The organism is Janthinobacterium sp. BJB401 (genome assembly GCF_013372745.1).
Taxonomy (GTDB): Bacteria; Pseudomonadota; Gammaproteobacteria; order Burkholderiales; family Burkholderiaceae_D; genus Janthinobacterium; species Janthinobacterium rivuli.
This window is the reverse complement of sequence record NZ_JABXFH010000020.1, coordinates 1-101,712: the sequence shown is the minus strand read 5'-3', so window position 1 is coordinate 101,712 and position 101,712 is coordinate 1. Positions and strand designations below refer to the sequence as shown.

General features: G+C 62.8%; 90 protein-coding genes. 41 read left to right on the top strand and 49 right to left on the bottom strand.

Going from position 1 to position 101,712, the window contains the following annotated elements:
* From HWE17_RS15005 to HWE17_RS14990, 4 genes are all read right to left on the bottom strand, one after another.
* Positions 1 to 338, bottom strand: a 338-nt coding sequence (locus HWE17_RS15005) for a hypothetical protein (RefSeq protein ID WP_176389288.1), incomplete at its 3' end; no start/stop codon positions are given.
* 213 nt (positions 339 to 551) lie between these two features.
* Positions 552 to 1,562 (bottom strand): PoNe immunity protein domain-containing protein, encoded by a 1,011-nt coding sequence (locus HWE17_RS15000; RefSeq protein ID WP_176389287.1) that lies wholly within the window; start codon positions 1,560 to 1,562, stop codon positions 552 to 554.
* Between the two features lie 4 nt (positions 1,563 to 1,566).
* Positions 1,567 to 1,872, bottom strand: a complete 306-nt coding sequence (locus HWE17_RS14995) for a hypothetical protein (RefSeq protein WP_176389286.1) — start codon at positions 1,870 to 1,872, stop codon at positions 1,567 to 1,569.
* A 442-nt stretch (positions 1,873 to 2,314) separates the two neighbouring features.
* The gene (locus HWE17_RS14990) at positions 2,315 to 4,285 is read right to left on the bottom strand and encodes a methyl-accepting chemotaxis protein (RefSeq protein WP_176389285.1); all 1,971 of its coding nucleotides are present in this window, start codon (positions 4,283 to 4,285) and stop codon (positions 2,315 to 2,317) included.
* Between the two features lie 521 nt (positions 4,286 to 4,806).
* On the opposite strand from HWE17_RS14990, the gene HWE17_RS14985 reads away from it, so the two are divergent.
* Positions 4,807 to 7,077, top strand: coding sequence for a carboxy terminal-processing peptidase (locus tag HWE17_RS14985; protein ID WP_035819778.1), 2,271 nt, complete (start codon positions 4,807 to 4,809; stop codon positions 7,075 to 7,077).
* 160 nt (positions 7,078 to 7,237) lie between these two features.
* On the opposite strand, the gene HWE17_RS14980 is transcribed toward HWE17_RS14985, so the two are convergent.
* Positions 7,238 to 8,164: a LysR family transcriptional regulator gene (locus HWE17_RS14980; RefSeq protein ID WP_176389284.1), complete on the bottom strand. Its 927-nt coding sequence runs from the start codon at positions 8,162 to 8,164 to the stop codon at positions 7,238 to 7,240.
* Between the two features lie 119 nt (positions 8,165 to 8,283).
* Here HWE17_RS14980 and HWE17_RS14975 point away from each other — a divergent pair, with 119 nt between their 5' ends.
* Positions 8,284 to 9,498, top strand: coding sequence for an MFS transporter (locus HWE17_RS14975; protein WP_176389283.1), 1,215 nt, complete (start codon positions 8,284 to 8,286; stop codon positions 9,496 to 9,498).
* Positions 9,499 to 9,661: 163 nt separating this feature from the next.
* Here HWE17_RS14975 and HWE17_RS14970 read toward each other — a convergent pair whose 3' ends face one another.
* Entirely contained in the window at positions 9,662 to 10,345 is a 684-nt protein-coding gene (locus HWE17_RS14970) for a pentapeptide repeat-containing protein (RefSeq protein WP_255206256.1), read from the bottom strand.
* 309 nt (positions 10,346 to 10,654) lie between these two features.
* Here HWE17_RS14970 and alaC point away from each other — a divergent pair, with 309 nt between their 5' ends.
* Positions 10,655 to 11,872 (top strand): alanine transaminase, encoded by a 1,218-nt coding sequence (gene alaC, locus HWE17_RS14965; protein ID WP_176389282.1) that lies wholly within the window; start codon positions 10,655 to 10,657, stop codon positions 11,870 to 11,872.
* 508 nt (positions 11,873 to 12,380) lie between these two features.
* On the opposite strand, the gene HWE17_RS14960 is transcribed toward alaC, so the two are convergent.
* The 16 genes from HWE17_RS14960 to araD form a co-directional block, all read right to left on the bottom strand.
* Entirely contained in the window at positions 12,381 to 12,566 is a 186-nt protein-coding gene (locus HWE17_RS14960) for a hypothetical protein (RefSeq protein ID WP_176389281.1), read from the bottom strand.
* Positions 12,567 to 12,587: 21 nt separating this feature from the next.
* Entirely contained in the window at positions 12,588 to 14,078 is a 1,491-nt protein-coding gene (glpK, locus tag HWE17_RS14955) for a glycerol kinase GlpK (RefSeq protein WP_176389280.1), read from the bottom strand.
* Positions 14,075 to 15,634: a glycerol-3-phosphate dehydrogenase gene (gene glpD, locus HWE17_RS14950; RefSeq protein ID WP_176389279.1), complete on the bottom strand. Its 1,560-nt coding sequence runs from the start codon at positions 15,632 to 15,634 to the stop codon at positions 14,075 to 14,077. Before glpD ends, glpK begins: the two co-directional genes overlap by 4 nt.
* Before the next feature lie 42 nt (positions 15,635 to 15,676).
* Entirely contained in the window at positions 15,677 to 16,438 is a 762-nt protein-coding gene (locus HWE17_RS14945) for a TSUP family transporter (protein ID WP_035819764.1), read from the bottom strand.
* A gap of 7 nt (positions 16,439 to 16,445) precedes the next feature.
* Positions 16,446 to 18,467, bottom strand: coding sequence for an alpha-glucosidase (locus tag HWE17_RS14940; RefSeq protein ID WP_176389278.1), 2,022 nt, complete (start codon positions 18,465 to 18,467; stop codon positions 16,446 to 16,448).
* Positions 18,468 to 18,549: 82 nt separating this feature from the next.
* Positions 18,550 to 19,953 carry a porin gene (locus HWE17_RS14935; RefSeq protein WP_035819762.1) on the bottom strand — a complete coding sequence of 468 codons (1,404 nt, stop codon included), beginning with the start codon at positions 19,951 to 19,953 and terminating at the stop codon, positions 18,550 to 18,552.
* A 64-nt stretch (positions 19,954 to 20,017) separates the two neighbouring features.
* Positions 20,018 to 21,472, bottom strand: a complete 1,455-nt coding sequence (locus HWE17_RS14930; RefSeq protein ID WP_176389277.1) for an NAD-dependent succinate-semialdehyde dehydrogenase — start codon at positions 21,470 to 21,472, stop codon at positions 20,018 to 20,020.
* A 28-nt stretch (positions 21,473 to 21,500) separates the two neighbouring features.
* The gene (locus HWE17_RS14925; RefSeq protein ID WP_035819757.1) at positions 21,501 to 22,289 is read right to left on the bottom strand and encodes an SDR family NAD(P)-dependent oxidoreductase; all 789 of its coding nucleotides are present in this window, start codon (positions 22,287 to 22,289) and stop codon (positions 21,501 to 21,503) included.
* 28 nt (positions 22,290 to 22,317) lie between these two features.
* Positions 22,318 to 23,226, bottom strand: coding sequence for an SMP-30/gluconolactonase/LRE family protein (locus tag HWE17_RS14920; RefSeq protein ID WP_176389276.1), 909 nt, complete (start codon positions 23,224 to 23,226; stop codon positions 22,318 to 22,320).
* A complete protein-coding gene (locus HWE17_RS14915; RefSeq protein WP_176389275.1) occupies positions 23,219 to 24,115 on the bottom strand; it encodes an aldose 1-epimerase in 897 nt (298 codons plus the stop codon). Before HWE17_RS14915 ends, HWE17_RS14920 begins: the two co-directional genes overlap by 8 nt.
* 9 nt (positions 24,116 to 24,124) lie before the next feature.
* On the bottom strand, positions 24,125 to 24,955 hold the full coding sequence (locus HWE17_RS14910) for a carbohydrate ABC transporter permease (RefSeq protein ID WP_034755232.1): 831 nt from the start codon (positions 24,953 to 24,955) through the stop codon (positions 24,125 to 24,127).
* Positions 24,952 to 25,866 (bottom strand): carbohydrate ABC transporter permease, encoded by a 915-nt coding sequence (locus tag HWE17_RS14905; protein WP_176389274.1) that lies wholly within the window; start codon positions 25,864 to 25,866, stop codon positions 24,952 to 24,954. Before HWE17_RS14905 ends, HWE17_RS14910 begins: the two co-directional genes overlap by 4 nt.
* Before the next feature lie 76 nt (positions 25,867 to 25,942).
* Positions 25,943 to 27,193 (bottom strand): ABC transporter substrate-binding protein, encoded by a 1,251-nt coding sequence (locus HWE17_RS14900; protein WP_035819750.1) that lies wholly within the window; start codon positions 27,191 to 27,193, stop codon positions 25,943 to 25,945.
* A gap of 46 nt (positions 27,194 to 27,239) precedes the next feature.
* Positions 27,240 to 28,343 carry an ABC transporter ATP-binding protein gene (locus HWE17_RS14895; protein ID WP_176389273.1) on the bottom strand — a complete coding sequence of 368 codons (1,104 nt, stop codon included), beginning with the start codon at positions 28,341 to 28,343 and terminating at the stop codon, positions 27,240 to 27,242.
* 62 nt (positions 28,344 to 28,405) lie between these two features.
* Positions 28,406 to 29,218: an HpcH/HpaI aldolase/citrate lyase family protein gene (locus tag HWE17_RS14890; RefSeq protein WP_099403063.1), complete on the bottom strand. Its 813-nt coding sequence runs from the start codon at positions 29,216 to 29,218 to the stop codon at positions 28,406 to 28,408.
* A 41-nt stretch (positions 29,219 to 29,259) separates the two neighbouring features.
* A complete protein-coding gene (gene araD / locus HWE17_RS14885; RefSeq protein WP_176389272.1) occupies positions 29,260 to 30,996 on the bottom strand; it encodes an L-arabinonate dehydratase in 1,737 nt (578 codons plus the stop codon).
* Between the two features lie 327 nt (positions 30,997 to 31,323).
* Between araD and HWE17_RS14880 the strand changes: the two genes are divergently transcribed.
* Positions 31,324 to 32,358: a LacI family DNA-binding transcriptional regulator gene (locus HWE17_RS14880; protein WP_176389271.1), complete on the top strand. Its 1,035-nt coding sequence runs from the start codon at positions 31,324 to 31,326 to the stop codon at positions 32,356 to 32,358.
* A 272-nt stretch (positions 32,359 to 32,630) separates the two neighbouring features.
* Positions 32,631 to 34,919 (top strand): 5-methyltetrahydropteroyltriglutamate--homocysteine S-methyltransferase, encoded by a 2,289-nt coding sequence (metE, locus tag HWE17_RS14875; protein WP_176389270.1) that lies wholly within the window; start codon positions 32,631 to 32,633, stop codon positions 34,917 to 34,919.
* Between the two features lie 194 nt (positions 34,920 to 35,113).
* Here the strand turns inward: metE and HWE17_RS14870 are convergent, their stop codons facing one another.
* On the bottom strand, positions 35,114 to 35,302 hold the full coding sequence (locus HWE17_RS14870; protein WP_034755254.1) for a hypothetical protein: 189 nt from the start codon (positions 35,300 to 35,302) through the stop codon (positions 35,114 to 35,116).
* 135 nt (positions 35,303 to 35,437) lie between these two features.
* Between HWE17_RS14870 and HWE17_RS14865 the strand changes: the two genes are divergently transcribed.
* Positions 35,438 to 36,541, top strand: a complete 1,104-nt coding sequence (locus HWE17_RS14865) for a pyruvate dehydrogenase (RefSeq protein ID WP_176389269.1) — start codon at positions 35,438 to 35,440, stop codon at positions 36,539 to 36,541.
* On the opposite strand, the gene HWE17_RS14860 is transcribed toward HWE17_RS14865, so the two are convergent.
* Positions 36,526 to 37,017, bottom strand: coding sequence for a MarR family winged helix-turn-helix transcriptional regulator (locus HWE17_RS14860; protein ID WP_176389268.1), 492 nt, complete (start codon positions 37,015 to 37,017; stop codon positions 36,526 to 36,528). The two genes, HWE17_RS14865 and HWE17_RS14860, sit on opposite strands and share 16 nt — an antisense overlap.
* Positions 37,018 to 37,151: 134 nt before the next feature.
* Here HWE17_RS14860 and aceE point away from each other — a divergent pair, with 134 nt between their 5' ends.
* From aceE to HWE17_RS14805, 11 genes are all read left to right on the top strand, one after another.
* The gene (aceE, locus tag HWE17_RS14855; protein WP_176389267.1) at positions 37,152 to 39,827 is read left to right on the top strand and encodes a pyruvate dehydrogenase (acetyl-transferring), homodimeric type; all 2,676 of its coding nucleotides are present in this window, start codon (positions 37,152 to 37,154) and stop codon (positions 39,825 to 39,827) included.
* Between the two features lie 17 nt (positions 39,828 to 39,844).
* Positions 39,845 to 40,465: a glutathione transferase GstA gene (gene gstA / locus HWE17_RS14850; RefSeq protein WP_176389266.1), complete on the top strand. Its 621-nt coding sequence runs from the start codon at positions 39,845 to 39,847 to the stop codon at positions 40,463 to 40,465.
* Positions 40,466 to 40,695: 230 nt separating this feature from the next.
* The gene (locus HWE17_RS14845) at positions 40,696 to 42,285 is read left to right on the top strand and encodes an aspartate:alanine exchanger family transporter (RefSeq protein WP_176389265.1); all 1,590 of its coding nucleotides are present in this window, start codon (positions 40,696 to 40,698) and stop codon (positions 42,283 to 42,285) included.
* 472 nt (positions 42,286 to 42,757) lie between these two features.
* A complete protein-coding gene (locus tag HWE17_RS14840; RefSeq protein WP_176389264.1) occupies positions 42,758 to 43,147 on the top strand; it encodes a hypothetical protein in 390 nt (129 codons plus the stop codon).
* Positions 43,148 to 43,254: 107 nt separating this feature from the next.
* Positions 43,255 to 43,605, top strand: coding sequence for a VOC family protein (locus tag HWE17_RS14835; RefSeq protein WP_176389263.1), 351 nt, complete (start codon positions 43,255 to 43,257; stop codon positions 43,603 to 43,605).
* A 180-nt stretch (positions 43,606 to 43,785) separates the two neighbouring features.
* Complete coding sequence (locus tag HWE17_RS14830; RefSeq protein ID WP_176389262.1) at positions 43,786 to 44,976, top strand: acyl-CoA dehydrogenase family protein; 1,191 nt, start codon at positions 43,786 to 43,788, stop codon at positions 44,974 to 44,976.
* A 16-nt stretch (positions 44,977 to 44,992) separates the two neighbouring features.
* Entirely contained in the window at positions 44,993 to 46,138 is a 1,146-nt protein-coding gene (locus HWE17_RS14825; protein ID WP_176389261.1) for an acyl-CoA dehydrogenase family protein, read from the top strand.
* Positions 46,135 to 46,623 (top strand): MaoC family dehydratase, encoded by a 489-nt coding sequence (locus tag HWE17_RS14820; RefSeq protein ID WP_176389260.1) that lies wholly within the window; start codon positions 46,135 to 46,137, stop codon positions 46,621 to 46,623. The genes HWE17_RS14825 and HWE17_RS14820 overlap by 4 nt, the downstream gene beginning before the upstream one ends.
* Positions 46,616 to 47,071 carry a MaoC family dehydratase gene (locus HWE17_RS14815; protein ID WP_176389259.1) on the top strand — a complete coding sequence of 152 codons (456 nt, stop codon included), beginning with the start codon at positions 46,616 to 46,618 and terminating at the stop codon, positions 47,069 to 47,071. Before HWE17_RS14820 ends, HWE17_RS14815 begins: the two co-directional genes overlap by 8 nt.
* Before the next feature lie 580 nt (positions 47,072 to 47,651).
* Positions 47,652 to 48,572 carry a retron St85 family effector protein gene (locus HWE17_RS14810; RefSeq protein WP_176389258.1) on the top strand — a complete coding sequence of 307 codons (921 nt, stop codon included), beginning with the start codon at positions 47,652 to 47,654 and terminating at the stop codon, positions 48,570 to 48,572.
* Entirely contained in the window at positions 48,562 to 49,479 is a 918-nt protein-coding gene (locus HWE17_RS14805) for a retron St85 family RNA-directed DNA polymerase (RefSeq protein WP_176389257.1), read from the top strand. The genes HWE17_RS14810 and HWE17_RS14805 overlap by 11 nt, the downstream gene beginning before the upstream one ends.
* Before the next feature lie 294 nt (positions 49,480 to 49,773).
* Here the strand turns inward: HWE17_RS14805 and HWE17_RS14800 are convergent, their stop codons facing one another.
* The 17 genes from HWE17_RS14800 to HWE17_RS14720 form a co-directional block, all read right to left on the bottom strand.
* On the bottom strand, positions 49,774 to 50,697 hold the full coding sequence (locus HWE17_RS14800) for a diguanylate cyclase (RefSeq protein ID WP_176389256.1): 924 nt from the start codon (positions 50,695 to 50,697) through the stop codon (positions 49,774 to 49,776).
* Entirely contained in the window at positions 50,694 to 55,166 is a 4,473-nt protein-coding gene (locus HWE17_RS14795) for a PAS domain-containing protein (RefSeq protein ID WP_176389255.1), read from the bottom strand. The genes HWE17_RS14800 and HWE17_RS14795 overlap by 4 nt, the downstream gene beginning before the upstream one ends.
* A 232-nt stretch (positions 55,167 to 55,398) precedes the next feature.
* Positions 55,399 to 55,764, bottom strand: coding sequence for a YgiW/YdeI family stress tolerance OB fold protein (locus HWE17_RS14790; protein WP_176389254.1), 366 nt, complete (start codon positions 55,762 to 55,764; stop codon positions 55,399 to 55,401).
* Between the two features lie 27 nt (positions 55,765 to 55,791).
* The gene (locus HWE17_RS14785) at positions 55,792 to 56,364 is read right to left on the bottom strand and encodes a prepilin-type N-terminal cleavage/methylation domain-containing protein (protein ID WP_176389253.1); all 573 of its coding nucleotides are present in this window, start codon (positions 56,362 to 56,364) and stop codon (positions 55,792 to 55,794) included.
* Between the two features lie 87 nt (positions 56,365 to 56,451).
* Entirely contained in the window at positions 56,452 to 57,177 is a 726-nt protein-coding gene (locus HWE17_RS14780) for a hypothetical protein (protein ID WP_176389252.1), read from the bottom strand.
* Entirely contained in the window at positions 57,177 to 57,953 is a 777-nt protein-coding gene (locus HWE17_RS14775) for an ABC transporter permease subunit (RefSeq protein ID WP_176389251.1), read from the bottom strand. Before HWE17_RS14775 ends, HWE17_RS14780 begins: the two co-directional genes overlap by 1 nt.
* Positions 57,950 to 58,660 (bottom strand): type II secretion system protein, encoded by a 711-nt coding sequence (locus HWE17_RS14770; RefSeq protein WP_176389250.1) that lies wholly within the window; start codon positions 58,658 to 58,660, stop codon positions 57,950 to 57,952. Before HWE17_RS14770 ends, HWE17_RS14775 begins: the two co-directional genes overlap by 4 nt.
* Complete coding sequence (locus HWE17_RS14765) at positions 58,657 to 59,373, bottom strand: hypothetical protein (RefSeq protein ID WP_176389249.1); 717 nt, start codon at positions 59,371 to 59,373, stop codon at positions 58,657 to 58,659. The genes HWE17_RS14770 and HWE17_RS14765 overlap by 4 nt, the downstream gene beginning before the upstream one ends.
* Complete coding sequence (locus tag HWE17_RS14760; protein WP_176389248.1) at positions 59,370 to 59,777, bottom strand: hypothetical protein; 408 nt, start codon at positions 59,775 to 59,777, stop codon at positions 59,370 to 59,372. Before HWE17_RS14760 ends, HWE17_RS14765 begins: the two co-directional genes overlap by 4 nt.
* Positions 59,774 to 60,445, bottom strand: coding sequence for a hypothetical protein (locus HWE17_RS14755; RefSeq protein ID WP_255206255.1), 672 nt, complete (start codon positions 60,443 to 60,445; stop codon positions 59,774 to 59,776). The genes HWE17_RS14760 and HWE17_RS14755 overlap by 4 nt, the downstream gene beginning before the upstream one ends.
* Complete coding sequence (locus tag HWE17_RS14750) at positions 60,442 to 62,004, bottom strand: hypothetical protein (RefSeq protein ID WP_176389247.1); 1,563 nt, start codon at positions 62,002 to 62,004, stop codon at positions 60,442 to 60,444. The genes HWE17_RS14755 and HWE17_RS14750 overlap by 4 nt, the downstream gene beginning before the upstream one ends.
* 7 nt (positions 62,005 to 62,011) lie before the next feature.
* Positions 62,012 to 63,217: a type II secretion system F family protein gene (locus HWE17_RS14745; protein WP_176389246.1), complete on the bottom strand. Its 1,206-nt coding sequence runs from the start codon at positions 63,215 to 63,217 to the stop codon at positions 62,012 to 62,014.
* Complete coding sequence (locus HWE17_RS14740; RefSeq protein WP_176389245.1) at positions 63,217 to 64,920, bottom strand: GspE/PulE family protein; 1,704 nt, start codon at positions 64,918 to 64,920, stop codon at positions 63,217 to 63,219. Before HWE17_RS14740 ends, HWE17_RS14745 begins: the two co-directional genes overlap by 1 nt.
* A 7-nt stretch (positions 64,921 to 64,927) precedes the next feature.
* Entirely contained in the window at positions 64,928 to 66,298 is a 1,371-nt protein-coding gene (locus HWE17_RS14735) for a lipopolysaccharide assembly protein LapB (RefSeq protein ID WP_255206254.1), read from the bottom strand.
* The gene (locus tag HWE17_RS14730; RefSeq protein ID WP_176389244.1) at positions 66,295 to 68,238 is read right to left on the bottom strand and encodes a type II secretion system protein GspD; all 1,944 of its coding nucleotides are present in this window, start codon (positions 68,236 to 68,238) and stop codon (positions 66,295 to 66,297) included. The genes HWE17_RS14735 and HWE17_RS14730 overlap by 4 nt, the downstream gene beginning before the upstream one ends.
* A 107-nt stretch (positions 68,239 to 68,345) precedes the next feature.
* On the bottom strand, positions 68,346 to 69,854 hold the full coding sequence (locus HWE17_RS14725) for an ExeA family protein (protein ID WP_255206253.1): 1,509 nt from the start codon (positions 69,852 to 69,854) through the stop codon (positions 68,346 to 68,348).
* The gene (locus HWE17_RS14720) at positions 69,851 to 70,579 is read right to left on the bottom strand and encodes an ABC transporter ATP-binding protein (RefSeq protein ID WP_176389243.1); all 729 of its coding nucleotides are present in this window, start codon (positions 70,577 to 70,579) and stop codon (positions 69,851 to 69,853) included. The genes HWE17_RS14725 and HWE17_RS14720 overlap by 4 nt, the downstream gene beginning before the upstream one ends.
* 208 nt (positions 70,580 to 70,787) lie before the next feature.
* Between HWE17_RS14720 and HWE17_RS14715 the strand changes: the two genes are divergently transcribed.
* The 16 genes from HWE17_RS14715 to HWE17_RS14640 all read left to right on the top strand — a co-directional run bounded on the left by HWE17_RS14715 (position 70,788) and on the right by HWE17_RS14640 (position 84,968).
* Positions 70,788 to 72,491 (top strand): GspE/PulE family protein, encoded by a 1,704-nt coding sequence (locus HWE17_RS14715; RefSeq protein ID WP_035819688.1) that lies wholly within the window; start codon positions 70,788 to 70,790, stop codon positions 72,489 to 72,491.
* Position 72,492: 1 nt separating this feature from the next.
* Positions 72,493 to 73,728, top strand: coding sequence for a type II secretion system F family protein (locus HWE17_RS14710; protein ID WP_176389242.1), 1,236 nt, complete (start codon positions 72,493 to 72,495; stop codon positions 73,726 to 73,728).
* Complete coding sequence (locus tag HWE17_RS14705) at positions 73,728 to 74,234, top strand: type II secretion system protein (RefSeq protein ID WP_176389241.1); 507 nt, start codon at positions 73,728 to 73,730, stop codon at positions 74,232 to 74,234. Before HWE17_RS14710 ends, HWE17_RS14705 begins: the two co-directional genes overlap by 1 nt.
* 78 nt (positions 74,235 to 74,312) lie before the next feature.
* Positions 74,313 to 74,786 (top strand): type II secretion system protein, encoded by a 474-nt coding sequence (locus HWE17_RS28895; protein WP_278316230.1) that lies wholly within the window; start codon positions 74,313 to 74,315, stop codon positions 74,784 to 74,786.
* Positions 74,787 to 74,832: 46 nt separating this feature from the next.
* Positions 74,833 to 75,486: a Tfp pilus assembly protein FimT/FimU gene (locus HWE17_RS14695; protein WP_255206252.1), complete on the top strand. Its 654-nt coding sequence runs from the start codon at positions 74,833 to 74,835 to the stop codon at positions 75,484 to 75,486.
* Positions 75,476 to 76,033, top strand: coding sequence for a prepilin-type N-terminal cleavage/methylation domain-containing protein (locus tag HWE17_RS14690; protein ID WP_176389240.1), 558 nt, complete (start codon positions 75,476 to 75,478; stop codon positions 76,031 to 76,033). Before HWE17_RS14695 ends, HWE17_RS14690 begins: the two co-directional genes overlap by 11 nt.
* Positions 76,030 to 76,932: a prepilin-type N-terminal cleavage/methylation domain-containing protein gene (locus tag HWE17_RS14685; protein ID WP_176389239.1), complete on the top strand. Its 903-nt coding sequence runs from the start codon at positions 76,030 to 76,032 to the stop codon at positions 76,930 to 76,932. The genes HWE17_RS14690 and HWE17_RS14685 overlap by 4 nt, the downstream gene beginning before the upstream one ends.
* On the top strand, positions 76,929 to 77,387 hold the full coding sequence (locus HWE17_RS14680) for an agglutinin biogenesis protein MshP (RefSeq protein WP_176389238.1): 459 nt from the start codon (positions 76,929 to 76,931) through the stop codon (positions 77,385 to 77,387). The genes HWE17_RS14685 and HWE17_RS14680 overlap by 4 nt, the downstream gene beginning before the upstream one ends.
* 131 nt (positions 77,388 to 77,518) lie before the next feature.
* Positions 77,519 to 78,478: an agglutinin biogenesis protein MshI gene (locus HWE17_RS14675; protein ID WP_176389237.1), complete on the top strand. Its 960-nt coding sequence runs from the start codon at positions 77,519 to 77,521 to the stop codon at positions 78,476 to 78,478.
* Positions 78,475 to 79,146 carry an MSHA biogenesis protein MshA gene (locus HWE17_RS14670; protein ID WP_176389236.1) on the top strand — a complete coding sequence of 224 codons (672 nt, stop codon included), beginning with the start codon at positions 78,475 to 78,477 and terminating at the stop codon, positions 79,144 to 79,146. The genes HWE17_RS14675 and HWE17_RS14670 overlap by 4 nt, the downstream gene beginning before the upstream one ends.
* The gene (gene gspM / locus HWE17_RS14665) at positions 79,146 to 79,826 is read left to right on the top strand and encodes a type II secretion system protein GspM (protein WP_176389235.1); all 681 of its coding nucleotides are present in this window, start codon (positions 79,146 to 79,148) and stop codon (positions 79,824 to 79,826) included. Before HWE17_RS14670 ends, gspM begins: the two co-directional genes overlap by 1 nt.
* Complete coding sequence (locus HWE17_RS14660; protein WP_176389234.1) at positions 79,811 to 80,224, top strand: MSHA biogenesis protein MshK; 414 nt, start codon at positions 79,811 to 79,813, stop codon at positions 80,222 to 80,224. Before gspM ends, HWE17_RS14660 begins: the two co-directional genes overlap by 16 nt.
* A 38-nt stretch (positions 80,225 to 80,262) precedes the next feature.
* Positions 80,263 to 82,047, top strand: coding sequence for a pilus (MSHA type) biogenesis protein MshL (gene mshL / locus HWE17_RS14655; RefSeq protein ID WP_035827560.1), 1,785 nt, complete (start codon positions 80,263 to 80,265; stop codon positions 82,045 to 82,047).
* A complete protein-coding gene (locus tag HWE17_RS14650) occupies positions 82,048 to 82,953 on the top strand; it encodes an ExeA family protein (protein ID WP_176389233.1) in 906 nt (301 codons plus the stop codon).
* A 17-nt stretch (positions 82,954 to 82,970) separates the two neighbouring features.
* Positions 82,971 to 84,041: a tetratricopeptide repeat protein gene (locus HWE17_RS14645; RefSeq protein WP_176389232.1), complete on the top strand. Its 1,071-nt coding sequence runs from the start codon at positions 82,971 to 82,973 to the stop codon at positions 84,039 to 84,041.
* Positions 84,042 to 84,065: 24 nt separating this feature from the next.
* Positions 84,066 to 84,968 carry an alpha/beta hydrolase gene (locus HWE17_RS14640; protein ID WP_255206251.1) on the top strand — a complete coding sequence of 301 codons (903 nt, stop codon included), beginning with the start codon at positions 84,066 to 84,068 and terminating at the stop codon, positions 84,966 to 84,968.
* A gap of 7 nt (positions 84,969 to 84,975) precedes the next feature.
* Here the strand turns inward: HWE17_RS14640 and HWE17_RS14635 are convergent, their stop codons facing one another.
* Together HWE17_RS14635 and HWE17_RS14630 are read right to left on the bottom strand one after the other, a co-directional pair.
* Positions 84,976 to 86,010 carry a serine hydrolase gene (locus HWE17_RS14635; protein WP_176389230.1) on the bottom strand — a complete coding sequence of 345 codons (1,035 nt, stop codon included), beginning with the start codon at positions 86,008 to 86,010 and terminating at the stop codon, positions 84,976 to 84,978.
* Between the two features lie 29 nt (positions 86,011 to 86,039).
* Entirely contained in the window at positions 86,040 to 86,891 is an 852-nt protein-coding gene (locus HWE17_RS14630) for a helix-turn-helix transcriptional regulator (protein ID WP_176389229.1), read from the bottom strand.
* A gap of 317 nt (positions 86,892 to 87,208) precedes the next feature.
* On the opposite strand from HWE17_RS14630, the gene HWE17_RS14625 reads away from it, so the two are divergent.
* Positions 87,209 to 87,667, top strand: coding sequence for a nuclear transport factor 2 family protein (locus HWE17_RS14625; protein WP_176389228.1), 459 nt, complete (start codon positions 87,209 to 87,211; stop codon positions 87,665 to 87,667).
* 42 nt (positions 87,668 to 87,709) lie between these two features.
* On the opposite strand, the gene HWE17_RS14620 is transcribed toward HWE17_RS14625, so the two are convergent.
* The 3 genes from HWE17_RS14620 to HWE17_RS14610 form a co-directional block, all read right to left on the bottom strand.
* Positions 87,710 to 88,813, bottom strand: coding sequence for an HD-GYP domain-containing protein (locus HWE17_RS14620; RefSeq protein WP_176389227.1), 1,104 nt, complete (start codon positions 88,811 to 88,813; stop codon positions 87,710 to 87,712).
* A 46-nt stretch (positions 88,814 to 88,859) separates the two neighbouring features.
* A complete protein-coding gene (locus HWE17_RS14615; RefSeq protein WP_176389290.1) occupies positions 88,860 to 90,038 on the bottom strand; it encodes a pyridoxal phosphate-dependent aminotransferase in 1,179 nt (392 codons plus the stop codon).
* Between the two features lie 83 nt (positions 90,039 to 90,121).
* Positions 90,122 to 90,556 (bottom strand): putative toxin-antitoxin system toxin component, PIN family, encoded by a 435-nt coding sequence (locus tag HWE17_RS14610; RefSeq protein ID WP_035819658.1) that lies wholly within the window; start codon positions 90,554 to 90,556, stop codon positions 90,122 to 90,124.
* Positions 90,557 to 90,586: 30 nt separating this feature from the next.
* Between HWE17_RS14610 and yaaA the strand changes: the two genes are divergently transcribed.
* Positions 90,587 to 91,357: a peroxide stress protein YaaA gene (gene yaaA / locus HWE17_RS14605; RefSeq protein WP_176389226.1), complete on the top strand. Its 771-nt coding sequence runs from the start codon at positions 90,587 to 90,589 to the stop codon at positions 91,355 to 91,357.
* A gap of 96 nt (positions 91,358 to 91,453) precedes the next feature.
* Here yaaA and HWE17_RS14600 read toward each other — a convergent pair whose 3' ends face one another.
* The gene (locus HWE17_RS14600) at positions 91,454 to 92,257 is read right to left on the bottom strand and encodes an outer membrane protein assembly factor BamD (RefSeq protein ID WP_099403105.1); all 804 of its coding nucleotides are present in this window, start codon (positions 92,255 to 92,257) and stop codon (positions 91,454 to 91,456) included.
* Positions 92,258 to 92,346: 89 nt separating this feature from the next.
* Here HWE17_RS14600 and HWE17_RS14595 point away from each other — a divergent pair, with 89 nt between their 5' ends.
* Together HWE17_RS14595 and pgeF are read left to right on the top strand one after the other, a co-directional pair.
* The gene (locus tag HWE17_RS14595; protein WP_102297629.1) at positions 92,347 to 93,372 is read left to right on the top strand and encodes an RluA family pseudouridine synthase; all 1,026 of its coding nucleotides are present in this window, start codon (positions 92,347 to 92,349) and stop codon (positions 93,370 to 93,372) included.
* Entirely contained in the window at positions 93,372 to 94,157 is a 786-nt protein-coding gene (gene pgeF, locus HWE17_RS14590) for a peptidoglycan editing factor PgeF (RefSeq protein WP_099403106.1), read from the top strand. Before HWE17_RS14595 ends, pgeF begins: the two co-directional genes overlap by 1 nt.
* A 16-nt stretch (positions 94,158 to 94,173) precedes the next feature.
* On the opposite strand, the gene HWE17_RS14585 is transcribed toward pgeF, so the two are convergent.
* Positions 94,174 to 94,386 carry a hypothetical protein gene (locus HWE17_RS14585; RefSeq protein WP_369681737.1) on the bottom strand — a complete coding sequence of 71 codons (213 nt, stop codon included), beginning with the start codon at positions 94,384 to 94,386 and terminating at the stop codon, positions 94,174 to 94,176.
* A 248-nt stretch (positions 94,387 to 94,634) separates the two neighbouring features.
* Here HWE17_RS14585 and phaC point away from each other — a divergent pair, with 248 nt between their 5' ends.
* Together phaC and phaR are read left to right on the top strand one after the other, a co-directional pair.
* Positions 94,635 to 96,359, top strand: a complete 1,725-nt coding sequence (gene phaC / locus HWE17_RS14580; RefSeq protein WP_255206250.1) for a class I poly(R)-hydroxyalkanoic acid synthase — start codon at positions 94,635 to 94,637, stop codon at positions 96,357 to 96,359.
* 225 nt (positions 96,360 to 96,584) lie between these two features.
* On the top strand, positions 96,585 to 97,148 hold the full coding sequence (phaR, locus tag HWE17_RS14575; protein ID WP_010399000.1) for a polyhydroxyalkanoate synthesis repressor PhaR: 564 nt from the start codon (positions 96,585 to 96,587) through the stop codon (positions 97,146 to 97,148).
* Positions 97,149 to 97,239: 91 nt separating this feature from the next.
* Here the strand turns inward: phaR and HWE17_RS14570 are convergent, their stop codons facing one another.
* A complete protein-coding gene (locus HWE17_RS14570) occupies positions 97,240 to 98,835 on the bottom strand; it encodes a hypothetical protein (RefSeq protein ID WP_176389224.1) in 1,596 nt (531 codons plus the stop codon).
* A 308-nt stretch (positions 98,836 to 99,143) separates the two neighbouring features.
* Here HWE17_RS14570 and rimO point away from each other — a divergent pair, with 308 nt between their 5' ends.
* Together rimO and HWE17_RS14560 are read left to right on the top strand one after the other, a co-directional pair.
* Positions 99,144 to 100,499 (top strand): 30S ribosomal protein S12 methylthiotransferase RimO, encoded by a 1,356-nt coding sequence (gene rimO / locus HWE17_RS14565; RefSeq protein ID WP_176389289.1) that lies wholly within the window; start codon positions 99,144 to 99,146, stop codon positions 100,497 to 100,499.
* Between the two features lie 96 nt (positions 100,500 to 100,595).
* Positions 100,596 to 101,712 (top strand): cystathionine beta-lyase (locus HWE17_RS14560; RefSeq protein ID WP_176389223.1); only part of this gene is annotated, 1,117 nt, incomplete at its 3' end.

Sequence of the window (101,712 nt, the reverse complement as noted above, 5' to 3'; positions counted from 1 at the left end):
CGTCCCCTCGGGGTGGCGTCGTATGCCTTGTCATATTTGGCATATTCTTCCCAGAATTCTAATACCTTCGGATAAAATTCGCTTATCTCACTAATCGCATGTCCGGCGCTGTAGGCCGTGGCAAGATGATTTATTCCGGCCCAAGCACGGCGACGAGTCGCCATCATGAAGTTTACCGCTGGTATTTTTCTTAGTATCTCCAGAGGCTGTTGAAACGATCGATTTAACGTGTCAAACGTTCTAAGCGATCCGGTAAAATTGCTCTCATAAATTTCCATATTGAGTAATAATTCACGTTTGCTTATTTTGAACTCTTCCTGGGTAAGTGTTTTATACATTTTTATTTTTTGAGTATTTTTTTCGGCAAGTTGAAAATTAACTGAATGTCATGGCTCACGCCCTTTGATTTGTGTGTTTGCGCAGCAGTTTGTCGAGGCAAACGTGGCCGGCGCCATCAAATAGGCTCCTCGTGCACGGATTAGTAGCCACCTCCGCCACAGAATTCAAAAATATCCAGCTCTCCGTTGCCCTCCAGCTTTTCAATATCCGTTTCAAGATTTCATGTATCGCCACACCGTCCAGCCATACGCGGAACCAAGGTCGAGCATCATTTCGCCTTGCTCATAGAATTTTGTCTGTGGCGCAATGTCGAACGCCTCCCACATGCCGGCTTTGGGACACGGTTCGCCCGCGTTCGCGCGCAGTTCCCCGTCTGCCTGCGCCGGTGCGCTTGAGCCGTTTGGATTGTTCCGTTGAGTTCTGGCGAAATCCACCAGGTCCCCTGGATAGAATTGCGCGTCACGGTAGCTGCGGTCGTCGATATCGAGCAGGTAAGTGATGGCGGCTGCCTCCCAGGACCAGTATCCCATGAAGCTTGTGCCTCGGGTATGGCTGTCGTGGTAGGGTTCGCGACGGCTGGCGTGGTACCAGTCGTCCAGATATCCGGCCATCAATTCGCTGCGCTTTTCCTTGGGCGCCGCGAAAATCTTCAGCGTCTTGAAGTAAGGCAGGTGGCGGGTGCATTCGTCCGGCGGCGTGCCGCGCTCAGATAGGTAGAAAGCGAGCAAGCGTTCTAGCATACCGTCACGCCGCGGGTTGTGATAGTCGAGAAGGGCTGGCAGACGAGGCAACAAATGCCCCCAGCCAAGCAGGATGCCAAGGCAGACTAAACGGTTTGCCTGGTCGAAGCCTTCACCAAGAAGAGGAAGGTGGGCGACATAGGTTTCACGTCCCTCCGGGGTGGCGTCGTATGCCTTGTCATATTTGGCATATTCTTCCCAATATTCCAGCGCGGTAGGGTAGAAGGAACGGAGAACGGCCAAGGACACTCCTGCGGAATAATTTATTGACAGTAAATTTATAGAATTCCACGCTCTCGACTGTGTCATCATCATTAACTGTGCAGCGTCTTTATCTGCCATCCACTCCGAATTTTTCATATTTCGACCGACTCGAGGAATCCTTATTGTCAAGTCCTGTGCCAGGTCAAGATATGTCGCGTAGTCAAAAAGAGATTCTCGCTTCTTTTGCAAAAATTCATTCAATGAGAAAATATTGTTCATCGCGTTATTTTATGAGTATTTTATCTGGGAGGTTAATCAATAGCTGAATGTCATGGGTCGCCCCCTTCGATTTTTCGTGTTTACTTAATTGACGACCTGTTACCAGCGATATCCAGCGCTGATAGGGGCAATTTATTTCGCCTTCTCTGAAATCGGTAATCAGACCTTCCTCGCCACGCAGGCATTCGAGCAGCAGTTTGTCGGGGCCGAGCGGGGGCGTCAGCCGTAAGAGGCGGGTGGTTTGCGTGAAGCCGCCCGGCATGGCGTGCGGGCTGGATGCCTGGGGCTGTGAGTCAGTCGGCTGTGACATCTGGCAATACTCCCGTGTGCGGTACGCTAGGTTGAAATGCAAATTAAGTAATATTTATTTTGTGGCATTACACCTTGGATGAGGCTGTTGCGCAAGCGTGATTCAATTGAAATGCCAATTAATTCAAGATGAGTCCGTGGAGAATGAATGGCTGTCCTCGCTGGTCTTGCACAGCCAGAGCTTTGGGCTTTACTCGTACGCGGCGCTCGTTACCCGCTTGCTTGCATAGGTATGATGTGCCGCTGTCTATCCGCCACTGGACGCAGGCGACAGAAGGCTGTCGCCGTCCATTGTGAGAAGCAATGATTTACGAAAGAAGTATGTGCATTGGCGCATGCGTGACATCTTGCGGGAGGGGGGCGCCGGGTTGCCATTGAAGAGCGCCATGGCAGCACATCGCCCAGCTGCGTTGATTCACGTCATCCTGACACCCGGATTGCACTTACAGCTTGAACACGCCCACCACCTGGTTCAGCTCCTGCGCCTGCTCCTGCAGGGCGTCGGCGGCCGCGGCCGCTTCTTCCACGAGGGCCGCGTTTTGCTGGGTCACCTGGTCCATCTGGGCGATGGCCTGGTTGACTTGCTCGATGCCGCTGCGCTGCTCTTCGCTGGCCTGCGCGATCTCGGCCATGATGGTGCTCACTTGCTGCACGCTGGCCACCACGGTCTCCATGGTGGCGCTGGCCTGGCTCACCTGGGCGTGGCCCAGATCCACCGTGCTGGCGGATGCCTGGATCAGGTCCTTGATGTCTTTCGCCGCTGCCGTCGAGCGCTGCGCCAGGGTGCGCACCTCGGTGGCGACGACGGCAAAGCCGCGTCCCTGTTCGCCGGCCCTGGCCGCTTCCACGGCCGCGTTCAAGGCCAGGATGTTCGTCTGGAAGGCGATGCCGTCGATGACGCCGATGATGTCGGCGATCTTGCCCGAGGAACTGCGGATGGCGTCCATGGTGCTGGCCACCTGCGCCACGGCGGCTCCGCCCGTCGCGGCCAGGCTGGACGAGTCGTGCGCCAGCCGGCTTGCCTGCTGCGCGTGGTCGACGTTCTGGCGCACGGTGGAACTGAGTTCCTCCATCGAGGCGGCCGTCTCTTCCAGCGAACTGGCTTGCTGCTCCGTGCGGCTCGACAAGTCCAGGTTGCCGCTGGCGATTTCACCGGACGCCGTGGCGATCTGCCCGGCGCTGCCGCGCACATTGCTGACCACTTGCGACAGGTTGTCGCTGATGCGGTTCATGGCCAGCAGCAGGCGGCCGATTTCGTCCAGGCTGGTCGTGTCGAGGTGCACCGTCAGGTCGCCGGCGGCGATTTGCGCGGCGGCCGTTTCAGCGGCGGCCAGGGGGCGCGACACGAGGGTGCGCACCAGCCAGTACAGCAGCAGGGCGAAGACGAGCAGGGCGATGAAGCCGGAAACGGCCAACTGGTTGCGCATTTGCCGCGCTTCCAGGGTGATCTCGTCCGTGAACGTGCCGCCCGCGATGATCCATTGCCAATCCTTGAACTGGCGGTAATACAGCTGCTTTTCGCGCGCGCTGGCAGCCGTTTCACCGGGCGCCGTCCACGTATAGCGCATGGCGCCGTCTTTTTGCGCCAGCATGTCCTGGATGAACAGGCGTCCGTCGCTGGCCTTGAACTCGAGCGCGCTCTTGCCTTCGCTGTTCGGATGCAGCACCAGGTGGCCGTAATTGGCGCCTGGCGCCGTGTCGACGATATAGATGTAGCCCGTCTGGCCGATCTTGACCTGGCGAATCTTCTCTTTCAGCATGGCCAGATTCTTGCTGATGTCCAGGCCGATGAACAGCACGCCCACCACCTTGCCGCCCGCGTCGCGCACGGGGTCATATTGCGTGATGTATTGCTTGCCAAACAAAGTGGCCATGCCAACGAAGCGCTGGCCCGCGCGCAGCGGCGCGTAGCTGGGGTGGTTGTGATCGAGCTGGGTGCCGATGGCCCGTTCGCCATCCTGTTTTTTCAGCGAGGTGCTGATGCGCACGAATTCATCGCCGTTGGCGGCAAAAATGGTGGCGATCACGCCCGTTTGCGCCGTGTAGCGGTCGACCAGGGCCGTGTCGAGGTTGAGCACCTTGCCGCCGTTGGCCAGGGCTGGTGTGGCCTTGCCTGCCACGGCCACCATGGCGCCCGTGTCGACCGTGAACGGGCCGGGAAATTCGGCCGCGAACAGGCGCGCGAAGCTGGCCGCCTCGTTGACCATGGCGGTATGAAACACTTGCGTGGTCGTCATGACGCTATTGAGTTCGCTGGTGACGGCTGCTTCGGCGCGCTGTTCCAGTGCAGTCGAGGTGCGGATGCTGATCAAGGTCGTCAGGCTGGCGAGGATCAGGCTGACGAGGGCAAAGGTGAAAATGGTGATCTTGCCGCCGACACTCCAGTGGCGGGGGGAGAACGAAATTGTAGGCATAGTTTGAGTCTGGCAAAGGGTAATCAGCTCGGCCATTCCTGGTCATGACATGACACGCGGGGAGGGGATCTGGTGGGAATACTGTTGAAACGAAGGCGCGCCGGCTGTGGGAGCTGCGCATGCGCAAGCTGGATTTCAGGGCGCGATGATAGCATGTTGCTTGCGTTTTGTTACTAAGTGTTTCCCGCAGGAATCATTTTTTTCGCATAAAAACATCATCAGCATCAAGGATTGTAAAAATAGCCTGTTGACTTTTTTGATTTCAATCATGGTCTTTGATATTCGTCGCTGACGGGCGATGCAATTTTTGTCACGAATGTTTCACTTTGTAATGAATGAGACGCCGCCCTTAATTCGCGTTTAAGCTTCCGGGAAGAAACTGATATTCCATGGGAGACTGCCAGGCCGTATCCTGTAGAATAATATGCAGACCAGTCGTGTATTCCCCTTACTGTCTTGCTGGCTGGCGCACGAATAGCTGCGCCGCCTGGAATTGATTCAACTAATTTTCGGAGAAGCCGATGAAGAAGCAAATGATGCTGGTCACCCTGGTGCTTGCCCTGTCAGCGAACGCTGGCGCAGCCCAGACGGACAAGAGCGCCGCTCCTCCGCTACCCATGAAGCCGCTGGCCCAGCAAACGCAGGCCGCCTTGTGGGCATCGCGCGTATTGACACGCGTCCACTACAAGGCCATGCCGCTCGACGACGCCATGTCGGAGAAAATCTTCGACCGTTACTTCAAGTCGCTGGACGCGGAAAAACTGTTTTTCGTGCAGGCTGACGTCGACCGTTTCGCGCCGCTGCGCACCAGGCTCGATGACGCCATCATCAATGAAGACCTGACGGCGCCGTTTGCCATCTACAACCTGTACCAGCAGCGTTTCGACGAGCGCATGGCGTATGCGCGTGAATTGCTGAAAACCAAGTTCGACTTTACGGCCGACGAGAGCTACCAGCTCGACCGCGAAAAGGCCGCCTGGCCGAAAAACGACGAGGAAGTGCGCGATCTGTGGCGCAAGCGCGTCAAGAACGACTGGCTGCGTCTGAAACTGGCGGGCAAGGAAGACAAGGCCATCCGCGAGACGCTGGACAAGCGCTATGAAAGCTACACGACCCGTGCGCGCAAGCTCAACAGCGAAGACGTGTTCCAGATCTTCATGAACTCGTATGCCATGTCGATCGAACCGCATACCAATTACCTGGGCCCGCGCGCCTCGGATAACTTCGACATCGCCATGCGGCTGTCGCTCGAAGGCATCGGCGCCGTGCTGCAGACGCGCGACGAATACACGGTGGTGCGCGAAGTCGTGCCGGGCAGCCCGGCCGGTTTGTCGGGCAAGCTGAAGGTGGGCGACCGCATCGTCGGCGTGGGGCAGGGCGAAAGCGGCCCCATCACCGAAGTGCTGGGCATGCGCATCGACGACGTGGTGCAACTGATCCGCGGCGCCAAGGATTCCGTGGTGCGCCTCGACATCCTGCCGGCCGACGCCGGCCCGGACGCCAAGCACGTGGTCTTGCCGCTGGTACGCAAGAAAATCAGCATGGAAGAGCAGGCGGCGAAGAAATCGATCATCGAAGTGCGCGACAACGGCGTCAAGCGCCGCATCGGCGTCATTTCCCTGCCGACGTTCTACCAGGACTTCGAAGCGCGCCGCCGTGGCGACAAGGACTTTAAAAGCGCCACGCGCGACGTCACCCGCTTGCTGGGCGAGTTGAAGAAGGACAAGGTCGACAACGTCCTCATTGACTTGCGCAACAACGGCGGCGGTTCGCTGAACGAAGCCGTCGAACTGACGGGCCTGTTCATCGACAAGGGTCCTGTCGTGATGCAGCGCAATGCCGAAGGCAAGGTTGAAGTGGAAAGCGATACGAATGCCGGCCTGGCCTGGGATGGTCCGATGGGCGTGCTGATCAACCGCGGCTCGGCATCGGCTTCCGAAATTTTCGCCGCCGCCGTGCAGGATTACGGCCGTGGCGTCATCATCGGCGAAGGCAGCTTCGGCAAGGGCACGGTGCAGACCCTGTTTAACCTCGACCGTTTCGGCGGCAGCGAGAAAGCCCGTTTCGGCGAGCTGAAAATGACCATCGCCCAGTTCTTCCGCATCAATGGCGGCACCACGCAGTTGCGCGGCGTCACGCCTGACATCAAGCTGCCGGCCATGTCGGACGCGGAAAACTTCGGCGAATCGAGCTATGACAATGCTCTGCCATGGGTGGCCGTCAAGCCGGCATCGTACATGCCGACGGGCGACCTGAAGGAGATCGTGCCGCTGCTGGACAAGAAGCATGACGCGCGCGTGGCCAAGGACAAGGATTTCCAGTACTTGCTCGATGACATCGCCCTCGTCGTCAAGCAGCGCAAGGAAAACCAGATTTCGCTCAATGAAACCGTGCGCCGCAAGGAGCGCGATGCCCAGGAAGCGCGCGCCAAGGCCCGTGAAAAGCGCCTGATTGCGCAGATTTCGAATCCTGCCGACGACCTGGTGGTAATTCCTGATCCGAAAGACGTACTGAAGGGCGCGAAAGCGGCCAACAAGACGGCCAAGCAGATCGCCGCCGTGAAGGGCGCCTTGCGCACCGACGACGGCTTGCAGGGTGACGAACGGGCCCTGAGCGCCGAACTGGACGCCGAAACGGCCGCCAAGAGCGCCAAGGACGTGCTGCTGAACGAAGCGGCGCGCATCCTGGCCGACGAAGTGGCGCTGATCAAGGCAGATACCCGCCTGGCGTCCAAGGTCTTGCCATATGCCGCGGATGTCAAGGCGACACCGGTGGCGGCGACATCGAAGTAATGTACGTGGAGCAGGGGGAGAGTTATCTGTTTCGCGTATTTCTATCATTCCAACAATCAATTGGATTGATATGCCGCGATGCAGCATAATGCACTTGTCTCCTCTATTCTCCTCCAAGAAAATAGATTCAGCCCGCTCTCGTAGCGGGCTTTTTTTTGCCTCAGATTTTGTGCGTGGGCAGTTGCACGTCGGGGTGGGCAGCCAGCAGGGCCGTCAGCCAGCCGGCAAACGCCTGCAGCTTGGGCGTGGCCAAACGGCCTTGCGGCGTCAGCAGCGACATGGGCATCGGTGTCGGCGAGCAGTCGGGCAGCACGGCCACCAGGGCGCCGCTGTCGAGGTGCGCGCGTACCTGGTACATGGCCGCCTGCGCCACACCCAGCCCTTGCAGCGCGCAAGCGACGCTGGCGTCCGCGTCGTTGACGGCGATGGGGCCGGCCATCTGCACGCGCACCACTTCCTTGCCTTGTTGGAAATCCCAGTCGAAGGCGCGTCCCGTGCGGCCCGAGTAATGCATGATGCCCCGGTGCGCCGCCAGGTCGGCCAGGGTGTGCGGCGTGCCATGTTGCGCCAGGTAGGCGGGTGAGGCGCACGTGACGAAGCGCATCAGGCCGATCTGTTTGCCGATGAAGGCGGAATCCTGCAAGGTGCCCACGCGCAAGGCGCAATCGATGCCTTCCTGTGTCAGGTCGACGAGGCGGTCCGTCAGGCTCAGCTGCAATTGCACGTCCGGCCAGGCGGCGTGAAATTGCGCGATATGGGGAATGATCAGGCGCCGGCCCACGGTATTGGGCAGGTTGATGCGCAGCAAGCCGCGCGGTTTTTTCGCATCCGGACCACGGAAGGCCAGTTCCGCCGTGTCGACGGCTTTCAAAATGTCGATGCAATGGCGAAAATATTCGGCGCCTTCCGGCGTCAGGGACAAACGGCGTGTGGTGCGCTGCAGCAGCTGCGTGCCCAGGTAGGCTTCCAGCTTTTGCAGGGTGGCCGTCAGCGCGGCGCGCGGCAAATTCAGGGTTTCGGCCGCCTTGGAAAAACTGTTGGCCTCGACGATGCGCACGAAGGTTTGCATGGCCTTGATCTTGTCCATGGGATAGCTTCCGTTTAATTGTTCATCTTATGTGAAAAGTATAAGTGGATTATGCCCTAATTATCTTTGCCTCAGCTTTGCCTAGAATGGCAACATCCCTATCGAACCGAGGAAACAACATGAACAAGGCCTCACCGTCTGCTCCCCACGACATTTCGCCCGCCATGGTGCTGCTGCTGGCCATCGCTTCCGGCTTGATCGTCGCCAATCTGTACTACGCGCAAACCCTCGTCGGGCCCATCAGTGCTTCGACGGGCCTGTCGGCCAAGGCGGCCGGGCTGATCGTCACCCTGACGCAAGTCGGCTATACCCTGGGCCTGTTGTTTGTTGTGCCGCTGGGCGACTTGCTGGAAAACCGCCGTCTGATCGTCACGGCCTTGCTGGTGACTGCCACGGCCCTGGTGGTGGCGGCCCTCTCCACAGGCGCCATCGTGTTCCTGGCCGCCGCGCTGGCCATCGGTCTCGGCTCCGTGGCGGCGCAAGTGATCGTGCCGTTTGCCGCCCACCTGTCGCAGGAAGCGACGCGGGGCCAGACGGTGGGCAAGGTGGTCAGCGGCTTGTTGCTGGGCATCATGCTGGCCCGCCCCGTGGCCTCGCTGGTGGCTGCGCATGCCAGCTGGCACGTGGTGTTTGGCGGCGCCGCAGTACTGATGCTGGCGCTGGCTTTTGTCTTGCGCCGCGCCTTGCCCGTGCGCCAGCCCGTGTCGAGCATGAAATATCCGGCCCTGATGGCCTCGCTGTGGCATTTGCTGCTGGGCACGCCCGTGCTGCGCCGCCGCGCCGCCTATCACGCCGGCCTGTTTGGCGCTTTCAGCCTGTTCTGGACCGTCACGCCGCTGGTGCTGTCCAGCCCCGCGTTCGGCCTGTCGCAAACGGGCATCGCCATCTTTGCCCTGGTGGGCATGGCTGGCGCCGTCGCTTCCCCCATCGCCGGCCGCCTGGCCGATGCGGGCCACACATTGCCGGCCACGGCCGTTGCACTGGCGCTGGGCATCGTCGCCTTTGCCTTGCCGATGTTTGCGCCAACATCGAAACACGTGGCGCTGGGGCTGCTGGTGGTCGCTTCCATCGTGCTCGACATGGGTGTGGCCGCCAACCTGGTGCTGGGCCAGCGCGCCATCTTCAGCCTGGGGGCGGAAGTGCGGGGCCGCCTGAACGGCCTGTATTTCGCGCTGTTCTTCGCTGGCGGCGCGGCCGGCTCGGCCATCGGCGCCTGGATGTATGCGAGTTACGGCTGGCAAGCGACCTTGCTGACTGGCATGGCGTTTCCGGGCCTGGCCCTGCTGGTGTGGCTGGGAGAATTTTTACCGCAGGCCACGCGTCGCACGGCTTGAAACCCTGATGCCGCCTCATTATCACTGATGAGTATTTCCATCATCATGAAGATAAAGTGGCGTGATATGCCGCGATGCCGCAAGATGCACCTGTCTCCTCTATCTCCTCCAAGGAAATAGATTCAGCCCGCTTCCATAGCGGGCTTTTTTTTGCCTTTTCAGATTAAATCACCACCAGGTCGAGCGCGCGCATGAAGTTGGCCGCCTGCGCGTGCGTGATGACGGCGCCTTTCAGCAGCGCCGCTTCGCTCAATTTGAAACCGTCGATATCGGCGCCGCGCAAGTCCGCGCCCTGGAACTTCGCCAGTTTGATGGTGGCATTGCGCAGGCTGCCGCCTTCGAAGACGGACTCGCGGAAGTCGCAGCCGGCCAGGTAGGCGTCGGAAAAATCCAGCTGTTTTAATGTTGCCTTGCGGAACGAAAAGCCGCGCAAGTCGGCGCCCACCAGCAGGCTGTCTTCGAAGGTGAGACCCAGGTGCGCCACTTCCTCGAACGAAGCGCCCGTCAGCTTGCAGCCGCGGTAGGTGGCCGAGGCCAGCTTGGCGCGCCGCCATTTCGTGTTGTTCAGGTCGCAGCCTTCGAACGTGGCATCGACGGCGTCGACGGATTCGAAATCGGCGCTGCCCGCGCGGCAGCGGCGCCAGGTGCTGCGTGCCAGTTTGCTGGCGAACAAGTTGGTGTCTGCAAAGGTGCAGCGTTCAAACGTGCAGCCTTGCAGATCGAGGCGCGACAAGTCTTCGCCGTCGAACGCGCAATCGATGAAGTGGTGCACTGATTGGGCCAGCTGCTGCTCGATGCCGGCGCGGTCCAGGGTCATGCTGCTTACTGCGGTGTCGTGTGTTGCCATCCGTCTCATTCCTAAAGTAAAAAACAGGGGAGGGATGGCGCGGCGGGAAAATGCACGAACCAGAACACCTCCCCGGCTGGTGGTACAGTCAGAGGTCAGCGCCGTGGGTCCGCGTGGGCGGGAGCATGCCGGACTGTGCCGGGCACTTACCGGGTTACCAACCGGTGCGCTCATTTTCGATCAGCCTGCATTGTAACGGCTTGACTGCACACTTGCCAGTTCTTGCGAAGCCGGGTTAGTATCGTTGCAGGCACACGCATTGTGCCAACGTCGCTCGGACGGATCCGGGCGCTTACGTATAGAGATACCATGACCGACAGCCAAGCTCCGCGCAGCTTTTCGCGCATCAATCGCCTTCCCCCCTACGTTTTCAATATCACCGCCGAACTCAAGATGGCCGCGCGCCGCCGTGGCGAGGACATCATCGACATGTCGATGGGCAATCCCGATGGCGCCACGCCGGCCCACATCGTGGACAAGCTGGTCGAGACGGTCAAACGCCCCGACACGCACGGCTATTCCGCGTCAAAAGGCATCCCCCGTTTGCGCCGCGCCATTGCGCACTGGTACAAGAAGCGCTACGAGGTCGACATCGACCCGGACAGCGAAGCCATCGTCACCATCGGCTCGAAAGAGGGCCTGGCGCACTTGATGCTGGCGACACTCGACCGTGGCGACACGGTGCTGGTGCCGAATCCCAGCTACCCGATCCACATCTGGGGCGCCGTGATCGCGGGCGCCGACATCCGCTCCGTGCGCATGGGGCCGGGCGTGGATTTCTTTGCCGAACTGGAACGGGCGATCCGCGAAAGCTATCCGAAACCGAAGATGATGGTGCTGGGCTTCCCGTCCAACCCCACGGCGCAATGCGTGGAGCTGGAATTCTTCGAGCGCGTGGTGGCGCTGGCGAAACAGCACAATATTCTGGTGGTGCATGACCTGGCGTATGCCGACATCACCTTCGATGGCTGGAAGGCGCCGTCCATCATGCAGGTACCGGGCGCGCGCGACGTGGCCGTCGAGTTTTTCACCATGTCGAAAAGCTACAACATGGCGGGCTGGCGCATCGGCTTCATGGTGGGCAACGCGGAACTGGTGGCGGCCCTGGCGCGCATCAAGAGTTACCACGACTACGGCAGTTTTACCCCGGTGCAAGTGGCGGCCATCGCCGCGCTGGAAGGCGATCAAAGCTGCGTGGCGGACATCTGCGCCCAGTACCAGCGCCGCCGCGACGTGCTGGTGAAAGGCTTGCATGAAGCGGGCTGGATGGTGGAAAAACCGAAGGCGTCCATGTACATCTGGGCGCATATTCCGGAAGCGTATCGCCACCTGGGTTCGCTGGAGTTCGCCAAGTTGCTGCTGCAAAAAGCCAAGGTCAGCGTCTCGCCCGGCATCGGCTTCGGCGAATATGGCGATGAATACGTGCGCTTCGCCCTGATCGAAAACGAGGCGCGGGTGCGGCAGGCGCTGCGCGGCATCAAGAATATGTTGCGTTCCGGCGACGGGAAAATGGAGTCGGCAGCATAAAGGTTGCCACATGGAATGCTTCGTTGCCCTTATTATCACTGCTGCGTATTTCTGACATCACGAATATAAAGTGGTTTTATATGCTGCAACGCGGCATCATGCATCTGTCTCCTCTATCTTCCTCCAAGGAAATAGATTCAGCCCGCTCCCGCAGCGGGCTTTTTTTTGCAGTGCGCTCCTGGCTTCACAAGACAGCCTCCGCATGACTTTTATCAAAGTCCACCTCGCTGGTCACTGCCACCATTTGACGTTGCACGTGTTGTCGCGTACTCCCTCTGGCTGGTGGTCGCCGTGCTGATATTTCATGCGCTGATAGCGGCGGCAGGGCCCGTTTTTCCGACGAAAAAGTGCGGCTTCACCGGGTGCTTGAAAACGCTGCGCCACTACCGCGTGCTGCTTGCCTCGGCGATTCTCGCCATCGCGGCCGGGTGGTTATACTCGGACATTCACTTGACAACACAGGCATAAGGTGACTAGCCTGAAGTGCAGGGAATTAAGTACAAGGAGTTCAATCATGGCGCGATTGGTACATCAATTCTTGCAAGATGAAGAGCGCAGCCGCAACCTGGTCGCGGCGGTCGGCATGGGGGCGGGCGTGATACTGCTTACCTTGTCGATACTTAATACTTTTCTGGCCCGTTAATTTGCCCAGCTTGCCAGGCGTCGCCGCCGCCCGCAGGCGGCGTGTCGACATGCTGGCTACTGCAAGCGTTCGCTATCCCTCCCCATTTCCCGTAAACCGCCGCACTGCCACCTCCCACTGCTGCATCAGGCTGGCCGCCTGGTCGCGTCCGATGGTGGGCAGGAAGGTTCTTTCCGCGCGCCAGTGCGATGCCAGCTCTTCCACGCCACGGTACTGGCCGATGGCCAGGCCCGCCAGATAGGCGGCGCCCAGGGCCGTCGTTTCGATTACTTTCGGGCGCACCACGGGAATGCCCAGCAAGTCGGCCTGGAATTGCAGCAGCAGGTTGTTGGCGCAGGCGCCGCCGTCCACGCGCAGTTCCGTGATCGGTGCTTGCGCATCGCGCGTCATGGCGCCCAGCAGGGCGGCGCTTTGGAAGGCGATCGCTTCCAATGCCGCGCGGGCGATGTGGCCCACCGTGCTGCCGCGGCTCAGGCCCAGGATGGCCCCTTTCGCCGACGGTACCCAGTACGGCGCACCGAGTCCCGTAAACGACGGTACGAAGACCACGCCGCCCGAATCGGGCACGGAAGCGGCCAGGCCTTCCGCTTCGCCCGCGTGGCCGATGGCGCCGAGGCCGTCGCGCAGCCACTGCACCACGGCGCCGCCGATGAAGACGCTGCCTTCAAGCGCATATGCAGGCTGCGCACCCACCTGGCAGGCGGCCGTGCTGATCAGGCCATGCTGCGACTGCGCGCACTGCTCGCCCGTATTGAGCAGCAGGAAGCAGCCCGTGCCATAGGTATTCTTGGCCATGCCCGGCGTAAAACAGGTCTGGCCGAACAGCGCCGCCTGCTGGTCGCCGGCGATGCCGCCGATGATGACCGGGCTGCCCAGCACCTCGGCATCCGTTTCGCCATACACGTGGCTCGATGGGTGGACGGATGGCAGCAGGCTGGCGGGAATGCCCAGCCAGTCGAGCAGCTGCGCATCCCAGCAGCCTTCATGCAGATTCCACAGCATGGTGCGCGAAGCGTTGGTGACGTCGCTCACGTGCAGGCGGCCGCCCGTCATCTTCCACGCCAGCCACGTATCGATGGTGCCGAAGGCCAGTTCGCCGCGCATGGCCCGCGCGCGGGCGCCGGGCACGGCGTCGAGTATCCAGCGCAGCTTGGTGCCGGAAAAATACGGGTCGAGCACCAGGCCCGTTTTCGCGTGGATGGCACCGGCCAGACCCCGCGCGCGCAAGTCCTCGCACAGCGCTTCCGTGCGGCGGTCTTGCCAGACGATGGCGTTATAGATGGGTTCGCCCGTGGCGCGATCCCACACCACGGTCGTTTCGCGCTGGTTGGTGATGCCCAGCGCGCCCAGGGCATCGGCTTTCAGGCCTGTCTTGGCCAGCACTTCGCGGCACGTCTCGACCTGGCTGTGCCAGATCTCCATCGGGTCGTGTTCGATCCAGCCCGGCTGCGGGAAGAGCTGGCGGAACTCGCGCTGCGCCACGGCGACGATGGCGCCTGCTTCATCGAAGACCATGCTGCGCGAACTGGAGGTGCCCTGGTCGAGGGCCAGCAAATACGTCATGCCGCCACCTCTTGCGCCAGATGGGCTGCCAGCCACTGCTGCAGGCGCGCCACATCGGCCGGTGCGCAGCGCAAGCCCAGCTTGCTGCGCCGCCACAGGATGTCGTCGCTGCTCCTGGCCCATTCCACCTCGATCAGATAGCACGCTTCGGCTTCGTACAGGCCGGGCGCCAGCTGCTCACCCAGGTCGGCCATCGAAGTGGCGCCCGTCAGCAGGCGCGTGGCGCGGCTGCCGTAGGCACGCGCATAGCGGCGCGCCAGCGCGGGCGGCAGCCAGACGTGCTCGCGCTGGAAGTGGGCGAGAAAAGCGTCGAAATCATGGCTGTCCACCAGACGATTCGGCTGCTGCAGGTCGCCGCCGGGCAGGGGCGCCTCGGCCGTCCACGCCGCGCCGGTATTGTCCAGCAGGGGCGCCAGCAAGCCCAATGCTTCCTCGGCCAGCTTGCGGTAGGTGGTGATCTTGCCGCCCCAGATATTGAGCAGCGGCGCGCCCGTTGCCGCCTCGCCGCGCGCCACTTCCAGCAGGTAGTCGCGCGTGACGGCCGACGCGTTCTGCGCGCTGTCGTCGAGCAGCGGGCGCACGCCCGAATACGTCCACACGACGTCGGCGGGAGAAATCTCGCGCTTGAAATAGCGGTTCGCGGCCTGGCACAGGTAATCGATTTCCATCTGGCTGATTTTGACCTGGCTGACCTCTCCCTTGTATTCCTCGTCCGTGGTGCCGATCAGGGTAAAGTCATCCTGGTAGGGGATGGCGAAGATGATGCGCTGGTCCGGGTTCTGGAAGATGTAGGCGTTCGGATGCTCGAACAGGCGCGGCACGATGATGTGGCTGCCCTTGATCAGGCGCAGCCCCTGCGTCTTGCCGCCACCGGCCGCGCCGGCAAATTGCGCCGTCCACGGTCCCGCCGCGTTGACGATGGCGCGCGCGCGCAGCGTCTTGCGCTGGCCATCCCCGGCTTGCAGGGTGGCTTGCCAGGCGCCGCCATCGCGGTGCGCGTCGATGCAGGCCGTGCGCGTGAGAATGTGCGCGCCGTGCTCCTGCGCGTCGAGCGCATTGAGCACCACCAGGCGCGCATCGTCGACCCAGCCGTCGGAGTACACGAAGCCCTTGCGGTAGCCGGCCTTCAGCGGTTCACCCGCCGCGTGCTTGTCCAGCGCGATGCCTTGCGAGGCGGGCAAAAAGGCCCGCTTGGCCAGGTGGTCGTACAGGAACAGGCCCGCGCGTATCATCCAGGCGGGGCGCTGTGCCGCGTCGTGCGGCATGACGAAGCGCATCGGCCACATGATGTGGGGCGCGGCGCGCAGCAGCACTTCGCGTTCCTGCAGCGCCTTGCGCACCAGTTTGAATTCATAGTATTCGAGGTAGCGCAGGCCGCCGTGTATCAGCTTGGTGGACGCGGAGGAGGTGTGCTGCGCCAGGTCGTGCTGTTCGCACAGCACTACGCGCAAGCCGCGGCCGGCCGCGTCGCGCGCGATGCCGGCGCCATTGATGCCGCCGCCGACGACGAGCAGGTCGCAGTCGGCGGGCAGGGAGGAAAAGCGGGAAGCGGACATGGAAGGTTCGTCTTGTAAAAGTAAAAGGAAAAAGGCGCCGCCTCAGGCAAGCAGCGACAGTACGGGCGGCAGCACGAGGGCCAGGCCGGCGATCAGCAGGAGCACGAAGACGGCGCGGCGCACGTGTTCGATGGGCAGGCGCGAAGGATGGCGGCGCGCCAGCCACGTCAGGCCCATCACCAGCGGCAAGGCTTCGAGGGTCAGCCACAGGGCCGTCATGCTGAACTGGCCGTGCGCCAGCACGAGGGCCAGGCGCAGCACGGCATTCGCGGCGAACAGCACGATCAGCGAGTGGCGGATCATGTCGGCTGGCCATGGCTGGCGGTACAGGTGGTACACCATGGGCGGGCCGGCGCTGGCGAACAGGCCGCCCATCACGCCGGACACGCCGCTGAAAAACAGGAAGGCGGGCAGGCCGGATTGCTGTGCACGCGCGCTGGCGCGCAGCACCAGCATGAAGGCGCAGACGACGATGGCGCAGCCGAGCAGGAAGCGCAGCAGGCTTACCTGCTGCGCGCTGAACCAGCCCAGCAAGGCCACGCCCGCGCCCACGCCCAACTGGCTGACGGCCAGCGAGGGGCCGAACACGGGCCAGGCCAGCTGCGGGCGCGTGCGGCCAAACGTGATGGCGGCATTGACCAGCACCAGCACGCTGACGACGTTGGCCACGTCACCCAGGCTGGCCAGGTGCAGCACGGCCGTCAGGCCCAGCAGGATCAGGCCAAACGCAAAACCCGTCAGGTTCTGCGCCACGCTGGCCAGCGCCACGCAGGCCAGGAACAGCAGGTGCGACGCCACGCTCATGCCAGTCTCATTTCGCCAGCGACAGGAAGAAGTCCTGCTGCGCGCAGCCGCGCCGCACGAAGACGGGCGGCTGGCCCAAAGGCGCATCGACTTCCACGCGCTGGCCGCCTTCGAAGGCGGCGCCGCTCCACAGGTGGATCCAGGCGTCGCCCTGCGGCAGGTAGGCGCTCCAGCGCGCAGCGCCGGCCGCATGCACGGGCGCCACCAGCAGGTCGGGGCCGAACAGGTACTGGTCCTGGATGGCGTAGGTGGCGCGGTCGTGTTCATAGTGCAGGAACAGCGGGCGTTGCAGCGGCAGGCCGCGCGCCACGGCGTCTTCGGCCAGGGCGCGGATGGTGGGCGCCAGCGCCACGTGCAGCCGCGTCATGCGGGCGAAGTGGCGGAACACGTCTTCATCCTGGTAGAACTGGAAGTTCTCGTCGGGACGGTTGCCTTCGTGCGTGCGCATCATCGACGTAAACACGGCCATTTCCGTCCAGCGCTGGAACAGTTCGGCTGTGCGCAGGTTGCCGAACAAGCTCGTATAGCCGCCGATGTCGCTGTGGTGGTAGGCGTTGCCCAAGAGGCCGGACGACAGGGCGCCGCAGATCACCGTCTGCAAGCCGTCGTGGCGGCTGAAGTCGACCGACTGGTCGCCCGCCCACAGCAGCGGGCAGTGCGCCTGCACGCCCGTGTAGCCGGCGCGCATGAAGAAGGTGGCGTCGCCCGTCTTGCCGGCCCGCTCGATGGCGCGCGCATTGACTTCGGCCCACAGGGTCGGCCACGCGTTGTGCATCAGGCGCGCGTCGGCGCCATTGTGCAGGCGCAGGTCGATCGGCAGGTATTCGCCGAAATCGGCCATCCAGCCGGACAGGCCGAAATCGAGCATTTCCTGGCGCAGGATGCGTTCCTCGAACCACAGCGCGGCGGCCGGGTTGGTGAAGTCGACGACGCCGCAATCGAATTCGCCGAAGTCGACCAGGTAGGCGCCGCCATCGATGGCGGTCGCCAAAAAGCCCTGCTGCAGCGCTTCCTGGTACAGGGTGCCGTCGTTGCACAGGTAGGGATTGACGTAGCCGAGGAAGCGGATGTCCTGCGTGGCCAGGTCGGCGATCCAGTTCTTCAGGTCAGGGTAGCGCTGCGGCTGCCAGCGCCAGTCCCAGAACAAACGCTTGCCGAACGAGGTCTGGCGCAAGCCGACCCAGTCTTCGCACCACAGGGCGCTGACGGGCAAGCCGTGTTCCTGCGCCTGCGCCAGGATGGCGCGCGCGTGCTCCTCGCCGCCTTTCAGGCCCAGCATGGCGCCATTCTGCAGCCATGCCGGCAATTGCGGCTGGCGGCCGAAGCGCTGCGAGACGACGCCGACCAGGTCGGCGAAGGTCTCGGCCAGCATGAATTCCAGGCGCTCGGGCATGGCCCAGAATTGCAGCTCGTGGAAATCGGGCTGGCGGAAATCGAAGTCCGCATACGCCGTCGTTTCCGCGTGCAGGCAGTAGCGCTGCGACGAGATGAAGCTCGGCTGCGGGTAATTCGTGTGATAGTAGTCGCCTCCCGATTTGGACGTCACGTCCGCCTGCCACGTCAGATGCGTCGACTTGTCGCGGCCCACACCCGGCTCCGACGTCCACAGGGGGAAGTGGCGTCCGCGCAGGTCGAAGTACGACATCTGCTCGCCGCAGCCCCAGACGTGTTCATCCTGTTCCGCCGGCAGGCGCAGCCACAGCCGGTTCCAGCCCGGCGCCGCATAGCGCACCACCAGGTGCACGCCATGCGGGGTCGCTTGCACGGCCAGCACCAGTTGCGCAGCGTCTCCCGCATGGTGCGCGAAGCTCAGGGTAGTGGCGCCATCGGCCTCGGTGACGGCCAGCGCGCGCAGGGCGCTGCGCTCCTCGACGTAATCCTCGATCTCGAAGTTACCGCGGTACATTTCCATGCTTTCGCGGCCCTGGCCGACGAACACGCATGGCGCAGCGGCGCTGTGGCGCAGCAGCAAGCGGCCGGCGCAGCGCAGGGCGACGCTGTCATTTTCCTGGTGTAGTGTGTACTGCATGGCGATCAACTCCTGTGAAAACCGGCCGCCGCATGGCGGGGCATGCGGGCGGGCCGGCGGTGCATCAACAATTAAGCACTAATTAAAAGACGAGGAACATGCCGGCGGTCAGCTCGACGGGGCTGTAGCCGAAGTAGTTATTGTCCCCCCGGAACTGCAAGACGCCCAGCTTGGCGTGACTGTTGTTGGCGATGCGCGTGGCGTACGCGTAGAACGACAGGGTAGGCTGGAAGTTGTACAGATAGCCCAGCGAGTAGGCCGTCGATTTTGGCTTGCCCACGCCATCGCCCGTGTTCGTGCCGAACGCGCCTTTGGCGTTGACGCCGTCATAGCTGATGTGCGCCAGGCTGCCCTCGATGCGGTGCTTGCCAAGGTCATACGCGCCCGACACGCCGAAGGCGTCGGCCGCATAGCCGCCCGCGTTCGACACGCGGTAGGACGTGTAGGAGCCGCCCAAGGTAAAGTCGTTCCACTTGTAGCGCGCGCCGACGATATCGGTGACCTGGTTGCGCTTGATGAAATTCGGCGTGCCGGCCGTGCTGATGTCGTTGCTCTGCTGGTAATCCATGTGCGCATAGCCGAGGAACAGGTCGCCCTTTTTGTACAGCACGTTGGCGGCCCAGCTGCGGCCATCGTTTTCCAGGTCGGTTGCGGAAGACGCCTGCTGGCCGGCCGAATACGACACCTCGGCCGAGACGTTGTTCCAGGTGGGGCTGCGGTAGCGCAGCGCATTGCCGTAGAACAGCGCCGTGCCCGAGTTGTTGCCGGCCAAACTCGTCGTCTTGCTGGCGTTGCCCGTCACGGGGTCTTTCAGGTAGCGGCCCAGGGACTCGGGGCGCGTGAGCGAGAACAGGGCGCTGAAGTCATTGGCGCCGTAGTTGTGCGCCGAGGCCAGGTCGGCGCCCAGCGAGACCCAGAACGGCGCCATGTACATGGTGCCGCCTTCGATCGAACCCCAGGTGGTCGACGCAAAGCCGACGGTGGAGCCGCGGTTGAACAGCACGGACGAGGTGGTGTTGTTTTGCGTGCCGCCGCCCGCGTTGCCGTTGAACAGGTTCAAGCCTGTCTCGACGCCGAAGATGGCCTTGTATTCATCGCTGAAAACCCAGGCGCCCGTGAGGCCCAGGCGGCTGGCCATTTCGCCCTGGTTCAGGCGGTGGTTCGTCAGTTGGCGCCCGCTGGCATCCTTGCCGCGCGAAACCGTGTAGCCGATGTCGCCACGGCCGTACAGCTTCCAGTTGAAGCCGGTGACGGGCTTCACGGGGGCCGCCGCCGGTGCGGCCGCCATCGCTGCGGCAGGTACCGCTGCGGGTGCAGGCTGGGCCGCTTTCGCTTCCATCTGCGCCACTCTTTCCTGCAACTGGGCCAGCATGGCCTTCATGTCGCTCAATTCGTCGGCGCGCGCGTTAGCGCTAACAAATGGCGACGCGAGAAGCACGCCGGTGATGGCCGCGGCCAATGTGGTCTTGCGCAATGTCGTTTGCATGATCTTGTCTCCTGTGTTTTTTATGAGTATGCTTGCTGATCCCTGCCTTGCCTACATTAAATAATCAAATCCCTCCCATGCACAAATATTTGATATCGAGAAAGTCGTCCATGCCGTAGTGCGAGCCTTCGCGGCCCATGCCCGAATGCTTGACGCCGCCGAATGGCGCCATTTCATTGGCGATCATGCCCGTGTTGATGCCGACCATGCCCACTTCCAGTTCTTCGGCCACGCGCCAGACCCTGCCCAGGTCGCGGCTGTAGAAATAGCCGGCCAGGCCGAATTGCGTGGCGTTGGCCATGGCGACGACTTCGTCTTCGCTGTGGAAGCGGAACAGCGGCGCCAGCGGGGCGAAGGTTTCCTCGGTGGCGACCAGCATGTCGCTGTTCGCTTCCAGTACCACGCTGGGCTCGAAAAAGCTGCCGCCCAGCGCGTGGCGCTTGCCGCCGATGGCCAGCTTGCCGCCCTTGGACAGCGCGTCGGCGATGTGCTGCTCGATCTTGCGCACGGCGTTTTCATCGATCAGCGGGCCTTGCGTGACGCCCGCGTCCAGGCCGTTGCCCAGTTTCAGCTCGGCCACCTTGGTCACGAGGCGGGCGGCGAAATCGTCGTAGATGCTGTCCTGCACGTAGATGCGGTTGGCGCACACGCAGGTCTGCCCGCTGTTGCGGTATTTCGACATCAGCACGCCTTCGACGGCCGCGTCGATGTCGGCATCGTCGAAGACGATGAAGGGCGCGTTGCCGCCCAGTTCCAGCGACAGCTTCTTGATGGTGCCGGCCGCCTCGCGCGACAGCCAGGCGCCCACTTCCGTCGATCCCGTAAACGTGATCTTGCGTACCAGGTCGTTGTGGCACAGTTCCGTGCCGATCGCTTGCGCGGCGCCCGTCACCACATTGAAGACGCCGGGCGGCACGCCGGCGCGCAGCGCCAGTTCGCCCAGGGCCAGGGCCGACAGCGGCGTTTGCGATGCCGGTTTCAAGACCATGCTGCAGCCGGCCGCCAGGGCGGGGCCGGCTTTGCGCGTGATCATGCCGTTCGGGAAATTCCACGGCGTGATGGCCGCGCACACGCCGATCGGCTGCTTGATGACGACGATGCGCTTGTCGTTCGACGGCGGCGCGATGACGTCGCCATACGCGCGCTTGCCTTCCTCGGCAAACCATTCCAGGTAGGCCGCGTTCGAGACGATCTCGCCCTTCGCTTCGGCCAGCGACTTGCCTTGCTCGCTGGTGAGGATCAGCGCCAGGTCATCGGCGTGCTGCAAAATCAAGGCATGCCAGGCGCGCAGCACCGTGGCGCGCGCCTTCACCGTCTGCTTGCGCCACAGCCGGAAGGCCGCATGCGAGGCGGCGATGGCGCGCCGCGTTTCGGCCGCGCCCATGCGCGGCACGGTGGCGATCACGTCGCCCGTGGCCGGGTTGGTGACATCGATGGTGGCGCCGTCATCGGCGTCGCACCAGGCGCCGTCGATCAGGCATTGCTGTTTCAACAGGCTTGCGTCTTGCAGGTTCAACATGGGGTTCTCCTTGAATGAGGGATGCTGCTTATCCGGCGACCGAGACTTGGGCCAGCCCCGCGTCGACGATGATGTTCTGGCCCGTGATGCCGTCCGAATCGTCGGCCGCCAGGAACAGGGCCGTGCGTGCCACGTGGCCCGCATCGAGCCGGTATTTCAGGCATTGCAGTTCGATGAAACGCCGGTCTTCTTCCGGATCGCGCCACAGCGCGGCCTGGCGGTCCGTGGCGATGGCGCCCGGTGCGATGGCGTTGACGCGGATATTCTGTTCGCCCAGTTCGCGCGCCAGGGTGCGCGACAGGCCCGCGATGCCGGCCTTGGACGTGGTGTAGCCGACCAGGTTGGGGCGCCCGCGCATCCATGAAATGGAGCCGAGGTTGATGATGGAGCCGCCGCCGGCGGCCGCCATGCCGGGCGCCACCTGCTGGATGGCGAACACGTGGTGTTTCAGGTTCAGGGCCAGGCAGTTGTCCCAGTACTCGGGCGTCAGTTCGGCCAGTGAATGGCGGTCGTCGCGGCCCGCGTTATTGAGCAGCACGCGGATGGCGCCAAAGCGCGCCTCGACGTCGGCCAGACTGGCCTGGTAGGCGGCGATGTCGCGGATGTCGCTGTACACGAAATGCGGCGCATGGCGGCACAGGGGCGCCAGGCGCGCGGCCAGGGCAGCGCTGGCGTCGCGGTCGATGTCGCAAAAAGCCACTTGCGCGCCTTGCAGGGCGAAGTGTTCGACCATGGAAGCACCGATGCCGGAGCCGCCGCCGGAGACGAAGACCACGCGGTCCTGCAGGCTGGGGTAAAGAGTGATGTTGGCGTTCATGCTGTCCTCGGGAGGGTTGTGTGGGGTATCAATCCCGGTAAAGGGGTTCGGCGCGGCCGGCCACGTCCAGGCGCACGGCAAACAGGCCGCCGGCCTGCGGCTGGCGCGCCAGTTCATCGTCGCTTGCGCCTTCGCGCGCGCTGGTGATGTACAGGGTGCGCAGGTCGGCGCCGCCAAAGGCGATCATGGTGGGGCGCGCGACGGGCACGCGCACGATGCCGATGATCTCGCCCTGCGGCGAAAAGCGCAGCACCCGGCCGCCTTCGTACTGCGCGCTCCAGTAGCAGCCTTCCGCGTCGATGGCCGCGCCATCGGGGCGGCCGCCATACACGGCTTCTTCGCCTTTGACGGGGAGGCGGGCAAACACCTGGCGCTCGCCCACCTGGCCGCTGGCCGCGTCAAACGCGAAACGGTAGATCACGTGGTTTGGCGTATCGGACTGGAACAGGGATTTTCCATCTTCCGCGAAGGCCAGGCCATTGCTCACTTTCACGCCAAGATCGTGTTGCGGCCCCCAGCCCAGGCGTGTGGCGCCCCGTTCGAGGCAAAACATGGCGGCCAGTTCCGCCGTGCGCGGCTCGTACATGGCGCCGGCCCAGAAACGCCCGGCGCTGTCGCAGCGGCCATCGTTGAAGCGCATGTTGCCGCTGTCGTACGGTGCATCGGCCAGCTTGTCGAGCAAGCCTTCCTGCGGATAGAAACGGTAGAAGCCGTCGCGCAGGGCCGCCACCAGGCCGCCCTTTTCAGCCAGGGCGATGCAGCCCGGCTCGCACGGCACCCACCAGACGCGGTCGAGGTTTGTCGCCGGATCGTAGCGGTGCAAACGGCGCCCGGCGATATCGATCCAGTACAGACACTGCTCGGCCACGCTCCACAGCGGGCATTCGCCCAGCTGGGCGCGCGTGTCGAGCACGAGTTCGGCTTGCCATTCACGCATGCTGTTTCTCCGCAGTATCTTCGATGGCCACGCGCATGGCGATGTGCAGGCTCTCGCCGGGCGCCAGCAGGCGCATGCCCGTGTCGTGCGCGCCGCGCGCGGCCAGCGCGAACGCGTTATTCGCGTGCGTGACGGGTTCCAGCGCAATGAAGCCGCGCTCGTCGTTGGGCGCGAAGCAGACCAGGTGGCGGCAATTGTCGCTGGCCGACAGCTGCACGGCATAATCTCCGTAATCGAGGCTGGCGCGGCCCGTCCAGCCGCTGTAGCAATTGTCCGCCTGCCAGCCGGCCACCGGCTGCGGCGTGGCGAATGGCGACGCTTGCGCCACTGGTGCGAGGCCGGCCGGCAAGCGGTCATCGCCCATGCTCCACACGCCATCCCATTGCGTTTGCAGGCGCAGGCCAGGCGCCAGCGGGAAGTAGGGGTGAAATCCCAGGCCGGCGGGCATGGCGCGCGTGTCGTCATTGCGCACCGATAAAGTCAGGCGCAGGCCGGCATCGTCGAGCAGCACGGTTTGCTGCACCGTGCAGGCAAATGGCCAGTCCGCGTCGCCGCCATGCACGAGCAGCAGTTCGGCGCTGTCGCTTGTGCGCGCCACCACGTGCCAGGCGCGCTGCCAGCCAAAGCCGTGGATGCTGTGCGGCTCGGGCGGGAAATTGGTGCGCAGCGCATACGTCTGTTCCGACGCCTGCAGCACGGCGTTGCCGATGCGGTTCGAATACGGCACCAAAGGATAGCAGGCCATCTGCCGCACACCGGCGTTGGCTGGCGCGGCGCGCAGGATGTCGCGTCCGCGCCAGCGCAGCGCCGCCAGCGCGCCACCCGTGGCCGGGTGGACGTCGGCACGGCAATCGCCGTGCGCCAGGGTGAAGGGAGACTGGTGGTCCATGTCTTCGCCTTAGCCCTTCAAGCCGCCCGAGGTCAGGCCGCTGACGACCTTTTCCTGGAAGATCACGATCAGCACGACGATGGGCACGATGGCCACCACCAGCGCCGCCGAAATGATCGGCCACGGGAAGGCGAACTCGCCCTGGTACAGCTGGATGCCGACGGGCAGGGTGCGGTAAGCCACGGCGGAATTCATCGACAGCGCCAGCAGGAACTCGTCCCAGGAATTGACGAACGCGAGGATGGCGGCCGTCGCCACGCCAGGCGCGGCCAGCGGCAGCACGATGCGCCACAGGGCGCTCAGGCGGGTGCAGCCGTCGAGCATGGCCGCATTCTCGATGTCGCGCGGAATATCCTGGAAAAAGCTCACCATCATCAGGGTGCAAATCGGCAGGTTCAGCACCGTGTACGGCAGCACGAGCGCCCAGTAGGAGTTCAGCAAGCCCAGGCTGCGCATGATCTCGAACAGCGGCACCATCAGGGTCACCAGCGGGAACATCGACACGCCGATGATGGCCGTCAGGATCAAGCCACGGAAACGCAGGCGCAAGCGGGCGATCGCGTACGCGGCCAGCGCGCTGATGAACAGGCTGAGCAGGGTCGACAGGCCGGCCACGATCAGGCTGTTGGTCAGGAACGTCAGCAGCGGCTGGTCCTGGAAGGCGGAGATGAAATTGCCGATGGTCGGTTCGTGCGGCCAGTAGGTGATCGGCTTTTGCGTCAGTTCGCTCTCGGTCTTCAGCGAGGTGAAAAGAATCCACAGGGCGGGAAAGACGCCGTTGAGGATGACGATCGCGGCGGCGAACCAGCGCAGGCGCTTCGATGAAAACAGGCCGCTCATTCTTTGTCTCCTCTTACATATTTCAGATACACAAACGTGGTGGCCATCGACAGCAGAAACATGAATACCGCCAGGGTCGAGCCGTAGCCCACGTCAAGGTAGTCCACCGTATTGGACTGGATGTACATGGCCAGGGTCTTGGTTTCATCGCCAGGGCCGGGCATGTTGTACGGAATATCGAAGGACTGGATGGCCGTCAAGGTACGGAAGATCAGCGCCACCAGCATCGATGGCACCAAGAGCGGCAGGGTCACTTCCGTAAATTGCTTCCACTTGCTGGCGCCGTCCACTTCGGCCGCTTCATACAGCGAGGCGGGGATGGTCTGCAGGCCGGCCAGCAAAATCAGGGCCATGAACGACGAGGTTTTCCAGATGGTCGTGATGCAGATGGCGGCCATGGTCAGCGCGGGCGAGTTGAACCAGATTTGCGGTTCCCAGCCCAGGCCGGGGATCAGCAGGTCGATGCGGCGGATGATGTCGTTCACCAGGCCGTATTCGCTGTGGAAGAACCAGGCGAAGATCAGGCCGACGAAGGCCAGCGGCAAGGCCCACGGCAGCAGCAGCGCCAGGCGCACGGGCCAGCGGTATTTGAACGGCATGTTGGCCAGCATGGCCAGGCCCAGGCCCGCCACCAGCGCGCCAGGCACGGTGACGACGGTGATGATGATGGTGTTTTTCAAGGACTTCCAGAACAGGCTGTCTTCCAGCGCCATCTTGTAATTGTCCAGGCCCACGAAACTGGGCAGGCCGCCGCCGGACAGGCGGATGTCGAAAAAGCTGTTGTAGATCAGTTTGCTGACCGGGTAGGCCACGATCAGCAGTAAAAACAGAATCGCCGGCGTTAGCAGGACCCAGGCCAGCGTCGTTTCGCTGGGGTCCGTGATGCGGCTTTTCAGGGTGCGTTGCCTCATGATTTCCTCGTCTGTTGCGGTGTGCGTATGCGTGTGCCGCCCGGGCCGCCGTCGTGGCGGCACGGGCGCATGCCGGTTAGCGCAGGATGCGCTTGACCCGGTTTTCGATCTCGGCCACGCCGGCCGCCGGCGTCTTCACGCCCGCCATCACGGCATTCGTGTTCACGCGCACGGCTTCCGACACTTCGCTGTAGCGCGGCGTGACGGGGCGCGAACGGGCGCTTTGCACCACCGGCAGGGCGTCGGCGAACCAGCCATTGACAGCCAGCACTTCCTTGTCCTGGTAGACGGACGGGTAGACGGGCAGGTTCGAGGCCTTGATGGCCAGCTGCTTCGACACTTCCGGGCTCGACAGCCAACGCACCAGCTTGGCCGACGCTTCCTTGTTCTTCGAGAACGAGGACACGGCCCACTGCCAGCCGCCGATGCACGAGGCCGGCTTGCCGCCCGCCATGGCCGGCAGGCTGACGACGCCGACTTTATCTTTCACGCTGCTGTCGGCGCCATCCTGGAAGTGGTTCCAGGCATAGCCCCAGTTGACGGCAAACAACACGTTGCCCGCCTGGAATTCCTTGCGCGTGTCGTCGGTGGCCACTTCGGCGATGTTCTTTTTCGCCACGCCCTGGTCGACCAGCTTGCGCCACATGGCCAGGCCCGCTTCCGCCTTGGGCTTGTCCAGGGTCAGCTTGCCATTGGTGACCAGTTCGCCGCCCTGGCTCCAGTACGGCAACAGGAAAGTGCAGACGGCGCCTTCGATGGCTTTGCCCTGGAAGCTGATGCCTTGCAATTCCGGATTCTTTTCGCCGGCCTGGATGGTGCGCGCCACGGTGGCCAGCTCATCCCAGGTTTTCGGCGCCGCCAGCTTGTACTTGGCCAGCAAATCCTTGCGATAGTAGAGGAACATGGCGTCGGCAAAGGCGGGCAGGGCCACGACCTTGTTGTCGACCATATTCGCTTGCTTGTAGGCGGGCAGGTACTGGCCCATGATCTTGTCGCGGTCGGCGCCCAGGTATTTGTCCAGGCTTTCGATCCAGCCAGCCGAGGCATATTGCGCCGGGCGGATGATGTCGATCAGGAAGACGTCCAGGGTGGTGTCGCCGGCCGACAGCACCGTGTTCAGGTATTTCTGCTGCAATTCGGACGTGGCGCCGCCCGTTTCCAGGTCGATCTTGACGCCGGGATTGGCGGCCATGAACTTGGCGAACAGTTCGCGCATGACTTCGGGGCGCTCCTGGCCGCCGACGAAAACCTTGACCGTTTGCGCTTGCGCGCCGGTGGCGAGGACGAAAGTGGCGCCGAGCGCCAGGACGAGGGATTTGATACGCATGATGTTTGTCTCCTGTTTTGGTATGGAAATGCCGCTTGTGCGCGGCTTATCGGGATGGCAGAACCGCGCCGCCCTGCGGATCGAACAGATGGAATTTCTCCATGTCCAGCTGTACCGTGACTTGCTGCCCTGGCGCCAGGGCGAACGTGGGTGGCAGGCGCGCCGTCAATTCGCCGCCTTCGCACTGGAAGATGACGAGGGTTTCCGCGCCCAGCGGTTCGACCACCACGACCGTCGCGGCCAGCGCGGCGCTGGCGGGACTGGCCGCTTCCAGGGTGATGTCTTCCGGGCGGATGCCGAATTCAACGGCGCGGCCGTCGAGCTTGCCGCAGGCGGCTTGGGCAGCTGCAGGCAGGGCCAGGCTGGCTTTGCCCAGCACGATTTCGGCCTGGCCGGCGCCGTTGCGTGCCACCTTGGCGCCAAGGAAGTTCATCGGCGGCGAACCGGTGAAGCCGGCGACGAATTTCGACACGGGCTCGTTGTAGATCTGGTCCGGCGTGCCGACCTGCATGATGTTGCCACCAGACAGCACGACGATGCGTTCGGCCAGGGTCATCGCTTCGACCTGGTCATGCGTGACGTAAATCGTGGTGGCGCCGATGCGCTGGTGCAGCTTCTTGATTTCCGTGCGCATTTCCGAGCGCAGCAGGGCGTCCAGGTTCGACAGCGGTTCATCGAACAGGAACAGCTTGGCCTGGCGCACGATGGCGCGGCCCATGGCCACGCGCTGGCGCTGGCCGCCGGACAGGGCGCGCGGCTTGCGGTCGAGCAAGTGGTCGATTTTCAGGATGGTGGCGGCGGCGCGCACGCGCTGTTCGATTTCCTCCTTGGGGAAGTTGCGCAGCTTCAAGCCAAAGCCCAGGTTGTCGAACACGGACTTGTGCGGGTACAGCGCATAGTCCTGGAAGACCATGGCGATGTCGCGCTCGCGCGGCGGCAAGTCGTTGACGACCTGCCCCTCGATGGAGATGGTGCCGCCCGTGATGGACTCGAGCCCAGCGACCATGCGCATCAGGGTGGACTTGCCGCAGCCCGATGGGCCGACGAAGACGACGAACTCGCCTTGCTTGATTTCCAGGTCGATGCCATGAATGACTTCGACGCCGTTGTCGTACTTCTTGACGACCTTTTCCAGTTTTACACCTGACATGCTTGTCTCCAAAAGATGCGAATGACGCGTCTGAGCGCGCTACGTGCGTTGCAACAAAATAATTAGTAGGCACCCGTGTCGAGGGCTTTCGCCAGCGACGGTTTCAGGGCCGTGATGAAGGCGTTGGCCTGGCGCATCATCATGCCCATGTCCGAGGCGATGGCCACGTAGTCATAGCCGTAATGGATGAAAGTGTGCACCATTTCCGGCGAAGGGCCGACAATGCCGATCGGTTTGCCTATGGCGCGGGCGCGGCGGGCAGCGTTGGCAATCGCCGCCTGCACGTCGGGATGGCCGATATTGCCGATATGGCCCATCGCAGCCGACAAGTCGCCGGGACCGACGAACAGGGCGTCGACGCCCTCGACGGCGGCGATCTCTTCCAGCTGCGCCAGGGCGGCCGGCGTTTCCAGCTGAATAATCGAGAAGACGGCGCCGTTGGCGCGCGTGGCGTAGTCGGGCACGGTGCCATAGCGGCTGGCGCGGTGCATGGCGGCAAAACCGCGTGTGCCGGGAATGGCCTGGCCCGGCTGCGGATAGCGCGTGGCGGCCACGGCGCTGCGCGCTTCCGCCGCGTTTTCCACGAACGGGAACATCAGCGTTTGCGCGCCGATGTCGAGCGCGCGCTTGATCTGCACCAGGTCGTTCCAGGCCAGGCGCACGACGGGGCAGGCCGGCGTGCCGCCCACGGCTTGCAGGATCTGGTAGGCGTCCTGGTAGTCGATGGGCACGTGTTCCATGTCCAGCACCAGCCAGTCGAAGCCGGCGCAGCCCATGGCTTCGGCCGTGACGGGCGTGCCGGCCATCAGCCAGCTGCCCAGCGGTACTGCTTTGTCCGCCAGCAAGGCGCGGAAAGGGTTGTTCAAGATATCCATGTTGATCCTGTGCTCTCTATATATGTCGGAAGATGGCGGCGTCAGAAGATCGGCGGCTCGGGCGTGGCGGCGTTGCCCAGCAAGAAGTCGAGGTCGCAGCCCTGGTCGGCCTGGGTCACGTGTTCCATGTACAGCTTGGTGTAGCCGCGCGCATATTTTTGCGCGGGCGCCTGCCACTCGGCGCGGCGGCGCGCCAGTTCCTCGTCCGTCACGTCCATGTTCAGGGTGCGCGCGGCGATGTCCAGCTCGATCATGTCGCCATTGCGCACCAGGGCCAGCGGGCCGCCCACGGCCGCTTCCGGCGTCACGTGCAATACGCAAGTGCCGTAATGGGTGCCGCTCATGCGCGCGTCGGAGATGCGCACCATGTCGCGGATGCCCTGCTGCAGCAGCTTTTTCGGCACGGGCAAATTGCCCCATTCCGGCATGCCGGGCGCGCCGATGGGGCCGCCATTGCGCAGGATCAGCACCGTGTTTTCATCGATGTCGAGGTCGGGCGCATGGATTTGCGCCAGCATCTCCGCGTTCGAGTCGAACACGAGGGCGCGTCCCCGGTGTTTGGCGAACTTCGGATTGGCGGCCGACGGCTTGATGACGGCGCCGCCAGGGCACAGGTTGCCGCGCAGCACGGCCAGCGCCGCGCCGTCGGCCACCGGCTGCGACACCTTGCGGATCACGCTGTCGTCGAGGCAGACGGCGTCGGCGATGTTTTCGCCCAGGCTGCGGCCCGTGACCGTCAAGGCCGTCAAGTCCAGCTGCGGCGCGATTTCCTTGAGCAGGGCCGGCATGCCGCCAGCATAGAAGAAATCTTCCATCAGCTTGTCGCCGGACGGGAAGAGGTTGGCGATGACCGGGACTTTTTGCGCCATCGCATCCATTTCATCGAGCGACAGGGCCAGGCCGGCGCGCCCGGCGATGGCGACCAGGTGGATGGCCGCATTGGTCGAGCCGCCGAGCGCCATGTAGGCGGCCACACCGTTCGACAGCGCGGCGCGGGTGAAGAAGCGCGACGGCTTCAAGTCTTCCCACACCATGTCGACGATGCGCTCGCCGCATTGCGAGGCCATGCGCACGTGGTTGGCATCCATGGCGGGAATGCTGGTGGCACCGGGCAAGGTAAAGCCCATCGCCTCGACGATGGACGTCATGGTCGAGGCCGTGCCCATGGTGTTGCAGGTGCCGGGCGAGCGCGTCATCTTCGCTTCGAGCTTGATCCACTCGGGCTTGGCGATGTCGCCGGCCACGTAGTCGTCCCAGAATTTCTTGGTATGCGTACCCGCGCCCACGCTCTGGCCGCGGTAGCGGTCGTTGAGCATGGGGCCGGCAGGGCAGAAAATGGCGGGGATGTCCATGCTGATGGCGCCCATCAGCATGCCGGGCGTGGTCTTGTCGCAGCCGCCGAGCAGCACGGCGCCGTCGATCGGCAGCGAGCGCAGCAGTTCTTCCGTTTCCATGGCGAGGAAGTTGCGGTAGATCATGGTGGTGGGCTTGACCATGACTTCGCCCAGCGACAGGGCCGGCAGCTCGACGGGGAAGCCGCCGGCCAGCAGGATGCCCCGTTTGACGGCTTCGGCCCGTTCGCGCAGGTGCGAGTGGCACGGCGACAGGTCGCTCCAGGTATTGATGATGGCGATGACGGGGCGGTCGAGGAATTCCTCGCGGCGCAAGCCCATCTGCTGCAGGCGCTGGCGGTGGGCGAACGAGCGCATGTCGTCTGGGGCCAGCCAGCGCTGGCTGCGCAGGGATTCCAGCGTGCGGCGGGAGGTAGCGGAGCTCAATGTGTGTCCTTTTTGGTTGCCTGGCGCGCTGCGTATGGCGTTCCAGTGCTGCTGTCTCGGGTCTTGCTCTTGGCCTTTGTTAGCGCTAACATTGCAAGTACAGCGAAATATAATTTGAATCGCTGGGGGCTGTCAACAGATTTAATGCAGGGTGCAGGCGCGCAGCCCTTACACTATCGGCATGATTTCATTGACGCCAATTTCCAGGGTGGAATTTATGCGGCCCGGCCGAAGGGCCGTAAAGCACCGGCGTTACGCTGGCGTCCCCCGTGCGCCCGGCCATGGCATGATGCGTGGTGATCACCGATTTTTGAGAAGGCAGTACCCATGAACGACCCAGTACGCAAGCGGCGCGGCCTCGGCCGCAGCACCGTGTTCGATGTGGCCAAATTGGCACAGACCTCGGCCATTTCCGTGTCGCGCTATTTCAAGGAGCCGGACCGCGTGTCGCAGGAAACGCGCGAGCGCATCAAGAGCGCCATCGACCAGCTCGGCTATATCCGCAACGAGGCGGCCGGCGGTCTGGCCTCGACCCAGGGCCGCATCGTGGGCGCCATCGTGCCCAGCGTGTCGAACTCCATCTTTGCGGAAACCATCCAGGGCTTGTCGACCACCTTGTCGCAGCACAATTACCAATTGCTGCTGGCCACCCACGATTACTCGATCGAGACGGAAGAAAAAGTCGTGCGCGCCTTTCTCGGCTGGTCGCCGCGCGCGCTGGTGCTGACGGGCGCCGACCACAGCGCCGCCACGGAAACCTTGCTGGCGGGCTTGCAGATTCCCGTCATCGAAACGTGGGATATCCGCCCCGAGCGGCCGTATCCGCAGATCGGCTTTTCGCACATCGCCACGGGGCGCGACATGACCTTGTACCTGCACGCGCAAGGCTACCGGCGCATCGTGTATGTGGACAGCGGCATCGGCAGCGATTTCCGCGCCCGCAAGCGGGCCCAGGGCTATGAGGAAACCATGCGGCAGCTGGGTTTGCGTGCGGACATCGTGCAAGCGTCGGTGACGGCGCCGCTCGATGCGGGCGGGCAAGTGTTCAGCGAGCAAATGGCGCGCGCCGAACGTCCCGACGCCCTGTTTTTTGCCAACGACAACATGGCTGCCGGCGCCATCTATGAAGCGGCGCGCCTGGGCATTCGCATTCCCGAGCAATGCGCGGTGGCCGGCTTTGGCGACTTCCCGTTCTCGGAAAAACTCATGCCGGCGCTGACGACGATACGCGTGCCGCGCTATGACATCGGCCGCCTGGCCGCGCAAGCCATCCTGCAGCGCCTGGGCGAAGTGGACGAGGGTGCCGCGTCACCGGCCTTGGCGCCGCTGTCCTACGAGCTGATCGCGCGGGCCAGCGCCTGACGGCCACTGTCAGGGGCAGATATTGATGAATCATATTTCCATCATCACAACATGCAATTGGATGGATATGCTGCGATGCGGCATCATGCACTTGTCTCCTCTACTTCCTCACAGGAATTAGATTCAGCCCGCTCCCGTAGCGGGCTTTTTTTTGCCTGTGCCCGTCTGCGATTCTATGAATATTACTAATGGATATATGAAGTTTTACCATTATTTTTCATGGATGAAAGCCTCTATGATGTCTCCATACTTCATCAGGAGGAACTACCGCCATGACCGTCACGACACATAACTTGGGCTATCCGCGCATCGGCGCCAAACGGGAATTGAAATTCGCCCTGGAAGACTACTGGAAGGGCCAAAGCAGCCTGGACGCGCTGGAAGGCCGTGGCGCGGACTTGCGCCAGCGCCACTGGCAAGACCAGAGCGGGCTGGACCTGGCGCCCGTCGGCGACTTTTCCTTCTACGACCAGGTGCTGGACCTGAGTTTTACCCTGGGTAACTTGCCGCAGCGCGTGCGCGGCCGGGAAGGCGCGGCGCTCGACAACTATTTTCGCGTGGCCCGCGGCCGCTCGGCCAGCGACAGCGATTGCAGCTGCGTCCACGCCGGCGAAATGACGAAATGGTTCGACACCAATTATCACTACATCGTGCCGGAATTTTCGGCCGGGACGCAGTTCAAGCTCGACAGCAGCCGTTTGCTGCGGCAACTGGCGCAAGCGCGTCAATTGAACGTCAAGGCCAAGCCCGTGCTGATCGGCCCCGTCACCTATCTGTGGCTGGGCAAGGCCAAGGATGATTCCGACAAGCTGGCGCTGCTGCAAGGCTTGCTGCCCATCTACGTGCAACTGCTGCAGGAACTGGCGGCCCAGGGCGTGGAATGGGTGCAGATTGATGAACCCATCCTCGTCACGGAACTGGACGGCGCCTGGCAGCAGGCGCTGGTCACGGCCTACGATGCCTTGAGCAAGGTCAAGAACGTCAAGCTGCTGCTGGCCACGTATTTCGGCAAGCTGCAAGACAATCTGGCACTGGCGTGCAGGCTGCCGGTGCATGGCTTGCATCTTGACGCCATCAACGCCCGCGAGGAAGTGGCGCAGGTGATGGCCCAATTGCCCGCCAGCAGCGTGCTGTCGCTGGGCGTCGTAAATGGCCGCAATATCTGGAAGACGGATTTGAATGAGGTGCTGGCATGGCTGGAGCCCGTGCACGCCAGCTTGCAATCGCGGCTGTGGATCGCCCCGTCGTGCTCCTTGCTGCACGTGCCCGTCGACCTGGACAGTGAACAAAAGCTCGATACGGATATCAAATCCTGGCTGGCCTTTGCCCGTCAAAAGCTCGATGAAGTGCACACCCTGGCCGGCGCGCTGAACCAGGGTCGCGCCTCCGTGCAAGCGGCGCTCGACGCCAATCATGTGGCCGTGCAAGCGCGCCGGCAGTCGCCGCGCGTGCACAATCCCGATGTGAAAGCGGCCGTGGCCCGCATCGATGCAAGCCTGGGCCAGCGCGCCGGCAGCTATGCCGAACGTGCCGCCAAGCAAGCTGCACTGCTGCAATTGCCCGCGTACCCAACGACAACCATCGGCTCCTTCCCGCAGACGGCGGAAATCCGCCAGGCCCGTAGCCAGTTCCGCAGCGGCCAGCTCGATGCAGCCAGCTACAAAAAACTGATGCAGGCGGAAATCGCCCATTGCGTCCAGGAACAGGAAACACTGGGCCTGGATGTCTTTGTGCACGGCGAAGCGGAACGCAATGACATGGTGGAATATTTCGGCGAACAGCTCGACGGCTACGCCTTCAGCCAGTTCGGGTGGGTGCAATCGTACGGTTCGCGCTGCGTGAAGCCGCCCATTTTGTTCGGCGACATCAGCCGTCCGCGCGCCATGACGGTCGAGTGGAGCACCTACGCCCAGTCGCTGACGGACAAGCCGATGAAAGGCATGCTGACGGGCCCCGTCACTATCCTGAACTGGTCCTTCGTGCGCGACGACCAGCCCCGCTCCGTGTCGTGCTACCAGCTGGCGTTGGCCATCCGCGCCGAGGTGCGGGACCTGGAACAGGCCGGCATTCGCGTGATCCAGATCGACGAGGCGGCATTGCGCGAAGGCTTGCCGCTGCGCAAATCGCAATGGGCCGACTACCTGCGCTGGGCCGTGGAATCGTTCCGCATCACGGCCAATGGCGTGGCCGATGAAACGCAGATCCACACGCACATGTGCTATTCGGAATTCAACGACATCATCGCGCAGATCGCCGGCATGGATGCGGACGTGATCACGATCGAAACGTCGCGCTCCGACATGGAATTGCTGGACGCCTTCGATGATTTCAACTATCCGAACGACATCGGCCCTGGCGTCTACGATATCCACTCGCCGAATATTCCTGCCCAGGAACAAATGGTAAAACTGATGCGCAAGGCGGCCGAGCGCATCCCCGCCCAGCGCCTGTGGGTCAATCCCGATTGCGGCCTGAAAACGCGCGGCTGGAAAGAAGTCATACCCGCGCTGGCCAACATGGTGGCGGCCGCGAAAACCTTGCGCGGCGACACCGTGGCCTAAGGAGGGCAGGGGCAGGGGAGGCCGCTATGGCTGAGACGTGGCTGAGATATAGAACAATCGTATTTCTGTCATCACAACATGCAATTGGATAATGATGCTGCGATGCGGCATCATGCACCTGTCTCCTCTACTTCCTCCAAGCAAATAGATTCAGCCCGCTTCCGTAGCGGGCTTTTTTTTGCCCGCGTCATGCGCTACAGCACATTGGCCGCCACGGCCGAACTGTAGTTGCGCGCCAGCGCCGCGATGATGGCGGCCATCGCCTGCGGGTTGTCGGTGGTGCCGAAATGCGCGGCATACAGGCGCTTGGCCGCCTCGACTTGCGCGTTCGTCAGTTTCACGGCGTAGGCCATGCGCACGGTTTCAGGATTGTTCAGCGTCATTTTTCACCTTCAAAACAGGAATGTCGGTTGGCTCGCGTCCCTTGCTCGCGCAAAGGATTGCAACTACAATCGTTGCATTTGCAATCGTATAGGCAATGTCTGCCTTGCGCAAGCGTTGTTGCAACAGGAGCCTTCATGCATTCTTCCCCTTCTTCCCCTTCTTCTCCGCCGTTGGACGCCGCGCGCGACGCCGCTCAAGCCTGCCTGGCCGCGCTGGCGGCAGCGCCGGCGTTGCCGTTGCGGCAGGTTTCGCCGCGCCGGGCACTGGGCGCCATGGCGCGCAGCTTGCAGACGGGCGCGGGCGCGGCGAATGCCATCCGCGTCGTGCGCGCGGAAGTGACGCAGCGGCATGACGATGCCTGGAATGTGACGGCGTCCGCCAGTGCCTGGCCGCTGCGCTATGGCGCCGAGAAACCGCTGCTGTATCTGTGCCGTCCCGCTTCGGTTCAGGCATTGTGTGGCGTGCTGGTCGATGCGCGCGAGCGTGGCATCGTTTGCAGCGATGCGGAAACGCAATCTTCTCGCTGGCCGAAAGGCGTGCAGCCGGCGCTGCCCGCCTGGCTGGCCGCGCAGCACAATTGCACGCCCTTCGACCCGGCGACGGGCGAGGAAGTACGCGCCATCTTGCGCGCGGCACTGGAAACGCTGTATGTGGAACAGCAGTCAGGCTTTTACTACCTGGCCATACATGATGAAGGTGCGGATGCGGATGCGGATGAGTATGCGGTGGCGGCGCTCTTGTCGGCCGCTGATGCGGCAGCGGCCAGCCTGGGCATGTACCGCGTGTCGCCGCTGCGCCCTGAGCCATGCCGGGTGCGTCTGTGCGGGGCGGGAAGGATGCTGGCCGTCGTTGCCGATGCCGCCCGCCTGCTGAAGGAGGACTGGGATATTGCCGCGCAAGTGTGGAGTTGCCCCAGTTACACGCGCCTGGCGCGCGATGCGCAGGCGGCGGAGCAGTGGAACCTGCGTCACCCGCGCGCCATTCCAAGACTGGCCCATGTGCGGCGTTGCCTCGATGACAGCGCCGCGCCCGTCATCGCCGTCACCGGCTATGGGCAGCACATCGCGGGCCAGATCGGCGGCCATGTGCGCGGGCGTTTCATCGCCGTCGGTGCCGATACCCGGATGGAAACGAGTGCGCCATGGCTGGTCGTTACCGCCTTGAAAGCCCTGGCCGACGACGGCGCGCTGCCCCTGCAGTTCGTTGATGACGCGCTGCGGCGCTACGCCTTGGTCTGAACCTTGCCCTGGCCTGCGTTGCGTGCCGCCTCGGCGGCGCGGGCGAGGGCGGCGCTGAAGCCTTGCTGCCCGCCGCTGTCAAATTGCGCCAGGAACAGGTCGGCCACTGTGGCCTGGTACACGGCCCACATCTGCTTGCGCAGGATTTTCCCGTCTTCCGTGATGGAAACGAAGGCGGCGCGCCCGTCTTCCATCGAACGCGTGCGCGTCACCAGGCGGTCCGTTTCCAGCTTGTCCACCAGGCGCGTCAGGTTGTAGCGTTCGATGGCCAGCGCGTCGGCCAGTTCGTGCATGCGGCGCGAACCGTCGGGGCCGCTTTCGAGTCCCCACAGCACGTCATACCACGCATACACGGGCAGCTTGGCCGCCGCCAGGCGGCGTTCGATCTCGCGGATCATCAAACGGTGCGTGCGCACGAATGAAAACCACAGGTCGGGCGCGGGGGGCGAGCCAATTTCAGGCGCAGTTTCAGACATCGGTATTCCTCCAGATCAATCACAGTTGCAAATGCAATTATAGCGCTATACAATGGCCGGCATAACGATTGCAAATGCAATGATTGCAGTGGCAATCGATCATGACGATGTATGCCCACCCTCAGGAGACTGCCATGACCCCATCCCTCGCCGTACCCGATATCGATCCGCAAGAAACCCAAGAATGGCTGGAGGCGATGCAGGCCGTCGTCGCCGTGGAAGGGCGCCCGCGCGCCCATTACCTGCTCGACCAGCTTGTCGATATTGATGCCGCGCAGCACGGCGGCATGCATGGCCGCGTCACCACCGCCTATACCAACAGCATCGCCACGGCGCGCCAGCCCGCTTATCCGGGCGACCTGGCCATCGAGCGCCGCCTGAATGCCTACATCCGCTGGAATGCGATGGTGATGGTGCTGCGCGCGGCCAAACACTCGAACGTGGGCGGCCACATCGCCACTTACCAGTCGGCGGCCGTGCTGTATGACGTCGGCTTCAGCCATTTCTTCCGTGGCCATACGGATCAGTTTGCCGGCGACCTGGTCTACATCCAGGGCCATTCCGCGCCCGGCATCTATGGCCGGGCCTATCTGGAAGGCCGGATCACGGAAGCGCAGCTGGACAATTACCGCCGCGAAGCGGGCCGCGAGGGCTTGTCGTCGTATCCGCATCCCCGGCTGATGCCCGATTTCTGGCAATTCCCCACGGTATCGATGGGACTGGGCCCGCTGACGGCCGCCTACCAGGCCCGTTTCATGCGCTACCTCGAGTACCGTGGCTTGAAGGAACACCAGGGCCGCAAAGTGTGGGCTTTCCTTGGCGACGGCGAGATGGACCAGCCGGAATCGCTGGCCGCCATTTCCCTGGGCGGCCGCGAGCGCCTCGATAACCTGATCTTTGTCGTCAACTGCAACCTGCAGCGTCTGGACGGTCCCGTGCGCGGCAACAGCAAGGTCATCCAGGAGCTGGAAGGGACCTTCCGCGCGGCGGGCTGGCATGTCATCAAGGTCATCTGGGGCAGCGGCTGGGATGCTTTATTGCAGAGCGACACGAGCGGCTTGTTGCGACAGCGCATGATGGAATGCGTGGACGGCGATTACCAGACCTTCAAATCGCAGAATGGCGCGTATGTGCGCGAGCATTTCTTTGGCAAGTATCCGGAACTGCTGGCGCTGGTGGCGCACATGTCGGACGACGACATCTGGCAGTTGACGCGCGGCGGTCACGACCCCGAAAAAGTCCACGCGGCCTACGCAGAAGCCGTGCGCACGACTGGCCGGCCCACGGTGATCCTGGCCAAGACCGTCAAGGGTTTCGGCATGGGCGAGGCGGGAGAAGGGCAGAACATCAACCATCAGCTGAAAAAGATGAGCGCCGACGCCGTGCGCGCCTTCCGCGACCGCTTCGCGCTGCCCGTCAGCGATGCCCAGCTGGAAGAAATGCCGTATCTGAAACCGGCGCCGGACAGCGAGGAAGCGCGCTATTTCGCCGCGCGCCGGGCACAGCTGGGCGGTTATATTCCCGCCCGCATCAGCAAAGTGGCGCCCCTGCCGATACCGCCGCTGTCCGCGTTCGCCACCCAGCTCAAGGATAGCGGCGAGCGGGGCGCGTCCACCACCATGGCCTTCGTGCGCATCCTCGGTACCCTGCTGAAAGATCCCGCCTTGAGCAAGATCATCGTGCCCATCGTGCCAGACGAATCGCGCACCTTCGGCATGGAAGGGCTGTTCCGCCAGATCGGCATCCATTCCTACCTGGGCCAGCTGTACACGCCGCAGGACGCGGGCCAGCTCAGTTATTACAAGGAAGCCAAGGATGGACAGATCTTGCAGGAAGGCATCAACGAATCGGGAGCCATTTCCTCCTGGATCGCCGCCGGGACGTCGTACAGCAACCATGGCCTGGCCACCATCCCGTTCTACATCTTCTATTCGATGTTCGGCTTGCAGCGCGTGGGCGACCTGGCGTGGGCGGCGGCCGATGCCCGCACGCGCGGCTTCCTGCTGGGCGCCACCTCGGGCCGCACGACACTGATGGGGGAAGGCCTGCAGCATGACGATGGCCACAGCCACGTGCTGTCGTCCGTGATTCCCAACTGCATCTCGTACGATCCCACCTATGCCTACGAGCTGGCCGTGATCATCCACGACGGCATGCGCCGCATGTTTGCCGAGCAAGAGGATATTTTCTATTACATCACCTTGCTCAACGAAAACTATCCGCACCCGGCCATGCCGGCAGGCGCCGAGGCGGGCATCTTGCAGGGCCTGTATCTGCTGCAGGAAAGCCCGGCAGCACTCACGGCAACCACGCCGCGCGTGCAGCTGATGGGCAGCGGCTCCATCCTGCGCGAAGTGCAGGCCGCCAGCGTGCTGCTGCAGCAGGATTTCGGCGTGGCGGCCGACGTGTGGAGCGCCACCAGCCTGACGCAAGTGCGGCGCGACGGCCTGGCCGTGCAGCGCTGGAACATGCTGCACCCGGACAGTGAGCCGCGCGTGCCGTATATCGCGCAATGCCTGGCTGGCCGGCAAGGCCCGGTGGTGATCGCCACCGATTACATGAAGATCGTGGCCGACCAGGTGCGCCCCTTCGTGCATGACCGGCGCTTCCTTGCCCTGGGCACGGATGGCTTCGGCCGCTCCGATACGCGCGAATCCTTGCGCACCTTCTTTGAAGTGGACCGCCATTTCATCGTGCTGGCCGCCCTGACGGCGCTGGCCGATGGGGGCCAGCTGCCACGCAGCAAGATTGGCGTAGCCATCGCCAGATACGGCATCGACGTGGGAAAACTCGATCCCGCGTCCGTGTAACTTTTCGAGGAGTGATCATGAAACTGTATTACGCAACGGGAACGTGTTCTTTGTCGCCGCACATCGTGGCCATCGAGGCGGGTATTGCGCTGGAGCTGGAAAGAGTTGATATTCGCAAGATTCCACGTGTCACGGAAACGGGCGCGGACTATGCGCAGGTGAATCCGAACCTGTACGTGCCGGCGCTGGCGCTGGACGATGGCACCATCTTGCTGGAAGGCACGGCCATCGTGCAATACCTGGCCGACCTGGCGCCGGCCAGCGGCCTGGCGCCGCCGCCCGGCTCCCTGGCGCGCGTGCAGCTGCAATCGTGGCTGGGTTTTATTGCCACCGAGCTGCACAAGGTGTTCAGCCCCTGGCTGTTCCACCCGGAATACGGCGCGCAGGCGCAGGACGTGGCCCGCTCGCGCCTGGCCTCACGCCTCGACTATGTGGAGCGGCAACTGGCGGCTGGCGGACCGTATCTGCTGGGCGAGCGTTACTCCATCGCGGATACCTATCTGTACACCATCCTCGGCTGGTCGGCGCACACCAAGGTGGACTTGTCGGCTTTCCCGCAAGTGTGGCGCTTGATCGAGCGCGTCGGCGAGCGTCCCGCCGTGCAGCAGGCGTTGCGCGAAGAGGGGGGTAGATATTGATAAAACATATTTCTATCATCACAACATAGAATTGGATGAATATGCTGCGATGCGGCATCATTCACCTGTCTCCTCTACTTCCTCACAGGAATTAGATTCAGCCCGCTCCCGCAGCGGGCTTTTTTTTGCCCATTTTTAAGGTGCAAAGCTGTGCACGCTTGCTTGCCATCATCGCCATCGTGTTGCTTTTGTGCATGCTAAACTGGGCCTTCCCCAGACCAAGGTTTTTGATGCTTCCATTATTTCGCCACACGCTGGAGTCCACGCCGATCCTCGCCTTGTTTCTCGTCATCGGCGCCGGTTATGCGCTGGGGCGCATCAGCGTGTTCGGCTTTTCGCTGGGCGTGGGCGGCGTGCTGTTCGCGGGGCTGGCGCTGGGCGCCTTTGCTCCCGGTTCCGTGCCGCCGCCGATGGTCGGCTCCATCGGCTTGCTGCTGTTCCTGTATGGCATCGGCGTGCAGTATGGCGTGCAGTTTTTCGCCGGCTTGCGCGGTGCGGGGCAGAAACACAATCTGATCGCCTTTGTCTCCGTCATGGGCGGCCTGGCCGTGTCCGTCTGGGGCGGGCAGTGGATCGATATCTCGCTGCGCATGGCCAGCGGCGTGTTTGCCGGCGCCATGACCAGCACGGCCGCCCTGCAGGCGGCGCTGGAAGCGTCGCACGGCAATGGCGACGCGGCCGTCGGCTATGCCGTCGCGTATCCGTTCGGCGTGGTCGGCCCCATGCTGGGCCTGTACCTGGCCGGGCGGATACTAAAACCCGTGCTGACGCCGCCGCCGGCGCCCATCGTCGTCTCCGAAATCACCATCGACGCAGCCACATTGGCGGGCGCGGCCCTGTCCGAACTGGCCGATGGTCCGCTGGCGGGCGTACAAGTCATCGGCGTGCGCCAGGGCCACCAGAACCGCTTGCCCGATCCGGGCCTCGTGCTGGGCGTGGGCGACGCGCTGATGGTGTCGGGCACGGTGGCGGGTGTGGAAGCGGCGCGCACGGCGCTGGGCCACCTGGATCCGGGCCGGCTGATGAAGGACCGCAGCGCGTTCGACGGCACGGAAGTGTTCGTGTCGGACGCGGAAATCGTCGGCGTGCCGCTGGGCGAGTTGAATTTGGCGAAAGATTTTCCCCTGCAGATCGCCTTCATCCGCCGTGGCGACGCCATGATCTTGCCGCACCCGTTCCTGACCCTGGAGTTTGGCGACAGGGTGATGGCCATCGCGCCAGCCAAACATGCGGTCGACGTGCGCAAGCTGTTCGGCAATTCCATCACGGCCACGGCCGAGTTCAGCTATGTCTCGCTGGGCATGGGCATGGTGCTCGGTGTGCTGCTGGGCCTGGTGCCGATCCCGTTGCCGTGGATAGGTTCGTTCAGCCTGGGCCTGGCCGGCGGGCCGCTGGTGATGGCGCTGATTCTGGGCCGCCTGGGCAGGGTGGGCAAGATCAGCTGGCGCTTGCCGCTGTCGGCCAATTTGGTCATGCGCAACTATGGCTTGACGATTTTCCTCGCTTCCGTTGGCATGGCGTCCGGCTTGCCCTTCGTGCAGCAAGTGGGCGCCGATGGTTTGCCCATGCTGGCGCTCGGCGCCGTGACGGTGCTGGTGGTGGTGGCCCTCGTCGTGATCCTGGGCAAGGTCTTCCTGCGTCTGCCGTTTCCCGAGTTGCTGGGCATCGCGGCCGGCGCCACGGGTAATCCTGCCGTGCTGGTGTTCGCCAACCGCCTGGCCAAGTCGGACCGCCCGAACCTCGGCTACGCCATGATTTTCCCCAGCATGACCATCGTCAAGATCGTTGCCGTGCAGGTGTTGCTGCATTTGTATGGGTGATGGCGGTCAACAGCAGACATTCGCGTCAACGTGACAATGTGTGAGTTTTTCTTCCTGGCAATTCGTTAAGCTCTGGATCCGTACTTTGCCGGAACCGCTCAAACAGATGAATGTGCAGGCGGTGCAACGGATATAGGAAAGAAATTCATGAGGAATAATGTATGGTTGGGCACCGTAGTTTTAGTCTCTTTCCTTTCAGGATGCGCCAAATCTCCGCCAGCGAAGACCCCGGAAGAAATTGAAAAAATTGCGTTTGATTGTGGCGCTACGAAGCCACAAATTGAGGCATGGTTTGCAACGCATAAAACCGGTTGGGCGGAACACACCGCCGAGGGCGTAAAGTGCATTCAAGATCACCCGTAGGCCGCGAGGGAATATTCCCTTGGCACCGATGTCAGTCAGGTTTTTTTCGGCCATCGATCAGCAATAAAGCCAGGTAACAAGCAATAAATACTGACGCAACAGAATTCATATGCCAATCAAAGCGAGTCCTTTTTGCTTCCAGGAGCAATTCGACTGGGGCGCAGACATATACTCCGTCTACTACGATGCTGGCTTGGTAATACGCGTCCTTCGAAATCGCAACCAAGATGAGGGAATCGAGGTTACATTTTCCCAAGTTGAAGGTTTTCGGCTTCTGGATGAAATCTCTCTGGCGGAGTATTGGGTTGCTGAAGATTTCCCTTCAGCTTATCCTGTCCTTGAGGTGTTCGATGGCGGATGGGCGAGGGAAGAAGACGAGCGTCTTGGCTATATCCGGCAGCAGCGAGAGTGGATCATTGTGACGGCTGGGACCTGTGTCAGCGTTTTCTCGCAGCATGAACCAGAGATTCGTGATGCAGTCTGGCGTGCCAACGCTTAGCGATTGCCGACGCTGAACGAATTGGGCTGCCAATGATTCAGTTCGCATCCCACGTCCGCTTTTGAGGTGAATCCTGTTAACAACTATCATTGGCAGTGAGGAAAACTATGCAAGTCACGCGTATCGTTGCAAATTTCCCGGCGCCGGATCCGGGCCTGGCGCGGACGTTTTACGAGGACGTGTTGGGCCTGAGCCTGTTGATGGACCATGGCTGGATCATGACGTATGGTTCGCAAACCGAGATGCGCGTTCAAGTGAGCTTTGCGACGGAAGGCGGCTCGAACACTGCCGTGCCCGACCTTTCCATTGAAGTCGATGACGTGGATACCGCCTTCGAACGCATGTCCGGAGCCGGGTTTCCCATTGAATATGGCCTCACCGATGAACCTTGGGGTGTCAGGCGGTTTTTCGTGCGCGACCCTTTCGGCAAGCTCATCAATATTTTGTCGCACACATAGGCGAGGTGGCTGCGCCAGCCAGCCGATTGCACCGACTTCCCTTGCGCGCCAGCCATCGTAAAACCCCTGGCGTCACGTTCAATCTGTTGTACAATCCTTGAGAACGGTCGTGCTTTTTTTGTGCGCTGAGCTTCCTTGCGTGCAGTCATCACGGCAACCGATAAGAACAAGGAGACAGACATGGACCTGCATTACACGGCCGAGGAGAGCGCCTTCCGCGACACGGTGCGCGCCTTCCTCGACACCCATCTGCCGGCGGATTTGCAGCGCAAGGTGCGCCAGCATCTGCGCCTGAACCGCGACGATTACGTGCGCTGGCACAAGATTGTCGCGCAGCAGGGCTGGGCCGCGCCGGCCTGGCCCGTCGAACATGGCGGCACGGGCTGGACGGCCGTGCAGCGCCACATCTGGGAAGACGAGTGCGCGCGCGCCGCCACGCCACCGATCCTGCCCTTCGGCGTCAACATGGTGGCGCCCGTCATCATGGCCTTCGCCAGCGCCGAACAAAAAGCATATTATCTGCCGCGCATTTTGAATTGCGACGACTGGTGGTGCCAGGGTTACTCCGAGCCGGGCGCCGGGTCCGACCTCGCTTCGCTGAAAACCACGGCCCAGCGCGACGGCGACCATTACATCGTCAACGGCCAGAAAACCTGGACGACGCTGGGCCAGCACGCGGACATGATCTTTTGCCTGGTGCGTACGGATAGCACGGTGCGCAAGCAGGAAGGCATCAGTTTCTTGCTGATCGACATGAAAACGCCGGGTGTCACCGTGCGCCCCATCATCATGCTCGATGAAGAACACGAAGTGAACGAAGTCTTTTTTGATAACGTGCGCGTGCCCGTCAGCAACCTGGTGGGCCAGGAAAACAAGGGCTGGACCTACGCCAAGTATCTGTTGGGCCACGAGCGCACGGGCATCGCCGCCGTCGGCCGCTCCAAGCGCGAGCTGACTTTCCTCAAGCAGCTGGCCATGCAACAAACCAAGCGCGGCGCACCGCTGCTGCACGATCCCGCTTTTGCGGCCAAGGTCGCCACCCTGGAAATCGAATTGATGGCGCTGGAAATGACGGTCTTGCGCGTCATCAGCGACGAGGGCAAGGGACCGGGACCGCAGGCATCGATGCTGAAGGTGCGCGGTTCGGAACTGCAGCAGCAACTGACGGAACTGATGGTTGAAGCCATCGGTCCGCAAGCCTTGCCGTTCGATCCAGAATTCCTGGAAGGCAGCGCGCCGCACAGCGCTGGCGGCGACGACCTGGCCGCGCCGCTGGCCGCGTATTACTTCAATTACCGCAAGACATCGATCTATGGCGGCTCGAATGAAATCCAGAAAAACATCATCACGCAGATGATCCTGGGCCTGTAAGCCAGAAGGAGACGACATGGACTTTCATTTTAATCAGGAACAGCAGCAATTCGCCGATGCGCTCAGGCGCTGGGTCGACAAGGATTACCGCTTTGAAACGCGGCAAAAAATTATCCATTCCGCCACGGGCACGTCCGATGCGGCCTGGGCCACCCTGGCCGAGCTGGGCATGACGGCCTTGCCGCTGCCGGCCGGCGCGGGCGGCTTCGACGGCACGGCCGTCGACATGCTGCTGGTGATGCAGGAACTGGGCCGTGGCCTGGTGGTCGAACCGTATTTCGCCACCGTACTCGGGGCGCGCTTTTTGAGCCTGGCGGGCGGCCACGATGGCGTGCTGGAACAGGTCGCCAGCGGCAGCCTGAAACTGGCCTGCGCGCTCGGTGAACGCCAGTCGCGCCACGAACTCAATGATATTGCCACGACCGCCACCGCCAGCGGCGGCGGTTTCGTGCTCGATGGCGAGAAAACCGTCGTCATCCACGGCGCGCAGGCGGGCGCCTTGATCGTGTCGGCCCGCAGCAGCGGCGGCCAGATGGAGACGGATGGCATTTCGCTGTTCCTCGTGCCTGTCGACGCGCCCGGCGTTTCCGTGCGCGACTACCGCACCATCGACGGCCAGCGCGCCGCCACCGTCACCCTCGTGCAAGTGGTGCTGGGCCACGACGCCTTGATCGGCCAGGCGGGACAGGGCTGGTCCGTGCTGGACGCGGCCGTGGATTACGGCGCCTCCTTGCTGTGCGCGGAAGCCGTGGGCGCCATGGACGCCATCTTCGCCGCCACCCTGGAATACCTGAAGACGCGCCAGCAGTTCGGCGCGCCGATCGGCAAATTCCAGGCCTTGCAGCATCGCATGGCCGACATGTTCATCCACCTGGAGCAGGCGCGTTCGATGGCCATGCTGGCCGCCGCCAAGGTCGACAGCGACGATGCGTCCGAGCGCCGCCGCACGGTCTCGGCCGCCAAGGCGAGAGTGGGACTGGCCGCCACCTTTGTCGGCCAGCAAGCCGTGCAATTGCATGGCGGCATGGGCGTCACGGACGAATTGCCCGCCGCCCACCATTTCAAGCGCCTTGCCATGATCGCCCTGACCCTGGGCGACGTGGACCATCATATCGAGCGCTTTATCGCCCAGCCGGGCTTTTTGCTGACGGAGAACGCATGACCGCATCGCCTGCCACCACCCCGAAACACTGGTATTTCGAAGACTTTACGCAAGGCCTGGAAATCGACCTGGGCCAGCGCCACGTGACGGAAAAGGAAATCATCGCTTTTGCGACGGATTTCGATCCGCAGCCATTCCACGTCGACCATGCGGCCGCCGAAAAGACCATCTTCAAGGGCGTCATCGCCAGCGGCTGGCATACCTGCGGCATGATGATGCGCCTGGTGGTGGACAATCTGCTCAAGCATTCGTCCAGCATGGGTTCGCCCGGCCTGGACAGCATCCGCTGGCTCAAACCCGTGCGCACGGGCGACACCTTGCAGCTGACCTACCAGGTCAAGGAAGTGCGCCCGTCGAGCAGCAAGCCGGACCGCGGCATCGTCATTTCCGTGTGGAGCGTGCGCAACCAGCATGGCGAAGTGGTGACGACGGTGGAGGGCATGGGCATGTTCGGCCGCCGTCCGGCAGGCGAAAACCATGCGTGACATCGCCGGCATCGCCGGTTTCCAGGCCCTGGCGGGACAGCACGTGGCTGTTTCGGACTGGCTGACCATCACCCAGCAGCGCATCGACACCTTTGCCGACGCCACGGACGACCATCAGTGGATCCACGTCGATACGGAGCGCTGCGCGCGCGAGTCGCCGTACGGCTGCACCGTGGCGCACGGTTTCCTGACTTTATCCCTGCTGCCGGCCATGTTGCAGGGAGCGCTGCACATGGCCGGCATCCGCATGGCCATCAACTATGGCCTGAATAAAGTGCGCTTTCCCGCGCCGGTACCCGTCGGCAGCCGCCTGCGCGCGCGGCTCGACATCCTGTCCGTCGAGGACTTGCCGGAAGGGGCCCAAGTGAACTGGGCCGTCACCATGGAACGCGAAGGTGACCCGAAACCCGTCTGCGTGGCGGAGTTTTTGATGCGTTGTTACCCCTGAGCAAGGTTGGTAGACTTCTTCGGATTGGTTTAGTAGTTCAGCGTCGAGATCTGGAATGACTTTAGTCGGTACGCGTGTAGATTTTAATTCACGTGACCTAACGCGATCTTCCTTACTGACGACTTATCTTTTGATGCTACAGTGCGCGTTTATTTGTTGGATCGAGGAGACACGTTTAGCAGCTTATTAGTAGTCGCTGATCGTATTGAAAATAGGGCACAACTTCCAACGGATATATATGGCTATGTGTTCTAATTTCCTGAAAATTCCAGATGTGCGACCAAGATCATCTCCTTCCCTAGATTTATTGTGTTATTGATATTTTTATTGTATGCATCATCCATATTCAGAGAAAAGCTATAAAGTCACAAGGTTTTTGTTGACAAAATAAAATTTTCTGATATTCTATTTTGACTCAATTACGCGTTTTGATGGTCATTTTTCTTGGTCATTAATGTCGGGCGTTTCGCCAGACTGATTAGATTGTTAGCATTGACAGCGCAGAAAGCCGCACGCGGCACGGCGCGCCGTACCGCGCACGCCTTTCTGCGCTGTGTTTAATGGTAGTTGAGACCCTCTCTTGCATAAAATCATTCAAAATTTTGCGAAGTCAATTGATCTTACTAAATCTAAAGTAAGAAAAGGCCCCCAAAAAATTACATTATTTGGCGGTGCGACCACCAATGCCGACGGAAAACCACTATCCCAACGTGGCACCTTTCTGTTATACCCTGGCGATTTGGTTGATGCGTTTATAGTTCCCGAAAATTTCAAAAACTGGAATCACTTTGGTGTGTATGACGACCTTCTTTCTTTCGAGGAAGACGTCTGCGCACTCGTTGATAGTGTAGTCGTTTTTTTGGAATCCCCTGGTGCAATTGCAGAATTCGGGGCACTTATAAAAAATAAAGATATTGCTCCTAAATTATTTGTTGTTGTAAATAAAGAGTTTGCGGAAGATTCATTTATTGGATACGGTTTGATAAAGTATCTGAAACATTCTCACACAAAAAATATAAATATAATCTCATCGCAAACGTCAGGATTGCTGAGGGAAGAAATAAATTTTATTTTAAGTGAGATGAATGATCGTTTTAATGCCACTCCTAAAGTTGAGCGATTTTTAAAGTCATTGACCAGACATATTTTTTATATAATAATCGACCTTATAGATATGTTGCAAGTTGCTCGCATCGGAGATATTCAGTTATTTTTAAAAGAAATAAACATTCCAACAAAAAAACAAAGGCTTGAGCAATTGCTGCTCGCATTGAAAAATGTTGGAATTATCGAGGAAAATAATGTTTTAAATGAGCGTTGTTTTGTTTTGTGTCCATCAACCAGTCCATCAATAGAATACTCTTTTATGCCTGATGTTGTTTCCAAGAGGGTTTCTTGGAAAGCGATGATGTTTGAAAAAACCTATGACGATAAATGGCGCGCTTTTGCATATCAAATATTAAAAATCAATGCAAGGGAAGAGGCTGAAAATGTCGCTTAAGAAAATTCTTGAGAAATCTTTGCCTTTTTCTAGCAAGGAAATAGATTTCTTTGTTATGTCCGCGCCTTTGCGTTATAAAGTTTATAAAATAAAAAAAAAGGAACCCGGAAAATTTAGAGAGGTTTCTCAACCAAGTGCCGAGGTGAAGTTACTTCAGCGATGGCTAATGTTAAATGTGCTTGTGAAATTTAAAGTTCATGATTCTGCTAAAGCATATAAGGCAGGAGTTGGCTTATTGGACAATGTGTCCCCACACGTAAATAATCGTTTTCTCTTGAAGATGGATTTTGAAAATTTTTTTCCATCCATTACATCTGGTGATTTTTTTGATTTTATGGTTGGGAAAGGCTATGACTATGAAGATATAGTTGTGATGGTAAGTATTTTATTTAAAAAAGATAGAGCGGATGATTCTTTGAGATTGGCAATTGGCGCCCCAAGTTCACCATTGCTGTCAAATATATTGTTATATAATTTTGATGTTGCGCTTGATGATTACTGCCAAACGCTGGGAGTTGTTTATACACGTTATGCGGATGATTTGAGCTTTTCGACAAAAAATTCTGGGGTTTTAAATGGTGTTGAAAAAGCTTTAGGTGGAATAATAGAATCAAGTTGTTCTATTTCCTTAAAGGTGAATAGAGATAAGACGATACACTCATCAAAAAAGAATGGTAGAAAAATAACTGGCTTGGTGATTGGTTCGGATAATAAAGTATCTATTGGACTGGAGAGGAAACGCTTATTGAGGTCTCAAGTTTATAGGTTTAAAAAAGGTTTTCTTGATCCGGAGCAAGTGGGTAGTTTAAAAGGATATATTGCATTTCTTCAGTCGGTTGAGCCGGAGCATGTAAAGCGATTAATAAATATTTACGGAAGAGAAACGATGTTTTTATTGCTTTCCTGAGTAAAAATATTTTTTGAAAGCTGCTTAAGTTTTTAAAATTAATTCATTAATTTTTCTTTCTTGGCGGTATTTAGTATTTAAAAATTCCCGAGAAGATTTTTATTTTTGGTGAAATAATTTGTATTGTTTTATCAATTTTATATGTGTTGCCATTATACTATTTGTCTGGTTTTATTTTGATTTCGGAAAAAAGTAGATAAGCGGAAGCGCTTGCTTTATTTTATCAACGTACTTGTAACAAAGTTTCTTGTGAAGTAAGTGAATGCGTTACATTGCGTTGACTTATCATCTATCTTACTCCCCCTCCGCCGCGCAATACCTGTCCCGCCCCGTGTGCTTGGCGCGGTACAGCAGGGCGTCGGCGGCGCGGATCAGGGCGCTGGGGTCCATGCCTTCCGTGGGCATGATGCTGGCCATGCCCAGGCTGACGGTGACGTGCGGGCCGACGCTCGATCTGGCGTGGGCAATTTGCAGCGCGCGCACTTCGTCGAGGATGCGCTGGGCCACCACTTCGGCGCCGTCGCGCGTTTCCTGCGGCAGCAGGATGATGAATTCCTCGCCGCCGTAGCGCGCCAGCAGGTCGGGCGGGCGCACGGCGCAGCGGCGCAGGGCGGCGCTCACCTGCTGCAGGCACAGGTCGCCCGCCTGGTGGCCATACGTATCGTTGTAATCCTTGAAGTGGTCGATATCGGCCATGATCAGGGCCATCGGCACGCCGTCGCGCGCGCAGCGCCGCCATTCGCTGTCCATCGTGTCGTTGAAGCTGCGCCGGTTGGCCACGCCCGTGAGCGAATCCGTCAGCGACAGTTCGCGCATGGCGTCGGCTTGCCGCTTGATGGTCAGCTGGCTGCGCACGCGGGCGCGCACGACGGCCGCGTTGAACGGTTTCGTGATGAAATCGACGGCGCCCGCTTCCAGCGCCCGCGTTTCGTCTTCGGGCTGGTTCAGGGCCGTGACGAAAATGACGGGAATGGCGTTCAGGAGGGCCGATTCGCGCAGCGCGCTGCAGACGGCATAGCCATCCATGCCGGGCATGACGGCGTCGAGCAGGATCAGGTCCGGCAGTTGATTATGCGCAATTTCCAGCGCCTTGTCACCGCTCAGGGCGAACAGCACGTCGTGTTCCTCGCGCAGCAGCTGGTGCAGGATCTGGATGTTTTCCATGGCGTCATCGACGATGAGGATGCGCCCGTTCATGGCAAGGTTGGTCCAGCTCACTTGTTTTCCTCTCGTTTCAGCTGATCGAGCACGAGTTTTTCCGCCTCGGCAAAATTCAGCGTTTCAATCGCATGTGCCATCGCCAGCGCCGCTTCCCGGTCCGACTGTTGTATGGCGGGGTGCAGGGCCTGGAATTGCGCCAGCGCTTTCAGGTTGTTGTTGTGGATCAGGACCAGCAGCTCGGACAGCCCCGCGTGCAGGTCGACGGGCGCGCCGCCGGGCGCGGCCGCTGCCGGCTGGCTGCGCCGTACGGGCGAGGGCAGGGTGCGCGCCGCTTCGATGACTTCGGCCATCGCCATTTCCAGCCGGCCCAGCAAGGTGGCCGTGGCGTGCGGTTGCCCCGTTTTCAGCGTTTTTTCCGTCTCGGCGGCCAGGCTGGCGATCTGCGTGGCGCCCAGGTTGGCGGCCACGCCGCACACGCGGTGCAGCATTTGCGCCGCCTGCTGCGCCTGGCCGGCGGCCAGCAGGCGCCGCGTTTCTTCCACGGCGTCGCCTTGCGAATTCTCAAAGCGCTTGAGCAGGGCCAGGAAGGCGCCGTAGTCGCCGCCGAAACGGTGCAGGGCCGCCGCCAGGTCGATGCCGGGCACGGTGGCCGGCAAGTCCGGCGTCTGCGTGGCGGCATCGGCTGCCTGGACGGCGCCGTCGCCGGAACCCAGGGGCGCGCGCACCAGCCGGGTCAGGGTCTGGATCATCTCGTCGACATCGATGGGCTTGGCCACATGCGCATTCATGCCGCTGGCGATGGCGCGCAGACGGTCTTCGTCCATGGCATTGGCCGTCATGGCGATGATGGGCAAGTCCGGCAAGCCCAGGGCGCGGATGGCCAGGGTGGCGTCGTAGCCGTTCATGACGGGCATCTGCAAATCCATCAGCACCACGTCCCAGGCGTCGGGCGTACTGGCGAGCAAGTCGACGGCCAGCCGGCCGTTGGCGGCCACGGCCACGCGCGCGCCCGAGTGCAGCAGGATGTACTGCGCCACTTCCTGGTTGATTTCATTGTCTTCCACCAGCAGCACGCGCATGCCTGTGAGCAAACCCGACAAGGGCGTGGACACGGGCAGCACGGACGGACTGCTGCGGCCTTCGCGCACGGCCGTCACGGCTGCCAGCAGGCGTGCCGGGGTGGCCGGTTTCGAAACGATGCCGGCCAGCATCAGGCTGTCGGCCAGGCGTTCGAGGTTTTCGCTGTCCTGGTCGGCCACCAGCATGATCACGGGCGGCAGCGCCAGGAGCGCGTCGGCGCGCGCCTCGGTGAGTATGGAAATGCCATCCATGCCCGGCATGGCCGCGTCGAGCAGGACAAGATCGGCCACCGGTCCGCCGCTGGCCTGGGCGCGCAGCAGGGCCAGGCCGGCCGCGCCGCTGTCGGCGCTGCGGCTGTGCCAGCCCTGCGCCGCGCACCAGTCTTCCAGCATGGCGCGCACGCTGGCGTTGTCGTCGATGATCAGCAGCGACAGGGCCTTGGGCACGCCCTTGCCGGACGGCTCGGGCGGCGGCGCCACCTTCTCGAAGCGGCAGCTGAAGCGGAAGTCGGAACCCTGGCCCAGCGTGCTTTTGACGCTCAGGGTGCCGCCCATCAGTTCCACCATGCGCCGGCAGATGGCCAGCCCCAGTCCCGTGCCGCCGTATTTGCGGCTGGTGCCGCTGTCGCCCTGGGAAAACGCGTCGAAGATGCGTTCCTGCTCGGCCGCGCCGATGCCGATGCCCGTGTCGCGCACGGAAAACGCGAGGGTGGCGCTGACCGCATCCTCGGCCGCCATGCCGATGCTCAGCACCACTTCGCCATGCGCGGTGAACTTGACGGCGTTGCCCACCAGGTTGATGAGGATCTGTTCCATGCGCAGGGCGTCGCCGATCAGTTCGTCAGGCACGCCGGGATCAAGCACGAACACGGGTTCCACGCCGCGCGCCCAGGCGCTGCTGGCCAGCAGCACGCCCACGCTGCCCAGCATGCGTTCAAGCTGGAAGCGGCGCTGCTCGAGCACCATCTGTCCCGCCTCGATCTTGGAAAAATCGAGCACGTCGTTGACGATGTTGAGCAGCGACTGCGTCGCCATCTGGATCTTGCCGACATAGCTGCGCTCGCGCCGTTCCAGCGGCGACTCTTCCAGCAGGCGCGCCAGGCCGATGATGGCGTTCATCGGCGTGCGGATTTCATGGCTCATGTTGGCGACGAATTCGCTCTTCGCGATACTGGCCGCCTCGGCCTTGTCGCGCGCGCGCACCATCTGCTCGTTGAGCTCGTGCAGGCGCAATTCAGTGCGCTTGAGTTCGGAGACGTCCGAGGCCAGCACGAAGAAGCCGCGCACGCCGCCGCTGTCGTCGAAATCGGGGATGTAATTGGTCCACGTGTGGCATACCTGGCCGCCGGGATCGAGCAGGTCGCGCTCGAAGCTTTGCGGCCGGCCCGCCAGCACGCCCTCGACGTGGGGCGCATACACGTCGAACAGTTCCTGCCCCAGCAATTCGCTCATGTGGATGCCGGCCAGCTCGGCGCTGCTGCGGCCAAACCATTCGTTATAGAATTTATTTGCAAATAGGCAACGCAAATCGGCGCCCCAGTACGACACCATGCCGGGCAGGTTGTCGGTGACGGTGCGGATGAAGCGCTCGTTCTGTTCCAGGCGCCAGGTGGTGGCGTGCAGCACCTCGGTGGCGCGTTTGCGTTCCGTGATGTCGATCGAGACCCCCAGCACATGGCTGGGGCGCCCCGCATCGTCGCGCAAGACCACCTTGCGCGTGGTGAAGTGGCGCGTGGTGCCATCGGCCGTATTGATCGCTTCCTGTTCGATTTCCACCATCTGCCCCGTGGCCAGCAGCTTGCGGTCGGCGCTGACGAAGGCGGACGCTTGCTGCGGCGGGAAGAAATCGTGGTCCGTCTTGCCCAGCAATTGCTCGCGCGAGCGTCCCAGGGTGAGTTCCGCGTGGCGGTTGATCATTTCAAAGCTCAGCTTGTCTGCGCGCTTGACGAAGACCATGGCCGGGATGTTTTCGATGATGGTGCCAAACAGGTGTTTCGAACGGCGAAATTCCGCTTCGCTGCGCTTGCGCTCGCTAATGTCCAGCCACAGGCCCGAGACGCCCAGCAACTGCTGTTCCGGGCCAAAAATCGGGTGGTAGGAGACGATCCAGTGACTCAGTTGCTCGCGCTGCTTGCCGCTATGGCCTTGCAATTCGATGTCGACGATGGGCTGTCCCGTCCCGAGCACCTGGCGCACGCAGCGTTCCACCTCGGCCCGCACGGCGTCGTCGAACAGCATGGCGCCCACGGGACGGCCCAGGTGCTGCGCCACGCTGGCCCCGTTGATGGTGGCCAGGTAGTGGTTGATCATGACGATGTGCAAGTCCAGGTCCACGAACAGCATGCCGATCGGCGCCGTCGCGTACACGGTTTCCAGCAGGCGCGTGGATTTTTCCAGGGCCAGCGTGCGTTCGGCCACCAGGCTTTCAAGCTGCGTGCGGTGGCGCCGCAGGTCGCGTTCCAGCGCGCCCAGGGCGCTGGCCATGTCGGCCGATTCGCGGTCCGCGTGCTTGTTTGAGAGCAAGGGTTTGCCTTGCGCCAGCGCATGGATTTGCTGCGTCAGTTCCTGCAGGGTGCTGGCCAGACGGCCGCCCACGCGCCAGGCCAGGGCAAAGCCGGCACCCAGCAGCAGCGCCAGGATGAGGGAAGCCGTGACTACCGAGCGCAGCAGGGCTTCGGCCACCGTGCTGGTGCGCATGGTGACGGCCACCGTCCAGGCGGCGTCCGGGGCGCGACGAAAGCCCGTGTACACGTCGATGCCTTCCAGGGTAGCATGGCGCAGCACGCCTTCGCGCGCCTGGCGTATCTGTTCCAGCAGGGGCGTCGCAGTGCGCTGGCCCACATAGCGCTGCGGCGCCAGGGTGCGCGCCACGTTGATGCCGTCGGCATTGATGATGGCCGCGCCCAGGTAGGCGGGCAGGCGCAGTTCGCGCAGCAGCACGGACAGGTAGTCGGGCGGGTACAGTGCCGTCAGCACGTAGGCGGCTCCCTGTTTGCGCGGCAAGGGCAGGTTCAGGGCCAGCTGCGGCACGCTGTCGGGTGCCCTGGCCAGGCTGGTCAGCCGCGGCTTGCCGTAGTCGCGCGTGCGCTCCATGCTGGCGGCCCATTTTTGCGGCAGGGGCGGCGGCGCCTGGCTGGCGGGCAAGGTCGTATTGATCAGCTGGTGGCCCTTGGCGTCGGAAACGATGAAGGCGCTGACGGCCAGGCCCGGCTGCAGCAGGCTGGCGGCCAGGGCACGCAGGGCGACGATGTCGTCGGCTTGCAGGGCGGGCGAATCGGCCAGGATGCGCGCGGCCATCTGGGCGCCGTTCAGGTCGCGTTCGACGGCGGCCGCGACCGCCCGCGCCGCCTGCGCCGTTTCGCTGACGACATGGTCGCGTTCGCGCGTGTAGCTTTGCGCCACGAGCAGGAGAAACACGAGCGCCGTCGGAATGACCCAGGCGAGCACCAGCCATGAAATTCTTGAGCGTATCGAAGGCAAATCTTGCACCCGGAAAGCTCCCAGAATGGATGAGTCGACAGGCAGGCTCACGCTGGCGCTGGCTGACCTTGAATGAAAAGATGCTAGACGAAATTGATTGTTCTGACAAGCCTAGTTTCCGGCATGGAAAAAAGGTTGCGCAAGGCATACAGAGGAGGGGGGCAACGATCCCGCCGTGGCGGCGGGATGGCAAGGCGGCTTACTGGACCACGGTCAGCGCGTCGACATCGATTTCCGGGCTTTCCATGAAGTCTTTTTCCACTTCGCCGCGGATTTCCACGCGGGTTTTGGCGTCGATCTTGCGGTTCATGAAGACCTTGTCGTCGATGTCCACGCGGATTTCCGCCGTGCCGTCGGAGAAGGTGTATTTCTCGTTGCCCACTTTGCGCAGCAGATGGCCGCGCAGCACGACGGCCTGGTCGTCGACGGGGTTTTTCAGGATGGCGGCCACATTGCCGGGCGCGGCCGGGCCGGCCGTCGGGCCCACGTATTGGGCTTGCACGTTGCCGGCCAGCAAGGCGCAGGCGGCGGCCAAGGAAACGATGAGTTTGCGGTGCAGTGGCATGGTATTCCTTTGATAGTGACTTGCGGCTTAGAAAAAGACGGCGGTGCGGGCAATGATAGCACCGGCATTACCGTAGGGCATGTTCGCCCGGACGCTGCCCGTGCCGGCCACGCCATCGTCGAGTTTGCTGTCGATCTGCTCCGCGTAGCTCTCGGGCAAGTTATCGAAACGGATGCCGTTGCCGGCCCGGCCGCCCACTTCATCGTTGTACAGGTAGACGGCGCCGCCCTGGGCGCTGGTCATGAATTGCGAGGTGCCGTTGAACGAGCCGGTAATAAAACCGCCCAGCGCCAGGTGCTGCGGCGCCAGGGTGAATTCGCGCGGCTGGCCGTCGCCGATCTGGCCGTCGCCATTGCCGTTGCCGGCTGAATTGGGCACGTGCACGGTGCCCTGCAGATCGTCGCCTGGCAGGGCGCGGAACTTGTCCTGGTAGGCGTTGACGGCGGCCGTCAGCGCATTCGACTGCTGGATGATGTTTTTCACCTTGGCGCTGTCGATCAAGCCTTGCCCCTTGAGCACGCCACCGAGCAGCAAGCCGATGATGACCAGGACGATGGCGATTTCTACGAGCGTAAAGCCGTGCTGGCGGCGTGGGTGCATGGGATTTCCTTGGAAAAAAGTGCTACAGCTTGAGATGGCAGTTTACTGCAATTGGTGCCCGATGCACATGGCATTTCAGGCAGCGGCTCATGGGGCGGCCTGTGCTTTCTTCCTGGCCAGTTCGTCGAGCCGGCGCGCCAGAAAGGCCAGTTCGTGCGGGTCATTGATCTGGCCGCTGGCGAGCAGGCCGCCGATCACCAGGCGGGCGCTGTCGAGCTGGTCCATGTCTTCCAGGATGAACGCTTCCATCTCGCGCACCCACGGCGGCACCTGGGGCCCCGTCGCCAGCTGGCGCAATGCGCGCGCGTAGCCGAGCGCCAGCGGCAAGTCGTGCAACTGGTGCTTCGCCACCAGCACGGCCTGCGCCATGGCGGGCCAGCGGCGACGCGGGTCGGCCGCGAAGCTGGCGGCGACAAAGGCCAGCATGCGGCGCGCGCGTTGCGGATCGGCCACGCCGGCATACACCTCGCTGGCGGCCACCAGCGCGTATTGGCTGCGCGGATCGAGCGTTTGCGCCGTCTCCAGCCAGCCGGCCAGGCGGTCATAATCGAGTTCGCGCCACGGCAGGCTGACGCCGGCCTGGTCTTCGAACGATTGCAGGTACAGCAGCATGGCCTTCGACATGGCCAGCGGCTCGCCCAGGCTGGCCAGACGCGCCACGTCAGCCGGCGGCGCGGCGGGCAGCGGGCGTGCCTGGGCGGGAGCGTGCTGCTGCGCCAGGCGCCAGCCCAGCTGCAATAACAGGCAAGCCGCCAGCAGCCAGCACACGGGGCGCGGCACGCTGGTCCATGGACGCTGGGTGGTCGCGGCCATCAGATGTTCCTGCGGTAAAAGTCGCACAATGCGCAGCTGGCCAGCAAGGCCACATAGATGCCGGTTTGCGCCGCCACATTGAGCAGCGCCTGCCAGTCGCCGGTGGCGTACAGCAGCCATTCCGTGCGCGTAAACGCGTCCAGGCGGGGCAGCAGCAAGGCCAGCACGTCGATGGCGCCGGCCGTCGTCCGTTGAACCAGGGAATCGCCCGCCTGCGGGCCGTGCGCCAGCAGTTGCAGGCTGCCCAGCATGCGCGCCAGTACGTAGAAGCCGCCCGTGGCGGCCAGCGCCGGCAGGGCTTGCTGCAAGCTGGCCGCGCACAGCAGGCTGAAGGCGGCGACGATCCACAACTCTCCCAGCAAGGACAGCGCCCACAGCGCGCATTGCGCGGGCGCGGCGAACGGCGCCATCAACAGGCCGGACAGCACGGCGGGTACGGCCGCCAGCGTGCTATAGCCCAGCAGTTTGCCCAGCAGGTAGGCGGCGCGCGGCATCGGCAGCGCCAGCAGCAGTTCCAGGCCCCGGTCGGCCGCTTCGCGCGCCATGCTGGTGATGATGAAGGTGGCCAGCAGGAAGACGCCGGCCAGGCGCAGGGTGGCCGCCAGCATGGCCGCCTGCACGGCGCCGCTTTCCGTCAGCGCCAGTTGCTGCAGGAAGCCGGCCAGGGCGGCCGCGCCGCAGGCGGCCAGCAGGAACAGCCACGGCAGGCGGCTGCGCAGCGCTTCGAGCAGCGTGTAGCGGGCGATGGTGAACGAGGGCGAGAGCATGGGCATCATCGCGGCAGCCTTTGCGCGGCCACCATGCGGTTGAACAGGATGTTTGGCGACAGCCAGGCGACGATATCGTCGAACTCGCCGCCCGGCTGCTGCGGGCCGCTGGCGGCGCGGCTGATGACGGTGGTGGCGTTTGAAGCATTGTTGCGCTCGTCGACATTGTTGCCGAAAGGCACAGCCTGGCGCTGGCCCTGCACGCCGGTGGCGCCGAAACCGTTCTTGCCATGTGACATGATCATCGCGGGGATGTCGTTCAAGGCCGTCGCCTGCAGCAGCGCGCCGCCATTGCGCGTGACGATGCTGATGTCGCGCGGCGTCGACAGGCTGAAAAGCTGGCCGCTGTCGCTGAAGGCCGGCGTCACGCTGTAGCGCAGCAGATTGTTCCAGCTGTCGCCCTGGCGCAGCCCCAGGGTGGCCCACGGCAGGAAGCCGGCGCGTTTTTCGCCCGTGCAGCGCGTGCCGCGCCGGTCTTCCAGGCCATTCGCGGCGGAGATGGCGGGACAGGGCAGGTAGCCGTAGCGCAACGCGTAGCCCGTCAGCGCTTCCTTCGCTTCATTGAGCGCCTGTTGCGTCTCGGCCACCTTGCGCTGCTCCAGTTGCACCGTCAAGGGCGTGACCAGGCCGCCGATCATGAGGCCCACGATGACGAGCACGATGGCGATCTCGATCAGTGAAAAGCCGCCCTGGCGGCGCGGATGGCGGGCGCTCATGGCAGGTTGCGCGCGGCGCGCATGCGTTGGTACAGGGTGGGCAAGGTAATCCAGGTGAGCATGTCGTCAAAGGCGCCGCCGGGCAGCGCGGCATTGCCGGTGGCGGGGCGGGCAATGAAGCCGCGGCTGGCGCGGTCGTTGGCCGCCTCATCGATATTGCCGCGTGCCATATTGATCTGCGGCACGCCGCTGGCGGCCGTGCCGTAATGATCCTTGCCTTGCGAGAACAGCACGACGGGCAGGCATTGGGCGCTGACGTCGCACAGCGCCTGGCCCGCCACGAAGGCAAGTTCGCCGCGCGGATCGCGTTCAAGCACGACCCTGTTGGCGATGGCGGAAAACGAGACGATGGGCGCGCGCGCCATTTCCGGCGTGACGCTGTAGCGCAGCAGCTTGCCCCAGGCATCCACACCGTCCACGCCCAGCGCCACCCACGGCAAAAAGCCGCTGCAGGCGGCATCGTCGGCGCAGTCGGCGGCCCGTTCGCGCCCGTCCAGGGCGGAGGCGGCCGGACGGGGCAGGCGGCCATTGGTCGCCGCAAAGCCCAGCAAGGCGTCGCGCGCCTGCGCCAGGGTGGCCAGGGTGCGCTGCTGGCGTTCTGCCTCGCCCGTGTTGCGGCCGAAAGCGCTGATCAGCAGGCTGGCCGCGCCCAGGCCCAGCACGGCCACCAGCAGGAGCAGGGCGGCGCCGCGCTGCCGTTGTCGGCGCATCATGGCAGCGCCTCGGTGACCGTGCCGCTGGCCGGATCGTAGCGCTGGCCAGGTTTCAGCAGTACCACCTGGCCGTTCGACAGGCGCAGGGTCAAGGTGCCGGATGTGCCAGGCTTGCCACGGGCAAGGCGGTTGTGCGGCTCGTTCTGCGCTTCCTGGTTCAGCCAGACGGTGGAGCGGCCGCTGCTGCGCACCACCACGCCATTCAATTCCACGGGCGGGGCGGGCGGTGGCGGGGGCGGTGGCGCCGCCAGGGCCGGATCGGGGGGCGGCGGGCCGTAGCGCTGCGCGTCGAGCTGGGCGCGCTGCTGGGGCGACAGGAACAAGCGCCCCAGCTGCTGTGCCTGTGCATGGAGAGTGGGCGCGGCGCCGGCCAGCAGCGCGCACAGGATGAGAGCGTACCTCATGGCGGCCCCGCCACGGCCAGGCTGTTGACGGTCAGCCACAGCAGCTCGCATTCGGCGCCCAGGGCGGGCGCCGCCTCGCCGCCGGCCGCGCCATGGCGCTTGAGCGTGCACTCCTGCACGGCGAAATAGCCGGCCTGGCGCAAATCGTCAAACAGGTTCAGCAAATCCATCTCGTGCAGCAAATCCATCTGCAGGCGCATGCGGCTGCCGCGCAAATGATATTGCCCCATCACCATGGGCAAGGGCACTTGCAGCCCTTGCTGGGGACTGATGTCATAGCTGATCGGCAGCAGCTTGCGCTGTTCCTGGCTGCGGCGGATGGCGTCGATCCAGGCCAGGCGGTTTTCTTCGCCGATCAGGCCGCGCTGGCGCAGCGCCAGGAATTGCGGTTCGTAGGCGCGGATTTCCTGCTTTTCCGCTTCCGCGTGGTTGAACAGGGTGGCCGCCGCCGCGCGCGTGTGCTGTGCCAGGTACAGCCGTTGCGCTTCGCGCGTGCGATAGGCGGTGCTCAGGCTCAGCAGTACCACGCCGGCCAGCAAGGTCAGCGCAAAGCAGAGCAGGGCGCCGCGCACCAGGCGCAGTTCGCCCAGCCAGGCGGGCAGGGTGCGCATGGGCGTGCTTGCCCGCTGCATGCCGGGCAGGGGCGGCTGCTTGACGGGGCCGCTCATGGCTGCCACTCCAGCAAGAGGGTAAAGCGGGCCTGGCTGTCCGGCGCCGGCGCGGCGCTCTTGCCGGACATGGCCACGCTGGGACGCAAGTCGAGCGGCGTTTCCTCTATCCTTACCTGCATGCCCGGCTGGCGCGCCAGGGTTTGCGCAAACGCCGTGATGGCGGCCAGCGCCGCGCGGTAGTCATTGTTCGGCATGGCCACGTCCGCTTCCAGGCGCAGCGCCTGCGGCGGGGCGACGGGGATGCCGGCCAGGCTGCTGCCCAGCGGGCGACCGCTTTCCGTGTGCGGCGCTTGCTGGCTGCCGGTCGTGCGCGCCGGGGACGGTCCCGCGTTCCAGTGCAGCTGGCCCAGCTGGATTTGCGGCGCCTGGTCCAGCGCCGTGCTCAGCATGCCCAGCAGGCGGCCCGGTTCCGGCGCCTGGCTGGCGATCATCTGGCCCAGAGTGACGGCCACTTTCATGTTCTGCGTCCTGGCCGGCGCCGGCGGTTGCGTCGACATGACGCTGCGGTAGCGTTCCTGGTAGGACGCCGTTTCCTGTGCCAGGCGCTGCGTGGCGGCCCCATCGGCGATGCCGCCAAGCAAATTGATCACGCACCACAGGGCGGTCGACGCGCCGATCAGCGCGCTGGCGCCATACAGCGTCTTGCGCGCGCGCTGGAAGTGGTAGTAGCGGGCCAGCGCGCCGGGCGGATAGTGGCTGGCCGGCGGATGCTTGCCCAGCAAGGTCAGCAGCAATGCATCGGCCAGCGCCGGCGTCTGGCGCAAGCCCACGCGTGCGCCGGCCAGCTGCAGGTCGATGAAGTGGTAGGCCACTTCGACGCCGTTGTCGCACAGCAGTTCAAGCTTGGCGATCTGCGCGGCCGGCGCCAGGATGACGGTATTCAAAACGTCGCCGCGCGCCAGCATGCGCGTACTGGTGAGAAATTGCCGCGTCTTTTCCGTTTCCAGGACGATATTCACGGCCACGCCGTCGAGCGCGATGGTGGCCGTCTGGCGCGAAAAGCGCAGCTGGCCCTTTTCATAGTAACTTTGCCGCAAGCCGCCCGACTGCTGCGTCACCAGCAGCAAGTGTTCGTGCGCGAGCGACAGCTTTTTGACCAGCGCGATACTGAGCAGGCTGGTCGAATAAATGCCGGCCACGGGCACGCGCAAGTGTTCAAGCGCCTCCGTCCACGGCTGCAGCAAGGACGGGTTGGTCAGGGCGAAAAACAGCACCTGATCGTCGTGGCGGCCCGCGCTTTCGCGGCCCAGCACGGTGCTGCCCCGGTAGGGCGTGTCGCGGTGCAACTGCTGGCGGCGCCGCTCCAGCAGGGCGCGGCCCGCCTTGCCGCGCACGTGGGGCACGAGCTGATGCTGGAAATCTTCCTCGATCAAGTCCGTCAGCAGGTAGGCGGGCACGTCGAGACGGTGCGCCTGCGGGTCTTCCAGCCATGCGGCGAAGCCGTCCAGCCCGGCCGCGCTGGCGGCGAAGGTCTGGCCCGGGCCCAGCACGCCATGGTCCCAGTCGTAGGCGCACAGGGCGTCGCTGGTAATGTAGAGTAATTGTTTGCGGAACACGGCGGCCTCAGGTTTTGATTGTGCTGATGGTGTCGTAGATCGGCCCCAGTACCGACAGCATGATCCAGCCCAGCAGCAAGCCCAGGATGACCGTCATGGCCGGCTCGATCATGGCTTGCACTTTTTCAATCAATTCCTTCACTTCGCGGTTGTAAAAGTAGCTGACATTGCGCAAGGCCGTGTCCAGCGAACCCGTGGCCTCGCCCACCTTCAGCATGCGGATCACCAGCGGCGGGAAGATGCCCGTATGCTGGAAGGCGGCAGTGACGCCGTAGCCTTCGCTGATCAGCTGGGCGGCGCGGCGCAGACCGGCCGCCACCACCTGGTTGCCGGCGATGCCTTCGGACAGGCGGATGCATTCGAGTATCGTGATGCCGGAGGCATACATCAGCGCAAAAAACGTGGCGAAGCGGGCCAGGATGATCTTGTGCAGCACGGGGCCGATCAGCCACAGCCGCAGTTTCAAGCCATCCCAGGCATAGCGGGCGCCTTCGTTGCGGCGGATGAGCGCGCGCAGGCCGAAAAACAGCAGCACGGGCAAAGCCAGCAGCAGATACCAGTAGTCGATGAACACATTCGACACGGCAATGAGCACGCGCGTGTGCAGCGGCAGTTCGCCGCCCATGTTGCGAATGAAGGCCGTCAGCTGGGGGACTAAATAGATCATCAGGAAAAACGTCACGGCCGCCACGACGATGGCCACGATGACGGGGTACATGACGATCTTGCGCGTCTGCGAGGCCAGCTCGTCCTGCCATTTCAGACTTTCGGACAGATTCCTGAAGACGTCGGCGATTTTGCCGCTCTGTTCGCCCGCCAGTATCAGGCTGGTGAACGTGGCGTCGAAGATGTCGCCATGCTGCGCCAGCGCGCCCGACAGGGGCAGGCCGCCCTCGATGCTTTCGATCAGGTCCGTGACGACTTCGCGCAGGCGCGGGTGATCCGTGCTTTCGCGCAAGTCGTTCAAGCCTTCCAGGATGGGCACGCCCGCACCCGTCAATTGCTCCATGTGAAAACAGAAATTGATCAGGTCGCGCCGGTGGATGACCCGCTTGCCCAGCAGTACCAGGTACTGCCCCGTGATCTTGCAGTCGATCAAGTCGAGCTGCATGCGGTGCAAGCGCGCTTCCAGATCCGGCACGTTGGCCGCCTCCATGCTGCCGGGAATCAGCGCGCCGGCGGCATCCATGGCGCGGTAGACATATTGCGCCATCAGGCCAGCCTTTCCGTCAGGTCGACCACGCGGCCCACTTCTTCCAGGGTGGTGACGCCTTCCATCACGCGGCGCATGCCGTCGTCGACGATGCCCTTGAAGCCGGCTGCGCGCGCCGCATTCTTCAATTCGCGCGAACTGGCGCGGCGTGCCGTCAATTCATCGAGTTCGGCCGTCATCTTGAGGATTTCCATGATGGCCAGGCGGCCCTTGTAGCCCTGGTGGGCGCAGCGCTCGCAACCGACGGCGCGGCAGATGGACACGGGCGCTTCGTCCGGGACCAGGCCCAGCAGGCGGCGTTCGATGCTATCGGCGATCACCGTTTCCTTGCAGTGCGGACACAAACGGCGCACCAGGCGCTGCGCCACGATGCCGATGATGTTGCCGGCCATGATGTCGGGCAAGATGCCGATGTCGAGCAGGCGCGCCACGGAACCGATGGCCGAGCTCGTATGCAGGGTGGAATACACCTGGTGGCCCGTCATGGCGGCGGCAAAGGCCATTTCCGCCGTTTCGCGGTCGCGGATCTCGCCCACTAAAATGATGTCCGGGTCTTGCCGCATCATCGAGCGGATGCCGTCGGCAAAGCCCAGCTTGACGGATTCGTTGACGGAAGTCTGGCGTATCATGTTCATCGGATACTCGACCGGATCCTCCAGGGTCATGATGTTGACGCTTTCCGTATTGATATGGTTGAGTATCGAATACAGGGTGGTGGTCTTGCCGCTGCCCGTCGGGCCCGTCACGAGGATCACGCCGTCGGGGCGCGCGATCATCAGTTTCAGCAAGTTCAGCTCCGCTTCGGCCAGGCCCAGCGAATCGAGCGGGACGATGCCTTTTTGCCGGTCCAGCACGCGCAGCACGACGTTTTCGCCATGCGTGGTGGGCTGCGCCGACGCGCGAAAGTCGATTTGCCGCCCGGAAAACTTGATGCTGATGCGCCCATCCTGCGGCGCGCGCGCCTCGGCGATATTCATGTTCGACATCACCTTCAGGCGTACGGCCATGGCCGGCCAGTACGATTTGTGCAGGCTGCGGATTTGCCGCAGGATGCCGTCGATGCGGTAGCGGATGCGAAGGAACGACTGTTCCGGCTCGAAATGGATGTCCGAGGCGCCGTTTTGCACGGCATCGGCCAGCAGCGCATCGATCAGGCGCACCATGGGCTGGCTGTACTCGTCCGACGGCGAGGCCATGCTTTGATAGCTGACTTCGCCCGTTTCGATTTCGTGCAGGATGCCGTCGATCGACAGTTCAAAGCCATAGTACTGGTCGATGGCGCGCGAAATGTCCGATTCGTTGACCAGCACGGTGGAAATCGTGATGCCCTTGACCAGCATGGCGCTGATCTGGTCGAGCGCGACGATGTTGCTGGTGTCGGCCATGGCCAGGATCAGGTTGTCCGCCTGGCGTTCGTAGACGATAGGAAAGACCCGGTAGCGCTTGGCCACGTCCTTCGGGATCAGTTTTAATGCAATGGCGTCGACCACCAGGCTGGACAGATCGGCGCTGACCTGTTTCAGGTTTTCGCTGAGCGCCTCGCGCACGGTCGCTTCCGTCACAAAACCCAGGGTGATCAAGAGCTTGCCCAGCGGCTCGCTGCTGCGCCGCTGCTCGATCAGGGCGATGCGCAGCTGGTCTTCGCTGATCACGCCTTTCTGGATCAGCAGCTTGCCGAGGGGAAGTTTTGCCTGTTCTGCCATGTGATGCTTATTCCTGACGGGGTGTGGTGGTGGCCGGCTCGGCCGTGGCCACAGCTGCTGTCAATTCGCGCAAACGCGTTTGCACGACGGCCTGGTCGAAGGCGGCCGGCGCCGCTTGCGCCAGGGTCAAGGCGCGCTGGTAATACCTGGCGGCCAGCCGGGGCTGGTTCAGCCGGTCCAGGCCCACGGCCAGGTTGAAGGCATAGTCGGGATTGCCGGGCGCGGCGCCATAGGCGCGGAAAAATTGCTGCTGCGCTTCGTTCCAGCGGCGCTGCTTGGCGTACACATTGCCCAGTGCAAACAGCACGGGCGCGCTGTCGGGGCTGCGCGCCAGGATGGCTTTGAGCCTTGCTTCGCTCTGCGCCACGTCGCCCTGGCGCAGGCCGATCAGGCCGGCCAGCGCTTCGCCATCGTCGGGATTGGTTTCCAGCAAACGCACGTACAGGGCCGCCGCTTGCGCGCCTTGCTGCTCGCGCAGGGCCACGGCCGCCAGGCCCAGCAGCGCGTCGCGGTTATTCGCATCCTGCCGCAGCACGGTTTCATATTGCTGACGAGCCAGGCCCAGCTGGCCGCCGTTGAAGGCCTGGTAGGCTTGCTGCACGCCGGGGTTGATTTGCGGCGCGGCCACGCTGCGCTGCACCTGGATCTGGCTATTGTCGGGCGCGGCCACCGGTGGCAGGCTCGGTGGCGCAGGCGGGGCCAGCTGCGCCAGCTGCGCCGCCACGGCGGCCTGGATCATCGCCTGCTGGTCCGCCGCAGCTGTCTGCTGGCGCGCGTCGCGCGGATAGTCGGGCGGCAGTGCGGCAGGCGTCATGGCGTCCGTCGGCGCGGCACCCCTGGCCGGCAGCACCACCCCGGGGCCGGCAACGCCGGCCGCGCCCGGAGCGTCCGTCAGCGGCATGGGCACGCCGGGCAGGCTGGCGCCCGCGCCGGGGCTGGTGCTGGCGCGCCAGTACCAGTACGCCATGGAGCCAGCCACCAGCAGCAGGATCGCCAGCAGCACGGCCAGGCGCACGGTGGCCGGGTCGACGCTGATGGGGCCAGTGGGACCTTTCGGCGGCGGATTGCTGCGGCTGGCGCGTGGCCGGGCGGGCGGCGGTTCGGGGCGCGCGCGTGGCGGTTCCGGAGGCGGACCAGGCTGCGCGCTACTCGACTCGGGCTGCGGCGCGGGCGCGTCCGCCAGCGGTTCCAGGCGCAAGGTGCTGGCCGGGTGCACGGGCGCTGGCGTGGCCGGCACGGGACGGGGCGGCAGGGCGTCGGCCGGCGCCAGTTCCAGGACCTGGTCGTAGGCTTCGGACGGCTTTTCCAGTTCCTCGTCGGAAAGGCTGTTCTGTTTGGCGCGCTCGGCTTTCTTGAGCGCCTGCATCAGCAAGCTCATGGGAAGTCTCCCTGCAAGCGCGCCTGCGGCCGGACGGCCGGCGCCGGCGGGCCATCCGTGTAGGGCTGGCTGTTGAGCGGCGCCTGGCCGGGCAGCAGGTAGCGGTAAGCGCGGTAATCGCCCTCGACGCTGGCATCCTTGACGACCACGGGGCGCATGAAGATCACCAGCTCCGTCTTGCTGCTTGCCTCATTGCGGTAGGTAAACAAATTGCCCACGACGGGCAGGCTGGACAGGCCGGGCACGCCATCCCTGGCGTTGTCGATGGAGTCCTGCATCAGGCCGCCCATCACGGCGATCTGGCCATTGCCCACTTTCATGATCGATTCCAGCTCGCGCGCCTGGATCACGGGCACGCGGCTTTGCACGTTGGCCGTGGCCAGGGCCGGATTCGGGTCTTGCACATAGCCCACGATGCGCGTGATGGTGGGGCGCACGTTGAGGGTGACTTCATCGCTGTCGGAAATCTGCGGCGTGACGCTCATGACGAAGCCGACGGGCACCGTTTCCAGTTTCGATTCATACGTGGCCGGCGTGGTGATGGTGCCCGTCGAGCTGATCACGGCGGGCGTCACCTTGATGGTAAAGAAGACATTGTTGTCGACCACCTTCAGCATGGCCGTCTGGTTGTTCAGCACGCTGATCTTCGGACTGGACAGCACTTTCACCTTGCCGAACGATTCGAGCAGCTGTATGGTCGTTTTGAAACTGTCCTTCAGGTAATCGAGCACGAAGATGCCGGGCGTGGAGCCGGGCGTGACTCCGCTGGACAGGCCCGCCGTGCCCACTTGCCCCTGGCGCAGTTGCAGGCTGCCTGTCAGACGCGACCAGTTGATGCCCTGCTGGTATTCATTGCTCAGGCGCACTTCGAGGATGGTCGCCTCGATCAGCACTTGCCGCTTGGCGCTGTGCAACACGGCGTCGAGGAATTCGGCGATCTTTTCATGCTGGCGCCCCGTGGCCCGCACGGCGATCAGGCCGCCTTCCACGTTGACGACGACGGACGAGGGGCTGCCCTTGTTGGCCAGTTTCAGCAGCGGCATGCCGTTCGCGTCGAGCGGCTGGCCGGGATTCGCGTTCTGGATGGGCGCCTGCTGCTGGCCTGGCGCATACTGGCCGCCAGTCTGCATCGGCGCCTGGCCGCCGTATTGATTGCCGGCCTGATTCTGCTGCTGGCCGGGCTGGACTTGCTGTCCTTGCTGTCCTTGTTGACCGGGCATGCTCGTCAATTGCTGGTTCAGCTGCGCCAGCGGGTCCACCTGCACGTCGTTGAGCGTGGTCTCGCGCAGCAGGTCGCGGATATTCTTTTCCAGGCTGTACCAGAAATTATTTTCCGAACGATTCACGACCAGGGTAGTCGAATTGTTATTGCCATTGCCGCCGCTGCCCTGCGTCCCGCCCACGGGGTTGCTGGCGTTGTTCGACCCGCCGCCCGCCGTGGAGATTTGCGTGGCGATATTCACGCTGCTGTTGGTGCTGCGCGCCATGTTGACGTAATCGACCTTGTAATTGCGCCACACGGGCGCATCGGGCAGGACGGTCAGGTTCTTGCCCTCGATTTCGTAGCGCATATCGACTTGCTTGCCGATACGCGCCAGTAGTTGCGGCAGGGTCTGGTTCAGCGCATTCAGGGTGACGCTGCCTTCGATCTGCGGGTGGATGTCGATATTCATGCCCGCGTCGCGCGCCAGCGCAAACAGCAGCGATTGCACGGGCACCTTGTGCACGGTGACGCTGTAGGTTTCCACTTTGGGCGCCGGCAAGGGCGCGGCCAGCGCGCTGCTTTGCTGCACCGGTTCGGGAATGACGCCGGCGGGAAGGGGCGCGGCATTGAGGTGGGCCGGCGACAGCGGCGTTTGATGCGTGGCGCAGCCGGCCAGCATGGTGCTGCAGGCGAGGGCGACCCAGGAGGCCAGCACAGGAATAGGGTGTTGAGTCATGAAAAGTTCGCCCTTGGAGTCGTGTTGTGCTTTTGTAATTTTACCCAGCATGATCGCTTAAAAGCAATCGGCTGTGCAGGCCCGGGAGGCAATATGCGGAAATAAAGTCAGGGGGCGCCACGCCCGGTTTTTGCCGCGATCATGGCTTTCATTTCCGTGCGGATACTATCTATGTCGCTCAGCAATATTTTCTGTGGCGATGCCGGGGCCAGCCTGGCCCGTACGGCTTCGGCGCTGGCCTGGTCGGTAAAGCTGCCGTAGACGATGAGCAGGCGCGCGGCGGAGGTATTGCGCGGCGTCTTTGCGGGCGCGCCGCCAGGCAGGCGAAACACGTGGAGGTCGCGCAGGCCGGTGGCTTGCTGCGCCTGCTGCAGGAAGGTTTCCGCCGCAGCCGTCTCGGTGGCGGGCAGGCTGGCGATTTGCAGCACCAGTTGCTGTGCCTCTTGGCGGGCCAGCCAGTCGCGCGATTCGGCCAGCTTGCTGTCGAGCAGCGTGGATGGCGCTGGCAGCGGTGCGCGCGCCGCGGCTGCCTGCAGCGCGCCTGGGTGCGCGTCGGCGGGCGTGGTGGCATGTCCCTGCGATGCCTGGAATGCCTGGCTTGCCGGCGGGGCCGTCCTGGCGGTCGCCGCTGTCTTGCCCGGGCTGCTCGCCAGCCATTGCCACAGCAGCGCCGTGGCCAGCAACAGCATCAGCGCGCTCAAGGCGCCCGCCAGCAGCTTGCCCGCATGCCAGGGCGCGCGGTAAAAGGGGCTGTCGGCAATGGCCAGGCGCATGTAGCGCGCATTGATTTCCTGTGCATCGTCCGCAAACGCGGCCAGCAAGGCCTTGTCGGCCAAAATGTTGACCCTGCGCACGATGCCTTGCGCGGCGTGCGCCAGCTGGCGTAGTGCGGCCGGCGTGAAGACGAGCGGCGTCATGCGGCCGGCGGCACTCAGGCGGCAGGCCAGATAGTCGCCCAGCAAGGCTGGCGGCAGGGGCGGCACGGTGAAACTGTGGGTGATGCGTTCCTTCAATGGGCGAAACTGCGGCAAGTCCAGGGTGTGCTGTAATTCCGGCTGGCCAAACAGGACGATTTGCAGCAGCTTGTGGCTGGCCGTTTCCAGATTCGTCAGCAGGCGCAGCGCTTCCAGCGTGGCGCCCGGCATGGCTTGCGCTTCTTCGGCCAGCAACACCACCTGCCGTCCCGCCGAATGCCGGGCGATCAGCTCGCCGTGCAGGGCGCGCAGCACGGCATCGGCGCGGCATCCGTCCAGTTCCAGGCCCAGTTCGGCGGCGATGGCGTGCAGCACGTCATCGGGCTCCAGGCGTGGATTGAGCAGGTACAGCACGTCAACATGGGGCGGCAGGCGCTCGGCCAGCATGCGGCACAGCATGGTCTTGCCGCTGCCCACTTCGCCCGTCAGCTTGATGATGCCTTCGCCTTGCGTGACGGCATACAGCAGCGCATCGAGCAGTTCGCCCCGTGTATTGCCGGGATAAAAGAAGGCCGGGTCCGGCGTGATGCCGAACGGCGCCGTGCGCAAGCCGAAATGGCGCAGATACATGCCGTGCGGCGCGGGCGCGTAGCCGCTGGGGCTGGGGCTGGCGGCGTGCGGCGCGGAGACAGGGGCGTTCATGTCGCGATGCAATTGAGAAAAGCCTGTTCCAGGCTGGCGTCTTCGGCGCCGCCATGGCGGGCGCGGCATTCGGCGGGCGTACCTGTAAACACGATGCGGCCCGCATGCAGGATGGCCATGCGGTCGCACAATTCTTCCACGTCGGCCAGCGCATGCGAAGTGAGCAGGGCGCCGCGGCCTTGCGCGCGCGCTTGCCGCAGCACTTGCTTGAATTGCGCGCGCGCCTTCGGGTCGAGTCCGCTCATCGGTTCATCGAGCACCAGTTGCTGCTTGCCCGACAGCAAGCAGGCGGCCAGTCCCAGCTTTTGCATCATGCCTTTTGAATAGTCGCGCGCGGGGCGCAGCAGGGCGTCTGGCGCCAGTTCCAGCGCGTCCAGGGTTTGCTGCAGCGCCTGCGCATCGGGGGGCGCCTTGTGCAGGCGGGCCAGGTAGCGCAGGAAGTCGCCGCCCGTCAGGTAATGGGGCGCCTGGAAGCGTTCCGGCAGAAACGACAGGGGCTGGCGCGCCGCGCCGTGGCGATGCGGCTGGCCGAAGATGGTGATGTTTCCCCGCTCGGGCGCGCAAAAGTCGAGCAGGCATTTCAGCAGCGATGTTTTGCCCGCGCCATTCACGCCAACCAGACCGAACAGTTCTCCCGCGCGCACCTGCAGATCGACGCCGCGCAGCACGGCGCGGCCCGCCAGTTGCAGATGCACGTTGTGGAACTCGATGGCGCAGGCGTTCATAGGGGCAAGGGGCGGCAGGCAAGGCGGGGTACGGCCGTCATTATTGCCATGGGTGCTGGCGGGCGGCAAGTGTTTCCTTGCAGAGTGTCGAAATGCGCGAAAATCAAGCCACGCAATGTATTTTCTTTAAGAAACAACAGGTTCTGGAATAAAATACCTGCGCGCGCCGCTGGCGTGCATCGTCTGAAGAATCTGTCGAGGAGCAAGCATGGCAAGGCCAGAGAAAGTCCGGCTCGGTGAAATTTTGGTGCAGCAGAAACTGCTGACGGAAGAACAATTGGGCCAGGCCTTGACGGAACAGAAGCGTTCGGGGCGCAAGCTGGGCCGCGTTTTTGTCGAGCACGGCTTCGTCACGGAAGAGCAGATTTCGGGCGCGCTGGCGCGCCAGCTCGACATTCCCTACATCAATCTGAAGTTTTTCAACATCAATCCCGAACTGGTGCGGCTGTTGCCGGAAACCCAGGCACGGCGCTTCCGCGCGCTGGTGCTGGAAGACCGCCGCGAGGGCTTGCTGGTCGGCATGTCCGATCCGACGGACCTGTTCGCTTACGATGAAATTTCGCGCCTGGTCAAGCGCCATATCGAGCTGGCCGTTGTCAATGAAACGGAAGTGCTGGCCGCCATCGACCGCATCTACCGCCGCACGGAAGACATTTCCACGCTGACGCGCGAGCTGGAGCAGGACCTGGGCGACGTGTCCGTCGACTTTGGCGCGCTGGCCGCCAATCCGGGCCTGGAAGAGGCGCCCATCGTCAAGCTGCTGCAATCCGTGTTCGAGGATGCCACGCAGGTGCGCGCCTCGGACATCCACATCGAGCCGCAGGAAGGCCGGCTGCAGATCCGCTTCCGCATCGACGGCGTGCTGCACCTGCAGACGGAAGCGGACAGCAAGATCGCCAGTTCGCTGGCGCTGCGTTTAAAACTGATGTCGGACCTCGATATTTCCGAGAAGCGCTTGCCGCAGGATGGCCGCTTCGCCATCCGCGTGAAAAACCAGCGCATCGACGTGCGTATTTCCACCATGCCAACGCAGTACGGCGAATCGGTGGTGATGCGCTTGCTGAACCAGGGCGGCACGACCTTGCGCCTGGACGCCATCGGCATGCCGCCCAAGCTGGTGGCGCAGTTCCGCGCCATCGTCAGCCGTCCGAACGGCCTGGTGCTGGTGACGGGGCCGACCGGCAGCGGCAAGACGACGACCTTGTACTGCGCCTTGTCCGAGCTCAATTCCGTGGAAAAAAAGCTCATCACGGTGGAAGACCCGGTCGAATACCGCTTGCCCGGCATTAACCAGGTGCAAGTGAACGAGAAGATCGAACTGAACTTTGCCCGCGTGTTGCGCTCGGCCTTGCGGCAAGATCCCGACATCGTGCTGGTCGGCGAGATGCGCGACCAGGAAACGGCGCAGATCGGCCTGCGCGCCGCCATGACGGGTCACTTGGTGCTGTCGACCCTGCATACCAACGACGCCATCAGCACGCCGCTGCGCCTGATGGACATGGGCGTGCCCCGCTACATGGTGGGCAGTTCGCTGCAAGCCGTGCTGGCGCAGCGCCTGGTGCGCGTGATCTGCGAAAGCTGCAGCACGCCGTACCAGCCCACGCCGAATGAATACGAATGGCTGCGCCTGGAACTGGGCGAGCTGGTCGAGCGCAACCAGTATTTCCACGGCAAGGGCTGTTCGCATTGCAACGGCATGGGTTACCGGGGCCGCACGGGCGTGTACGAATTGCTGGAAATCACGCGCGCCGTGGCCGATGCCGCCAACCATGCCGATCCATCGCACTTCATGAAGGTGGCGACGGCGCAGATGGCGGGCGAGACCCTGCGCCGCCACGCCGTGCAGCTGGTGGTGCAAGGCCGCACGACGGTGATGGAAGCGATGCGCATCAGCAACCAGAGCGAGGATTGAGGTGCCGTTTTTCTCTTACAAGGCGCGCAGCGCCAGCGGTGAACTGCTGACCGGCGTGATGGAAGGCGCCGACAGCGGCGCCGTGGCCGACCAGTTGATGGCGGGCGGCAGCACGCCCGTCGACATCAGCGCCACCAAACAGACGGTGACGAAGGCCGGCGCCAACCAGCTGGGCTGGTGGGCCAGGCTGACCGAGAAAAAAGTCACGCCCATGGACGTGCAGCTGTTCAGCCGCCAGCTGTACACCCTGCTCAAGGCGGGCGTGCCCATCATGCGCGGCCTGGCCGGCTTGCAGGAGTCCGCCATCAGCCCCGCGTTCGGGCGCATCATCAAGGATGTGCGCGAGTCGCTCGACGCGGGCCGCGAACTGTCGGCCGCCATGGCGCGCCACCCGGCCATCTTCACGCCGTTTTATTTGTCGATGGTGCGCGTGGGCGAAATGACGGGGCGCCTCGATGAAGTGTTTTTGCGCCTGTTCAACCACCTGGAATTCGACCGCGACATGCGCGCGCGCGTGAAAACGGCGACGCGTTACCCGACCTTCGTCGTCTTCGCCATGCTGGCCGCCATGGTGGTGGTGAATATCTTCGTCATTCCCCAGTTCGAGAAGGTGTTCGCCAGCTTCCACGCGGAACTGCCCCTGATGACGCGCATCCTGATCGGCACCTCGCGCTTTACGGTGGCGTACTGGCCCCTTCTTCTGCTGCTGGGCGCGGGCGGCTTTTTCGGCTGGCGCGCCTGGCTGCGCACGAAAGAGGGTTTATATAAGTGGGACCGCGCCAAGCTGCGCTTGCCGATCGCCGGCAAGATCATCCTGAAGGGCACGATGGCCCGCTTTGCGCGCAGTTTTGCCCTGTCGAGCACCAGCGGCGTGCCCATCGTGCAGGCGCTGACGGTGGTGTCGCAAACGGTCGACAACACGTATTTGAGCGCGCGCGTGGAACAGATGCGCGACGGCGTCGAGCGGGGCGAAAGCATCTTGCGCACCTCGGTGGCGGCCAACGTGTTTACGCCCGTGGTGCTGCAGATGATCGCCGTGGGCGAGGAATCCGGTTCGCTGGACGACCTGATGGACGAGATCGCCGACATGTACGAGCGCGAAGTCGATTACGAGCTGAAAACCCTGTCGGCGCAGATCGAGCCGATTTTGATCGTCTTCCTCGGCGCCATGGTGCTGGTGCTGGCGCTAGGCATCTTCCTGCCGATCTGGGACCTGGGCCGGGCGGCCCTGCACTGATGGCAAAAACGTTGCGCCAGCGCGGTTTCACCCTGTTCGAGCTGGCGGTGGTGGCGGGCGTGTTCGCCATCCTGATGGCCGTTTTCTTGAACCGGGTCAGCTATTACCAGCAGCAGGCGCAGCAGGTGGCCGTGGCGCAGATGCTCGGCGTCCTGCGCACCAGCTTGCGGGTGCAGGTGCTGCACTTGTACCTGGCCGACCGGCGCGACCAGTTGCCGGCGCTGGCGCGGCAAAACCCGTTCGACTGGCTGGCTGACAAGCCGGCCAACTACCTGGGCGAGTTCGCGCAGCCGGACCTTGAAAAATTGCAAGCCGGGAACTGGTTATACGATAAGAAAGAGCAAAAAATCATCTATTTGTTTAGTAATGGCAATATTTTTCCCGCTAAAGGGGTTGAGTCAGTGAAATTTAAGGTAATCTTGCCAGGTGCGGACGCCGATCTTGACAAGCTCGCCCAGGAACCCGATATCGTGGTGTGGAAATCGCCGGACCCGGTAGCAAACTGAGGCGCTTTCTGGTCCGGTGCGGCGACGGTTTCATGGCGTTGGTTTTGATGTTTTTATTTGATTTTGGAGAAAGCAAGAATGAACAAGTCTTTACGTAGTATGAAAAGCGGCGCCCAGGCAGGTTTCACCCTGATCGAACTGATCGTCGTCATCGTGATCCTCGGCATCCTGGCCGCCACGGCGATTCCTAAATTCATCGACATGTCGACCGATGCGCGCGTGGCCAAGATGCAGGCGGCCGCTGGCGCCCTCAAGGCGGGCGCGGCGCTGTACCATGCGCAGTGGCTGGTGAGCGGTTCGCCCGCCGATGGCAACTCGGTGAAGATGGAAGGCCAGGCGATTACCGGCGTAGGTGGCTACCCTACGGCGGACGCCGCCGGGATTGGTCTGGCTGCGGGTATCACAGCTCCTGACTACGAGATTGGCAGCACGGGAGGTTTCTCCGTGACCCCTGACGCAACTCGCACGAAATGCAAAGTTACGTACCCTGCCCCAACGGCGACTGTCGCCCCGGTAGTGGCGGTAGCTTTGGACCCTGCAGATTGTAAATAAGTTGCACTGATCTGCAAGGAGGGCCAGGTAACGTCCTTGGCCTTCCTTGCGCACCACCAGCCCAACCCCAGGCGCCAGCCCGTTGGGCTTTTTTACGGGCCATCCATTGCAGCAGCCACCGACAGCTTTTCCGCATCGCCACGCAGGGCCGCCACGCCGGCTGCGGTGTACGGCTGCGCGCGGCTTCACCCTGATCGAACTGGTGGCCGTGCTGGTGCTGGCGGGTTTGCTGGCGACCTTTGCCGTCAACCGGTTTTTCCAGCGCGACACGTTTGACGCGCGCGGTTTTGCCGACCAGGTGACGAATATTGTGCGCTACGGGCAAAAGCTGGCGGTGGCGCAAAACCGTGCCGTGTTTGTCCTCATCGACGCCAACAAGGTGGCCCTGTGCTTCGACACCGGCTGCAGCGATGAGCAGAAGGTGGTGCCGCCCACGGGCAGCAACAGCGGCAGCAAGGAGACGCTGCAGCATTGCCTGGGTAGCAATTGGCTGTGCGAAGGCCGTCCTTCCGGTGTGACCATGTCCACCGATCCCGTCAAGTCGGCAAGTTTTTATTTCGACGCGCTGGGCCAGCCATATGCGCTGACCAATGTGTTTCCTGACGCATCGACCTTCCCTGGCCCGCTGCAAATCAGCATCCAGAGCAACGGCCTGACGCGCACCGTCACGGTTGAAGGGGAGACGGGCTATGTCCATTAGCCAGCATCGCCGGCGCGAGCGCGGCGTGACCCTGATCGAACTGGTGCTGTTTATCGTCATCGTCGGCCTGGCATCGGCCGCCATCCTCGGCGTAATGAGCCTGACGACAAAGCACAGCGCCGATCCGCAATTGCGCAAGCAGGCGCTGGCGATTGCCGAAGGCATGCTGGAAGAAATCCAGCTGGCGCGGTTTACCTATTGCGACCCGCAAGACCCTGCTGCGCAAACGGCGACCAGCCCGGCCGGCTGCACCGTCCCGGAAGGGCCGGGGGAAGAAGCGAACGGCGCGGGCCGGCCTTTCGACAACGTCAACGATTACGTGAGCGCGTATGGCGCGGCCACGGAGTACAAGACGGATGCGCAGGGCGCCGTCTGGGCTGCAGGCTCCGCCAAGGCATACGTTGTCTCTGTGGTGATCACCCAGGCAGCCCTGAACGGCTTGCCCGCCACGGAGGGCCTGCGTATCCAGGTGACGGTGCCGTATGCCGACCAGCAGATCGTGCTTGACGGCTACCGCGTGCGCTACGCGCCGAACAGTATCCCATGAAAAAATTCCTCAATCCCCGGCGCCTTGCGCGCGGCTTTACCCTTGTCGAGCTGGTCATCGTGATCGTCATCACGGGCATCATCGGCGCCATGGTCGCCGTCTTCATCCGCGTGCCCGTGCAAGGCTATATGGACGTCGCGGCGCGCGCGGTACTGGCCGACACGGCCGATACGGCGGCGCGGCGCCTGACGCGCGACGTGCGCCTGGCACTGCCCAACAGCGTGCGCGTGTCGAACGACGGCCTGTTCCTGGAATTGCTGCTGACCAAGACGGGCGGGCGCTACCTGAGCGACAGCGATGCGGCCGCGCCGGGCAATGTGCTGAGCTTTGATACCCCTCCCGACCCCAGCCTTCCGTTGACCTTCACCGTCGTCGGCGCCATGCCCGCCAATGCGCTGGGCGCGCGCCAGGCGATCAACGTGGGCGACCAGATCGTCGTCTACAACCTGGGCACGGAGTACGCGCCGAACAATGCCTATGCCTGCAGCGCGGCGAATGGCTGCAACCGCGCGGCCGTGACGGGCGTGTCCGGCAGTGTCGTCACGCTCGGCAGCTATCCTTTCACGACGGCGCCGGCGCCGCTGCCGTCGCCATCGAACCGCTTCCAGGTGGTGTCGACGCCCATCACCTATGCGTGCGATCTGGGAACCGGCACGCTGACCCGTTACGCCGGCTATGCCATCCAGGCCATCCAGCCAGTTGTGGCTGGCAGCGAGCCATTGTTGGCGACGAAGGGTGCCCAGCTGGCGCGCCAGGTGACGGCTTGCCGTTTCAGCTATGGCATTTTGGCCAACGTGCAGCGGGGCCTGGTGAATATCGACCTGAGCCTGGGTGCGGCGAACAGCAATACGGGCGTGCTGCGCCTGGTGCAACAGGTGCAGGCGAGGAATACGCCATGACGCGCTTGTTGCGCTACCGTGCACGCCGCATGCGCGGTTTCAGCCTTGTCACGGCCATTTTCCTGCTGGTGGTGCTGGCCGCGCTGGCGGCCGTGATGGTGAATATTTCCACCTTCCAGCAGACGGAATCGGCGATGGACGTGCAGGGCGTGCGCGCCGAGCAGGCTGCCCGCGCCGGCCTGGAATGGGGTTTGCAGAAACAGATCGCCGCGGGCCTGACCACCGGCGCGGCATGCATCGGCGGTACCACGTTCAGCTTGCCGGCGGGTACGACACTATCGGCGTTCAGCGTCACCGTGCAATGCAGCGCGGCCACGGCGCCCGCTACCTTGACCAGCTGGACCATCACGGCCACGGCGTGCAATCAGCCGGCCTCGGTCGAGCCGCGCTGTCCGAACGCGGGCAATAACGCCGATTACGTCCAGCGCCGTTTGCAAGCCGTGCTGTCGCAGTAAGGTCAACTGCATGAAAAAAAGATCGCTAATTTATTGTTTTTACACAATAAAGTTGGCTTCATGAATTAAAATTGGCTGGATGCATTATCTGCGCGACAAGATCGGGCAGGCACTTACACTGGATAGTTCGCATGGGTTTATTCGCAAGAGCAAAGAAGTACGATGGATGGCTGGCCACGGCGTTTGGCCGCGAAGGCGTCAGCGCTGTCGTTGTCGAACGTCCCGCCGACGGCATGCCGCGCGTGCGGGGCGCCAGCTACCAGGCGGCTGCGCGGCCGGCGCCGGTCGAGGTGCTGGAAAAACTGGGCAAGGAACTGCAGGCGACCGCGCGCCACTGCACCAGCGTGCTGGCCGGCGGCGAATACCAGTTGCTGTCGCTGGAAGCGCCGGCCGTGCCGCGCGAGGAACTGAAGACGGCCGTGGGCTGGCGCTTGAAGGACATGCTGGACTTCCCCTTGGCCGAGGCCACCATTGACGTGTTCGACATTCCCGGCGACCCGAACGGCACCCAGCGGGGCAGCAGCGTGTTTGCCGTGGCGGCGCGCAACAGCGCCGTGTCGCGCCGCCAGGCGCTGTACGCCGAATGCAAGATCGGCCTGTCCGTCATCGATATCCCCGAGATGGCGCAACGCAATATCGCCACCTTGCTGGAAACACCGGGACGCGGCATCGCCGTGCTGTTTTTCGATGGCGACGGCGGCTTGCTGACCATGAGCTTCAATGGCGAGCTGTACCAGGCGCGCCGCATCGACGTGACCCTGACGCAGTTGCAGTCGCCCGACGCCAGCCAGTATTACGACCGCGTCACCCTGGAACTGCAGCGCTCGTTCGACCACTTCGACCGCCAGTTCCATTTCATTTCGCTGGCCCGTCTGATGCTGATGACGGGCGCCAGCGATGGCTTGCACGCGTATCTGGCCGACAATCTCTACATGCCGGTCGAGCAACTGGACCTGGCCACGGTGCTGGACCTGTCGCAGGCCGCCGAGCTGCGCGACCCCGCCATGCAGGCGCGCTATTTCCTGGCCATCGGCGCCGCCTTGCGCGAGGTTGGCCAGCACCCGGGCAAGCACGAAGGGAAGGGCGCATGAGCCAGCAGATCAATCTGTTCAATCCCCAGTTTGAACTGAAAAAACACCATATGTCGGCGCGCACGGCCGGTCTGGGCCTGGGCGGCCTGGCGCTGGTCTTGCTGGCCGCGGGCGTGCTGGCCCAGCAGGCTTTGGCCGGTTTGGAGCAGCGCGAAGCGGGCGTCAAGGCAGCACTGGCGCAAGGCGAGGCGAAGCGTGACCAGATCTTGCGCGATTTCCCGCCACGCAAGAAAGATCCGGCCCTGGCGCAGGAACTGGCGGCCGTCGAAGCGCAGCGCCAGTTGCTGCAGGATGCGTCAAACGTGCTGGAAGGCGGCAAGCTGGGCAATACCCTCGGCTATGCCGGCTATTTCCGCGCGCTGGCGCAGGCCAGGGTCGAGGGCGTATGGCTGACGGGCGTGGACATCACCGGCGCCGGCAATGACTTCGGCTTGCAGGGCCGCGCCTTGCAAGCGTCGCTGCTGCCCGCCTACATCACGCGCCTGGGCCAGCAGGAAGTGTTGAAAGGCAAGAGCTTCGCCAGCCTCGACATCGGCCAGCCCCAGCCCCCGGCCGTGGCCGAGGGCAAGGCGCCCAGCCTGCCTTATATGGCGTTCAGCCTGCAGTCGGCCGACCGCGCGGCCGGGCCAGCCGCGCCGCCCAAACCTGTTGCGGGAGGAACACGCTGATGCTGCCCTTGCTGAAAAAATGGGCCACGGCCTTCGACGCCCTCAGCCTGCGCGAGCGGCTGATGGTGTTCGGCGCCGGCGCGGCCGCCGTGCTGTTCGTATTTTATTTCATGAGCTTTAATCCCCTGCTGGCGAAACGCGCCGCGCTGGAGGCGAGCATTGCGCAAAAACAAAGCCTGTTGACGGCCACCGACAAGGAAATCGAGCTGACCATGCTGGCCCACGCCACCGATCCCGACCAGGAAGCGCGCGCGCGCCTGGTGGCACTGCAGGCGGAAACGGCATCGCTGGCGCAGGCGCTGCGCCAGAAGCAGCACGGCCTGGTGGCGCCCGAGCGCATGGTCACCTTGCTGGAACACTTGCTGCGCCAGCACGCCGGACTGCGCGTGGTGTCGCTGAAAACCTTGCCCGCCAGCGCCGTGGGTGCGCGCCAGACCGATGCCGCGAACGGCGATGCGGCGGCCAAGGCGGCGCCGGCGCCCCTGCTGCACCAGCATGGCGTGGAAGTGGTGCTGCAAGGCAGTTATACCGACATGGTGCAATACATGCAGGCGCTGCAAGCGATGCCGACGCGCGTCTTCTGGGGCGCCGCCCACCTGGACGCCGCCAGCTACCCGAACGCCACCTTGACCCTGACCTTACATACCCTCAGCATGGACGATACATGGATCGCACTTTGACCGTTGGCCGCGCGCTGCCGGCGCTTTCCCTGGCGCTGGGGTTGACGCTGAACCTGGCATGGCCGGGCGCGCAGGCGCAGGCGCTCGATGATCCGACGCGCCCGCCGGCAGCCCTGTGGGCGCCCGCCAGTACCGCGCCCGCCGTCGCGGCCCGGCCGCAGCTGCAGTCGGTGCTCATCTCCACCCAGCCGGGCGGACGCCGCCTGGCCGTCATCGATGGCCAGACGGTCAGGGTCGGCAGCAAGGTGGGCGGCGCCGTGGTGACGGAAATCCGCGACACGGCCGTATTGTTGCGGCGTGGCAAATCACTGGAAACCTTCAAGCTGTACCCGAGCAGCAAGACCGATAACAAGGCCGATCGCAAGACCGATAGCAAGACCGGCAGCAAGCAGGAGTAGAAGAAGTGGCCAAGCAACTCAATCAACACAAGGCGAGCATGTTCAAGATCAGTACGATGGCGGCTGTCATCAGCGTCAGCCTGGGCCTGGGCGGCTGCAATGTCGCGCCCGTCAAGCGCGATACCTATAATGCGATCACCGATGCCGTCAAGGGCGCGGCGGCCACCACGGCGCCAGCGGCCCAGCCGGACGCCGTGGAAGCGGCGCTGCTGCCGCCCGTGGCGGCCCTGGCCCAGCAACTGCCGAAGGCCCGCGCCGCGCTCGACGAGCGCTTCAACGTGGCTTTCAACAATGTGCCGGCGCGCCAGTTCTTCACTTCCATCGTGGCCGGCACGCGCTACAACATGCTGGTTCATCCCGACATCGGCGGCACGATTTCCGCCAACCTGAAGGACGTGACCCTGTTCCAGGCGCTCGACGCCGTGCGCGAACTGTATGGCTACGACTACAAAGTCGAGGGCACGCAGATCTACATCAAGCCCCTGACCATGCAGACGCGTTTGTTCCACGTCAATTACCTGACGGGCGCGCGCCGCGGCAGTTCCAACCTGCGCGTGTCGTCGACGTCGGTCGGTTCGGTCGGCTCGACCAACTCGGGCGGTTCGGGCAATAGCGGCAGTAACAATCAGGGCAATAACCAGAATAACGAGCAGAACCAGCAAACGAACAGCGGCCAGGGCGGCCGCACGCTGGACAGCAGCAACCTGACCACCTCGTCCACGGCGGATTTCTGGCCGGAATTGAAAGCGGCGCTGGAAGCCATCGTCGGCAGCACCGAAGGCGGCCGGCAAGTGGTGCTCAGCCCGCAGTCGGGCGTGATCGTCATCCGCGCCATGCCGGACGAGTTGCGCAATGTCGACATGTATTTGAAGGCCACGCAGCTGTCCGTCGACCGCCAGGTGATCCTGGAAGCGAAAATCCTCGAAGTCGAACTCAACAACAACACGCAGACGGGCATCAACTGGGCCTCGTTCGCCTCGATCAAGAGCGGCCACACGAACCGCATCTCGACCGGCTTCATCCAGCCGGGCGGCAGCCTGGCGCCGCTGCCGTTCAACGGCGGCCAGCCGCCCAACATGACGAATGGCAATGGCTTGACGGCCAGCAGCGGCTTCGGCCTCAGCTCGGCGGCAAACGCGGCCGGTTCCATGTTCGGCCTGGCTTTCCAGACGGCCAATTTCGCGGCCATGATTTCCTTCCTGGAATCGCAAGGCTCCGTGCACGTGCTGTCGAGCCCGCGTATCGCCACCATGAACAACCAGAAGGCCGTGCTGAAGATCGGCACGGACGAGTTTTACGTGACGGGCGTGTCGACCACGACGAATACGACGGCCAGCGGCGCGACCACCAGCCCCAACGTGACCTTGCAGCCCTTCTTTTCCGGCGTGGTGCTGGACGTGACGCCGCAGATCGATGCGGATGGCAACATCATCCTGCACGTGCACCCGTCCGTCAGCCAGGTGTCGACCATCAGCAAGGAAATCGACCTGGGCAGCGCCGGTTCGCTGAAACTGCCGCTGGCCGCGTCCAGCACGTCCGAAATGGACAGCATGGTGCGCAGCCAGGATGGCCGCATCGTCGCCATCGGCGGCCTGATGCGCCAGGCCACCACGGCGGACCGCTCGCAAGTGCCGGGCGCGGGCGATATTCCCGTGCTGGGCGCGCTGTTCCGCAACACGGGGCAGGTGATCCAGAAGCGCGAGCTGGTGGTGCTGATCAAGCCGACCATCGTCGACGGCGCCAATAGCTGGAACGAGGACTTGCTCGATTCGGGCAAGCGCATCGAGGCGCTCGACCCGCGCCGTCCGTCGGAGCGGCGCTAAATGTACCAGGCCCATTTCGGCTTGCGCGAGGCGCCGTTCGGCCTCACGCCCGATACCAGTTTTTTCTTCAACGGCCCGCAGTCGCAAAAGGCGCTCAACACCTTGCTGGTGGCGGCGCGCAATGGCGAGGGCTTCATCAAGATCACTGGCGAAGTGGGCACTGGTAAAACCTTTTTGTGCCGCAAGTTCATGCAGTCGCTGGGACCGGACTTCGTCACGGCCTACATTCCGAATCCGAACTTGCCGCCCCGTTCGCTGATCCTGGCGCTGGCCGACGACCTCGATGTGCTGCTGGAGAAAGATGCGGATCAGCATCAATTGCTCAAGTCCCTCAACTTGCGCCTGCTCAACCTGGCGGCGCAAGGCAAGCGCGTGCTGCTGTGCCTGGACGAGGCGCAGGCGATACCCGTCGACAGCCTCGAAGCCTTGCGTTTGCTGACGAATCTGGAAACGGAAAAGCGCAAGCTGCTGCAAATCGTGCTGTTCGGCCAGCCGGAACTGGACGTCAAGCTGGCCCTGCCGGAAATCCGCCAGTTGGCGCAGCGCATCACCTTTCACTACCACCTGGGTCCGTTGTCGCGCGACGACGTGGATTTTTATGTAGCGCACCGCCTGCGTGTGGCCGGTTTCGATGGCGCGCGCCTGTTCAGCCGTGGCGGCGTGGGCAAGCTGTACCAGGCTTCCGGCGGCATTCCGCGCCTGATCAACATCATGGCGCACAAGGCGCTGATGGTGGCGTATGGCGAAGGGCGGCAGCAAGTTAGCGGGCGCCACGTGGCGCTGGCCGCCCGCGACACCCTGGCCAGCAAGCCGCGCCGCTTGTGGCAACGGCCGTGGTCGTGGCTGGCCGGTGCCGGCGTGCTGGCCGCCGCCTGCGGTGCGAGCTGGACTTTATTGAACCGATGACGAAGATGAGCCTGTAGATGAGCCTGATTAACAAGATGTTGCAAGACCTCGATGCCCGCGGCACCCCCGATGGACGCGGCGACGCGGCCGGCATCCGCTCCGTGCCCGAACGCGAGCGGGGCGTCTCGCGCGCGCTGGTCTTCGGCGGCGCGGCCGGCCTGACGGCCGCCGCCATTGCCCTGGGCTGGGTCTACCTGAAGCGCCCGGCCGTGCCGCCCGTGCTGATCAATGTGGCCAGCACGCCGGTGTTGCTTCCAGTATCGGCACCCGTGCCTGCGGCCGTTGCTCCCGTGCCAGTGGTGGTCGCCGCAGCGGAGCCCGTCGTGGCGGCGGAACCCGAACCCGTGTTCCAGGCCGAGGAGACGGTCGCGCCAGCCAGGCTGCGTGCCGCCGAGATGCGCCGCATCACGGAGCAACCCGCCAAGCGTGCCGCCGCGCCCGTGGTGAAAACGCCGGCGCTGGCCGCCAGCGAGCGCATCATCGACGGAAAACAAGTCACGCCGCAGCAGCGCGTGGAGAATGAATACCGGCGCGCGCTGGCGCAGTTGCAGGATGGCCGCGTCTCCGACGCCATGCTGGCCTTGCAGCAGACCCTGCAGCTGGATCCGCGCCACCAGGGTGCGCGCGAAACCCTGGTGCGCCTGCTGCTGGAAGCGCAGCGCCCAGACGAAGCAGCGCGCCAGTTGCAGCTGAGCCTGGCGCTGGACCCGAAACAGCCGGCGCAAGCGATGATGCTGGCCCGTTTGCAGCTGGACAAGCCCAACGGCGGCGCGGTCGCTCTCGATACCCTGACGCGCAGCCTGCCGTACGCCAGCGACAGCGGCGAATACCAGGCCTTCCTGGCCGGCGTGCTGCAGCGCGAACAGCGCTACCGCGAAGCGGCGGAACACTACCAGCTGGCTCTGCAGACGGCGCCCGACAACAGCGTCTGGTGGATGGGCCTTGGCATCGCCTTGCAAGCCGACAACCATCCTGCCCAGGCGCGCCAGGCGTTCGAGCGGGCCAAGGGCTTGCAAACCCTGTCGCCGCAATTGCAGGCGTTTGTCGAACGCAAACTGGTGCAGCTGACGGCGGCCGCGGCGAAGTAACTTACCTCAATGAAAGAAACCAGCTTGAAGCCTTTCAGCCTGCTCATCGTCCTGTGCGGCCTGGCCGGCAGCGCCCTGGCCGCACCCGCCAGCGCCCCCGCCAGCTACGTTCTTGAGAATACGGAAGTGCGCGACATCCGGGCGCAAGCCCTGAAGCGCGACTACCAGGTATATGTCGCGTTGCCCGATTCCTATCGGCAGGGCAATAAACGCTATCCGGTGCTGTTCGTCGTCGACGCCAATTACTCGTTCGCCATCGTGCGCAATATCGCGCAGCGCCTGAACAAGCATGCGGGGATGGAAGAGGTGGTGGTGGTCGGCCTGTCGTATGCCAATGGCGATGGCGGGGTGTACAGCCGGCGCCGCGATTACACGCCCACCACGCCGCGCAAGCATGATTACCGCTCGGACATGCCGGGGCGGCAGCCGGCGTTCGGCGAAGCGAAGGCGTATGGCCAGTTCATCTCGGGCGAGGTGTTTCCCTTTATCGCCAGTAACTATCGCGTGAACATGCAGCGCAAGGTGTTCATTGGCCATTCCTACGGCAGCCTGCTGGGCCTGCAATTTTTGCTGACGCAACCGCGCACCTTCGAGCATTACATCCTCGGCAGCCCGTCGCTGTGGTACGACGCCGGCGTCATGTTCGAGCGCGAACAGGCGTATGCGGCCAGCCACAAGGATCTGCCGGCCTCCGTGTTCTTCGGCATCGGCGGCCTGGAAAAGCTGGCGGCGGGCAAGAAGCGTTCGCGTTCGGAGGAAGAGGCCGACATGCTGGCCGACTTGCGCGAATTCGATGGGAAGTTGAAATCGCGCAAGTTCCCCGGTTTGACAAGCCGCTTGCGCGTCTTCGAGGATGAAGACCATGCGAGCGTTTTCCCCTTTGTGCTCACGCATGGCTTGCGGGCGTATCTGACGTCCGTCAAATGACGGGTGCTCAGGGGCGCATCAATGCCGGCATGATCAGCTTGGTCAGCAATTTTTCGCTGAGTCCATGGGCATCGCGCACCTGGAAGTTGGTCGTGGTGATGACGACCACGGCATCGAGTTCCGGCAATACGAGCACTTTATTGCCGCCCGAACCCGCCATGCCATAGCTTTGCACCGTGCGGCCATTCGCCGTGAACGGTTGCAGCCACCACAGGTAACCATAGTCCATGCCTTCGCGCGCGTTGGCATGCGGCGCGATCGAGCGCCTGACCCAGTCGGCCGGCATCACCTGCTGGCCATTCCAACGCCCGCCGTCGAGGTAGAGCTGGCCAAGCTTCATCAGGTCCACGCTGCGCAGTTGCAAGCCGCCGCCCGTCATGGCGCTGCCCTTGGGCTGGAATTGCCATTTCACCTTGTCGATGCCCAGCGGCTTGAACAGGTTGGCGGCCGCGAAGTCCGGCACGCGCTGGCCGCTCACTTTTTCAAGCAGCGGTCCCAGCAGGGTGACGCCGGCCGTGCAATAGCTCCAGGCGCGGCCATACGGCGATTGTTCGGGGCGGGGCTGCCATTCGGGAAAGCCGCGGATCGGCAGGTCCGCCACGAAGCGGCTCCAGTCTTCCACCAGATACATGCGCTCTTCGTTGCCGCGCGAATGCTGGTTGTCGTCGTCGCATTCGAGCAGCGAGCTCATGGTCAGGAAATCCTCGACCGTGATCTTGTCCTTGCGCGGGTCGGCATGGGCCAGCGGGCGCAGTTCCGGAAAGTACGGCAGGACGGGAGTGTCGGTGCGCAAGAGCTTGCGCTCGATGGCCAGGCCGACCAGCATGCCCGCCACCGTCTTGCCAACCGAGCGCGTGTTGCGCAGGCTTTCCGCGCCGTCCTTGTCGAAGTAGTGTTCGTAGAGCAGCTTGCCATGTTGTGCCACCACGACGCTGGTGATCTGCTTGAAGTCGCCCGCTTCGATGGCGGTGGTAACGCCGTCCAGTTCGCCCGCGTGGACGCTGTTGCCGAAGGCCAGAAGAAGGGGTAAATATCGCAACATGGTGTACTCCTGAGTTGGAAAAGTGCAGTCTAGTCTTGCAATCCGGGCATTGTCTTGGACGTTTGAAACATTTGGCGTCGATAGTTGCTGGGCGTCATGCCGTAGCGGGCCTGGAAGGCGCGGCTCATGTGGCTCTGGTCGGCGAAGCCCACGCTCAGCGCCACCTCGGCCATGCTCAGTTCCGGGCGGCGCAGCAGGCCGCTGGCCTGCTCGACGCGGCGCCAGCGCAGCAGGTCGCCCGGCGAACAGCCCCAGGCCTGGCGGAACACGCGGGCCAGGTGCACGGGATGCACGCCCAGGGCGGCGGCCACGTCGGCGATGCGCAGATGCGTGTCATTGGCCAGGTCCATCACGGCTTCATAGGCCTGGTGGGCCCAGCCGGGCAGGGATGGGCGCGCCTGCCGGGGCGTCTTGTGCAGGCTGGCCAGCATGTCCCATGCGCCCGCTTCGAGCAGGGCGCCATCGCCGCCGCGGCCAATTTCGCGCGCCAGCCGGAACGCGGCGGCCGCGCTGGCCGTATCGCGCAACACGCTGGCGCACTCCTGGGCCGCATGCAATTCCTCGGCGCCCGCCAGCAGGGCAGGGTCAAGCGATACCGTCATGAAACTGCCCTTGCCATCGACGAAGCGGTCGCGGTGCGTCGTGCCGGCAGGATTGAAGACGAGGGTGGGCGAAGGCGCGCGCGGCGGGGCGTGCAGGGCGCTGGAAATATACGTGCCGGACAGAACGAAGACGAAGTGGGCGTCGTCATGCCGGTGCGTTTCGACTTCATCCTCGCCACGCGTGGCCTGCAGACGGCGGATATCAAACATGCTGCCGCGCGCGCGGTGATGCACGTCGCCATAGAACTGGCCTGACTTGAACTGGAGTGGAGTGGTCATGTCGGCATGGTATGCGCGGCTGCCCGCACGGGCGAGCGCGGAACGACGAACAGCGCCGGGGGCAGGATGAACGGTCGATTCGGGGGAATGCGCGGGATGCGGGACGGCGCCATCAAGCCGGCCACACGCGTCCTCGAAATGGCGTTTCAATCCCCCAATCAAGCCGTTTGTCGCAATGGCATGCGCCGGAAAGGGCAATCGGATAGCATACAGTGGGCTCCCTCATGATGAGTTTGCCCGCAAGCGAGTGTTCGATACTGGCGCTGCCGCAGGAATCAACGGACGCTTCTCAATGACTTCGACCAGGATGACTACGCATGAAATTGACTCTTCCACACCTTCTTTCCACGTGCCTGCTTGGCGCCTTCGGCGTGATCGGCAGCGCGAACGCGGCTCCCGGCGATGCTGAACTGGTGGCTTTGGTGCAGCGCCATGCGCAGGCGCAGAACAACTTTGATCAGCTTGCCTTGAAAGCCACGACGGCCGAGAATTATGTGGAAATATCGCCGGTCGGCGAGGTGGACGGGCGTGAAAAAATGCTCTCCTTTTATGCGCCAGAGCAGAAGCGGCCGAGCCCTCAACTTCAGTTCGATGAGCCAGTGGTGCGGCTGTTTGGCGATACGGCGCTCATCTCGGCGCGGCTGTCCTACCGACTCAATCAGGAAGCGGGTGCCCGCACCTTCGCCCTGCGCGCCGGCTATGTGGCTCGGCTTGTCGACAAGCAATGGCTGCTGGTCAGCGCGCAATACACGGGAATCCGTCCGCCGAAACCGTAAGCTGGCATTTTCCCGGCCTGGCGCCGGCCTTGCCCTGGCGGCCTACAGCCGCGCCCCGTCGCCCCACACATTGCGCATGCTGAAGCGCACGCCCGCATCGTCTTCATGCAGCGACGAGACGATGGCGAACTGGCTGTCGCCCGTGTCGCGCGGCGTCATCTGCGATAGCTGGGCGGCGGCCAGCGGCGCGCCCAGCGCATCGCTGAGCGGATGCACGTGGCCGGCGCCCCGTTGCGTCACCACCCCCAGTTCGCCGCTGCGCAGGCGCACCAATGTTCCGGGCGGATATTTTCCCAGCAGGTTGACGAACTGTTCCCCCAGCAGCGGATCGATGGGCACGCCCTGGTCGAGGAAGATGTGCTGCAGCGCCTGGTCGGGCACGATGGAGCGCCGGTAGTTGCGCGCGGAAACGCGGGCGCAATAGCGGTCGGCCAGGCCGATCAGCTTGGCGTTTTGCAGGATTTCATCGGCCGTGCGCCCCTGCGGGTAGCCGCTGCCGTCGTCGTTTTCATGGTGCAGCAGCACACAGCTCAGCCATTCCTCGTCATCGACACCGGCGCAGCGCAGCAGTTCCGTGCTTTCCTGCGGATGCAGACGCACGATGCGCATTTCCTCGTCGTTCAGGGGGCCGCGCCGGTCCTGGAAGCTGTCGTGGTGGCGCAGCATGCCCACGTTCATCGTCAGCGCGGCCGCGCCGATCAACAACAGTTCATCGTGGGACTTGTGCATGCTGCGGCCCACCAGCATGGCCAGCAAGGCTGTTTCGATGCAGTGGCGCACGGCGTAGCTGCCGGCGATCTGGTTGAGCAGGATGCTGGCCAGGGAGATATCTGCATCGTGTTCCAGCGCGCGCAGCAGTTCGCGGGCGATGTCGCGCACGTCGCGCTCGGCATTGTTTTCGCTGCGCAAGGCCAGCAGCAGCCGTTCCAGGCGCTGCGCCGCCTCATTGAGCAGGCGCAAGACGGATGGCTGCTCGGGCGCGCCCACGTACAGGCCCAGCTGCAGCAAACGGCCCAGTTGCGCACCGTCCGTGATGATCTGTCCCTTGCGCAGTTGCGGGCCGGCACTATGGTCAGCCAAAAACAGATCCCAGGGCAGGGGTTCGCCGGGAACCAGGTCGGCCGGGCCGATGCGACGCTGTACCATCTGTCATCCTTTGCCCCGCCGCAGCGAAGCCATGTTCAGTGCTCGGTTATATGCTGCGCAGGCGCTCCAGCGCTAGGCGCAAGGTCTCGTCTTTCTTGGCAAAGCAGAAGCGCACGATGCCCGACTCCTTGCCCTGCGCGTAAAACGCGGAGACAGGGATGGCCGCCACCTTGATTTCCGTCGTCAGCCATTCGGCGAACTGGGCTTCGGTCTCTTGCGAAATGGCATCGTAGCGTACGCACTGGAAATACGTGCCGTCGGCCGGCAGCAAGGTAAAGCGGCTACCCGCCAGGCCGTCGCGGAACAGGTCGCGCTTGCGCTGGTAAAACGCGGGCAAATCCAGATAGGGCTGCGGCTCGGCCATGTAGCCGGCCAGGCCGTGCTGCATCGGCGTATTGACGCTAAATACGTTGTACTGGTGCACTTTGCGGAACTCCGCCGTCATGGATGCTGGCGCGGCGACATAGCCGATCTTCCAGCCCGTCACGTGATACGTCTTGCCGAAGCTGGAAACGATGAAGCTGCGCGCCGCCAGTTCCGCGTTGCGGCTCAATGAAGCGTGCGGCACGCCGTCGTACACCATGTGTTCGTAGACTTCGTCGGAGAGTATCAGAATTTGCGTGCCGCGCACGATGTCGGCCAGCGCGGCCACGTCGGCGGGGCGCAAGATCGTGCCCGTCGGATTGTGCGGCGTGTTGATGATGATCAAACGCGTCTTGTTGCTGACGGCGGCGGCCAGGGTGTCCCACGGCACGCTGTAACCGTGTTCACCCACTTGCATGGCCACCAGCACGGGCACGCCGCCAGCCAGGGCGATGGCGGGCAGATAGCTGTCGTAGGCTGGTTCGATGACGATGACTTCGTCGCCCGGGTGCACGCAGCACAAAATGGCCGTGGTCAGCGCCTGCGTGGCGCCGGCCGTGACGGTGATTTCCGTGCCGGCGTCATAGCTGTGGCCGTACAGGCTGGCGATTTTCGCGGCAATCGCTTCACGCAAGGGCGCGGCGCCCGTCATCATCGGATACTGGTTGTGGCCGGCGCGCATGGCGTCGCTGACGAGGTCGACCAGGGCTGGATCGCAATCGAAATCTGGAAAACCCTGGCCCAGGTTGACGGCGCCATGCTGGGCCGCCAGGCTGGACATGCGGGTAAACACGGTGGTGCCCACAAGAGGCAGGCGCGAGGTCAGGGCGGGAGTCGTGTAGGGCAGGGACGGGCTGTTCATGAACGGTAGGGGCGCGGTGCGGAAAGTGGAATCGTGTCCCATTCTAGCGCAGCGCGCCCCCTTGCGTGCAGGGCTTTGGCGGCTCAGCCTGGCAAGGCCCAGCCTTCCGGCACCATGATCTTGAACATGCCGGCCTTGGCCGTCTTGCGGGCCAGTTTCAGCAGCGCCTTGTCCTTGGTGATGAGGATGTCGGCGTTGGCGTCACGCGCCAGTTCGAGGAATTTCTGGTCATCCTTGTCCGTGCAGACGGGCAGGCGCACGCCAGAGACGGGCGGTGCCACCACGCTGATGTGGGCGTCGAAGCGGGCGGCGGCAACGGCGCGGCTCGCTTCATCGAGCGGCAAATGTTTGTAATGCAGCACGACCAGATATTCCGCGCGGCAATCTTCGCGCGTGATGGCGTGCACGGCGCCGCTTTCCATGGCCGCCAGCAAGCCCGCCCAGCGCGGGTCGTTAAAGACGAACAGGTCGAGGCAAACGTTGGTGTCGAGGACGAGTTTTTGTGGAGCAGGTATCATGTCGGCAATTCTATTCTGTAGTGATAATTTATGTTGATCGTGCTTTCGCCCGCCAAGAGTCTCGACCTGGAGACGCCGCCAACAACCTCGTTGCACAGCACCCCCGATTTTCTCGACCATTCCGCTCAGTTGATCGAGCGCATGCGCCAGTTTTCCCCGGCCGAAGTGGGCAGCCTGATGGGCATTTCCGACGCCTTGTCGGCCCTCAACGTGGCCCGCTACGCTTCCTGGACACCCCAGCTTGACGACGCGCGCCAGGCCATCATGGCCTTCAATGGCGACGTGTATGCCGGTTTCGAGGCGCGCAGCCTGCAGCCGGCCCAGCTCGACTATGCCCAGTCGCGCGTGCGCATTTTATCGGGCCTGTACGGCTTGCTGCGCCCGCTGGACCTGATCCACCCGCACCGCCTGGAAATGGGCACGCGGTTGTCGACCACGCGCGGCAAGGATTTGTATGCGTTCTGGGGTGACACCATCACCAACGGCCTGAACCGCGCGGCCAAGGAGCAGGGCGCCAAGGTGCTGGTCAACCTTGCTTCCGAAGAATATTTCAAATCCGTCAAGCCGCGCCAGCTGGACGTGCCCGTCATCGCGCCCGTGTTCGAGGACTGGAAGAATGGCAAGTATAAAATCATCTCGTTCTACGCCAAGCGCGCGCGCGGCATGCTGGCCCGCTATGCGGCCGTCAACCATATACGCGATCCGCAACAGCTGAAGCAGTTCGATGTCGACGGTTACGGTTTCGTGCCGGAAGCGTCGAACGACAAGAGCTGGGTGTTCCGGCGCAAGGTCGGAGAATAACCCTAAAGCAAATGCCGGGGTCGTACCCTCAGGGTACGACCCCGGATTTTGCCGTTGGGCTAAGAAAAAACCGGGCTAGCCCGGTTTTTTCTTATCTTACTGCCAGAATTTCCACCACTTGCGTTCCTTGTTCACCCCTTCCGGGCTGAGGAATGCCGTGTTCGGGTAGTTCTTGGTCAGCACGCGCAAGGCGTCGTCGCGCAGGTCGGTCAAGCCCAGCTTGTCATACGAGCGGTACATGATGAACAGCGCTTCTTCGATGGCCGGCGAGGCACGGAAGTCGCTGACCGTCGTTTGCGCGCGGTTGGCGGCGGCCAGGTAGGCGCCGCGGCGGAAGTAATAGCGCGCCACGTGTACTTCGTATTTCGCCATGGCATCGATCAAATAGTTCATGCGGGCCAACGAATCGGGCGCATATTTACTATTCGGGAACTTGTCGACCAGTTGCTTGAAGGCCGCAAACGCTTCGCGCGTGGCTTTCGGGTCGCGCTCGGTCGGATCTTGCTCGTACAGGAAGTTCAGGAAGCTGATCTGGTCATTAAAGCTGATCAGGCCACGCAAGTAGTACATATAGTCGACATTGGCGTGGTTCGGATGCAACTTGATGAAGCGTTCGACGGCAGCCAGTGCCTGCGCCTGGTCTCCCGCCTTATAATACGCGTAAGCGATCTCCATCTGCGCTTGCAGAGCATAGTTGCCGAAAGGATAGTTAGCCTCCAGCTTCTGGAACAGGCCGATTGCAGCTTCATAGTGCTGTCCGGCCATTTCTTCACGCGCCTCCGAGTATAATTTCGTAACGGACCAGTTTTTGGTCTCATCCACTTTTTCAGGCAACAAGCTGCAAGCGGACATGCCGAGCAGAACGACTGAAGCGACTACCAACGATAATTTTTTTTGCATGACGTTTTGCAAGAAGGTTTTAACCAAGATTTTACAATAGGCTGATTATAGCCGATGGGAATGCTGTGATATTAACTCCGAAGCCTAATTTGGCTGACCCCGCGTTTGACTCCCTTTCTGACCATGCTGCCGAAGAGGCGTTTGACGGCGATTTTGCCGCCGACGACGTCTTCGAGGAAATGGCCCCGATTACATTGGAACTGACGCCGGACGCCTGCGGCCACCGCCTCGATAAAGTCATCGCCCAGCTGGTGCCGCAATACTCGCGCAGCCGCTTGCAATTGTGGCTGGAAGCCGGTTTCGTGACCGTCGATGGAAAAGTTGCCAAACGCAACATGACCGCCTATGGCGACGAGAAGATCGTCATTCTGCCGCAAAGCGCGCCGGAAGACGAGGCTTTTAAGCCGGAAGCGATGGAATTGAACATCGTGCACGAAGATGAGCATATCATCGTCATCAACAAACCGGCCGGACTGGTCGTGCATCCGGGCCCCGGCAACTGGTCTGGCACCCTGCTCAACGGCTTGCTGCACCACTGCCCGCAACTGGCCGGCGTGCCGCGCGCCGGCATCGTGCACCGCCTGGACAAGGATACGAGCGGCCTGATGGTGGTCGGCAAGACCCTCGCTTCGCAAACGGACCTGGTGCGCCAGTTGCAGGCGCGCACCGTCAAGCGCGAGTATTTCGCGCTCGTGTGGGGCACGCCGAAAATGGCGGGCACCATCGACGCGTCCATCGCGCGCCACCCGCGTGACCGGGTCAAGATGGCCGTCTCGGAAAACTTTACGGCCAAGCCTGCCATCACGCACTATGAATTGATCGGCAGCGGCGAACTCGACCGCCGTCCCGTGAGCCTGATGCAATGCCGTCTGGAAACAGGGCGCACGCACCAGATCCGCGTGCACATGCAGCATCTGGGCTTCGCGCTGGTCGGCGACCATGTATATGGCAAGCAGCACCTCGTGACCGTGTTCTCGCGCCAGGCACTGCAGGCGCGCCGCCTGGGTCTCGTGCATCCGGGCACGCTGGAAGCGTGCGAATGGATCGTGCCGCTGGCAGATGATTTCGCGCAACTGATCGCCACGGCCGGCATTCCCGAGCCGGAACAGGTCTGATGACGTCGCCGTTGCCTTGCCTAGTACCCGATTGGCCCGGCTTGCCCGCGAACGTGGGCGCGCTGGCGACCGTGCGCGCGGGCGGCGTCAGCCAAGGGCCGTATGGTGACGGGCAGGGCGGCGGTGGCTTGAATCTGGGCACGCACGTGGGCGACGAGCCCGCGCACGTGGCCGCCAACCGGGCGCGGCTGGCGGCTATCTTGCCTGCCGAGCCGGCCTGGCTGTCGCAGGTGCATGGCGTGGCCGTGGCCGATGCCGGCAAGCTGGATGGCTACGTGCCGGACGCCGATGCCAGCGTGGCAACACAGCCTGGCGCCGTGTGCGTGGTGATGACGGCCGATTGCCTGCCTGTGCTGTTCTGCTCGACGGATGGCCTCGTTGTCGGTTCGGCGCACGCGGGCTGGCGCGGCCTGGCCAATGGCGTCTTGCAGCGCACGGTGGAAAGCATGCGGTCGCAAGGTGCGACGGACATCCTCGCCTGGCTGGGGCCGGCCATTGGTCCGCAGCAATTCGAAGTGGGGCAGGAGGTGCTGCAAGCGTTCCGCGACGGCGCGCGCGATGAGGCGGAACGGCAAGTGTTGAGCGCTTCTTTCGTCGCCATCGCAGGCAAGCCGGGCAAGTACCTGGCCGACATCTATGCGCTGGCGCGCACCATGCTGCTGCGCGATGGCGTGGCGCAAGTGGCGGGCGGGGAATATTGCACCGTCAGCGATGCGGCGCAGTTTTACTCGTATCGGCGCGATGGCGTCACGGGAAGACAGGCCAGTTTGATCTGGCGCAAATAATCTGCACGGCAGACACTTATGTGTCTGCCGTTTTTGTTTTATCGTCTGCTGAGGCAAGTGCGCGGGCTTTTAGCTCGGCCTTGCGTTTGCGTCTCCGCGAGCCCGTCAGATAGAATAGGATGGACAGCGGGATGACGCAGTACAGCAAGAAGGTCATCACCCCGGCGACGATGGACGGTTCCGTCAGCGCCATGAGGCCGACGACATAGATCCAGGCAACAGCGGTCATGAGCATCATTGGTAGTGGCAGTCAGTAAAAGTTTGCATGCAGGTGATCCTAAAGTATTTATTTTTCGACTACGTTTCGGCGCCTAACAAAACCGTAGCGAGCGGAAGGGAGAGGTGGCTAAGAAGCGCAACCGTACTCTAGTACGGTGAGCATCGCAGGCCGCCTATACCGACGCGCAGTAGGTTTTGTTCGGCGTCCCTCAATCTTGAATGGACTTACATACATCTATGAATATGCCCGATCCTCAAATGATGACCAAAGAATGGATGGCGCAGATCAGCAATCCTGAACAGTGGAAGACGTGGTTCAACATGGTACCGCAGCCCCAGGGCAATCCGATTGCCGGCATTTTGCAGGATGCGGGCGCCAGCATCAAGCCAGAAGCGATCGAGCAACTGAAAAATGCCTACGTGGCCAAGCTGACGGGCTTGTGGGCCGACTTTATGGCCGGCAAGGCGCCGGAATTGAAAGACCGCCGCTTCGCCGCGCCCGCCTGGCACGCCAGCCCCTTGTCGGCCTTCAATGCGGCAGCCTATTTGCTGAATGCGGAGTTTCTCAGCGCCATGGCCGATGCCGTGGAAGCGACGCCGCACCAGAAGCAAAAGATTGCGTTTGCCGTGCAGCAAATCGTTGACGCCATGTCGCCTGCCAACTTTCTCGCGACCAATCCCGACGCCCAGCAAACCCTGATCGAGACCAAGGGCGAGAGCCTGGCCAAGGGCTTGAGCAATATGCTGGCCGACATGCAGAAGGGCCGCATCTCGCAGTCCGACGAGTCGGCCTTCGAAGTGGGACGCAACGTGGCCACCACGCCGGGCACGGTGGTGTTCGAGAACGCGCTGTTCCAGCTGATCCAGTACACGCCAAGCACCCCCACGGTACACCAGCGGCCGCTGCTGATGGTGCCGCCATGCATCAATAAATTCTATATCCTTGACTTGCAGCCGGAAAACTCGCTCGTGCGCTATGCGGTGGAGCAGGGCAATACCGTGTTCCTGATGTCCTGGCGCAATCCGGACCTGAGCATGCAACACCTGACGTGGGACGATTACGTCGAGCAAGGCGTGATCGAAGCCATCCAGGTCACGCAGGACATTTCCGGCCAGGACAAGCTCAATATGTTCGGCTTTTGCGTGGGCGGCACCATCGTCTCGACGGCGCTGGCTGTGCTCAAGGCGCGCGGCGAGAATCCGGCCGCCAGCCTGACCCTCTTGACCACCTTCCTCGATTTCTGCGACACGGGCGCGCTCGACGTCTTCATCGACGAGCCGCAAGTGGCGCTGCGCGAGCAGTCCCTGGCCAAGGGCGGCCTGATGTCGGGCCGCGACCTGGGCAGCACTTTCTCCAGCCTACGGCCGAACGACCTCGTGTGGAACTACGTGCAATCGAATTACCTGAAAGGCAAGGAGCCGCCCGCGTTCGACTTGCTGTACTGGAACGGTGACGGCACGGGCTTGCCGGGTCCCATGTTCTGCTGGTATCTGCGCAACACTTACCTGGAAAACAGCCTGAAAGTGCCGGGCAAGCTGACGGTGGCCGGCGAAAAGGTCGACCTGAGCAGCATCGACGCGCCCGCTTTCATCTACGGTTCGCGCGAAGACCATATCGTGCCCTGGGGCGCGGCCTACGCCAGCACGGCCTTGCTGAACCCGAAAAAGCCGAAAGCCAACCGCTTCATCCTCGGTGCTTCGGGCCATATCGCCGGCGTGATCAATCCTGCATCGAAGAAAAAGCGTAGTTACTGGAGCAATGATGCAGCTAAAACCGCCCGCACGGCGAAAGCCAAGCCCTTGACTGCCGAGCAATGGATGGAAGGCGCGACCGAGCACGTGGGTAGCTGGTGGCCCGAATGGGCGGCCTTCCTGGCCGAACACGGCGGCGCGCAGGTGAAGGCGCCAGCCAAGCCGGGCAACAAACGCCACGCGGCAATCGAGCCGGCGCCGGGGCGGTATGTTAAAGTCAGGGCGGACTAGTTTACAAAAGCTTCTCGCCAGGCAAGACCGGCGTAATCTCCGGTCTTGTCAGGAATCTACTCTTAGTTGCGTTGCAATAAATATGGGAATCTACTACCCTGATGTGCAATGGAGCCATTTTCCACTCTATAATGGAAAAAGTAGGCAGGTGCGAAAGCGGACCCACGTTCGCTTTTTTTTCGGATTAACTCAGTATGCGCTGCGGCGCAATAAGTGGAACTTGTGATGAGTAGTGCAAAAAAAAGTATAGACCGCCTGATTAAAAAATATCCCAACCGCCGTCTGTATGACACGCAAACCAGTTCCTACATCACCTTGACGGACGTCAAGCAGCTGGTGTTGGACAATGAGGTGTTTACCGTCGTCGATGCCAAATCCAATGAAGATTTGACGCGCAGCATCTTGCTGCAAATCATTTTGGAAGAGGAAGCGAACGGCGCGCCCATGTTCTCGAGTAGCGTGTTGTCGCAGATCATCCGCTACTATGGCCACGCCATGCAGGGCATGATGGGATCCTACCTGGAAAAGAACGTGCAAGCGTTCACCGATATCCAGCACAAATTCACGGGCACGTCGGCCGGCAGTTTCGAAGGCAAGCCATTCAGCCCGGAAATGTGGACCCAGTTCATGAATGTCCAGGGCCCGATGATGCAAGGCATGATGAACAACTACATCGACCAGAGCAAGAGCCTGTTCGTGCAGATGCAGGAACAGATGCAGAGCCAGAGCAAGAATCTGTTCGGCACGTTCCCGTTTGTTCCGCCGGTGCCGCCGACGGACAAGAAGTAAGCAGCCGCCGATGAGGGGCACACAACGGCACAGGAACTCCTGTGCCGTTGTGCTTTGCGGGCGTCATGCCGCCAGCGGCCGATGCTGCATGCTATCGCTTCAGTTGCTGCAGCGTGGAGAGCAGGTCCTGGTTTGAATGCTCGAGCTTCCATGTCCTGGCATTGTCCATGGAACTGTAAATGCTGATGCGACCCTTGAAATCTTCCTGGATATTGAGCGCAAGGCCGGATGGGAAAATCAATGGGGTCCTTCGCAATATGTATGGTGTATACGGCCCCCAGGTTTTACCTTCGTCGCTGCTGACCAGCAGTGCGCCCTCGGTATACATGCCGGCCTCCATCAGTAATCTGCCGTCATTGAGTGGCGCCACAGGCGACATCAGGACTTTGAATGGCGAAACGATTTGCGTCCAGTTCTGGCCGCGATCCCGTGAAACATAGGCGTCGGGAAACCTTCCCGCCAAGCCAGCTTCTACCAGAATGCTTTCCGTCCCATTGGGTTGATGGATAAACTGCGCCAATTTTTTCTTGAGCGGACCAAAGCGTTCGGTCAACTTGCCCGTACTGTAATCGAGTTCGCCGATCAAGCCGCTTTCCATCGCATAGCCGATCCGGTCCGCGTCTTGCCATGTCCAGAATAAGCCTGGGCCATGCAGCCAAGATCCGGGCATGGCGGCATGGTGCACGGATCGCCAGTCGCCAGCGTCCAGTTGTTTCGCATGGAAAATGTTCAATACATCGCCCTTGCGATGTAGCACGTACCAGCCAGCCTTGGGGTTGCCACCGATACGCAGCAGATTGCCGGGCGGCAAATTGCCTGTATCGACAGGAAGCAGCTTTTCACTGTCACGCGCTTTACGTAGCAGGGAGCCCGATTCGCCTACCGCGATCAACTCGGCATTGGGCAGGTCTACAGGGAACACGCAAGACAGCGACTCCACCGATTGCGCATTGATGATATTCCATTGACCTTGCGTCGAGCGTATCAGGACGGCGCCCATGCGGCTGGCGGCAGCCACCCGGCCATCGGGCATCTCGGTGACGCACTCGGCCCCAGCGGGGTGGGTGCGGGCAAATTGCTCGACATCGTCCTGCGCGTGGTGTGGGGTGCTCCAGCCTGGGCTGGCAGTAGCGCCGAATAGCTTGCTGTAGTCGGGGGCAAAGTACTGGAGCAATTGCGCATTGGATACCACCTGCGCGCTGCGACCGTATTGCACGCCGAAATCGCCGCGTGTCACAACCAGCCGACCGAGATCCGTCGATTTGCCCGCTTCGATCTTGAAGCTTCCCACGATGGTCGAGTACACATGCAAGAGCTTGTTGGCACGGGTATCGATCAATTCCACAAACTCATACTCGCCAGGCGGCAGTGCGCCAATGAACAGGGATGTATCGCCTGCCATCGCGCTCTCGACCTTTTTCATCACCAGGTTTTCGGAGACCAGCTTGAAATCACTGCGCTGCTCCCCCGCCACGACACGGCGTAACTTGATCATATTGAAACCGTAAATATCTTTGGTATTCGACGTGATGCTGACCGCCACCGGGGTTTCTCCCGATTGTGCTTGCATTTTCAGTGGATCAACCACCGAGGTGTTGACGGCGCAGCCGCTCAGCAGCAATGCGCTCAAACCGCAAGCCGCGACAGCCAGGCGCCGCGCTTTCAGATTGGAAAAGGAAAAAGACATGGGACTCGTTTAGTTTTTTAAAAAACAATTATATGCCAGTCATTAGTTTCTTTGTGGCATTATTTTTTAATTTCTTGATACCGGCGATGCGTGGCGGGACCTCGTCCAAGCATTGCCACGATGGCAGCGGCCGGAACAAAGTTGCGGTTGAAGCGTTGCAGATGCGGCAGCAAAAGGACTCTGCGCTGACAGCAAGGTGCGGCTCGGGGTACAATAGCCGATTCGCCTCACCATTTTACTAGCTGCCAACTATGTCTGAAATTCACCGTATTCCCGTTCCTTCCGCCCAGCCCGAGGCCATGCTGGCCATGCCAGGTGCGGCGCCGAAAGTGGGCTTTGTCTCGCTCGGCTGCCCGAAAGCGCTGGTCGACTCCGAACAAATCCTGACCCAACTGCGCGCCGAAGGCTACGAAACGGCGAAATCCTACGCTGGCGCCGATCTGGTGATCGTCAATACCTGCGGTTTTATCGATGCTGCCGTGCAAGAGTCGCTCGACGCCATCGGCGAAGCGCTGGCTGAAAACGGTAAAGTCATCGTCACCGGTTGCCTGGGCGCCAAGAAAGATGCTGCTGGCGACGACATCATCATGAAGGTGCACCCGAAAGTGCTGTCCGTCACGGGCCCGCACGCGCTGGCCGAAGTGATGGATTCCGTTCACTTTCACTTGCCGAAGCCGCATGCGCCATTCCTCGACCTGGTGCCGCCGCAAGGCGTCAAGCTGACGCCGAAGCACTATGCCTACCTGAAAATTTCCGAAGGCTGCAACCACCGCTGCAGCTTCTGCATCATCCCATCGATGCGTGGCGACCTCGTCTCGCGCCCGATCGGTGAACTGATGATTGAAGCGGAAAACCTGTTCAAGGCCGGCGTCAAGGAATTGCTGGTCATTTCGCAAGATACCTCCGCATATGGCGTGGACGTGAAATTCCGCTCCGGCTTCTGGAATGGCCGTCCCGTGAAAACCCACATGACGCAACTGACGGAGGCGCTGGGCGAACTGGCCAAGTCTTACGGCGCCTGGGTGCGCTTGCACTATGTGTATCCATACCCGCACGTGGACCAGATCATTCCGATGATGAGCGGCGGCCACATCCTGCCGTACCTCGACATTCCGATGCAGCATGCGCATCCTGACGTGCTCAAGCGCATGAAGCGTCCGGCCAGCGGCGAGAAAAACCTCGACCGCATCCAGGCCTGGCGCGCGATCAACCCGGACCTGACCATCCGCTCGACCTTCATCGCCGGTTTCCCCGGTGAAACGGAAGCGGAATTCGAATACTTGCTGGACTTCCTCAAGGAAGCGCAGATCGACCGTCTGGGCTGCTTCGCCTATTCGCCTGTCGAAGGCGCGACGGCCAACGAAATCGCCAATCCCGTGCCGGAAGAGCTGCGCGAAGAGCGCCGCGGCCGCGTCATGCTGCTGCAGGAAGAAATTTCCAAGAAACGCCTGCAAGCCAAGGTCGGCAAGACCGTGCGCGTGCTGATCGATGAAGTCACCCGCTCCGGCGGCGTGGGCCGCTCGTCCGCCGACGCGCCGGAAATCGATGGCGTCGTGTATGTGAAACCGCCGTTCGAGCCGCACCGCAAGCTGGCGGTGGGGCAATTCGTTGACGTGACCATCACGTCCGCGGATGCGCACGACCTGTGGGGCGCTGCAGAGTAAGCAGGTGTAACAGTCGTACGGCGTGCAGGGCGTAAAGCCCTTACAATCAAGGCGGACCAGCAATTGCTGATCCGCCTTTTTTTATTTCCCGACGCCATGACCCAGACCAAATCTCCGCAAACCGCGCTGATCCACAGCGATTACCAGGCGCCGCAAGGCTTTGCCGCGTTTCCCAACGCCATCCATCACGCATCGACCGTGCTGTTCAAGGACGTGGCTGCCATGCGCTCGGGCGACTGGAAAGAGAAGAACGCCTACACCTATGGCTTGCACGGCACACCCACCACCTTCACCCTGGAAGCGCGGCTGGCCGAGATCGAAGGGGGCAAGTACTGCCTGCTGGCGCCGTCGGGGCTGGCGGCCATCGCCATGGCGGACTTTGCCCTGCTGAAAACGGGCGACGACGTGTTATTGCCGGAAAATATCTACAACCCGAACCGCGAACTGGGACGCTGGCTGGCGCAGGATTTCGGCATCACGGCCCGCTATTACGATCCGCTCATCGGCGCCGGCATCGCCGCCCTGATCCAGCCCAACACCAAACTGATCTGGACGGAAGCACCCGGTTCCGTGACGATGGAAGTACCGGACTTGCCCGCCATCTGCGCGGCCGCCCATGCGCGCGGCGTGCTGGTGGCGTTGGACAACACCTGGTCGGCCGGCCTGGCCTTGCGCGGCTTTGACCTGGGCGTGGACATCATCATGCAGGCGCTGACGAAATACCAGTCGGGCGGCTCGGACGTGCTGATGGGCGCGCTCATTACGCGCGAGCGGGCGCTGCACGAGCGCCTGGCGCTGGCGCACATGCGTCTGGGCATGGGCGTGGGGGCGGACGACGCCTACCTGGTGCTGCGCGGCTTGCCGACCATGAAGCTGCGCTTCGACGCGCACGATGCGGGCGCGCGCACGGTGGCCGCCTGGCTCAAGGGGAGAAGCGAGATCGCCACGGTGCTGCATCCGGCTTTCGACGATTGCCCCGGCCACGCCATCTGGCAGCGCGATTTTACGGGCGCGGGCGGCCTGTTTTCCGTGCTGTTCGATGCCCGCTACTCGGAGGCGCAGACGGACCGTTTCGTCGATGCTTTGCAATTGTTCAAGATTGGCTACAGCTGGGGCGGCGCGAACAGCCTGGTGATGCCGTACCGCATCGCCGCCATGCGCAAGGGCTGGCAGTTGCCGGGCCAGCTCGTGCGCCTGAACGTGGGGCTGGAAG

Excerpts from the sequence above, each read along its gene's own strand:
- HWE17_RS15000 (WP_176389287.1), bottom strand. The coding sequence starts at position 1,562 with ATGAACAATATTTTCTCATTGAATGAATTTTTGCAAAAGAAGCGAGAA.
- HWE17_RS14995 (WP_176389286.1), bottom strand. The coding sequence starts at position 1,872 with ATGTCACAGCCGACTGACTCACAGCCCCAGGCATCCAGCCCGCACGCC.
- HWE17_RS14990 (WP_176389285.1), bottom strand. The coding sequence starts at position 4,285 with ATGCCTACAATTTCGTTCTCCCCCCGCCACTGGAGTGTCGGCGGCAAG.
- HWE17_RS14985 (WP_035819778.1), top strand. The coding sequence starts at position 4,807 with ATGAAGAAGCAAATGATGCTGGTCACCCTGGTGCTTGCCCTGTCAGCG.
- HWE17_RS14980 (WP_176389284.1), bottom strand. The coding sequence starts at position 8,164 with ATGGACAAGATCAAGGCCATGCAAACCTTCGTGCGCATCGTCGAGGCC.
- HWE17_RS14975 (WP_176389283.1), top strand. The coding sequence starts at position 8,284 with ATGAACAAGGCCTCACCGTCTGCTCCCCACGACATTTCGCCCGCCATG.
- HWE17_RS14970 (WP_255206256.1), bottom strand. The coding sequence starts at position 10,345 with ATGGCAACACACGACACCGCAGTAAGCAGCATGACCCTGGACCGCGCC.
- alaC (WP_176389282.1), top strand. The coding sequence starts at position 10,655 with ATGACCGACAGCCAAGCTCCGCGCAGCTTTTCGCGCATCAATCGCCTT.
- HWE17_RS14960 (WP_176389281.1), bottom strand. The coding sequence starts at position 12,566 with ATGTCGACACGCCGCCTGCGGGCGGCGGCGACGCCTGGCAAGCTGGGC.
- glpK (WP_176389280.1), bottom strand. The coding sequence starts at position 14,078 with ATGACGTATTTGCTGGCCCTCGACCAGGGCACCTCCAGTTCGCGCAGC.
- glpD (WP_176389279.1), bottom strand. The coding sequence starts at position 15,634 with ATGTCCGCTTCCCGCTTTTCCTCCCTGCCCGCCGACTGCGACCTGCTC.
- HWE17_RS14945 (WP_035819764.1), bottom strand. The coding sequence starts at position 16,438 with ATGAGCGTGGCGTCGCACCTGCTGTTCCTGGCCTGCGTGGCGCTGGCC.
- HWE17_RS14940 (WP_176389278.1), bottom strand. The coding sequence starts at position 18,467 with ATGCAGTACACACTACACCAGGAAAATGACAGCGTCGCCCTGCGCTGC.
- HWE17_RS14935 (WP_035819762.1), bottom strand. The coding sequence starts at position 19,953 with ATGCAAACGACATTGCGCAAGACCACATTGGCCGCGGCCATCACCGGC.
- HWE17_RS14930 (WP_176389277.1), bottom strand. The coding sequence starts at position 21,472 with ATGTTGAACCTGCAAGACGCAAGCCTGTTGAAACAGCAATGCCTGATC.
- HWE17_RS14925 (WP_035819757.1), bottom strand. The coding sequence starts at position 22,289 with ATGAACGCCAACATCACTCTTTACCCCAGCCTGCAGGACCGCGTGGTC.
- HWE17_RS14920 (WP_176389276.1), bottom strand. The coding sequence starts at position 23,226 with ATGCGTGAATGGCAAGCCGAACTCGTGCTCGACACGCGCGCCCAGCTG.
- HWE17_RS14915 (WP_176389275.1), bottom strand. The coding sequence starts at position 24,115 with ATGGACCACCAGTCTCCCTTCACCCTGGCGCACGGCGATTGCCGTGCC.
- HWE17_RS14910 (WP_034755232.1), bottom strand. The coding sequence starts at position 24,955 with ATGAGCGGCCTGTTTTCATCGAAGCGCCTGCGCTGGTTCGCCGCCGCG.
- HWE17_RS14905 (WP_176389274.1), bottom strand. The coding sequence starts at position 25,866 with ATGAGGCAACGCACCCTGAAAAGCCGCATCACGGACCCCAGCGAAACG.
- HWE17_RS14900 (WP_035819750.1), bottom strand. The coding sequence starts at position 27,193 with ATGCGTATCAAATCCCTCGTCCTGGCGCTCGGCGCCACTTTCGTCCTC.
- HWE17_RS14895 (WP_176389273.1), bottom strand. The coding sequence starts at position 28,343 with ATGTCAGGTGTAAAACTGGAAAAGGTCGTCAAGAAGTACGACAACGGC.
- HWE17_RS14890 (WP_099403063.1), bottom strand. The coding sequence starts at position 29,218 with ATGGATATCTTGAACAACCCTTTCCGCGCCTTGCTGGCGGACAAAGCA.
- HWE17_RS14880 (WP_176389271.1), top strand. The coding sequence starts at position 31,324 with ATGAACGACCCAGTACGCAAGCGGCGCGGCCTCGGCCGCAGCACCGTG.
- metE (WP_176389270.1), top strand. The coding sequence starts at position 32,631 with ATGACCGTCACGACACATAACTTGGGCTATCCGCGCATCGGCGCCAAA.
- HWE17_RS14870 (WP_034755254.1), bottom strand. The coding sequence starts at position 35,302 with ATGACGCTGAACAATCCTGAAACCGTGCGCATGGCCTACGCCGTGAAA.
- HWE17_RS14865 (WP_176389269.1), top strand. The coding sequence starts at position 35,438 with ATGCATTCTTCCCCTTCTTCCCCTTCTTCTCCGCCGTTGGACGCCGCG.
- HWE17_RS14860 (WP_176389268.1), bottom strand. The coding sequence starts at position 37,017 with ATGTCTGAAACTGCGCCTGAAATTGGCTCGCCCCCCGCGCCCGACCTG.
- aceE (WP_176389267.1), top strand. The coding sequence starts at position 37,152 with ATGACCCCATCCCTCGCCGTACCCGATATCGATCCGCAAGAAACCCAA.
- gstA (WP_176389266.1), top strand. The coding sequence starts at position 39,845 with ATGAAACTGTATTACGCAACGGGAACGTGTTCTTTGTCGCCGCACATC.
- HWE17_RS14845 (WP_176389265.1), top strand. The coding sequence starts at position 40,696 with ATGCTTCCATTATTTCGCCACACGCTGGAGTCCACGCCGATCCTCGCC.
- HWE17_RS14840 (WP_176389264.1), top strand. The coding sequence starts at position 42,758 with ATGCCAATCAAAGCGAGTCCTTTTTGCTTCCAGGAGCAATTCGACTGG.
- HWE17_RS14835 (WP_176389263.1), top strand. The coding sequence starts at position 43,255 with ATGCAAGTCACGCGTATCGTTGCAAATTTCCCGGCGCCGGATCCGGGC.
- HWE17_RS14830 (WP_176389262.1), top strand. The coding sequence starts at position 43,786 with ATGGACCTGCATTACACGGCCGAGGAGAGCGCCTTCCGCGACACGGTG.
- HWE17_RS14825 (WP_176389261.1), top strand. The coding sequence starts at position 44,993 with ATGGACTTTCATTTTAATCAGGAACAGCAGCAATTCGCCGATGCGCTC.
- HWE17_RS14820 (WP_176389260.1), top strand. The coding sequence starts at position 46,135 with ATGACCGCATCGCCTGCCACCACCCCGAAACACTGGTATTTCGAAGAC.
- HWE17_RS14815 (WP_176389259.1), top strand. The coding sequence starts at position 46,616 with ATGCGTGACATCGCCGGCATCGCCGGTTTCCAGGCCCTGGCGGGACAG.
- HWE17_RS14805 (WP_176389257.1), top strand. The coding sequence starts at position 48,562 with ATGTCGCTTAAGAAAATTCTTGAGAAATCTTTGCCTTTTTCTAGCAAG.
- HWE17_RS14790 (WP_176389254.1), bottom strand. The coding sequence starts at position 55,764 with ATGCCACTGCACCGCAAACTCATCGTTTCCTTGGCCGCCGCCTGCGCC.
- HWE17_RS14785 (WP_176389253.1), bottom strand. The coding sequence starts at position 56,364 with ATGCACCCACGCCGCCAGCACGGCTTTACGCTCGTAGAAATCGCCATC.
- HWE17_RS14780 (WP_176389252.1), bottom strand. The coding sequence starts at position 57,177 with ATGGCCGCGACCACCCAGCGTCCATGGACCAGCGTGCCGCGCCCCGTG.
- HWE17_RS14775 (WP_176389251.1), bottom strand. The coding sequence starts at position 57,953 with ATGATGCCCATGCTCTCGCCCTCGTTCACCATCGCCCGCTACACGCTG.
- HWE17_RS14770 (WP_176389250.1), bottom strand. The coding sequence starts at position 58,660 with ATGAGCGCCCGCCATCCGCGCCGCCAGGGCGGCTTTTCACTGATCGAG.
- HWE17_RS14765 (WP_176389249.1), bottom strand. The coding sequence starts at position 59,373 with ATGATGCGCCGACAACGGCAGCGCGGCGCCGCCCTGCTCCTGCTGGTG.
- HWE17_RS14760 (WP_176389248.1), bottom strand. The coding sequence starts at position 59,777 with ATGAGGTACGCTCTCATCCTGTGCGCGCTGCTGGCCGGCGCCGCGCCC.
- HWE17_RS14755 (WP_255206255.1), bottom strand. The coding sequence starts at position 60,445 with ATGAGCGGCCCCGTCAAGCAGCCGCCCCTGCCCGGCATGCAGCGGGCA.
- HWE17_RS14745 (WP_176389246.1), bottom strand. The coding sequence starts at position 63,217 with ATGGCGCAATATGTCTACCGCGCCATGGATGCCGCCGGCGCGCTGATT.
- HWE17_RS14740 (WP_176389245.1), bottom strand. The coding sequence starts at position 64,920 with ATGGCAGAACAGGCAAAACTTCCCCTCGGCAAGCTGCTGATCCAGAAA.
- HWE17_RS14735 (WP_255206254.1), bottom strand. The coding sequence starts at position 66,298 with ATGAGCTTGCTGATGCAGGCGCTCAAGAAAGCCGAGCGCGCCAAACAG.
- HWE17_RS14730 (WP_176389244.1), bottom strand. The coding sequence starts at position 68,238 with ATGACTCAACACCCTATTCCTGTGCTGGCCTCCTGGGTCGCCCTCGCC.
- HWE17_RS14725 (WP_255206253.1), bottom strand. The coding sequence starts at position 69,854 with ATGAACGCCCCTGTCTCCGCGCCGCACGCCGCCAGCCCCAGCCCCAGC.
- HWE17_RS14720 (WP_176389243.1), bottom strand. The coding sequence starts at position 70,579 with ATGAACGCCTGCGCCATCGAGTTCCACAACGTGCATCTGCAACTGGCG.
- HWE17_RS14715 (WP_035819688.1), top strand. The coding sequence starts at position 70,788 with ATGGCAAGGCCAGAGAAAGTCCGGCTCGGTGAAATTTTGGTGCAGCAG.
- HWE17_RS14705 (WP_176389241.1), top strand. The coding sequence starts at position 73,728 with ATGGCAAAAACGTTGCGCCAGCGCGGTTTCACCCTGTTCGAGCTGGCG.
- HWE17_RS28895 (WP_278316230.1), top strand. The coding sequence starts at position 74,313 with ATGAACAAGTCTTTACGTAGTATGAAAAGCGGCGCCCAGGCAGGTTTC.
- HWE17_RS14690 (WP_176389240.1), top strand. The coding sequence starts at position 75,476 with ATGTCCATTAGCCAGCATCGCCGGCGCGAGCGCGGCGTGACCCTGATC.
- HWE17_RS14685 (WP_176389239.1), top strand. The coding sequence starts at position 76,030 with ATGAAAAAATTCCTCAATCCCCGGCGCCTTGCGCGCGGCTTTACCCTT.
- HWE17_RS14680 (WP_176389238.1), top strand. The coding sequence starts at position 76,929 with ATGACGCGCTTGTTGCGCTACCGTGCACGCCGCATGCGCGGTTTCAGC.
- HWE17_RS14675 (WP_176389237.1), top strand. The coding sequence starts at position 77,519 with ATGGGTTTATTCGCAAGAGCAAAGAAGTACGATGGATGGCTGGCCACG.
- HWE17_RS14670 (WP_176389236.1), top strand. The coding sequence starts at position 78,475 with ATGAGCCAGCAGATCAATCTGTTCAATCCCCAGTTTGAACTGAAAAAA.
- gspM (WP_176389235.1), top strand. The coding sequence starts at position 79,146 with ATGCTGCCCTTGCTGAAAAAATGGGCCACGGCCTTCGACGCCCTCAGC.
- HWE17_RS14660 (WP_176389234.1), top strand. The coding sequence starts at position 79,811 with ATGGATCGCACTTTGACCGTTGGCCGCGCGCTGCCGGCGCTTTCCCTG.
- mshL (WP_035827560.1), top strand. The coding sequence starts at position 80,263 with ATGTTCAAGATCAGTACGATGGCGGCTGTCATCAGCGTCAGCCTGGGC.
- HWE17_RS14650 (WP_176389233.1), top strand. The coding sequence starts at position 82,048 with ATGTACCAGGCCCATTTCGGCTTGCGCGAGGCGCCGTTCGGCCTCACG.
- HWE17_RS14645 (WP_176389232.1), top strand. The coding sequence starts at position 82,971 with ATGAGCCTGATTAACAAGATGTTGCAAGACCTCGATGCCCGCGGCACC.
- HWE17_RS14635 (WP_176389230.1), bottom strand. The coding sequence starts at position 86,010 with ATGTTGCGATATTTACCCCTTCTTCTGGCCTTCGGCAACAGCGTCCAC.
- HWE17_RS14630 (WP_176389229.1), bottom strand. The coding sequence starts at position 86,891 with ATGACCACTCCACTCCAGTTCAAGTCAGGCCAGTTCTATGGCGACGTG.
- HWE17_RS14625 (WP_176389228.1), top strand. The coding sequence starts at position 87,209 with ATGAAATTGACTCTTCCACACCTTCTTTCCACGTGCCTGCTTGGCGCC.
- HWE17_RS14620 (WP_176389227.1), bottom strand. The coding sequence starts at position 88,813 with ATGGTACAGCGTCGCATCGGCCCGGCCGACCTGGTTCCCGGCGAACCC.
- HWE17_RS14615 (WP_176389290.1), bottom strand. The coding sequence starts at position 90,038 with ATGAACAGCCCGTCCCTGCCCTACACGACTCCCGCCCTGACCTCGCGC.
- HWE17_RS14610 (WP_035819658.1), bottom strand. The coding sequence starts at position 90,556 with ATGATACCTGCTCCACAAAAACTCGTCCTCGACACCAACGTTTGCCTC.
- yaaA (WP_176389226.1), top strand. The coding sequence starts at position 90,587 with ATGTTGATCGTGCTTTCGCCCGCCAAGAGTCTCGACCTGGAGACGCCG.
- HWE17_RS14600 (WP_099403105.1), bottom strand. The coding sequence starts at position 92,257 with ATGCAAAAAAAATTATCGTTGGTAGTCGCTTCAGTCGTTCTGCTCGGC.
- pgeF (WP_099403106.1), top strand. The coding sequence starts at position 93,372 with ATGACGTCGCCGTTGCCTTGCCTAGTACCCGATTGGCCCGGCTTGCCC.
- HWE17_RS14585 (WP_369681737.1), bottom strand. The coding sequence starts at position 94,386 with ATGACCGCTGTTGCCTGGATCTATGTCGTCGGCCTCATGGCGCTGACG.
- phaC (WP_255206250.1), top strand. The coding sequence starts at position 94,635 with ATGATGACCAAAGAATGGATGGCGCAGATCAGCAATCCTGAACAGTGG.
- phaR (WP_010399000.1), top strand. The coding sequence starts at position 96,585 with ATGAGTAGTGCAAAAAAAAGTATAGACCGCCTGATTAAAAAATATCCC.
- HWE17_RS14570 (WP_176389224.1), bottom strand. The coding sequence starts at position 98,835 with ATGTCTTTTTCCTTTTCCAATCTGAAAGCGCGGCGCCTGGCTGTCGCG.
- rimO (WP_176389289.1), top strand. The coding sequence starts at position 99,144 with ATGCCAGGTGCGGCGCCGAAAGTGGGCTTTGTCTCGCTCGGCTGCCCG.